This window comes from Providencia stuartii, assembly GCF_029277985.1.
GTDB lineage: Bacteria > Pseudomonadota > Gammaproteobacteria > Enterobacterales > Enterobacteriaceae > Providencia > Providencia zhejiangensis.
Window position 1 is genome coordinate 1,211,102 of record NZ_CP119546.1, and the last position, 115,343, is coordinate 1,326,444.

The following is a 115,343-nucleotide window of genomic DNA, read 5'->3' on the forward strand; positions in this document are numbered from 1 at the left end:
CTTTTCTTATATTCTTTGGGGGATCACGCCACTTTTTTACCGTTTATTACCCGGAGCAGAACCTTTAGAGTTATTGGCTCAACGTGTAATTTGGTCGATCCCTTTTTTATTACTGATCCGTCTGATGATTAAAAATAAAACGGCTTGGCAACAAGTATGGGCGGATAAACGTTCGATAATTTTGTGCCTATTTAGTTCGGCGATTATGGCGATATCATGGGGCGCATTCACCTATGCTTTAACCCATGGGCAAGTGCTAGCCGCGAGTCTTGGTTATTTTATTAATCCTTTATTTTCCATTTTACTCGGCGTTGTTTTTTTACACGAAAGGCTTGTTGTCGCGGAAAAGATGGCGGTATTACTCATTTTTTCGGGCGTTTGCTTTCAAATTTTGCAGTATGGTGAATTACCTTTACTTGCATTGGTGATGGGCAGTGCTTTTGCGGTTTATGGTTTGATCCGTAAATTCATTCGTTTCGATGTTATTACTTCACTATTTATTGAAGCTATTTGGTTACTGCCTGTTGCTGGTGGGATCACGTGGTGGCTCTCTGTTAATGAGAGTAGTGCTGTAGCCGCAGGGGATTGGCAAATTAAACTACTCTATATGCTCGCCGCTCCTGTCACGATTATTCCATTACTGTTTTTTACCGCCGCAATTAAGCGCACGACATTGACGGTAATCGGACTGGCACAATATATTGAACCGACAATTCAATTTTTACTGGCGGTATTCTTATTTAATGAGCTATTTGATTGGGTAAAAGGAGTCAGTTTCTCATTAATTTGGTTGGGGTTACTCTGCTGCATTATTGCTTTATTGCATAAGCGTTACAACGAATACCATAAACGGGTTCCTTACGTTACTGGGCGCGATAAAACACCAAAACTGTAATGTATTATTTGAGATGGGAGAGATTGCTCAGATCTTTAGTGGTTAAAGCAAACGATTGCGTATATAATCTTCGTCATTAAATTGGCATATTTGCATACAAGGTTATCTATCATGAATCAATTAGGTACAGCACTTTGTCCTTCTGCAACAAAAGTTATGTTACTCGGTTCAGGTGAGCTAGGAAAAGAAGTGGCTATTGAATGTCAGCGTTTGGGCATTGAGGTTATTGCGGTCGATCGTTATGACAATGCGCCTGCAATGCACGTTGCTCATCGTTGCTATACCATTAACATGTTAGATAGCGATGCGATTCGCCAGCTGGTAGCGCAAGAAAAACCCGATTTTATTGTTCCAGAAATTGAAGCCATCGCGACAAAAACCCTTGTGGAATTAGAACAGCAAGGACAAAAAGTGGTGCCTTCTGCACATGCGGTTTATTTAACAATGAACCGTGAAGGCATACGTAAACTTGCAGCAGAAGAACTGGGTTTGCCCACTTCAGATTATCGGTTTGTTGAAACGCAAACTGATTTTATCAATGCTGCCAATGAGATAGGTTTTCCATGTATTGTGAAGCCAGTCATGAGCTCTTCAGGTAAAGGACAAAGTGTCATTCGTTGTGAACAAGAGCTTGAATCTGCATGGCACTACTCACAAGAGGGTGGGCGCACCGGTCAAGGACGTGTGATTGTTGAGAAAATGGTGCATTTTGATTTTGAAATCACCATGTTAACGGTCAGCGCAAGTGACGGTATTCATTTTTGTGCACCTGTTGGGCATCGCCAAGAAAAAGGTGATTATCGTGAATCATGGCAACCACAGCATATGAGCGAAAAAGCGTTGCAAAATGCGCAGGAGGTCGCTGCAAAGATTGTTACGGCATTAGGTGGATATGGTTTGTTTGGAGTCGAGTTATTTGTATGTGGTGACGATATCATTTTTAATGAAGTTTCTCCCCGACCACATGATACTGGAATGGTCACACTCATCTCACAAAATTTATCCGAGTTTGCTTTACATGTGCGTGCATTTTTAGGCTTACCTATTGGCATGATCCGCCAATATGGACCCAGTGCATCAGCGGTTATTTTGCCTGAATTACATAGTCAAAATATTGTTTTTTCAGGGCTTAAACAAGCGCTGGGTTCTGATATTCAATTGCGTCTATTTGGAAAACCTGAAATAGCAGGAACTCGCCGTTTAGGGGTTGCACTCGCAATAGCTGATTCGATTGATAATGCGCTCTATATGGCGAAAAAAGCGGCTCAAACGGTTAATGTGAGTGGTTAACGAAAAGCCACAATGTATGAGTGAATAAATTGTGGCTTAGTATTCGCTCATTAGTGATTATCTTGTATGATCATGGCAGCACCGCGTTCGGCGATCATGATTGTTGGTGCGTTGGTGTTGCCACTTGGAATTTCAGGCATAACAGAGCAATCAATAACACGGAGTTTGTTGATACCATGAACTCGTAAGCGTAAATCAGTAACAGAGGTTGCTGCGTCTTTTCCCATACGGCAACTACCAACGGGGTGATAGACCGTTTTACAGAAATTACGTACAAACTCTTCTAATGCAGCATCATCATCGCGGACTTGTGCTGGTGGCATCAGTGTTTCTTTACTGACCGCTTGCAAAGCTTCTGATTCAAGAACTTGCAAACCGAATTTGACGGCACGCTTACAACCTTCCATATCTTCTGGAGAAGCTAAGTAGTTGGCATGAATTTTCAGAGGGGCTTGAGGATCTTGACTACGCAGCAGTAATTCCCCGCGTGATTTCGGCTGTAAATAGCCCACTTTTAAGGTAAATCCATGTGTAGCGGGAAGCGGCTCGCCAGGAACATCATCCCAACTATCGAGAATAGGTAAAAAATGGATTTGCACATCTGGGCGGCCTTGACCACAGCTATCGATAAATGCAGCGCCTTCGAGTACGTTCGAGGCTAATAAACCACTGCGAAAAGCGAGCCATTGAAATCCATGCTTCAAGGCATTAATCCCTTGATCTGCCCCGAAAAGGCTAATGGGATCTTTGGTTGTGACATTAATAGACATATGTAGATGGTCATGGAAATTCTTGCCAACAGGAAGATCCACGATAGTTTCAATACCGAGCGTACTAAGATGATCTTGTGGACCAATCCCTGATAACATTAATAACTTAGCGGAGCCCATTGCGCCGGCACAGATAATAACTTCTTTCTGTGCGAATACTTCTATTTCATGACCATCGTTTCCTTGATAAGCCACTCCTACCGCTTCCCCATCACGAATAATGATACGGTTAACTTGTTTATTGAGTTTTACAGTGAGCTTATCGCTTTGAGCTACACTTTTGAGGTATGTTTTTGAGGTGCTGGCTCTCTCTCCATTTTTAGTCGTTGTTTGATAGAAACTGACCCCTTGTTGGCTTTCACCATTAAGGTCGCTGACATAGGGTAGGCCCTGTTCTTGGGCTGCCCGAATAAATGCCATGGAAAGAGGGTGACGATAACGATTTTCACTGACAGGCAGAGGGCCTGAGGTGCCGTGATAGCTATCAGATAAACTTTCATTTTGTTCTGCTTTTTTAAACCAAGGTAGAACGTCTTGATAGCTCCAGCCATCACAGCCATAGACTTGGGCCCAGTTATCATAGTCTTGTTTTTGGCCTCGAATATAAATCATGCCATTGACCGAGCTGCTACCGCCAAGGACTTTGCCTTGTGCTATCTGCATTTTTCGATTGTTTGCATGAGGTTCAGGCTCGGTTTCATAAGGCCAGCTCTTTTGAGCAATAATTTTGGCAACGCCCGCAGGCATACGGATATACAGATGATTGTCATTGCCGCCGGCTTCAAGGAGCAAAACCCGTGATTGTGTTTCTTTGATAAGGCGTGCGGCAATAACACATCCCGCAGAACCTGCTCCAACAATGATGTAATCATAATTGTTATTATTCATAGATTCCCCTGACGAAGTGACATTTTTGTCATCATTGAATTTCGTTTTATTAACAATAACTCTTTATTTTATTAACGTGTGAATAATATGATGTTTATGTGAAGTGGTTCAAATTGGCTACTCGGAAATGGCTTGCTGAAGCTATTATGCTGTTGTTTTTTCTCATTAATGTAATTCTTAAAATTGTATTTCTCTTATTATAATTAATAAGTAAATGAATTTATTGGGGGAATTTTCCCATGATCTGATTGGCTCATTTTCATTCTATTCTTAGTTTAACGATCAGTAATACCCAGTATATTGAGGTCAACTTATTTAGCTCTAAAAAGAAATAAAAATGATTAAACGTTTAATAGTTATGTTAATCGTGATACCCGCGATATCATTTGCCAATTCATTGTCGGAACAATTTGCTCAGTTTCTGGAGCAACCTGATAAACCATTAAACTGTTTTGAAGCCGATTCTGCCTATCGTTATTGTTTAAAAAACCAGCCTAAACAGGGCGTAATTGTGATTGACCGGCAGGGGAATGAGGTTTACCGACCTTATTATTTTGATAATTGGCCTGATGAAGCTCAGGAGGGGGTTTATCGTATTCGACAGGGCGACAAAATTGGTTTTGCTGACGCAAAGACAGGGGATATTGTCATCGCCGCAGAATATGATTGTGCTTATCCATTTGAAAATGGTATCGCGAATGTGGGGATAGGCTGCAAAACCGAAACGGCTGGTGAACATAGCTGGTGGACTGGCGGTCAATGGAAATGGATTGATTTGAATGGTCGCACGGTAAAGCCCAATCACTAAATGATGATAGCGATGTTTATATTGCTTCTACGTAACAAATTGTTTTATTTTTATCATTTCAATTAATATGATTAACTTATTGATAATAAATGTTTATTGTTAAGTAAATCACACTTCTGCGGTCTTTTTTCTTCTAATAAAACCATTCACAGTGAAAATTTGACCGCTTAATTTTGTATGTAACCGCTCACGCTTACTTTAGCCATTCTTAAATAGATATTTTCTACCATATAAACCATGGCAGAGCTCAAACTTTTTCTTAACACATGGTGATAACGGCTGCCAAAAACAGACTTAACTGCGACAACATTACGCTCTTTCAAATTAGTTTGTCCTTGATAAGTCAATAAAACACGAAAAAAGTACGTTTTACCTTAGAAGGGTGTTCTATGAACAAAAATGGTATTTTAAAGCACATTCCTTGGATGATACTGGGGATAATTGGTGCGATCTGTTTAGGGGTAGTCGCACTCAGACGTGGGGAGCACATTAGCGCATTATGGATAGTTGTGGCTTCCGTTGCTGTTTACCTTATAGCCTATCGTTATTACAGCTTATATATCGCCAAAAAAGTGATGAAGCTGGATGAAACGCGCGCGACACCCGCCGTGATTAATAATGATGGTTTGAACTATGTACCGACTAATAAAAACGTGTTATTTGGTCACCACTTTGCCGCTATTGCAGGGGCGGGGCCATTAGTAGGACCTGTATTAGCAGCCCAAGTCGGTTATTTACCCGGAACATTGTGGTTACTCGCTGGGGTGGTACTGGCGGGAGCGGTGCAAGATTTTATGGTGTTGTTCATCTCTTCACGCCGTAATGGTGCATCATTAGGGGAAATCGTCAAAGAAGAGCTTGGCCCAATTCCAGGGACGATTGCCCTTTTTGGCTGTTTCTTGATCATGATTATTATTCTTGCAGTATTAGCGCTGATTGTGGTTAAAGCATTGGCTGAAAGTCCATGGGGTGTATTTACTGTCTGTTCGACGGTTCCAATTGCACTGTTTATGGGGATATACATGCGCTATATCCGCCCCGGACGTGTCGGGGAAGTCTCAGTCATTGGTATTGCTTTGCTGATCTTATCTATCTGGTTTGGTGGAGTGATCGCGCATGACCCATATTGGGGACCTGCTCTCACCTTTAAAGATACGACCATTACTTATGTTTTAGTTGGTTATGCTTTTATTTCGGCTTTATTACCTGTTTGGTTGATCCTAGCTCCTCGTGATTATCTGGCTACTTTCCTGAAAATTGGGGTTATTGTTGGCTTGGCTATTGGGATCGTGATTTTAAATCCTGAATTGAAAATGCCAGCAGTGACACAATTCGTCGATGGTACAGGTCCTGTTTGGAAGGGTACGCTGTTCCCATTCCTGTTTATCACCATCGCATGTGGCGCAGTATCCGGCTTCCATGCTTTGATAGCATCTGGTACAACACCAAAACTACTGGCTAACGAAAAAGATGCGCGTTACATCGGTTATGGTGCGATGTTGATGGAATCATTTGTTGCGATTATGGCATTGGTTGCTGCTTCCATTATCGAACCAGGCCTTTATTTCGCCATGAATACACCGCCAGCTGCTTTAGGTATCACAATGCCTAATTTACATGAGCTTGGTGGTCCAGATGGTGCTGCAATTATGGCACAGCTGAAAGATGTGTCTGTGCATGCAGCTGCAACCGTCAGTTCATGGGGATTCGTCATTTCACCTGAGCAGATCATGCAAACGGCGAAAGATATCGGTGAGCCTTCTGTCCTGAACCGTGCTGGTGGTGCACCAACACTAGCGGTTGGTATCGCTTATGTATTCCATGAAATTATGCCTGCTGCCAATATGGGCTTCTGGTATCACTTTGGTATTCTCTTTGAAGCTTTATTTATCCTAACAGCGTTGGATGCGGGAACACGTTCAGGCCGCTTTATGCTACAAGATTTATTGGGTAACTTCGTTCCATTCCTGAAAAAAACCGACTCCTTAATTGCAGGTATTATTGGAACGGCGGGATGTGTTGGCCTATGGGGCTACCTATTATATCAAGGTGTTGTCGATCCATTAGGTGGCGTTAAGAGCCTATGGCCACTGTTCGGTATTTCGAACCAAATGTTGGCAGCGGTTGCTTTAGTCCTGAGTACTGTCGTTTTAATCAAGATGAAACGGAGTAAATATATCTATGTCACCGTATTGCCGGCGGTATGGTTATTGATTTGTACTACATGGGCATTAGGATTGAAACTATTCAGTGACAACCCTCAACTTGAAGGTTTCCTCTATCTTGCGAAATCGTATAAAGAGAAAATTGCTGCGGGTGGTGCTGATTTAACTGCACAGCAAATCACCGACATGAATCACATTATTATTAATAACTATACTAATGCGGGTCTAAGTATCCTGTTCTTAGTTGTCGTCTACGGTATTATTTTCTATGGTATCAGAACGGCAATGAAGGCATATAAAAACCCAGAACGTACCGATGCAGAAACACCTTATGTGCCAGTACCTAAAGAAGGTGTGAAAACATCATCACACTAATCTTTAGTCGATAAACGGTGCCCTGCATGGTGATAAACACGATGTAGGGCATTTGTATTGGAGTGATACTATGTTTGGAAATTTAGGCAAAACAGGTAAATACCTTGGGCAAGCCGCGCGTATGTTAGTGGGTATCCCTGATTATGATACTTATGTACAGCACATGGCAGACAATCATCCTGATAAGCCTGTCATGACGTACAAAGAGTTCTTTCGCGAACGCCAAGATGCGCGTTATGGTGGTAGCGGTAAAGGTGGATTTCGCTGCTGTTAATTGATGACATAATGAGGATAACAATGAAACCTATCTCTGTAACGATTTTAACGGGTTTTCTCGGCGCTGGAAAAACCACCTTATTACGTCATATTCTACAAGCTGATCATGGCCATAAAATCGCGGTCATTGAAAATGAGTTTGGTGAAGTACCGATTGATAATGCCATTATTGGTGATCGCGCAACACAAATCACCACATTGAGTAATGGTTGTATCTGTTGTAGCCGTTCCAATGAATTAGAAAATGCCTTATTAGATTTGTTAGATGCGTTAGATAATGGCAAGTTAGATTTTGATAGGTTAGTGATTGAATGCACAGGAATGGCGGATCCTGGTCCTATTACGCAAACTTTTTTTTCGCATGAAGCCTTATGCGAACGTTATCTGTTAGATGGTATTATTACTCTGGTCGATGCTCTTCATGCAGACAAGCAACTGAATGATTTTGCGATAGCACAAGCGCAAATCGGCTATGCAGATAGAATTCTACTCACCAAAACCGATATACAACCTCATCATGAAGCACTCATTGAACGCTTACAGCGTATTAACGCTCGTGCGCCAATTTACCCAGTGATCCATGGTGCTATCGACCTTGATTTATTATTTAATATTCAAGGTTTTTTATTAGACTCACAACTTCAAGTCAATCAGCCAACATTCCGATTTACGCCAAAACAGCAAAATGAAGTTGAGTCGATAGTGGTTGAATTTGATTATCCTGTAGAGTTAATGGCGGTATCACAGGTCATGGAAGAACTGTTACTCGGTTTTGCTGATAACTTGTTGCGTTATAAAGGTATCTTATCGATTAAAGATGAACCTAAACGTTTACTATTCCAAGGGGTACAACGCCTTTATAGTGCAGATTGGGATAGAGAATGGGAAGTCGGAGAAGCGCGCAACAGCATACTGGTCTTTATTGGTATCCATTTGCCAGAAAAGGAAATTCGCGAAAAGTTTTCTCAACTTAACAAGGCTGAGAGTCAATAACGAAACCGTATTTAACATCCCTTCCCATTTAGGGAAGGGAAAATATCAGTCATAAGAAAAGAGTATTGCCGTTGATGAGGTGAAGTGACCTGCATTATAGAAAACGCCATCAATATTAGCTCGAAAATCAAGAGTGACATTTTGACCTCGCCCAACAATCGCTCCCGTTGAACCTCCAGTGTTGGTTTGATTGATGATTGGGGTGTTGTTGATAAAAAGTTGAATTGTTTTGCCATCGAGCTTTGGCATGTTGCCGAGGACGGAAACACGGACATTGGCAGTCGTGTCGCATCTTACAGAGCCAGTACCAATCGCTGTACTTGAAATAGGCTCTCCTGCTTTTACAATACCAAAATCAAGTGAATTAGGAACGGTCGCGCTACATGACAGATTGGCGGGGGTAACGACGCCACAAGTTGCATTTTGTGCAAGGACTGACACAGAGACTTTATTCTGCGGAACTGAGGCAAATCCAATACAAAGTGAGCCCCACTTTGTCGCAGGTGAAGACCAGATGAATCGATTTCCTTCGCTAATTTGATAGGTGCCACGACTTCCTTTAGCGTTGACATAACGCTGATAGGCTTCTTGATAAGTGATATTATTAGGAACCAATATCATGGATTGGTTTATCAACGCTGCCCTACCATTACAGAATCCACCTTGGTCACAGTCGGTACCCATATTTGAGGGACCTAACCCAGTTCTCGGGATTGGGCCAAAAAAACATTGAAGACTACCGCAAGAAATTGTGCCATTAGCCTCTCCAGATAAATCGATCCCCCAATCAAATCGAAGCTGAACTTGATTGCCAACCCTAACGATTTGATAAGGGCTCGCCCATGAAGATGCGGCGATAGCCGAAAAATTTATAAATAATAGGCTGATAAATAGTATAAATATTAAATATTGTTTTCTCTTTGTCATAACTAATATCTCATTAATATTTAATGAAATGACTCTATGAGGAAGATGTCATCTTATACTGAATTAATTGTAATCAAGTTCAAAAGTTGCCGTTGCAATAAAATCGCCTAATATCAGTGATTTATTTGATAGTGCTTCAGGGTCTATTTGAATAAAAGCCTGTAGTGCTAATGAATTATTTTTAGTTAATATCCTATTCGTGTGGCTTCCTTTGTTTATAGGAATTAAATCACCACTTTGTGATTCTATACCAAGTGCAATTCCTCTCGCCGAACTTGATGGTGTAAGGGCAATTAGCCCCGGGGATATTGAACTTTCTGTACCACTGAATTTAATCGTGACGCTTTTACTTAATTCTAAGTCGCAATTAATTAAGCGTATTTTAAAAGGGATGCCTTTTGTTCTTGTGTATGTGTACAGATATTGATTAACGACAGTACCAAAATCAATTTCAATATTTTCATCACCAGGGAAAATATCGCAAGCATCTTCAATAAGCTGACCATCAAAATTAATATTAGTAGCAAAGCTGGGCGCTGCCATTGCGAAAAATAGGAGGCCTAAAATAGTATTAAACGGGATCATGATTTTTCCTATTGAAAATCGATAGTTAAATAACCCGAAGCCGTAAACTCATCAGCAATCAGATTGGTATTAGCGAGCTTTACAGGGACAGCCGAAATAATAGGTGGTGCATTAATATTAATAGAGAAAGGCTTATTTAAAGGTTGTGGTACACCATCAACCTGTATTTGGATCCCTATCTTTCCATTATTTTTAAGGGTTTGAGTATAAAGTGTTGAGTCATCAAATCCCCGGCCAGCTAAATTACCACTGAAGGTTAATTTAACATCCCATAATGGATGCGTATTTTTATTACAATTAAGTGTAAATGGAATTTGTCTACGAAAAGCATCGCCATCAATTTTTTGGATCCCAATTTTACCAAATGACACTTGCAATGGATTTTCTTCAGCAAGTTGACATATTGGCGGAATAATCAAATTACCGGTAAATTCCCAATTGGCGAGTACAATTAGTGGGAATGATGCTGTTATCATTATCAAGGTTAATAAGGTTGTTTTTTTCATAATAACCTCATTGATATTCAATTTGAAGCATAGCTGTAGCCGAAAATTGGCCACCATCGGTATCACTAAAGTTCGCACTCATATCCTTTATTGGAGCAACTTCAATGTTAGGAAGGTGATTATAGTTAAAATCGAGTAATGTATTGATTGGCTGCTGAATGCTATCAATATAAAATACAATCCCAATCTTACTATTAGAGGTGCTCAACCCACCATAACTATTGAAGCGGGTTGGATTACCAATCACTTTTAATTTTAAATTGTTTTTTAATATGTTATGGCATGTTAATTCAAAAGGAATCGTTTGTTTATAATTGGCACCATTTAACCTTGTTAATAAAACATCACCGAAGCTAACGGATTTTTGGGAATTAGTATTTAATAAACACTCGGGGGATTCTATTTTTAAATTTCCTTTAATAGTAAGGTTGTAAGATGCCGCATAACTATTCGAAATTAATAACCCCAAAAATAAAAGGTAAATAATGCGTTTTGGGTAAAGTATCATTGTGTTTTCCTTATTGATAATCGATGGACATAACAACTGTTCCATTGAAAGTTCCATTACGCTGTAGTGAGACTCCACTAGGTTTGATTGGAACAGCGAATAACACAGGGGGTTGATTTCCATAGGTGAAATTAATAGTAGCGTTATTGTTTAGCGGTTTATTTTCGTTATAAATAGCTAAACCCAAATTGGGGATACTCGTTAAGACGACTGATTTTCCATCCATGATTGCACTTGATGGCCAAAATAATGTCATTTTAAATGAGTTAATGAGAGCCTGTTTACAGGTTAAATCAAAATTAATTCGCGTTTTTTTATAATCAGTACCATCAATTAATGTTTCATATATATCACCGATATCTGTGATGCTATTAATGACACTGCATTCTGGCTCTTGACTCACGACAATTGAAAAATGAAGCGTTTGTTGCTCAGCAGACGTTATCGCTGAAAATACAGGGAATAATAAAAAAAAAGTGACTAATGCAATAATAATTCTTTGATGAAAATATCGCATGTTTCCTCCTAATCACTATCGAACGCTCATTGAGCGAAAATACAAACCTTCAGTATTGTGAGAACTATAGCCAGTGCAGGAAATATGAACGGCTTACCGCGTTCATAAAAAACGCCTTGCAACTGAGTATGGTATTAATTCCCTTCACTATTCTTATCGGGAATAACGTTGCATTGCGTGTTTTGGCAATTAAATATCAAGGTGGGGCGGCCACCGTAATCATTGATATAGGTTAAAACAGGTGTATCCCCTAATGCTTTAATTGTTAAATTGAGAGGAGCCGAACTTTTAGGCTCAATCATAATGGGTTCAAAATTTGCTATTGATTGACCCTTTTTACGGGAGCTCGCATCGACAATGGTAATAAAAAAAGACGTCGGATTATTGACAATATATTGGCCATCTTGACGTGTTAAGGTTAGTTTTTCTTGCCATGGTTCGCTCATTGCTCCATTTGTTGGGATAATACTTGTTGGGCGATAAAACAGTTTTATACGCGTTTGTAATGCAAGTTGAAGCGTGTTTGGTTTATCACTTTTTGGTGGGATCTCACGCAAATTAAAATAAAATACAGACTCACGGTCTAAGGGTAAATTTTTGATACTAGGTGGAAGCGCAAGTATTTTTATCTGACTTATTGTGCCTGCTTCTAGCCGTTGCACTGGGGGAATCACTGTAAAGGGAAGGTTGGTTTTATTTCCACTGCCATCTTCTAGCCAAGCTTGAGCTAAATAAGGTAATTGTTTATTTTCATTGCTAATATTTAATGAAATAGACTTGTCGTCACTCGTGATAATAGCACGAGTACGATCCAGTGCAATGGCAGCTTGTGCAGTTGAAAAATTGACGGATATTATCGTCGTTAAAAGCGTGCTAATTAAGTGGTGTCGATGTAAATATTGATTTTTTACTGTTTTAATAAGTAACTTTTTCATATCAAATCTCTTTATTAATAAATTTCTAATCATTGTTATTTGCTTAAAATAGGTATTCTTTTTAACGCGCTACTTTGTTAGCCAGCGTGTTGGTTTAATTGATTTGGGGCTAATTGGCATTGGCGAGACTTCCAAATACTTTTCTAATGGTGGTGGTGGCTGATTTTCGCTCACACAAGGTAATAACCAGTTGGTCATCAAAACGCTTTCATCGGGAAAGGTTTCTGGTAAGTGTATTTGGCATTGAACGCTGCCATTCCATGTGACATCTAATGTGTCACTAGCTTTTAAGCCAGTTAAGTAGATGCTCCCGTCATCGGAAATGATCCCAACTTGTTTTTTTCGCGTATTAGTTACGGTGGAACCGAATGGAGGAAAGCTATTATCTGCTAAGCGAATTATTGCCATTGCATTCGTGCCAGAGACCACTTCAAATTGGCGATATCCAATCGCTCCTTCCGTCAGTGTCGCTTGTTTGATGGATTGGCTAATCGCCGCGGTATCCGGCAATTTATTGACATCAATACGTACTTGATTGCGGTAGTAGCTATTGATGTCATTAATAACTGCATAACCAAAGGAATTGGTGTTAACGACTGCACCAAATCCTTGTATCGGTATATTTTCTACACCATCGGTTGAAACTAGGATGCGAGCACCACCCATTTGATTAATACGATGTAATGCAACACCTTCTTTAGTGGCAGTGAGACCACCATTAATACTCAGTGCAGCGGAACGATAGCGGTTATATTGATAGCTAGTATTGGTGCTGATTGCTGCATAGCTGCCATCATAATTATATGAACCGCCAATCGATGTGCCATCGCGGTTTATGCCTGAATTAAGGCTGTAATGACTGCTTTGATCTAATCGGCTGTAATAATTGGCTTGATTCGAAGTATCATTTTTATTCCAATTGCTACTTAATGAAATGGTTTTTGATTCACCCCAAGGAATTGATAAAGAAAAGTACGTGCCATAATCATTTTGCTGATCAGCGCGATTATAAAATTCAGTCATATTTAAACTTAAGTTTTTAAAAGACCCTAAATCAAAATATTTTGCCAATGATAAACTATAGCGATCACTGTTTGGCTTATTCCAATAGGATTGGTGATAGAAATTTAAATAAGCGCTTAAACCCAGCGTGGTTAGCTGTTGGTTATACGAAATGGTGTACATCTCTTTACTATTAAATTGACGAATACCACTGGTTTGAGCATCAAGGTATTCCGACATGCTCATAAAACCTTCTTCCGAAAATCGATAACCAGCAAACGTCACTTGGCTATTTGCCTCATCAAAGCGCTTTGAATAACTTAATCGATAAGAACTACCTTGATATATTTTGTCTCCAATATCATACATATTGGTTAGACTGGCTCTAGAATGAGTGGCATCAAAGGAGAGGGCGCCAAATATCGTTAGGTCACGGCCAACGCCTAAGGCGGCTGAGAGGTAGTTATTAGCGGTGACACTGCCGCCGTACAATGACCAGTTATTGTTTATTCCCCACGAAAATTCACCACTCGCAAAGATATCGCTATTGATCCGATGCTGATAATCAGAGGTTTTGCCCGCAGCAAGTTTATAACGAATTTGCCCCGGACGAGTTAAATAAGGCACAGTAGCAGTTGAAAGGGTAAAAGTTTGCGTACTGCCATCCTGTTCTTGAACCGTTACTCGTATCTCTCCTGAGAGCGCATCATTTAAATCTTGAATTCGAAAAGGCCCTGCGGGAACTTGGGTTTGATAAATAATATGACCTTGTTGGCTAACAATGACAGTTGCATTGGTTTTCGCGACACCAGTGATTTCGGGCGCATAACCTCGAAGATTTGGCGGTAACATATTATCGTCGGTAATAAGGCTAAATCCGCTAAAGCGGAAACTATCAAAAATGTCAGAAGTAAAGTAGTTTTCACCTAGTGTTAACTTTGCGCCAAGTGATTTAATTGCTCGGTAACTGTAATAACGGCTCAAATCAAAATCATTTTGCTGCTGTTGTCCTTGCGTTTTATTAATACGGCTTTGCCAATCAACACGAAAACGCCAAGCGCCAGTATTAAATCCCGTGATGCCGGTAGTATTAATACTGTAGGTCGTATTATTGGTTTTATGTGTTTGTTGATTAATTTGGGAAGTTAGATTGTAATCAAATAAGTAACCTGAAATTCCCTCTTCCCAGCGTGAAGGTGGATCCCAATTATCTGCCGTATATTCAAGATAGGCCTGTGGTACACTGATATAAAAGGCGGATTTAGGCAGATCGGCTCGGGCTTCCATACCCGGCAGGCTCTTTAAATTTAAACACTGATTATCGTGCCACCATGTTAATGCATCATTATATTCAGCCTTTAAACCCAGTTGCTTAACGATTTCCGGCGATACGCAAGCGGTAGACTCATCATTATTGTTCGGATCAAGATAAAAAAAGACTGTCTCATCATTAAAGGAGCTATTATTGATATAAATAGTGAAGCTGTATTCTCCTGGCATTAAATAACCAGGTTTTGAAAACTGTGCTAAGTTAATGTTAGCTCGATCATTAATATCAAGCATATTACTGTTGAATTCAATTTCATTTAACTGCGTGCTCATTGAGAATGAAGATAATAACAGTAAGGGTATAATTATTGTCTTTATGTTAAGCCAGGTCGTAATGTACGGTTGAATAGCGACCATAATATGTTTCCCCTAATGTCAATGTGTTGCTAATAAATTAAAATTAAAGATACTGTTATTTTTCTTTTTTATTTATATTTTAGTCATAGTCGACTTTAAATCGAATTTGAGTGTAATATAGCTCTGACGGTAAATTCTCTTCACGATTAATCAATGTTAATTGGTAGTTTAAGTTTATAATGCCTTGAGTGATATCTTGTGTTGGTATAGGAACATCAGGAATAATAATACGGTTAAATTGGTCATTAAGTCTTAGTGCAATTCCGCCTGAACCGCCATAATCTTTAACCAATGTTTTATCTTGGGTGCTCTCAAACGTAATGTGAAAATATTTCCAACCTAGCTTATTAATATCATTCGAGGTAGTGCGCTCAATTGAACAATTGATTAGACGAATGGTAAATTTATGAGGGGAACTCTCTCCATTACGTCTAATTTGAGTCAATGGAAGAGTTCCTATATCAATAGTTTGATCTCGGCTGCTCATATCAATTGAACATGCTGTTTCTACAATACTTCCACCAATTTTAATGGGAGTAACGGCTGTACTCATATTTGCAGTACCTATGAGCAGAAAGCTACCGAAAAAAACATTCATTGATTTCAACATTCGCCCTCTGTCTAAATTAATTCCCACTTATTTTTCTTAATTATTCACTGTCAGTGGAAAGAGTGTGTTATTCGTAGTTGAGTGTGAAATCTGCAACCGATGAGAATTCACCTACAGTTATCGTGTCGATATCACCGCCATTCCCCACCAGATAGGCCGAAAATTGTAGGGTATTATTACTATTTTGGATCTTTTGGAATGGAGTGGGTTGCCCTAACGTGATCACGCCAGCACTGCCATTAGCAATTTGAATACCAGCCCCTGACCCTGTACCAACAATTCCTAATGTTTTATTGGTTGTATCAAAACTGGCTGCTGCCCCACTAAAGGTTAATTGCACACCTTTAGTTAATTTTGATACATCACAATTTTCTAATAATATTTCAAACGGTCGCGGAGTTGATTTACCGCCAATGACTAATGCCATATTTGAAATTTGACCCAGTTCGATAATCTCTTTAGTCTCTGGAGAAATAGAGCAAGGTGCATCAATAATGGAGCCTTTAAATTTAATTTGGCCATGCCCCTGATCGCGTAGCGCATAAACATTTCCAACCGCAGAGACAGACAATAATAAAATCGGTAAAATAAATTTTAATTTCATAAGAATCTCCTTTAAAAAAGTAGGTTATTATTAGAAAGTCGCAGAATTTAACCCCACAGTATTGATATTACTGTAAAGGAAGCGTCATGAGACTGATTGTTATTTTTGTTTGAATAAAGTTCTATCCGAATAAAACCGGTGAACTGGAGGTTGGACTGCTATCATTATTGACCTTATTGAAAACGGATGTACTTAGCACCTTATTTAAATCAATGTATTTTTCAATAGATGCTATATTTATTTCTTCAATAAGTAATAAGTTAAACTCATCGATAGTAATATCGATTTTATCTAATAATAGCAGTAGTAAGCATACATTTATGCGGTTACTTCCACATTCATAACGCGACATTTGTTGTTGGCTTAAATTAACTAATTTTCCAAATTGTCCCGCCGTGAGTCCTTGGCTTTTTCTTATCCTTTTTAATGTTCTTCCAATAGCTAATGAGATAAATGAAAAAAAATCATTTATATTAATATCTTCACTCTTTTTCATTGATTCTTCCCCTTGTTGGATAAAGTAAAAATATTCAACATAATGAATATTTATTTAAGAGTTTATTTCTATACGATTTATTCTTTGTAAGTTTTATTTAAATGTGCTGATTTTAAGCAAATATAAAACGTATTTTTTTTAAGATCAAACCTTCTATAAATAGCAATTATTTTATTTTTATAAAAAACTCTCAACTGGAGTAACTAAGGAATTTATTAAAGGATAATAAAATCAATGTATTCATCCTTTGTGGCATACTTTTGTTGGTAAATATCTAGCATAAAATGCTAAAAATACAGACTCAATGAAGCAATTAAAGATAAAATATCAAAATAATTAAAAACTCATACTTTCTATTTTTTCCGTTACCATTCGCAACACTCTCATGTTAATTTGTATCTATTATTGTCTGTTTGTAATGAATTATTAATTACTCACAATAAAATAGATTGTTTATCAGCGAGATAAAAAAATCAGTCTATTAACCATACAATTTATATGGCTTAAAAAATGTAATAAATATTAGAAATCAACCATTTGATTATAAGTTGAATCTGTTTTAATTACCTACTTTTTATAGGTGAATAGATATTTAAAAAGGAATGGCATTATCATTAATCATTGTGGGTTAGCAGCAAAGCAAATTAAAAAACAATTATTTTTTATAACCTGCATTGTTTATTTTTTTGCTATTTTTTTTCAGGTGACATAAAAAAACAGACAACATCTACAGTTGTCTGTTTTTTTGACTTACTTAGGATTAACGGGCTTTGGCTGCCATGATTTCAATAATTTGCACATCGGTATGGCGCATTGAGCCTGTCGCTAGCGAACATAAATTTGCTATCGATTGATCGACATCATCGGAAACAATGCCATCAGAGCCTCTTACACAGCTGTTGTCGAGCGCCATTAAAACGGCTTTGTAGGCCGCACTTGCACTTGTTGAAACTTTCATGGCACAACTATTCGATGCACCATCACAAATCATACCGCTGACATCACCGATCATGCTGCATATTGCCATTGCGACGACTTCATAGCGTGATTCTAGCAACCATGCGATACCTGCGGCGGCACCCATCGCGGCAGTTGTCGCAGCACATAATGCGGAAAGGGCAGGTAATTGATTATGAATATAGATAGCCATTAAATGGGATAGCATTAATGCTCTAGCTAATTGTTCTTCTGTTGAATGCAAATAATCTGCCGTGACAACAACGGGCATGGTGGCAGCAATCCCTTGGTTGCCTGAGCCTGAGTTACTCATCGCGGGCAATATCGCCCCTCCCATGCGAGCATCAGATGCTGCGGATGTCCGTATCATAATTTCAGATAAAAGATCTTTTGATAGTAATCCACGATCACGTTGAGCTTGGAGTGTTTTTCCTATGTGCAAGCCATAGACATGACGTAACCCTTCTTGCGAGAGTGCATCATTTAACTGTGCAGCTTCTAAAATAAAGCGAATATCTTCAAATGGGGCTTGGGTTGCGAATTGATAAACGGCTTTTGCGGTCACCTCAGGGAGTGCGACATCGGCAGCACAATCAACAGGGGAAGTGTTTAATGGTGCTTTTTGGTTGATATCAAAAATGACATCATTATTAACCATCATCTTTACGAGGTTGGTGTGTGACCCTGCAATAATCGCTGTTGCAGAACCTTTGTCAGTAAACACTGTCGCTTCTGAATAGATGACATCATCACAAGGTTGTTTAATATCCACAGTCACTAAGCCTTGTTCGAGCATGTTTTTACTCGACTCAATAGCCGAAGTTGACGCTGACTTTAATACCTCAAGTCCGGCATCCGCATCGCCACCAAGAGCGCCTAATGCCGCAGCAATAGGCAGACCCACCATACCTGTTCCTGGCACAGTTACACCCATCCCATTTTTCATTAGGTTCGGTGAGACTAATGCGGTGACTCGAAGAATATCACCTTCAATACAAGAGGCTGCTTTTGCTGCCGCGAGTGCTAATGAAATGGGTTCGGTGCAACCTAAAGCAGGTTTAACTTCTTGTTTGACTGCATTGATAAAGTACTGCCAAAGAAGTGGCTGGGCTTGAGTTTGCATCGTAAATTCCCCTTCAAGAACATCGTATTAATAAGGGTATTTTAAATAATTATGAGGAGAAAATTTTCATTATGTTAGGGGGGAAGTTTAAATTTTATAGAAATATTTTCTGTGAATTCAGTTAAAAATAGAAAGTATTTTTAAGTTTGACCTTTATCACAAAGTCTCCTGCCTAAATATTTAGGCAGGAGTAAGGTGACGTTAATCTCAACTTTCGAGGTCGAGTCGTTTATTTTGCCATCGCCGAGAACGCCAACGCCATGCATTGGTTAAACCACGTAACCACTCATCAGCAAAGAAGCCGATCCAGATACCCAGTAAGCCCATTTCCATTTTAATACCAAGAAAATAGCCTAGTGGAATCGCAACTCCCCACATAAAAATAATGGCGGTACACAGTGGGAAACGCGCATCACCTGACGCTCTTAATGCGTTAACCATAACAATATTGATGGTACGACCCGGTTCTAAAAAGACTGAGAGTAAGAACAGAGGCAGTAACACATGGATAATACTTTGATCTTCAGTTAAATTATCAAGAATAGGGTCTCGGAATAACCAGAAGAAAAAGACTACGCCAATCGTGACATAAAAGCCCATTTTGAGGCTTTTCAGCCCGCGTTTGTAAGCATCATCGAAACGTTTAGCACCAACAAGGTGCCCCACCATAATTTCATTACCTATACTGATTGAAATACCAAATAGCATAATAAAAAGTGAGAGTTGGAAATAAAGTGTTTGTGCCGCTAACGATGTTTCGCCCATTAAACCGATAAACGCAGATGCGGTCATAAAATGTAGGATCCACACTAAGTTTTCGCCGGCAGATGGCAAGCCAATATGCAGGATTTTTCCTAACATATTACGTGACCAGCGTATCAGTAATTGTGGGGAGAACTTAATTCTTAGCCCATAAAATAATAAGCAAAATAGCAGTATAACAGCCACAACCCGCCCTACGACGGTTGACCATGCGACGCCTTCAAGGCCATATTGAGGTAGGCCAAAAAAGCCATAAAGAACAATCATGTTACCAAATACAGTGATGACGTTAGCTATCAGTGTTACCCACATTGCAGGTTGAGCTTTGCCATAGACGCGCAAACAAGCCGCAAGAATAATGGATATCGCTTCAGGGATTAAACAGATTCCTAGAATATGTAAGTATGCATAACCATCTTGCATAAGATGAGATGGTGTATTCATGATGCTAAGAATTTTATAACCAAAAAAAAGTGCAATCAGGGCACTGGAAAAACCTAATAAAAAGTTGAAAGCGATAGAGATGTGGATAGCTTGGCTGGCTTTTTCACGTCGCCCAGCCCCTAAATATTGCGCGATAACAACACTGCACCCCACACTGATAAAGTTAAAAATGGTGATAAACAGATCAAATACCTGATTTCCCACCCCCATTGCCGCTAGGTAGGCTGTTGAAACATGGCTCACCATATAGGTGTTGATGAGTAATGTGGCCAAATGAAGAAAAATATCAATAAATATTGGCCAACTGAGAGAAAAGAGTGATCTCTCAGTGACATCAGATTGATGCATTAAGAACCTTCAAAATAATTTAAAAAGTGATATACCAGAAAAGTAGGCTGATTCTACCCGCATTTATGTTGAGTTAATAGAGTTTAAATACGCTTATTTAAAAGGAAGTTAATCTTTTGTTTAATAATGATGATTCTGCTAATTTATTCTAGATTGATATTCATTTTATCAATGCAAAAAACAACATCAGCATAGTAAAGGAGTCACAATGACAAAAATTAAAGCCGCAATAGTGGGATACGGCAATATTGGCCGCTATGCACTCGAAGCGGTATTGGCAGCTGAAGATTTTGAACTTGTTGGCGTAGTTCGTCGAAATGGACAAGATATCCCAGCAGAGTTAGTAGGGCATACTGTTGTCGATGATATTGAAAAATTAGGCAAAGTAGATGTTGCGCTGCTGTGCTCTCCGACTCGTGTAATTGGTGATTTAGCGGAGAAAATCTTAAATCTGGGGATTAATACGGTTGATAGCTTTGATGTCCATTCAGAGATCGTGGCATTAAAAAAACGTTTAGATAAGGCTGCTAAACAACGCGATAGCGTTGCCATTGTTTCTGCTGGTTGGGATCCTGGTTCTGACTCCATTATGCGTGCCTTAATGTTAGCGATGGCACCAAAAGGCGTTACTTATACTAACTTTGGCCCAGGAATGAGCATGGGGCACAGTGTTGCAGCAAAAGCGATTGATGGGGTGAAGGATGCCTTATCGGTCACCATTCCACTGGGTACCGGAGTGCATCGCCGCATGGTTTATGTGGAACTCGCTGCAAATGCAAATTTTGATGAAGTGGCTAAAGCCATTAAAGCGGATAGCTATTTTGCTTCCGATGAAACACATATTCGCCAAGTGGATAGTGTGGATGCACTAAAAGACGTTGGTCATGGTGTACATATGACGCATAAAGGTGTTTCTGGCGCGACACACAATCAACTATTTGAATACTCAATGCGTATTAATAATCCAGCATTAACTTCTCAGTTTATGGTTTCCGCAGCACGAGCAACGATGAAGCAATCACCAGGGGCATATACTGTGATTGAAATTCCACCAGTGAATTTCTTACAAGGTGATCTTGATAATTTGATTGCTAAGTTAGTGTAATCACTGGATGGCATGATTGTAATGAATGCACTCATGCCAGTTCCGTTGATACGCGTTATACTTCAAATGTCGCATCGTATTAAGAAAGCTCGTTATATTCTTCTTTATCCGCAACGATGTTGTCATTTACCTTATTAGTGGATAGTTTATGGGATGATTGACGTTGTCTCAATGAGGTCAGCTAGATAGTTTGAGATAAAAAAGGACTTTATCATGGCTAAAAATTCAAAAAGAAAAAATAATATCACCACAGAGACAAAAACATTCTTTTCAGCAAAAAGCACCCCACAAACAGTTGTAGAAAATAAACATGCATTTAGTGTATTGCGTTTTTTGTCAAAAATAATAAGTGTGTGTTTTTCTCTTTTTTATGTTGGTTTTATTTTTTCTGTTTGGTTTTTTCCTGAATATTATGATGTTGCTTTAATTTATAACTTAACGCTGATCCTTATCTTCGAGTTTATTTTAGTACACTCGGGTGTTTTTATGTCAATAACCAATAATATCAAGGTGTTGATAGGGTTTGCATTATTATACGGACTGTTTGCTTTTGCGTTTAATTACTCCGTGCTTGGTGATTCGCCGCTGATCCTTTATTTATATAGTTTCACCATATTAAATCGCATATTATACGGTTTTAGTAGCCGAACTGATGAAGAGCGTAAAGAGAATTTGGGGAATTCCGCTATGATGGCGGTAAATTTTATGTTTTGCATCGTTCTGGTAGTCATCGTGTCTTCGCTAGTCCCTTATGGTGGACTGACGCCCAATTATTTATCGTCAATCGACTACTATAATACAATCCCACACGGTGGAGAATTTCCTGAAAAACCACACGTTGCCTTTGCTTTTGGTGTTTTATATTTTGGTTTACCTGTCGTGTTACCACTATTTTTTAAACTATTAAGTAAAAAATAGGCTAATGTCTAATTAGGTAACAATCTTCATATGCCACAAGGCCAACAAGGTAAAATAAATAAAAAAGCACCTACCGAAGTAGGTGCCCTGGTGTTGACAAAGTCTAATTGTGATTAAAGCGGCTTAATAATTATGATTGATGAACGTTATTTGCTTGCAGCCTATGCTTATATTGTTTTGCGTATTAACGCTTAATGGTTTTGAATTTTTGGGTTGTTGCAGTGAGTGCGACTTCAGTTGGCAAACGTTCCATCGAGCTAGCGCCATAAAAACCATGGCATTCAGGGCAGTTTGCTAATATATATTCCGCATCTTCAGGTGTTGCAATTGGACCACCATGGCACAGAACAATGACATCATCGCGTACTGCTTTTGCCGCTTTGGCCCAGTCATTGATTAAAGGTACGCAATCTTTAAGTGTTAGTGCCGTTTCTGCGCCAATATTCCCCCCAGTGGTTAAGCCCATATGAGGAACAATAATATCAGCACCGGCTTCGGTCATTGCTATCGCATCTTCACGGCTGAAAACATAAGGGGTGGTTAATAACCCTTTTTCATGGGCTAAACGGATCATATCGACTTCTAAGCCATATCCCATGCCGGTTTCTTCTAGGTTAGCCCTAAAGTTACCATCTATTAGGCCAACGGTTGGGAAATTTTGTACCCCAGTAAACCCTTTTGCTTTGATCTCGTCAAGAAAGTGGTCAAACTGGCAAAAAGGATCCGTACCGTTAACTCCAGCAAGTACAGGTGTGTGTTTTACAACAGGCAAGACTTCTTTTGCCATGTCCATCACGATTTCGTTAGCATTACCATAAGCCAGTAAGCCCGCGAGTGAACCGCGTCCAGCCATACGGTAGCGACCTGAGTTATAAATAACGATTAAGTCTATACCGCCAGCCTCTTCACATTTTGCGGATAGGCCGGTACCGGCACCACCACCAATAATTGGTTCGCCTCGAGCGATCATCTCTCTGAATTTTTTCAGTAAGCTTTCGCGATTATGTTTCATTGATGAACCTCTACTTGTTGTTCAAAATTTCCTGGTGTAATTGAATAACTTGTTCGCAAAACTCAATTGAGTTGATATGGTACGGACTCAAAATAAGTTTGCGTTTTTCTGTTGTTATAAGATTTTCGGTTAATGCATTGATAAAGGCTTGGTCTGCTTCTGGATCCCAGAATGGGGCACCTTCAATATCCAGTGCAGAGAAGCCGGCTGTTGGAATAATAAAGCGAATTTCCCCTTCACAGCGGTTAAGCTTATCGGCAATCCAACGACCCATTTGTTGATTTTCTTCTTTTGTTGTACGCATTAACGTAACTTGTGAATTATGGTTATAGAATAACCGGTCACGATAATGCTCTGGTACTGTCGATGGGCGACCAAAATTGACCATATCTAGCGCCCCGCATGACAGTACACAAGGTGTTTGTGTTCTTGCGATTGCGCCAAAACGATCTTCATCGCATGCTAAAACGCCACCAAACAGATAGTCACACACTTCCGTTGTCGTGATGTCCAATACGGAATCTAATAAGTGGCTATCAATTAATTTTTCCATGGCTTTACCGCCACTTCCCGTCGCATGGAAAACTAAGCAGTCATATTGTGATTCAAGTTGCTCGGTTAGCTGTTGAACACACGGGGTAGTGACGCCAAACATAGTTAGTGCAATAGCAGGTTTTGATGCCTCTTCATATTTATCTTCACGATTAAAATAAACGGCACCTGCAATTTGATTTGCAGCGTTTTTTAATACCTTACGAGAAATAACATTTAAACCTGAGACATCGGTGACCGAATACATCATTGAAATATCACTTGCACCGATATAACCGGATATATCCCCTGACGCCATCGTTGAAACCATCAGTTTAGGTATGCCAACAGGGAGCGCTTGCATTGCTGGAGTAATTAGCGCTGTACCACCGGAACCTCCTAAACCTAAAATAGCGGCAACATCATCTTGGGCACTGAGGTACAGACTAAAAGCCAGTGACATAGCTTCAATGGCTTTTCCTCTATCACCACAAAAAACGGCTTCAGCTCCGGAAGGATGGTAAGCCGCAACAGTGAGAGCCTTAATATCTGCATTTCTGTTTAGTTGAGTTGGTTGCGTCGTCAAATCTACTGAACGTACAGATAAACCTGCTTCTTTGATCAAATCGCAGACATAGAACAATTCATCGCTTTTAGTATCTAGCGTGGTTGCTATATAGATGTATCCCTGATGCTGTTTCATCGGAAAATCCTTACAGGTTAGGAAGATGTTTAATTTCTCATCTGAATGAGACTATAGTATCATTTTGGATAAAAGTAAAATGAGATTGTAGTCTCATTTTTGGGGTTTATTTAAATATCATGATGTTATATTTTTATCTCAATGATAAATAAGCATTTTAAAATTTTAATGGCATATTAAAAACCGCATTTTTTATAACAGACGAACGATAACATTCTCATCGTTATTAATAAGCAGTAGCTGTAGCCATTGTAAAGTGTCATGATGAGTCACCCATTCACTATAGTAGCGAACATGTTTTAAAGGGAGGGAAACGATGTCATTCACATATTCTAATCATGAATATAAAGGAACAAGGAAGCGAACTTATAACTTATTGGTGAATACGGCACTGGCTCTTTTTGAAAAAGGGGATATGCCCTCTATTTCGGAGCTTGCTATTGAGGCGGGCGTATCAAGAGCGACAGCTTATCGCTATTTTCCAACGCAAAGTGATTTGATTGCGGCAACTGTTAATGCCAGTTTAGGGCCCATTTTGACATGGCGACCGCAAAGTGAAAAAACGGAAGAGCGTATTGAGGAGTTGCTGACATATGCACTCCCTAGAATGTTTGAGCATGAAGGCGTCTTGAGAGCCGCATTACAAGTATCGTTACAGCAGTGGGCACAAAGTCGCGCTCTGACGCAAGATCCTAAAGAAAAACCACTGGAAAGAGGAAACCGTAAAAATATCCTCGCGATGGTTACTGCACCAATGAAAGATGATTATCCGCAAGATGTTATTGATAAAGTTATCAAAGCATTTTCAGTCATTTATGGCTCTGAAATCTTTCTAGTACTCAAAGATATTTGGAAGCAAGATGACGCTGAGGTGATTGAAATTGCACAGTGGATGGCGAAAGCGATTATTAACCAAGCCACAGCAGATAAAAATGCCCGAGAATGCTGAGGTATCGCATTAAAAGAACGGTAGGGGAAAGCCTATCGTTCCTTATAGATGGAGTTACAAAATGGGTGGAGTTACAAAGATTTCATAAAATAATATCTTTCATGTTTAATTGGGTAATCAATGAGTGTTGAGATCACCTGATAGCCCTGTTTCTCATAAAAAGGTTTTGCTTGGAAACTGAACGTATCGACTTGAGCATATTTGGCACCTAACTCTCTCGCTTTATTTTCCATCGCTTGTAGCAATTGTGAACCGATGCCTTGCTTCCTCAATGATTCTTCAAGCCAAAAGTAGTCAATTCGTAGCCAATTTCCGAGTATTGAACCTGTTATTCCGCCTAATATTGCCTCTTCTTGCTCATAAAATACGGCTAATGGAGAATGAATATCTTCACTGAAAAATTGTAAGTTATAGTTAATCAATGATTGATGAATATGCGCAATTTCAGATTTAGCAGGGGATGTTGTGACGCGTATTGCCATAATTTTTCTTATCTTTCAATGTAATGATAATTTATGAGTTTATATACTATTTAATAATTTAATGAATTTAAAGTATTAAGAAGATACTATTAAGACTATTACAGATGATATCGATGCGCTAAGTGCTCTTAGAGTAATAGGATTTCGCGATGATAAGATTATTGAAGATGGGCTTAGGCATTGCTATTTGTGCCTTAATTGGTGGAACCCTCACTTATCTTGGCGTACCTCTCGCTCTTATGTTTGGCCCAATCATTGCGGTGATTGTTTTTAATCGCTTCAACATTCAATTTGCTATCCCCAAATATACCCTCACATTTGTTCAGATATCATTAGGAACGTCTGTGGGACTGATGTTTAATCAAGTCTCATTAGGGCAAGCAGAGAATCTATTTCTACTTCTTCTGCTGTTGGTGGTCTGCTTGGCTGTCCAATTTTCATTCAGTTATTTTTGGTTTCACCGCAAAGTCGGATGGACAAAACAAGAAGCGATGCTGGGCTCTGTTCCGGGAGCCATGGCTGCCATATTAGCCTTAACAGATCATACGCATACGCCTCCACAAAAAATCGTGATTTCTCATACGATCCGTCTCATTATTTTAATTCTATTGGCAGGAATTGTGGTAGGTAGTCATGGGGATCCTCAGCCTCTGATTGTACTACCATCCTTAACATTGGAAGCGACCTTCTGGTTAACGGTGATTGTATTAACAGGACTCGGATTAGGCTTGGTATTGCAGCGAATGCATGTTCCTGCCCCCTTTATGTTGACATCATTAGGTGCCGCGACGTTGATCCAAGGCTGGCTTGATGTACAAATTCATTTTCCGGTGATGATTACTGAGCTCAGTATGGTTTTGATCGGGATGAATATTGGTAACCACTTTATTGTTTTTCCACTGTCGTCATTGATCAAAAATATCTATTCATCTGCCCAAGTGGTGGTGATTAATATCTTTTTAACCTTATTGATTACACTGTTTGCTGCATGGGTCACTGGCTATCCTCTATCGGTATTGCTGCTGGCTTGGGCGCCAGGAAGCATGGAAGCGATGACATTTGCGGCGATCACCATGAACCTTGATGCTGGATTTGTCATGTCAAATCACATCATTAGGATGGTAATTATTCAAAGTATCCCTTCGATAGTGATGTTTTGGCAAGAAAGACGCGTGAAGAAAAAGGAAGGTTGAAGTGAAATAATGATAACTCCCCTAGTGAAGGGGAGGGAATTATTTCACATAAGCAAACAAGCCTAATGAATCCCGGGCAAGAGATTGGCACTTAAATTCTTGTGATAGCGGGATACCTTTTAGGTCGTTGTAGCTTTCTTTGTTGAGCATGGTCATCTTGTGAGAATCGTAATCACCAAGATCCCATTTATTACTACGGGCAAAATAGACAATTGCGCGCTCAATTTCCCTATCAGGGATTTGTGAATAGCCACAATCATATTTTAGGTAGATAAAAACCGCCGTCAGATCGGCAAGATCTTCAGCTTCATTGGGGGTCAGTGCTCTGGCAGAATGTGTTATCCCTAACAGAGTAATGATGTAAAAAATCACAGTAAATTTGCGCATTCAATATTCTATCTGTTTTTTATGTCAAGTAACGTTAACATAATAATAGAATTGTTAGTCAAGTATATTTTTCTTAAATAAGTGTAATATGCCCCTAACAACCCTATGGTTTCCTTGACCTTCCTGTAAGGGGAAGCTTTATCATTTTTAGATATTAAACCATATTTTGGCTCTAAACGGTAATAGCCTACAGTGCCATAGAATTTTTACTCGGTTTTTAATTTGATAAATAAAAGGAAGGTTATCAATGTTACGTCGCGATTTCATTAAGCTAAGTGCTATCGCTTATGCTGCAAGTGCACTGCCTGTGTGGAGCCGTATCGCTGTGGCTGCCGACAATTACCCGACACTGGCTATCCCACCTCTGATAGAACCTGATGCGCAAGGTAATCTTCAACTTGCGATTAAACAAGGGGTTTCTCAATTTGTTCCGGGTAAAAAAACAACAACGTGGGGGTATAACGGGGATCTACTCGGGCCAGCACTTAGCTTGAAAAATGGTCAAAACGTCAATATTCATATCGCTAATCAATTACCGGAAGAGACGACCGTTCACTGGCATGGCCTTGAAATATCAGGAGAACAGGATGGTGGACCGCAGGCAATTATTAAGCCAGGAGCTAGCCGCAAAGTTAATTTTACTGTAGATCAACCAGAAGCCACTTGTTGGTTCCACCCTCATACACACGGAAAAACAGGCCATCAAGTCGCCATGGGGCTTGCGGGTCTGGTTATCATTAAAGATGAGCAAAGCAATAAGCATGGATTGCCGAGTACCTGGGGCGTTGATGATATCCCTGTGATTTTACAGGACAAGCGTCTTAAGGATGATGGACAAATTGATTATCAATTAGATGTGATGAGCGCAGCGGTAGGTTGGTTTGGTGATCTCATGTTAACCAATGGCGCGGTATTCCCTAAGCACGTCGCGCCGAAAGGTTGGTTACGTTTCAGACTACTTAATGGCTGTAACGCACGTAGCTTGAATATCTCAACGAGTGATGGCCGCAAAATGTATGTGGTGGCGAGTGATGGTGGATTACTTGCGGAACCTATCGCAGTCACAGAGTTGCCGATTCTTATGGGGGAGAGGTTTGAAATCTTAATTGATGCAACGGATGGCCGCTCTTTCGATTTAGTGACATTACCGGTTAATCAAATGGGAATGACGCTTGCACCATTTGATCAACCTTTACCTGTACTGCATGTCGAAACCACGATGAGTGCGAGTGAGGGGCAGTTACCGACTCAGTTGGCAAGTTTACCAGCACTGCCTTCATTAGCTGGATTAACTCGTCGTCGTTTCCATTTAATGATGGATATGCGTTTGGATATGCAGGGTATGATGATGCTACGTGAGCGCTATGGTGACCAAGCTATGGGCAATATGGGGGGCCATGGTGGCATGATGCAAGGTCATATGATGCAGAACAGTGGTATGGATCATGGCAATATGGGCCATGGTAATATGGGGGGAATGCGTAATAGTGGCGGCCATTGTGGAACAAATTCAGGTGAGCTAGATATATACAACGCCAATACGATTAATGGACAAGCCTTTTCTATGACAGAAGCAGCCTTTGATGCTGCCATGAATCGACAAGAGCTATGGGTGATTTCGGGTCGTGGGGATATGATGTTGCATCCATTCCATGTTCATGGGACACGTTTCCGTATATTGAAAGAGAATGGTAGAGCCGTGGAACCACACAGACAAGGTTGGAAGGATATCGTTAAGGTTGAAGGCCAAGTCAGTGAGGTATTAGTTGAATTCAAACATCCCGCCACTAAACAGCATCCTTATATGGCTCATTGCCATTTATTAGAGCATGAAGATACAGGCATGATGATGGGATTCACTGTTAGCTAACAGGCTAACGGTTCATTAATTGTTGAGTATGTTAGGGGCTGACTATTGTGGATACTGTTAGCCCCTAACAATTAGAAAGTGAACAATAAAGCCATTTGGTTGTTGTTATCATTTATAGCTTATACGGCATGGTCTGTGGCAATGCGATGAAAGTGAAAATAGGCATGTCACTCATTAGGTCAATAATGGTTATTTGGGTAAAGGGTAGCGTAACGCAATTTCTGGTGTATTAGCGAGGATCCTACCGGAATGAAGACAAAGGTAACAAGCAATCTCTTCAGCACTGAATTCATCGTCTATCTCTTCATTGTTAAACCATTCATCTGGCCAATAAATCAAATCTGAAGCATTTGCATTGGGAAAATTGATATCTAGCAATTCCAATGCATGGCCTTGCTCTGCTTCGCTTCCTTCCGCACTGCAAATAAAATCGATAATCATGACAAGCTCATCGAACTTAAGGTCATCAATATAGGAGGATTGAAGGAGTGCGGAGCAGATAAAGTCTTGTTCGCTGATCCATGAAGGGTAATCTCTAAACTCATGAAATTCGAAAGTCCTGACTGCAATTTCATTCCATTGTGAAATGTGTTTTTGTACAGTTATATCGCATTCATTACGCTGATGGTGTTGGATTTCATGTGTGATTAGTTCTAATAGCGTTTTCAGGCGAGTAATCTTCTGTTTCTGGGGTTTTTGAGGGGCTAATCTTTGTGGTAAAGGCATCAACAATTTCCTTTTTGAGTTTGTGAGCTTTTATTTTATTCATTAAATAACGTTATCAATAGTCTTAAATTTCTCTTTTCTTGACGTTAATCGAAATTTATATCCAATTGTTTTGTAATTATTTATTTTGTTTTTGATGATTTTTATATCAATGTGTTTTGAATATCATTCTACGTATTTGATAAAATTTATAACAAGTCACAGGATCCTCTTTTACGACAAATGGTGAGTTCTGTTATACTTGCTGAAAATTTTGTTCTCATATTTTGTATGTTATTACTTTTTCGTTCTTAAATGTGCGAATTCTTTGATATGAAATATGATTTTTAGTATTGAAAACAAATAGGTATTGGTAAATTGAAACATACTCTTGAAGTTATGATCTCTGAAGAAGAGCTCAGCCAGCGAGTCAGTGAACTTGCTGAAAAAATTAGTGAGCATTATAAAAATATTGAAGGCGAGCTGGTATTAGTCGGCTTGTTAAAAGGCTCCTTTATTTTTATGGCTGACTTATGTCGTAAAATTGACGCGCCTCATGAAGTCGACTTCATGACTGTTTCAAGTTATGGCAATGCGATGAATTCAAGTCGTGATGTTAAGATAGTCAAAGATTTAGATGAAGATATTCGTGGAAAGCATGTTTTGATTGTCGAAGATATCATTGATTCAGGTAATACCTTAAATAAGGTGCGCGAAATTTTTGAGTTGCGTGGTCCAAAATCAGTGGCTATCTGTACGCTACTCGATAAACCATCACGCCGTGAAGTGGATGTGCCAGTTGAATGGATTGGCTATTCGATTGAAGATAAATTTGTGGTGGGTTATGGCATCGATTACGCGCAGCAATATCGTCATTTACCCTATATTGGTCACGTTACACTGATCGAAGAGTAATCACTCACGCTACTCGTCATACGGCGCACAACAATCTTGGTGTTAGTACTCACTTGTACGAGTTACCTCATAAAAAGGGCTGTTCCGATAAACAGCCCTTTTCGTTAGCTAAAGCATAAAACTTATTTTTTGTTTGTCAGTTTGGCGATAGCTTCACGATAGCACAATTCAAGTCTTTCTCGACTATCCGCTGTTGTGTGTAGGTCATGCAAGCGACCATTGTTGATACCGTAAACCCAACCATGGATCATCACTTTTTGCCCGCGTTTCCAAGCTGACTGCATAATGGTTGAATGACCAAGGTTATAAACTTGCTCAACAACGTTTAGTTCACATAACCGATTTAAACGTTCACAAGGTTTTAGTTCACCGAGCATCGAGCTATGTCGGTACCAAATATCACGGATATGCAGTAGCCAGTTATTGATTAAGCCAAGCTCTGTATTGTCAACAGCAGCCTCAATACCACCACATCCATAGTGGCCGCAGATGATAATATGCTCAACCTGAAGAACATCAACAGCGTATTGGATGACCGATAAGCAGTTTAGGTCAGTGTGAATAACTAAGTTAGCAACATTACGGTGAACGAAAAGATCACCTGGCGCCGCATTAATTAATTTTTCAGCAGGTACTCGGCTGTCTGAACACCCTATCCATAAGAATCTTGGCTTTTGAGCTTTAGATAACTCTTTAAAGAATTCAGGATTTTTTTCATTAACAGAAGCTGACCATGCTTCATTGTTAGCAAACAGCTCTTCAATTTTTCTCATCATGACGTATAGCCTAGTTGTGTTACTTTACGGTAAAATCTTATACAACATTTATTTATTAATTAATATTCAGTTATATTAATTTTTACATTCCTATGATGCATATTTCATTCTGATTAGACAATATTGATATAGCTAACCAATTGAATTAGCTAGCATATACCTATTTTCTCTTTTCTGCATAACAGTGATCAGGAAAAAATGGCATCATAGTATTATATTGCTCCTAAACCTACCCAAGAATAAAGGTGTTTTTTAAATATGACTTACGCACTTGAGTTATCGCAGCTAACCAAAACCTATTCCGGTGGGGTGAAAGCCTTACGAGGGATTGACCTAAGCGTAGAAGATGGTGACTTTTATGCGTTACTTGGCCCTAATGGCGCGGGTAAGTCCACCACAATAGGAATCATTAGCTCATTGGTCAATAAAACGAGTGGGTCTGTTAAGGTTTTTGGTTATGATTTAGACAAACAAGTCGTGCAAGCCAAACAACAACTAGGATTGGTTCCTCAAGAATTTAATTTTAACCCTTTCGAATCGGTGTTACAGATAGTATTGAATCAAGCTGGCTATTACGGTGTTCCTCGTGCAGTCGCGCATCAACGTGCCCAAACATACCTAACTCAGCTGGATTTATGGGAAAAACGTAATGAGCGTGCTCGTAATTTATCAGGGGGGATGAAACGCCGCTTAATGATTGCACGAGCTTTGATGCATGAACCTAAGTTATTAATTTTAGATGAACCTACAGCAGGGGTCGATATTGAATTACGTCGCTCTATGTGGAGTTTTTTGAAAAAGCTTAATGCTCAAGGTACGACGATTATTTTGACGACACATTATCTTGAAGAAGCTGAAATGCTTTGCCGCAATATCGGCATTATTCAACACGGCGAACTGGTTGAGAACACCAGTATGAAGCAGTTATTAAGTCAGTTGGAATCAGAAACGTTTATTTTTGATTTGGGAACGAGAAGTCCAATACCTGATCTGAAGGGATATGAGACGCGTTTACTGGATACATCCACTTTAGAAGTGGATGTCAAAAGAGAGCAAGGGCTTAACGGCGTATTTAGCCAGCTTAATGAACAAGGTGTGGAAATTTTGAGCATGCGCAATAAAGCCAATCGATTGGAAGAACTTTTTGTGAATTTAGTCAAAAAAGACAGTGATGCTACGCGTATGGAGGAAGCACAATGATTTCTCTGTATTGGGTTGCATTAAAAACTATTTGGATAAAAGAGGTGACCCGTTTTGGTCGCATATGGGTACAAACGTTATTACCGCCAGTCATTACCATGTCTCTCTATTTTGTTATTTTTGGGAACCTGATCGGTTCGCGAATTGGTGATATGGGCGGGGTGGACTATATGCAGTTTATTGTCCCCGGTTTGATTATGATGGCCGTAATCACCAATTCCTACTCCAATGTTTGTTCCTCGTTTTTTGGTTCTAAGTTCCAGAAAAATATTGAAGAGTTGCTTGTTGCACCTGTACTAACGCATGTCATTATTGCGGGATTTGTCGGGGGAGGCGTCGCTCGTGGTATTTTAGTTGGATTATTGGTGACTATCGTTTCGCTATTTTTTATCCCTCTACAAGTGCATTCTTGGGGAATGGTCGTCATCACGTTGCTATTAACGGCAATAGTTTTCTCACTTGCAGGCTTATTGAATGCTATTTTTGCGAAAACATTTGATGATATTAGTATCGTTCCTACGTTTGTGTTGACGCCGTTAACCTATTTAGGGGGGGTCTTCTATTCGCTTTCATTATTGCCGCCGTTTTGGCAGGCCGTATCAAAATTAAACCCAATTGTTTATATGATTAGTGGCTTTAGGTACGGTTTTTTAGGCATTGCGGATGTATCAATTGCTGTGACATTAGGCGTGTTGCTGGTCTTTTTGATTGTTTTTTATGCGCTGACTTGGTATTTAATTGAACAAGGTCGCGGCTTAAGAAGCTAATAACATCGTTTTATTCTATAAAAGTTCAATAATACAGCCTCCTAATAGTTGAGAATCAATTGTTTGGAGGCTTATTTTTTGTACACTACTCGATATTTAAAGCCCTATTTATCGCTGTGTGAATGTTGATATTTAACCAAAACCAATGACTGTTAAATATACACAGAAAATTTTAAGTGTTTTTACTTGTTTAATCTCTCTCAAAAATAGTGCCCTACAGAAATAATAACATCCATTAATAAGAAAAATAAAAATAATGATGCATTGGCTATGTGTGTTCAAATGTAACGAACAAAAAAAATTAGAAGAATTTAAATATTAAATTTAAGTTTATTTTCGAGCTAACAAAAATTATTTCCCATAAAAAACTTTTGATTATATTGGCTTTTATTTTTTTTGTGAATTATTGCATCTAAAATATCTCTTTTGTTGGTGTAATATAGGGTAATATTGCGTTACATTTATGTATTTTTAGATAATATAGATTACGATGGTTGTGATGGATTATTTGTTTGTGTATTTGTCATTTTTAGGGGGTTAATTTTTATTGTTGTGTTTTGATTTTTGTTTTGTTGGTGTTTTATGGCGACCTATTGCAAATGTTTATTTTTATCGGATAAGCTGGATTTTCAATATAAATTGAATATACTCCATTTAGGTGTTTAGGTATGAAAATAACTTCATTAAACTATGTAATTTCATAGTTATATGGCAATAAAAACTAAGATAATAAATTATATATTTTAGGAGTCATCAAGATGAAACTAAATAAAGTCTTATTAGTTACTTCAGCTATTACTATGTCCTTATTTGTCGGTGCTGCAAATGCCGATGTCACTGATGGTAAAGAAACCGGAACTATTCATTTTAAGGGGCAATTTGTTGATTCTACTTGCTCGATCGAAACAAATAATGAAAATTCTAATGAAGGAACTGTACAATTAGGTACGTGGCTTGTTAGCAATCTGCAAAATGCAAATGAGACAACAACACCAACAAAATTTGTGATCGCATTGAATGGCTGCCCTGATGTCATTAAAAAAGCCAAAATCACTTTCTCTGGTACAGCTAACGCAACAAACCCTAGCTTATATAAAACGACAACAGATGTAGGCGCTGGAATTGGTATTACCCATAATGAGAGTGATACAGCGTATATTACTCCTGGTGAGCCAGCGGGTGAAATTGAACTTACTGGTGCAAGTAATAGTGGAGAAAAAGCGTACTACGCGCGTTATGTCACAACAGAGGCCGCTAAAGCGGGCGCAGCTAACGCAGATGTTACTGTCACTATTTCCTATAACCAATAATGCAAGATGAATAGCCATTATTAATGTGGGAGATTGTTCCCACATTAATTTAACCATGTCGAATAAGCATTAACGGAGTTAGGTTGGTTTTCCGCTAACCATTGAGTAAATTTACTCCGTATTTATAGGATATGTTATGTTTAAAATAGTAATATCAGCGGTTGTTGCATTTTTTTTGATGATGACGCAAGCATATGCAAGTGTTGTTCTTGGTGGTACCCGCGTTATTTATGATGCAAACAGCAAAGAAGCTTCAATTTCTGTACGCAATAATGACAAACGCCCTTACTTGATCCAATCATGGATTGATAACTTTGAGGGACAAAATCAAGCCAAATTACCTTTTGTAATAACACCACCATTATTTCGTATCGAACCAGAATCAACTAACTCTTTGCGGATTGTCTATACAGGCAAAGATCTTCCCGAAGATAGAGAGTCTATTTTTTGGCTAAATGTAAAATCCATTCCCCCAACGGATCCAAAAGCAAAAAATAACTTAACTATTTCAATTAACAATAGAATTAAATTAATTTATCGCCCTAAATCTTTATTTAACTCAGACGCCGAAAACGCCTATAAAAAAGTCACATTTGAAAGAAATGGCAATATGTTAGTGGGCAAAAATCCAACACCTTATTATGTGTCTTTCAGTGATTTGCAGGTAGGAAATAAGTCTATCAATGAACCCGCGATGCTTCCTCCTATGGGTGAACAATCATGGAATATTTCCGGTGCACAAGGTAATAAAGTTATGTGGAAGGCAGTGTCTGATGCGGGCGCTATTACCGATAGCCAAGAGCAAACACTAAAATAATAAAAACCATATCAGGTATGGAATTTTGCCACTATGCTAATTTTTAGAGAAAAAGCGTTAATACAACAAAATTTAGTGTCCATATTTGAATTTAGAAAGATGAATCCTCATTTGTTTGGCAAATTTATCGCGAGCTTAACAATACCGGTGAGTGTGGTATTTGTCTCGGGAGCTTTTGCTGATGACTACTTCAGCCCGCATTCATTAACCCCTGTTAATGGACAAGATGTTGCTGAATTACAAAGCTTAGAGCAATTCTCGACACCGGGTGGGCAGAAGGCAGGGGAATATCATGTCGATATCATACTAAATGGGCTGAAAGTCGGCTCTGAATCCCTTATGTTTATTAATAATGGGGAAAATCACAAACTCGTCCCTGTTTTAACTAAAAGTGAACTAGAAAATTGGGGGGTGGATGTAAAACATATCGCTAGTTTTGATAAATTATCAGATGATCAGCCCATTGATGATATTTCTCATTATATACCAGATGCTTATACACGGCTTCAATTAACCCAGCAGAAGCTGATGATATCTGTTCCGCAAATAGCGATGAGCAAAAAAGCGTCAGGTACGGTTGATCCTAGCTTATGGAATGATGGTATTCCTGCACTGGTACTGAGCTATTTCTATCGAGGCTCTAATACATGGTATAAATCCTCCAGTGCGGACAGCTCTTCCCATTATGTTAATTTACGTAGTGGGCTAAATATTGGTCCTTGGCGTTTAAAAAATTATTCGACCTATTCTTATCAGGATAATCGAAGCCAATGGCAAAATATCGAAACCTATCTTGAACGTGGTATTAATTCAATAAAATCCCAATTAACGATTGGGGATACCTCAACACCGAGTGATATATTTGATGGTTTTCAATTTCGCGGGATAAAACTGGCCTCTGATGAATCAATGATCCCCAGCTCATTGCGTGGTTTTGCGCCGATAATTAGGGGAATAGCACAAAGCAATGCTGAAGTGACCATCAAACAAAATGACTACATTATTTACCAATCCTATGTATCACCAGGCCCATTTGAAATTAATGACCTTTACTCAACGGGAACCAGTGGCGACTTAACCGTGACAGTCAAAGAAGCGGATGGCAGTGAACGCTCGTTTGTTGTTCCCTTTTCCTCTCTCGCGATTATGCAACGTGAAGGGCAATTTAAATATTCGGTAACTGGGGGGAAATTTAAACAAAATAGTAGTAGCAAAGAACCTAATTTTGCGCAAATGACGGCTATTTATGGTTTACCAAAAGGGGTCACAGCTTACGGTGGTGGACTGTTTTCAGACGATTATCAATCATACGCAGCGGGTTTGGGGTTAAATTTAGGCTATGTAGGCGCGTTATCAGCAGATGTTACTCAAGCAAAAACAAAATTTTCACAATTTAATCATCAACGAAAAACGGGGCAGTCATACCGTTTTCAATATACTAAAAATATGTTGTCGACAGGTACAACATTAACTTTTGCGGGTTACCGTTATTCAACTGAGGGTTTTTATACTTTCTCAGAGGCCAATTCAAACAATTATAATGACCGCCTGTATAACAAAAAAAATCGTTATCAAGCCATGATTAACCAAAGTTTAGGGGACTATGGCAATATTTATGCCTCTGCTTACCAGCAGGATTTTTGGAATCAACGAGGGCAAGAGCGTACGGTAAATACAGGCTATAGCAATAGCCACAAAGGTTATTTATACACATTTAACTATAGTTACTCGGATTTTGCAGGCAATAACAAAGCTGATCATCAATTTGTCTTTTCCTTAAGTATACCTCTTAGTGGATCTGCTTTTGGTGATAGCATGCTAAATATGTCTATGAGTAGTAATAACCATGGCGATAGCAATTATATGGCCGGTTTAAGCGGCTCATTGTTAGAAGATAAGAACCTAAACTATTCCGTTCAGCAGTCGTATGGTAATCGTAACCAGCGAGCCCAAGGTAATGCATCATTATCCTATAAAAGTGGTTATGGGATAGCGAATGCCGGTTATAGTTATGACCGATTTTCACAGCGCGCTAATTACGGTTTAAATGGCGCCATTGTTGTACATTCTGACGGCGTAACATTATCACAACCTATTTATGACTCGTTCGCTATTGTTAAAGCGCCAGGAGCAGAAGGCGTTAAAATTCAAAATAAAACAGGGATTCGTACCGATAGTCGTGGCTATGCGATCGTCCCTTATTTAAATGCCTACGCACAGAATGAAATTTCATTAGATACAACCTCATTACCGGATAATGTTGACCTACAAAAAAATTCAGCCACGCTAATACCGACAAAAGGTGCGGCTATGCTAGCAGAGTTTAAAACTTACACAGGATATCGGATTTTATTCAATGTTTCCTATCATGCTAGAGCGATTCCTTTTGGTTCAGTTGGGCAATTAGTTTCGGATCACCCTGAAATCAGTAGCAGTGGCATTGTTGGCGATAATGGCGATATTTATCTAAGTGGCATGCCAGAAAAAGGGAAAATCCATATTAAATGGGGGAATCATTCTAACGAGCAATGTACAGCACATTACCAATTGAATGATAAAGAAAAGCAAATGCCAGTCGCATCATTACAGATAATATGTGAATAAAGGGAAACTAATGCATAGATTAATTTCAAAAACACCATTTATCCTGTTTGTGCTGGGATTGCTATTTAGCTGCATGAATATGGCTGGGGCCTCAGATATAAGTCCAGACATCGACATACCAGATTCTAAATTATCTTTTGGTACTGCGGAAGCTGAAATGGCATCAGGAGAAATAATCGGTGAAGGGTGGCAAATCTACTCAGGAATAGCCTGTGACAGTAATCTAAATAATCCTAATGAGAGAGAAAACTTCGAATATTTTATGATACGTGATGGCTCTTCACGAGAGACTGGGCTAACGATAAATTATGATGGCGTGTCATTTCCTGTTTATGCGAGTACTGTTAAAGGAATTGGTTATGCATGGGGGTTTAGGGAAGAAGGCCAACGGAAATGGCAACCCCTCTTACATGGTACTAATGGCCTTAAATATGAAATACATAAGCCGAGCCCTAGATTAAATCTTGAAATTGCTTATGCGCGGGTGAGAGTTGACGGTATTCCCCCTCTTGGAAAGACAAACATTACTCGAGATGCTCGAGCATTTATCCAATGTTATAAAATGGATAACAAAAATATCATTTACTATGGTTATGTCAGTAATGGTTATACTGATTTGACATCAACAGCCTCTACTTGCGAGATTGATACGAGACGATTAAATGTTGACTTGGGTGAACATGACCTTAACGAAGTTAATAAATTATCTACGGGATCACATTTTGGATCAGCGGAAGAAAATGTTGATATGAGATGTAATGCGGGTATTCGGGTGTATGTTTCTATTGGCGAATATGGACGAACCCCGAGTATAGGCCGAGATGTCATTGAGTTAACTGATAATTCTAATTCTCCCGGTTATGGCGTGCAGGTTTTTCATGGGGATGACCCTACGCCATTAAAAATTGGTGGGGACAGCAATGTGATTGGTAAATACCATCGATTTTTATTTCGTTCCGAACAAGGAAATAAGCTTTATAGCGTCCCCTTTATTTTTAAATATATAAAAACAGCTTATACCGTCAAACCTAGTTCTGGAAATGCGGCATTAACAATGACGTTTGTCTATGATTAAGGACCTGATGTCATGAAACAGCGCGATAAATTGATACGTTATTTTCTGACCATGTCGCTGCTTTCCTGCATGGTCAATCATGCCACGGCAATGGTGAATATTCATTATAAAGGGAGTATTAAATACTCCACTTGTGGCATTAAAACACAGAATATCAATGTTGATTTGGGCACATGGTTAACGAAAAGCCAAAATGGTTTTGGCAGTGCACAAAATACCCAATCAGATTGGGTTGAATTTACACTTGAGTTTGAGTGCCCTGACTCAATGAGTCTATTGAATGGCCAATTTCAAGGTGCTTCAGAGTCCAGTGGAAAATATTTATCTCTCGATAAAGGTAATGGTTATTCGACAGGAGCAGCGATTGAAATACAAAGTTATGAAAATGCGTCTCATCGCTGGGTCAATCGAAATATCAATACGCTTTATAACTTCATGAAAAATGAAGCGGTTAATAAAGGTAATACGTCGTTAAAGGTTAGGGCGCGTTATGTTCAAACCAATACTAAGCTTACACAAGGTAAGGCTAATGCGTCGGTTACCTTTGTCGTACAGGCAAATTAATATGGCGATAAAAAAAATACTCGGTATTGCGTTGGTCGGTTTGTTGGGACTGACACTCAATCAAGCGTATGGATATCACACGCTAGTGAATATTACAGGTTCAGTCAAAGCAGCCACCTGTGATCTTACCTCAAAGGAAAGTGAAGATATTAAATTAGGGGATATTTATCTCAGTTCAACAGGATTTGGTGGCAATATTGGCTCTACCAGTGAAAAAAAAGATTGGTCGATTACGTTGAAATGCCCAAGTGATATTCCGGTGATTTTTATACCTGAGGGGAATAGCTATTTAGGGCATTCAAGTGTACTTGCTCTCAACGCAGAAAGCGGCAGTGCGACGGGCGTAGGTATAGAGACTGAATATTTTACAGAAAGTGGTAACTGGAAAGTATTAGAGCTAAACAAACGAAATGAAATCATCAAAACGGTTAAGAAGGATGGTGATATTGCGATTTTAATGCGTGGCTATTATAAGCAAATGGAAGAGAAAGTGACCTCAGGTAGCGCGAATGCATCGATGACAATCGACATTGTTTATCAATAACCATGTATTTGATGATGACGATTCAAACCAAGATAAAGTTTGTGACGCTTATCTTGGTTTTTGTTTTTGGGGTTCACTACAATCATTTGCTGTCGTAATGCGACTGTCAATAGTCGTTATTATTAAGGTTACTTAAAGTAAGTGTAAAAAAATAATACAAAAAAGAGTAAAGGTCAGAGTATTTATAAGTACAATTCCATATAACTAACGCATTGATATTATTCTATTTTTTCAATCCTACCACTTTATGTTTATTTTTTGATGTTGATCAAAAAATAAAAGTCATTTATAACAATGAATTATAGAGTTCTAAAGTATTTTTTAGAGCATCGTAAATTTACATTTAGAAAAATTTACATAAACTCATCATCATTTCTATCCTATATACTCACTTTACTTGTTACTCATAATGTGGGTTACAAGATTTAATAATATTGATTCTTTTTTTTACTCAAAATGCTTTTGAAATTTATCAATTAAGCTTTAGGAGAGTATTGTCTGATGCGCCCTATTAATTCATTGATAAATGACTAATAGAGTTACATTTACTGATAAGAGTATAAAGGTATATTCATGAAAACATTATCAACGAAAAAAATGATTATGGCTGTTATTGCTTCCGCATTTGCATTTTCAGCTACTGCTACAGCAGCAGAACAAAATGGCACAATTTCATTTAAAGGGCTTATTTATAATGCGACTTGTACCATTAACTTAAACGATAGTTATTCACCGAATGCTGAAGTCAAAATGGGACGTTTTGCAACGAGTGAATTTAGTGATGAAGGTGATGAAGTTGGTGGTACCGGTGGTGATGGTAAATTAAAAGTTGAATTAGTTGATTGCCCAGACCAAGGAACCGTTTCTATTAATTTGACGGGTAATGCAAATCGCTATGATGACACTATTTTAGAATTAGATAATAAAGGTAGTACTAATGTAGCAAAAAATATTGGTATCCGTATTTATCGTGAAGATCAGCCATCTAGAGCTTTAAAAGTCAATGGTAGTAAAAGTGAAGATATTAAAGTGAATGGTTCTAGTTCTGAATGGCGTGGAACTTTCATCGCAAAATATGTTAGTACGGATGATACAGTAGAAGCAGGCCAAGCTAACGCAACATTAAATTATAAAATTACTTATAAATAATTTGCTAACGCAGATTATTAATTATGAATTATTAATCTGCGTTAACTTTTCTATCATGGGGCCTATGTTTATGAAGAAAATAATTTCTGCATTATCGCTATTCTGTGTTTCTATTTCATCAAGCTATGCTGGGTTTGGTTTAGAAACTACTCGTGTGATTTATCATGAAAAAGATAAAAGTGAAGGCGTTGTTGCATTTAATACGGATAAAAATCGGAATTACTTACTTCAATCTTGGGTAGAAGATAAAAAGGGTAATGTAACACAAGATTTCGCGGTAACACCACCATTAGTAAAATTAAGAGCTGAACAAAAAAATACGATTCAGCTAATGAAAGTGTCGACATTACCAAGCGATAAGGAATCATTATATTGGCTTAATGTTAAATTTGTCGCGCCTAGCAGTGAAGATCTAGAACACGTTTTACGTTATTCAATGACAAATAAAATAAAATTAATTTATCGTCCCACAGCATTATCAGATAAAAAAGTAGAAGAGTCAGTAAATGAACTGGCTTGGTCTAAAGCGGCATCAGGTATAAAAGTCAACAACCCGACACCTTTTTATATCAATATAGCGAAACTTAAGGTGAATGGTAAAGAAGTTGAAGCACCAAGTTATTTAGAACCTCGTTCTGAAACGACTATAAATATTCCTAAATTAGGTGCAGGTATGCATACAATTTCTCTGAACTATATTAATGATTATGGTAAAGGGTTAGATAGCAGTTATACGATAAAATAATAATCTCAAAAAGCTGAGTAAAGGCCTATGAATCGTTTTTTTTATAAAAAATATCCATGCTCGCCTATTGTTATGGCTGTTTTATTTGCATCATATTCATTAGATATGCGTGCTGCTGATTACTATCCACCTAGCTTATTAAATATAGCAGGAATGGGAACACAGCTCACGAATGAAGACTTGGATGTTTTCAGAGAAAATGATATTTCACCAGGGAAATATCATGTGAAGTTTTTTATTAATAATAATTTAGTTTTTACTAAAGATATCAATTTTGTCATGATGTCTACCGCGAATGGCGGTGAACAGCTAACGCCTTGCTTTAGTTTTTCTGAGTGGGAAAGTTTTGGTATTGATTTCCAGCCACAGATAAAAGATGAGCAGCAATGTTTTAATATTAATGATATTGAATATGTTAGCCATTATCTTGATTTAAATACCAAAGTTTTTTCATTAACTGTTCCTCAGTTAATGATTAATAAACAGCGTATCAAACAAATAGAAGAAGAACAGTGGGATAATGGTATCCCAGCGATATTCGTTAATTATTCATTTTCAGCATTTAACACTTATGAAAATGGCAAAGTTGATGATAATTATTACGGTAATATCCAAAGTAAAGTCAATATAGGTGCGTGGCGTTATCGTAATTATTCAACTTGGTCAAACAATGAGAGAGAAAAAAATAAGTGGAATAGCATCAGTAACACGCTATCAAGAAATATTAATACAATTAAAAGTGAGCTAACACTAGGGAATTTATATACAAACTCACAGCTCTTTGACTCCTTTAAATTTAAAGGGGTTAAGTTAGCGACTGACAGACAAATGGAGTCATACGATTTAACGAATTATGCTCCGAGTGTGAATGGTATTGCCAACTCTGAATCAGTGGTAACCATTGTTCAAAATGGACAGGTTATCTATAAGAAAAGTGTACCAGCAGGACCTTTTGAAATTACTGATTATTACCCAATGAGTAATGGTGGTAATTTGTATGTTACAGTGCAAGAGGCGAGTGGTAACGAAGTGAATTTTATTGTTCCTTTTTCTTCCATTGCGTTTTTAGAAAGAAAAGGAAAGTTAAAATACAGTTTCTCTAGTGGTCAGTATGACGGTAATAACAAAGGTGATGGTCGTTATATTAATGAAGCTGAAGTTTATTATGGGCTGACAGATTTTGTCACAGTTTTTAGTGGCGTATTGTATTCTAAACATTATCAATCTTACGCAATTGGTACGGGTTTTAACTTAGGAAATGTCGGTGCAATTACGACTGATATGGTGCATTCTCGCGCTAATGTTGAAAATAAAACGACATTAAGTGGAAATGCGTTTAGAGTTAATTACTCAAAACGCATTGAAATGACCAATACCAGTTTATCATTGGCCGGTTTTCGTCACTTTGATAACAATTTCTTAAATATTGATGATGCATTCTCTTATGAGAATAAAGACCATGGCAGTTATGATAAATTGAAAAATGAATATACTGCATCATTGTCTCAGCCAATTTTGGGAAGTGCTAGCTCTATCAACTTAAACACTGTTGTTTATGAATATGCCAGTGGTAATAAACAACAGTCTTATAATGCGGGTTTTAACAGCAATATAGATAAGGTGCATTATAGTGTCTATTACACTTACTCAAAAGGTAGGCAGTTCCAAAATGATAATAAAAGCTCATATAACCTGAGTTTAAATATCAGTGTGCCATTTGATGTATTTGATAATACTGTGTATGTCAATTATGGGATCTCAACAGATGATCAGCATAGGACATCACAAACGGCACGATTAAATGGAAGCTACGGTGAATCATATCGTGGTACTTGGGATATTTATCAAAGTTACAGTAATAAAGGTGTTGGATATTCAGGTGGATTAAGCAGTTCTTATCGCTCTCCTTATGCGGTGGTGAATGCTGGATATGCTTACAACGATAATAACAAAAACTTTAACTATGGTATTAGCGGATCATTAGTTGGTACGCAATATGGCATGGTGCTAGCCCCGTCAATGCAAGATACGAGTGCGTTGATCTTGACGAAAGATGCCGCTGGGGTTGGTGTCATTAATGGACATTCTGTAGAAACTAACTCATCTGGTTTGGCGGTTGTGCCAGGTATTGCTCCGTATCGTAAAAATACATTAGCGATTGATACGAAAACAATTCCTGAGGATACCGAAATTGAGAATAATATTATTAATAATGTTATTCCGACAAAAGGCGCATTAATACTCGCGGATTTTGAAGCGAAGAAAGGCTACAAGTTATTATTTAAGCTACAGCTTCCAATGAATAAAGAATTACCTGTTGGAGCGAAAGCGGTGACAGAAGACGATGCGACTCATTTAGTTTCTAATTTTAATACGCTGTATTTAGTCGCGGATAAACCGAAAGGCCAAATTAAGGTTAATTGGACAAATGATGGCGTTAATGAATCCTGTACTGTGAATTATAACATCGAAAAGGCTATACCAACGAATGGGCTTTATATGCTTAATTCAGAGTGCCGTTAAAAGGAGCACTAGCAATGAAAAAACAAATACATTTAGGTCGTGTTTTGGTACTGAGCTTAATTTTAATGCTCGTTGGTATAAATAAAAGTTTTTCTGCTCAGGACTGTCTCCCCGGCGGGGATGGACAAGATCATTCAGCAATGCGTGCCACGATTGATATTAAATTGAGTGGCGTGATCAAAAAACATGATGAACTTGGGCGCTACACCTTCGAACGTGAGAGTGGGCGTGGTGGTATTGCTCAGTGCGGGCCTGATTCACAAGTTTATGGTTACGCAACGTATGGTGAAGGTAGCGGTATTTATGCTCGATACTATGGGGATATTGACGGTCGACCTGCTTATCATGTTCACGCGGGTGGACCTGCAAATATTGTTTATGTGTTGATTGATAATAGAACCGGACTCCCTTTTCGTAATCGTCCAGGGCAAGAGTTACCCGTACCTGAAGGGTCATTAATGCCACTTGATGCGACAGTTATTTTCTATGCCGCAAAAGATAATCCAACACCGACTACCTTTACTAACTCAGTGATTGGTTCAGTGTTAATTAAACGTTTTGAGTCAGGTGGTGGGTCAACGAAAGTCGGTTTCACTTATCGATTAAAAGGTAAGGTCGAAAGTGCACCCACATCTTGTTCTGCTCAAAATACCGATTTGACGTTTACATTGCCTCGTTTACCCATAACCGCATTTTCGTCAATAGGCTTTCCTTCTCAGTCATCCGCTGTTGAAGAGAATATCAAAATCGTTTGTACGGGAAATGTTTCAGCTAAGATCAAATTGATAGCTAATAAAACCGAAAGTTATGATGGCAAAGATGCGGTTATTAAGATTGATAATGAAGGGCAGGGGAGTAATGCAAGTGGGATTGGTTACGTGGTGAAATCACCATTAAGTAATGATAATGTTTTGGTTAATCAAACGTTCGTTAAATTAGCGGATTTAGAGAAAGGGGAAACGATGGTTCCTCTGAAGGCGGAATATTATCGTTATAGCCATTCGATAAAAGCGGGGAAAGCGGAAGCAACGGCACAATTTGTTTTGCAGTTTGACTAAGCTAATTTGACCACGATGAAAAAGCATAACCCCCAGTGAGTTTCTCATCGCTGGGGGTTAAAGAGATTAAGCGACTTGTACCGGAACGGCTTTAGCTATGCGGCTCATGACGTTATCGCCGTCAAAATAAGCAACTTTCGGTTTATGTTGGCGCGCATCTTCATCGCTAATACTCACATAAGAGCAGATGATCAGCCTATCACCAACCGCAGCGCGGCGAGCAGCTGCGCCATTGACCGAGATAATTTTAGAGCCTCTTTCCCCAGCGATCGCGTAAGTCGAAAAGCGCTCGCCGTTATCAACATTATAGATATCGATAGCTTCGTATTCGAGGATCCCTGCTGCATCCATAAAGTCTTGATCAATCGCACATGATCCTTCGTAGTGAAGGTCGGCTTGTGTTACTTTGACTCGGTGTAACTTACCTTGTAGCATTTTTCTAAACATAATTGTTATCTGCCATCTTAATATTTATGCTGTGTTTGCTTATTTTTTTAAGCTGAAACAGCGGGTAGGTCAACCTGTAAATTATCAATGAGCCGAGTTTGACCTAACCATGCCGCCATTAAAATCACCGCTTTTTTGCTTCTCGCATTGAGTGCGGCGAGTGTCTCTGCATCACGGATAAACAGTTCATCAGGCGTGAAACCTGCTTGCCGTAGTAAATCTTCAGTCTCTTGAAGCAATGTATCAACGGTTTCTGGAGCTGCACTGAGCTTATCTGCCGTTTGTCTCATGATATTGTACAATTGAGGGGCTATTTTTAGCTCTTCAGCGGAAAGGTTATTATTGCGCGAACTGAGTGCCAGGCCATTTTTGGCCCTAACGGTAGGGACAGAGACAATTTGTATATCAAATGAAAGGTCATGTACCATTTTGCGAATCAGTTGTAGTTGTTGATAATCTTTTTCGCCAAAAAACGCTAAATCAGGTTGGACTAAGTTGAAGAGCTTGGTCACGACGGTGGAAACACCACGGAAATGCCCCGGACGGCTAGCACCTTCCAATATTGATGATAATTCAGGTACTTCAACAAAGGTCTGTTGATCCATTCCTTCTGGGTAAAAATCTTTCACTGACGGTGCAAAAACAAGATTGATGTCACGACGTTTCAGTTTCTCACAATCCTCTTGCAGAGTGCGAGGATAGTTGGCTAAATCAGACTGACGATCAAACTGCATGGGATTAACAAAAATACTAACAATAACAATATCGGCTTGTTGTTTTGCCTCATCAATTAAAGTCAGATGCCCATCATGCAGGTTTCCCATGGTTGGTACAAGAGCAATACGTTTACCATCTAGCTTCCAGCGGCGGATTTCACGGCGGAGGATTGGCGACGTTTCGACGATCAGCATGTGTGCATTCCTTATTATTGAGCCATAATGACATTATTCAAACGAGTGAGCTTCACTTGGGTAGATCCCCGCTTCAACTTCTTGAATATATAACCTGATAGCATCTTGCATATTGCCTGCTTGGGCAAGAAAGTTTTTGGCAAATTTAGGTGGGCGAGCTGTGATGCCTAATGCATCATGCATGACGAGAATTTGCCCATCAGTACCACTTCCTGCACCAATGCCAATCACGGGAAGCAGAAGCTCTTCAGTGATGCTGCTCGCAAGTGATGTAGGAACACATTCAAGGACCAAAAGCTGAATGCCTGCATTTTCTAAGGCGATGGCATCTTTCATTAATTGGTTAGCGGTGACCTCATCTCTCCCTTGGACTTTATAACCACCAAGTACATTAACGGCTTGTGGTGTGAGTCCTAAGTGTCCACAAACAGGTACAGAACGTTCACATAGCATCTTGACGGTATCACAAAGCCAACTGCCACCTTCAATTTTTACCATGTTAGCCCCTGCTTGCATTAAAACAGCCGCATTTGCACAGGCTTGCTCTGGTGTTGCATAGCTCATGAATGGCATATCTGCGATGATAAATGCGTCAGGAGCACCTTTGCGTACACAGCGAGTATGGTAAGCAATTTGTTCAACAGTAACGGGAAGCGTGCTTGTTTCGCCTTGAACGGTCATGCCCAGAGAGTCACCGACAAGCATGACTTGGATCCCTTGCTCTGCAAATAACTGCGCAAAGCTGGCATCATAGGCCGTGATGGTTGCGAATTTGTGTTTGTCTTTTTTGAACTGACCCAGAGTAGCCAGAGAAATGGGTTTCATTATAATAACCTCCGGAAAAGATCCCACGAATGACCCCTTCTATTAGGAAGGTCACTGTTTAGACGGTGATATCCCAATAAGTGAGGCCGTTACGTGGAACATGTGTGAGCCTTTCTGATAGTTGTTCACCATCAGGAAAAATAAGGTTAGGGGCGATCTCATAGAGCGGATATAACATGAATTCACGCTCTTTTAACCCATAATGAGGTACGGTTAGTCTTGGTGTATTAATAACTTGATGACCGAAAAGCATAATATCGAGATCAAGTGTTCTCGGACCCCAGCGTTCAGCTTTGCGTACTCGACCAAGCTCAAGTTCGATACGTTGTGTATGGTCAAGCAACGTCTCAGGCTCAAGCTCAGTTTCAAGTAGCACCGCTATGTTGAGAAAATCATTTTGATCTTGTGGCCCGAGTGGTTTGGTGCGATAGATAGACGATGTTTTGGCTACACGGCTCTTTGGAATAGCATTTAAAGCTTCAATAGCCTGTTGAGCTTGCTTTAACGGCTCACCAAGGTTACTGCCAATTGCAATATAGACCAATTCCATTCTATGACTCCTGAGTTTTATTAGGCTTACGAGCGCCAGATGAGGATTTACGTGGGCGATGGCGCTTACGCACTGGCGCACTACCTAATTCTGCAATCATTTCACGTTGTTTGGTGTTGTTTGAACGCTGATAATCATCCCACCATATAGCAAGCTCTTGTAGCTCATTTCGACGCTCAACGTTAGCTCTTAATTCTAATAAATCAAATGCAGCACGGAACTTAGGGTGCTCCATTAATTTATTGGCGCGACGCCCTTGACGACGAGGTAGACGTAATTGTAGTTGCCAAATATCACGCATGGTTGTGGTGATCCGTTTTGGTATGGCAATCGAACGGCATTGATCGTCAAGAATATCATTCATCGCGAGTGCAAAGGCATCGTAGTAAGCTAGGCCACCTTCTTGAGATAACTTTTCAGCATGTTCAGTAACCGGATACCATAACATGGCTGAAAATAAAAATGCAGGGTTAACGCGCTTATCATTTTTTAGTCTAAAATCAGTATTTTTGAGCACTTGCTCAATGATTTTTTCCATTGGAGAATCATTGTTGCTACTAAAGCGGCTACTAATAACCGGAAAGAGTTGCTCAAATAGATGATACTCTTTTAGCATCTGGTAGGTTGCGTAGCCTTGTCCGGCTTGTAATAGCTTTAATGATTCTTCAAAAAGCCTTGCGGAAGGGATATCGCGTAATAGCGGAGCAAGACGTTCGATAGGTTGAGCCGTTTTTGGCTCAATTCGCATATTGAGTTTACAGGCAAAGCGTACCGCACGTAACATCCTAACAGGATCTTCACGATAGCGCGTTTCAGGATCACCAATTAGGCGGATAATACCCGCTTTAAGATCGTTTAATCCCCCGACATAATCACGAACAGAAAAATCATCGATATTGTAGTAGAGGCTGTTAACAGTAAAATCTCGACGGATAGCATCTTCTTCGATTGAACCGAAAATATTATCGCGTAGCAACATACCATTTTTGGCTTGCTGAGAGAGATTTTTGTCTTCGGATTCATTTTGGTCATGATGGCCGCGGAAAGTCGCCACTTCAATCACTTCAGGCCCAAACATAATATGAGCGAGGCGGAATCGACGACCCACCAACCGACAATTACGGAATAATTTACGAATCTGTTCTGGGGTTGCGTTAGTGGTAATATCGAAATCTTTGGGTTTTTTACCAAGGAGTAAGTCACGCACGCCGCCGCCAACAAGATAGGCTTCAAAACCACTTTTATTTAGGCGATAAAGTACCTTCAAAGCATTATCACTAATATCACTGCGTGAAATAGTATGCTCTGAACGCGGAATTATGGTGATGTTTTCATCCGTATCAGTCGTCATTGTCTCTGGTTTCTCTGCCTGAATGCCGGCACGCTTGGAATGACGAACCGTGGTTTTTGTTTGTTTAGTGTTCTGCTCTACGGACTTTGCTATCGCAGTATCAGAATAAGTGACTGGCCTTTCACCGGCTGCCTGTGCGTCACGCGTGTCCTTGTCATTTCGCGATAAAATATTGCGGCAGAAATTTGCTACTCGGTTAAAAATAGTACACCTCGATATCGTTACTAATATTCATTAAACAAAATAAGCGGCTAATCATAGCCTACTGGCCTTTCTTTGAGAATGCTTAAACGCATAAAAGTCATTTTCAGTTATAAGCATCATCAATAATATCATGAGATGGGATCGCTTTGAGTTGCCATTTATCGGTTGCGATTTTTAAAATCTCACTCGTGCTTAAGTCCCGCCAATGCTCGATTGAAGGCTGATTTAACAACTTTAACGCATGGCATATTACTGGGCGAGGATCTGTCATAGGTAGTGCTGTAGCATGATTTTGCTTTGAGAGCTTATTATTATCATGATTTAGGATTAATGGTAAATGGGCATAATCAGGAATGGGTAATGAAAGATGGTGATATAACGAAATTTGCTGTGAGGTGGCGGGGATGAGATCGGCTCCTCTGATCACTTCCGTGACATTTTGATAGTGGTCATCAACAACCACGACTAAATGATAAGCAAACAAGCCATCTTTTCGATGAATAATAATATCTTCTTCAGCAATATTGGCTTCAGTGTAAATTTCTCCTCTCAATCGATCCGTAAACTGGTAAACAGGGTGGGTTTGTTTTAAGCGAATGGCAGCGTCGTGATTAGGCAGGTACAAATTACGGCAGTGCCCATCATAATGCCCTTGCAGCTCTTTTATGCGTTGACGTGAACAGGTGCAGTAATAACTTTTTCCTTGCTGACGCAGGCTATCTAATGCGGCTCGATAAGCATCATGACGTTTTGATTGATACAGTACAGGCTCATCCCAATACAGTTGGTAATGTTCCAATGTTTTTAAAATGTTTGCAGCAGCTCCAGGCACCTCTCTGGGCGGGTCAATATCGTCAATACGCACTAGCCATTTACCTTGCTGGGCACGAGCTTGCAAATAGCTACCTAAGGCAGTAACAAGAGAGCCAAAGTGAAGATTACCAGAGGGAGAGGGTGCAAAGCGACCAACATAGGATGACGAGGGGATCTTCATTATTAGACTTCCTTATAACGGCGCAATGTGAGGTGCGCCGTTAAGGACTCCATAATTAGCGATTAGCCAGCCATTTGCTTTTCGCGAATTTCTGCTAATGTTTTACAGTCGATACACAAATCTGCGGTAGGGCGGGCTTCCAAACGACGGATACCGATTTCCACTCCACAAGATTCGCAGAAGCCAAAATCATCTTCTTCGACTTTCTTCAACGTTTTCTCGATTTTCTTAATCAACTTACGTTCACGGTCCCGGTTGCGTAATTCAAGGCTGAATTCCTCTTCCTGGGCTGCCCGATCAACAGGATCTGGAAAGTTAGCCGCCTCATCTTGCATATGAGTAACTGTCCGGTCTACTTCATCCCTGAGTTGATTGCGCCATGCTTCGAGAATGAGCTTAAAATGCGCCAACTGGGCTTCGTTCATGTACTCTTCGCCAGCCTTTTCATGATAGGGCTCAACCCCGGCAATGGCGAGAATGCTTAAGGACGATGTCTTACGTTTTTGCCCTTCTTGCATAATGCTTCTCCTACACACGCAAATTTCACAAAACCCCAAAGGGGGAAAAATTAAGGTCGCTATAAATAGCAGAAGAGTGCCCTCTTGGCAATCGTTCATGCAATGAGTTTTGTAATGCTGTGAAGGCGCGCGTGTTTATTCCTTTTTAAGCCCCCAGAACCCATTCGTCCTCGCTTTGTTAAGCGATATAACGACCATTATTTAACAGCTATAAACTTAATGTTTTTACCCAATAGCATTTTTTGTGTATTGATATCTACGTGATAACAAAGAACTTCGACACCATTTTCGATAGCTTCACCCAAAAGTTTTGCGTATTGCTTATCAATATGAGCCGCAGCCGAAACTTCGTAGATTCCCGTATGCAAAACTGCAAACAACAGTATGGCTCTTTTTTTTTCTTTAGCAATTACTGTTAATTCACGTAAATGTTTTTGTCCTCGCTCAGTGACGGTATCAGGGAAAAAACCGCAATTATTTTCCAGTAAAGTAACAGATTTAACCTCTATAAAACAATCAGGTAACCCATCACCAGATAAAAAGAAATCAATACGACTATTTTCAGAGCCATATTTCATCTCAGGCTTTATTACACTATATTCGGATAATTCTGGAATGTTATTTTGTGACAACGCTTCCGCGACTACCTGATTTGCGCGTAACGTGTTAATACAGATGAGATGATCTTGCGAGGTTTGTGTGAGTTCCCAGCTATGGGGATACTTTCGTTTTGTATTATTTGATGTTGAATACCAAATAGTATCCCCAGGTGTCGCGCAACCCGTCATCGCACCCGTATTTGCACAGTGAATGGTCATCACACGACCTTCAGGCGTGATGACGTCTGCTAAAAACCGCTTGTAGCGTTTAATCAGTGTGGCTGGCTGTAACGGGGGAATAAACTCCATATCGTCTCCGCAATAAGTCTTCAGAAAATAATCGGCAATGCTACAATCTTTATCAGCAAATGTTAAACCTCATTGGAGCTATCATCCGCGTGTTACCTATTCATGACGTTAGTAATTCCTTACTCACTGCTTTAGAAAAGTCACCCCAAGTTCTACTGCATGCCCCAACTGGTGCGGGTAAATCCACTGTTTTACCACTAATTATATTGAACAGTGGTGTGATTGAGGGGCGCATTATCATGCTAGAACCACGCCGTATTGCCGCACGTAGTGTTGCTATGCGTTTAGCTGAGCAATTAGGTGAAGAAATCGGTCACACAGTAGGGCTACGTATGCGTTCGGAAAGCCGAGTGAGCTCAAATACGCGTATTGAAGTCGTGACTGAAGGTGTTTTGACCAGAATGTTGCAAAGTGACCCAATGTTAGAAGGGATTGGTTTAGTCATTCTCGATGAATTTCATGAACGCAGTTTGCAGGCGGATCTAGGGCTAGCACTATTGTTGGATACACAACAGGCATTACGCGATGATTTAAAGATTTTATTAATGTCAGCCACTTTGGATGACCAAGGGTTGAACCGGTTGTTCCCAAATGCACCTATTGTGATATCAGAAGGGCGTACTTACCCCGTTGATCGATATTTTTACCCTATAAATAGCAATAAACTATTTCATAAAGAGGTCGCTAATGCGGTCTGGCAACTGTGTCAAAGAGAGAAAGGGTCGTTGTTACTGTTTTTACCTGGGGTAGGTGAAATTGAGCGAACACTGACAGAACTCTCCTCAATAGTGAGTGAGGACATACTTTTATGTCCGATGTATGGTGCACTGTCTATAAAAGAGCAGCAACTGGCTATTCAAGCCGCGCCAGCAGGGAAGCGTAAAATTGTTTTAGCAACGAATATTGCAGAAACCAGCCTTACCATTGAAGGCATTCGGTTGGTCGTTGATAGTGGTTTTGAACGAATAGGGGTTTTTAACCCTCGAACGGGGCTGACTAAACTGGTTAAACAAAGGATTAGCCAAGCTTCTATGGTGCAGCGAGCAGGGCGAGCAGGACGTTTAGAGGCGGGGGTTTGTTGGCACTTATTTAGCCAAGAACAGGCTGAACGCGCTGCGAAATACAGTGAGGCAGAGATATTACACAGTGATTTAAGCTCCCTATGGTTATCGCTGTTGCAATGGGGTTGCCAAGAGACGGAGCAGCTACAATGGCTGAATGCACCACCTCGCCCCGCGATTGCCGCCGCTAAAGATTTACTGTACCGATTAGAGGCTGTCGATATACATGGGCAATTAACGTCGGTAGGTCGTGGAATGGCCGAGTCAGGCAGCTCGGTGCGGACAGCGGCGATATTATATCAGGCTCAACAAAGTCAGAACGATGAGGTCGTTAAGCTAGCCGCTTTACTCGTGGCTATTTTAGAAGAGCCCCCTCGTCAGGGAAGATGTGATATTCACGACTATTTAGAAAGACCAACTGAAAATTGGTGTCGACGTGCTTCCTTGTTGAGTGGCCATAAAGTGACGGCTGCTGTAGGAAAAGCACATGCTTTAATTAGTGAGTGGTTACCTACTTTGCTAGCCGTTGGTTTCCCTGATCGGATAGCCAAAAATAGAGATAATCAAGGTCGTTATCAATTAGCGAGTGGGTTAGGTGCATCGTTAGATGAGAAGGATACATTATCAGGTCGAGAATGGCTGATTGCACCTATGCTATGGCTGCCAGAAAGCTCAGCAGATGCAAAAATAGCCTTAGCGGTTGCGATTGAAATAGACAATTTGCGAGAGGCATGCCCCCATTTATTTTTTCAACAAGAAACGGTGGAGTGGGATGAACAAAAAGGCACATTGATAGCTTGGCGGCGGCTGCAATGTGGCCAATTAGTGGTACATTCAGAAAGATTGACCAATCCTGATAGTAAACAGATTGAACAGGCATTGTTGCATTGGTTACGCCAGAATGGTTTGAGTAGTTTGGATTGGCATTCTTCTGCTCACCAGCTACGTATTCGTTGCCAATTGGCGAAACAATGGTTTCCTGATGTCGTTTTGCCGGATGTTGATGATGCGACCTTGTTGGATTCGTTAGAGTCTTGGCTAGCACCTTATCTCAGAGGTATTACTCATCGTAAACAACTGCAAGCAATTGATGTCGGAGCACTCTTAGCGCATCGTTTAGATTGGCAGCAGAAAAAATGGTTAGATGATGCATTACCGACACATTATTTATCAGGCTCAGGGAGTTCTGTGAATATTCATTACTCTTTAGATAAAGCGCCGATGATGGAAATTCGTATGCAAGAAATGTATGGACAAGCCTCTAACCCAACCGTTGCTCATGGTAAGGTGATTGTGGCGGTGTCTTTATTGTCACCTGCAATGAGGCCATTACAAATTACCCAAGATTTGGGCGCATTCTGGCAAGGCAGTTATCGTGAGATACAAAAAGAGATGAAAGGTCGCTACCCAAAACATTTATGGCCAGATGACCCTGTTAATACGCGACCAACGAATAAAACTAAAAAAGCGCTAAATAACATTGAAAAGCATTAAATGAATGCGAATAGAAAAATACAGCGCTAAATATACTCGAAACGCGCTGTAAAAAAGCGTAACCGCTTGGGTTCATAGGTAAATCTAAGCCCTTTCATTTTTTCTTTTTGTTGGTATAAGTGAATAATACCGTTAGCAACCCAATCTAAATGTGCATAGGTATAGACTCTACGAGGGATGGCCAAACGAACGGTTTCCAGTGCTGGTCGAAGGTTTTCCCCTGTTTTTTTATCTCGTCCGTCCAAGATAATACCGCGTTCCACGTTACGTACAGCGGTTTCAAGGTAGATACTTGCAGATAAGCTTTGTGCTGGAAATTGATCTTGTGTTAAGTGTGGACAAAAACGCGGAGCATCTAAAAAGACGCCATGTCCACCAATAGGTTCAATAATAGGAACATTCGCGGCTTGCTTTTCAGCTCCGCATCCTTGATGTGTCGGAATGACTATTTAAATCCAAAGAGCTGCTGTACGGCGTGTTCAAGTTGATAAAAGTTTTGACTGCCAGCATAGGACTCATCTCCAGTCATCAAACTTGCCCACGGTTTGTCAGACATTGTATTCGTCCCACTGTCAGTCAATAAGTCGATGTAAATATCTTACGAACGTAACAGAAAAGGATTATAGCCAGCTTCATGAATTTTTATTTTGCCTGCTTGTCGCGACAATATTGATAGTGTTTCAACACTCTTTATTCGGTAAGGTTCTACTGGATACAGCATAATAACACTCCACAGGTTAATAAATTATTTAAAAAACACTTCATTGGTTATTTTTGATTAGAAAATAATTTATGAAAGTTGAAAATATTCTTTTTTTATTAGTAATCTATAAGACATTTTGTTTTTTTTGGCGTGTTGGTATGTCGCTGGCGATTTTTGGGATAAAATTCAGTGGAGCCTATGCAGCGAATGATAAAGATAAGTGCGAAATGAGGTTGTTTTGTGCTCTAATAGATATCTGCGACGGATGAATAATGTCTCGCAAGGTAACGTAATGAAATGTAATTAAGAGCTTTCTTCTGTGAACACTTGAGTATATTGAGTCAAAATCACGGGAAGTCAGTGCAGAATTTGGGTGATATGGAGCGACCATGTCCGGTAAAGATTTAGAACCAATCGGTAGACGTAAAAAACCGTCAACCAAAAAGAAACAGCTAAATTCACGTCGCCGCCGTGACGACTATGATTATGATGAAAAGTTATTTGATGACGATGATATTGATGAGCAAGACCTCGATGATGAAGAGGGCGAGCTAATGGCTAAGAAAAAAAATAACGGTAATAAAAACCGCCGACCAAAGAGTAAATGGCGTTGGTTTTGGTTGCTCGTTAAAATTTTTATTGTCCTTGCCGTGTTACTTGGCGCTTATGCATTTTACCTAAACCAGCAAATCAAGGAACGCCTTGATGGCAAAGTTTGGGATTTACCTGCTGCTGTATATGGCCGAATGGTTAACCTTGAACCAGGCATGGATTATAGCCAAGCTGAAATGGTGCGTTTACTTGAAGGTATGCAATACCGTAAGGTCACCAAAATCACCAATTCAGGTGAATTTTCAGTAAAAGGCAATACGATTGAAATTCTGCGTCGCCCATTTAATTTCCCTGATCAAAAAGAAGGTCAGATATTGGCACGTATGGTATTTGATCAAGGGATGCTGAAGAAGATCGAAAATATGGAAAATGGCCGTTCATTTGGTTTTTTCCGTTTAGATCCGAAGCTCATCACGATGATGCAATCGGCTAATAATGAGCAGCGCTTAGTTTTACCTTTGTCTGATTTTCCTGAGTCTTTGGTGAAAATTCTACTTGAGACTGAAGATCGTTACTTCTATGAACACGATGGGGTAAGCCTTTACTCAATCGGTCGAGCAGTAGTCGCGAACTTAGTGGCAGGTAAATCTGTGCAAGGGGGCAGTACTTTGACGCAACAGTTGGTAAAAAATCTATTTTTAACCAATGAGCGAACCTTTAAGCGCAAAGCTAACGAAGCCATTATGGCTGTGTTGTTGGATTACAACTATAGCAAAGACCGTATTCTCGAATTGTACCTGAATGAAGTTTTCTTAGGGCAAAACGGTAATGATGAAATTCGTGGTTTCCCATTAGCAAGTCTGTATTATTTTGGACGCCCAATTAATGAGTTAAGTTTAGACCAGCAAGCTCTACTTGTTGGCATGGTGCAGGGCGCGTCAACTTATAACCCTTGGACGAAACCGGAAAACGCGACAAAACGCCGTAACATTGTGTTGAAAATATTGGAAACTCGCCATGTTATCGACAATGAAATGTATCAAGTTCTTAGCGCACGTCCTTTAGGTGTGAAACCAAGGGAAGGTTTGGTCGCTTCTCAGCCTGCTTTTATGCAAATGGTTCGTCAGGAACTGAATGAAAAATTAGGTGATAAAGTTAAAGAGCTGTCAGGCGCTAAAATCTTTACCACGCTAGATCCTGTCGCGCAAACAGCAGCAGAAAATGCAGTTGAAGCCGGGGTGGCTCAGTTACGTAAAGATCGTAAGCTAAATGATATTGAAGGTGCGATGGTTGTGGTTGACCGCATTAACGGTGAAGTCCGAGCGATGGTAGGCGGTTCACAGCCGCAATACTCTGGTTTTAACCGTGCACTGAATGCTCGCCGTAACATCGGGTCATTAGCGAAACCGCCCGTTTATTTAGCCGCATTGAATGAGCCTGACCGTTTTCGTTTAAATACTTGGCTGAAAGATGAACCTTTATCGGTGAAAGTCGGTAACCAGACGTGGAAACCGAGAAACTATAGCCGTAATTTCACTGGTGGAATGATGTTGGTTGATGCACTCGCAAAATCACAAAATATTCCAACCGTCAATTTAGGGTTAGAAGTCGGCCTTGATCAGATCGTGAATATTTTTGTTCGTTTAGGTGCTCCAGCCGCGGCGATAGAAAAAGTCCCCGCGATGCTACTTGGTGCTGTAAACCTAACGCCAGCTGAAGTGGCTCAAATATATCAAACGATCGGTGGTAATGGTAACCGCGCTAAATTGTCTGCGCTGCGCTCTGTTATTGATGGTGATGGAACTGAAATTTATCAAAGTTACCCATCTGCGGAACGTGCAATACCTTCACAAGCGGCTTATCTCACCCTATACGGTATGCAACAAGTGGTTCAACAAGGCACAGGGCGCGTCTTACTCTCCAAGTTTGGCAAATACAACCTAGCTGGGAAAACAGGTACCACAAACGATTTACGTGATAGCTGGTACGCTGGAATTGACGGTAAAGAAGTCGCGATAGTTTGGATTGGTCGAGATAACAATGAACCAACACAATTAACAGGTTCAACTGGTGCTTTGAGGGTCTATCAACGTTATTTAGATAACCAAGCCCCACTGGCTCTGTTTAATCGTCCTCCTGAAGGGATCGTTGATATGAAAGTCATGCCAGATGGCCAATTTAACTGTTCAGAGTTTGGTGGTGGCCGTGTTCTACCGATCTGGACAGATAATCCTGATGCTTTATGTCAGTCGTCTTCGCATCAAGAACCTGTGTGGGATTTGAATAATCATGCCGAGCCAGCACAAGATGATGCGCCTGACTGGGTAAAAGAGATGTTTGGAAATAATTGATTGAATCTCTTGCGCTATCAAGAATCAAAAATGCCCCTGTTAAGGGGCATTTGAGGTTGTTGACAAAGCGGGATAAAAGCGTGGTTTTTCCCGCTTTGTGTTATCAGCCGAAAATCAATAAATTGATTTTCCTCGTTTATTTTCAAAACCTATTCGACTTGCCGCCAAATATAATAGGTTTGTCCGCAGTCTGAAATGCCCCTGTTAAGGGGCATTTTTATTTGCTGCAAGAAAATTAAGCAGCAGCCATTTTAGCAAAGGCAGCTTCTGCGGCTTCGATTGTTTTTTCAATGTCTTCATCGCTATGCGCAATTGACATAAATCCGGCTTCGAATGCAGAAGGGGCTAAATAAATTCCCTGTTCTAACATGAGGTGGAAGAAGGTTTTAAAGCGTTCAACATCACACTTCATGACGTCTTGGTAGCAAGTGACGGTTTTAGCGTCAGTGAAGAAAATACCAAACATACCACCTACATGGTTGATGACCAGTGGGATACCTTGCTCTTTCGATACGCGCTCTAAACCACGAGCTAATTTTTCGGTAAGCTCGGTGAGTCGAGCGTGAACCCCAGGCTGAGAGACTTCATTGAGGCAAGCTAATCCAGCCGCCATCGCTACAGGGTTACCCGACAGTGTACCTGCTTGATATACAGGGCCAATAGGGGCTAGCTTCTCCATAACTTCATAGCGGCCACCAAATGCGCCTACAGGCATACCACCGCCAATAATTTTACCTAAGCACGTCAGGTCTGGCTGTACATTGTAGTAGTCTTGTGCGCCGCCCAAAGCAACACGGAAGCCAGTCATCACTTCATCAATAATCAGTAATGCATTAAATTCATCGCACAATGCACGTAGACCAGGTAAAAACTCAGCCGTTGGCGGCACACAGTTCATGTTGCCAGCAACGGGTTCCACGATCACACAAGCAATTTCTTCTGGGTAATTTTCAAAAGCTTGGCGGACAGATGCAAGGTCATTATAGGTACATGTTAGTGTATGTTTAACGAAATCCTCGGGCACCCCCGGAGAATTGGGTTCACCCATGGTTAATGCACCTGATCCGGCTTTGACGAGCAGACAGTCAGCGTGACCATGATAACAGCCTTCAAATTTAATAATTTTATCTCGGCCGGTGTAGCCACGCGCAAGTCGAATAGCACTCATTGTCGCTTCAGTTCCTGAGTTCACCATACGGATCATATCGATAGAAGGCACTAACTCACAAACTAATTTAGCCATTTCAACTTCAGCAGCCGTTGGGGCGCCAAAGCTTAAGCCTTTGTTGACCGCTTTGATTACGGCATCGCGGACAGAAGGATGATTATGGCCGAGCACCATTGGGCCCCATGAGCCGACATAGTCGACATAAGCTTTACCATCAACATCAAAAATATAAGCGCCGTCAGCACGTTCAATGAACAGAGGTGTACCGCCAACGCCGTTAAAAGCACGGACAGGTGAGTTGACGCCGCCAGGGATAAGCTGTTGCGCTTCATTATATAGGTTTAAAGATTGGCTCATGCAGGGCTCCTGAATAGGGACTGATAAATAAGCTGAATAAAATAGTGGCTCTATTCTAAAGCACTGAACCAATTAAACCAAATCCATTGATTGCTATGCACAATGTGTTGAATTATGTCACAGGGCTTGAATCAATGACTAAGCTGGCGGATAATTAGCTCATTGATCTGAGTAGGCTATCTGCTTACACTGAATTACCGCTTGATCGGTCTGGAGTACAAAATGAGTGATGATGCAGCTCTGCCATTGCAGTTTACTGATGCGGCAGCAATTAAAGTAAAAGACTTAGTTTCTGATGAAGACAACCCAAACCTGCGTCTACGTGTTTACATTACCGGTGGTGGTTGTAGTGGTTTCCAGTATGGCTTTACTTTTGACGACCAAATAAATGATGGCGATATGACGATCGAAAAACAAGGTGTTGCCTTAGTTGTTGATCCAATGAGCCTACAGTATTTAGTTGGTGGAAGCGTTGATTATACTGAAGGCCTAGAAGGTTCTCGTTTTATTGTCACCAACCCAAATGCCAAATCGACATGTGGTTGTGGTTCTTCATTCAGCGTTTAAAACCTACCTGTTGAGAGGGGAATCCCCCTCTCACTCATTTATTGTCTGGGTATAGTTGTTCACACAAAGATTGCGCCGCGAATAATGCACGTGGTCCAGCGCGATGAAACCAATCTTCATTTAAACGGATAATAGGGATAGGCAGTTGTGTCTGCCAAAATTGCTGTACTGCGTTTTCTTGTGTTGGATCCCCACTCATCACGATCACTTCAGGTTTTCTAGCAAGAACTTGCTCTCGACTCACTTGAGGCCATGGTACTGCACTATTTTTAAAGATATTGTCACCGCCACACAGGGAAACGATATCGTTTTGAATCGTGTTATTACCTGTGCTAAATAGAGGTTGGGTACCGAGTTGAATAAATACCGACTTTTTAGGCTGTGCTTGTTGTGCATAGCGTTGTTGTAATTGGTGGAGTTGTTCACGCATGCCAGCAACAGATTGTTCTGCAATCTGAGGTTTTGGACTGTAATTCGCTAGTTGTTCTACGGCAGAAATGACGGACTCAATATTATTTGGGTCAAAATAGATAATTGGAATCCCTAAAGCGGCGAGCTGGTCTAGAGGACGCTGGGGGTTACCTCCTCGCCACGCCAAGATCAAATCAGGTTTTAATGCAATGATTCGTTCGACATTGATGCCCTGCCAATCAGACACTTGTTCTAATTGTTTAGCCTCAGCCGGATAGTCAGAATAGGCACTGACAGCAATTAAACTTTCTCCTAAGCCAGCCGCATAAGCTAACTCAGTATTCGCCGGTGAAAGACTGATCACACGATGTTTTGTCTCTGCAATGACTGATGAGTTAAAAAATAAGAGTAGCAATAAGGCCAGTATCGCTCTGAATGCATTGAAGGGCCATTTCATGGGATGATTGCCTTTAAAAGTAACAAAAAAGCATAAATATTAAGCATTTATGCTTTTTTATATTGAAAAAGATTAAGCTAATTCAGCTAAAATAGCCGCTATCATCAATGATGATTGACGTGCTGCAACAGGTAAAAACTCCTCAAAGCTGGTGTGCGATTCTTTATCTGCTACATCTGAAATGGCTCGTACAACGACAAACGGCACCCCAAATTGGTGGCAAACTTGGCCGATAGCGGTTGCTTCCATCTCAACTGCGGCAACATGTGGGAAATGCTGTTTAATGCGCGCTAAAGGCTCAGAGCCATTAATAAAGGCATCACCACTGCACACAAGGCCGCGTACCGCGTTCATATTTAGCTGCTGAATACATTTTTCGGCAAGGCTAATCAAGTTTGCATCTGCAATAAAGGCGGGTGGGCATTGTGCCATTTGACCATATTCATAGCCAAAAGCAGTGACATCAGCATCGTGATAGCGAACTTCGGTTGAAACCACGATATCACCGACATTAAGTTTGGCATCTAAACCGCCAGCAGAACCCGTGTTAATCACAATATCCGGTTGGCAATGTTCGAGGAGTAAAGTTGTACCGATTGCTGCTGCAACTTTACCTATACCTGATTTTAGTAGTGCAACATCAACGCCATTAATTTTTCCTGTATAAATTTCGCAGCTAGCGCGGCTAATTGTTTGGCAGTTTTCAATTTGTTCACGCAGGATGGCAACTTCCTGCTCCATTGCACCTATGATACCGACTTTCATTATGTCATACTCGCTGTTGATTAATTAGACACTTAAGGTTGAGATGGCTAAAGTGTAGCATTGAACGGCCTATTTTCTCTGCCTTTTATTTTAGTCTGTACAGAAAGGATGAGGAGTTGGCGTGAGCGCAATTAATTTTCTGACTAAACTGAATTATCAACGGAACTATAATAGTTCGAAAAGCCCTAAAATCTCAGCTCACAATGAAGATGCGGTCAATCGTCAATTTGAGAGCGATAGAGGGCGTATCATCAATTCAGCAGCAATTCGTCGTTTACAGCAAAAAACGCAAGTTTTTCCATTAGAACAAAATGCTGCTGTACGTAGCCGTTTGACTCATTCATTAGAAGTACAGCAAGTTGGGCGTTATATCAGCAAAACCGTTTTACATGAACTAAAAAAGAAAAATTTGTTAGAGAAATATGGTTTAGAGGAACGTTGTGATGCTTTTGAAAGCCTCGTGGAAATGTCATGTTTGATGCATGATATTGGTAATCCGCCTTTTGGGCACTTTGGTGAAGCGGCAATCCAAAGTTGGTTTAGCCAGCTTCTTGCTCCTCAATATCAATTCACTCCTGAATCTCCAGATCCTTGCAGGATTGCGGCAATGCGTTTGACAGGGGATGAGCGACTCGACCTATTCCGTCGGCAATTAAAACAGGATTTGTGCTCTTTCGAAGGGAATGCACAAGGAATACGCATGGTTCATCGCTTGCTGAAATTGAACCTGACTTATGCTCAGGTTGGGGCAATTCTGAAGTATACCCGTGGCGCTTATGATCTCGAGCCTATTCCTGAACAGTTTGATTATTTAATGAAAAAGCCCGGTTATTACTGGTCTGAGTTACATTTTATTAATGAACTAAGCCAAAAGCTTGATATGGAGAAATATTGCCGTTTTCCTCTTTCTTATATCATGGAAGCCGCTGATGATATCTCTTACTGTATTGCTGATTTAGATGATGCGGCGGAAAAAGGTATTTTTACCGTTGAGCAATTAATTGATTATTTACAAGCAGAGTGGGGAACGGTCAAAAAAGGTGACTTATTTGATGAAACAATCATGAGTGCTTTTAATAATATCAGTGATAATCATACGAGACGTATTCAGCAAGACCAATTCTTTATGTATTTACGCGTCAATATTACTAGCAAACTGGCTCGTTACAGTGCTCAGCGTTTTATTCAAAACCTCCCTGAAATCTATGCAGGACGTTTTAATAGTGCGTTACTCGAAGATAAAAGCCCAGAACATCGGCTACTAAAGGTTTTGAAAACGGTGGCATTCAAGCATGTTTTCAGCCATCACGAGGTGGAAGAGCTTGAGTTGCAAGGTTATCGTATTATCGGCGGGCTGCTAGATTTTTACCGTCCATTATTGATGCTAGATAGAAACGATTTCGCCTCATTAGTTGAAAATAACTACCATAAACAATTTTTTATCGAGACGCGTTTATTTCATAAGCTCTCTAATAAACATCGATTGTCATACAGCGAAGCGATTGAAGGTATCTGCGCAACCAATGAAGTAGAAAGATCGATCCTTGAATTTTACTACCGAGCGCGGTTAATTCAGGATTATATCAGTGGAATGACTGATCATTATGCCTATGAAGAGTACCGTAAAAGTACGGTGTCTAATTGAATGTTTATTTATGCGCCATAAGCGGATTTTCGACGGAAAATGCAGCGATTTATTTAGAAATAAGTTGATAAAAAAGAACAAAATAATAAAAAAATATACGTTAAGTGAAAAAGTGATAACTCATCTTGGCAAAAAAACTGCTATTATAGGCGCGCTTTTTACTTCACATCTAACATGCGAGTAAATAGCGCTTTTTTGAAACAGAGAAAGCAAACAAAATTATCTTCTAAAACTTAACGCCTCGTAGTGACGAATTATGGCCCAATTTTACTCGCCAAACCGCCGTACCACCCAACGCCGTCAAATAACGGTTACAATTGATAGTTTAGATGCTTCAGGCCAAGGCGTTGCGCGCTCTGATGGCAAAGCTATTTTTGTTGCGGGGGTGCTACCTGGGGAACAGGCTCAGGTCGAACTGGTTGAGGAAAAAAGTCGCTTTGCAAAGGGCAAAGTCATTAAACGATTCAATACCAGTCCACAACGCGTTAAGCCGCAATGCCGTTATTTCAATCAATGTGGTGGCTGCCAGCAGCAACATGTTGATATTTCATTACAAAGAGAAAGCAAAGCACAAGCATTGCAACACTTGATCGCGCGTGAAACAGGCGTGATAAAAGAAGCGAAGCCGATTATTTTTGGTGAGCCTTATGGTTATCGTCGTCGGGCGCGTCTAGGGCTGCAATACCATAACAAAAGTCAGCATCTTTTGATGGGATTCCGTCAAACTCAATCGAATACACTGGTGGACATCAAACAGTGTCCAGTGTTACATCATGATCTTGATAAGCTGCTCCAACCGTTATCTGACTGTTTAAATCAGTTAAAAGTAGCTCCAAAACTTGGCCATGTTGAACTGATCCGTGCGGATAATAGCCTGATCGTGTTACTTCGCCATCTTGCCCCCTTAGCATCTTCAGATAAACAACAGCTTAAGCATTTTGAAAGCGTGTATGGGGTCTCTGTTTGGTTAGCAGGGGAGGATCATCACTTACAGCCACTGAGTGAAACCGCCGTTTTACCTGAATATCAAGTGGCTGGAGAAACCTTGCAGTTTAGTCCATTAAACTTTATACAAGTTAATGGTGAAATTAACCAAAAAATGGTTACCCAAGCTCTTGAATGGCTTGAGCTGAGCCCTCATGATCGTGTTTTAGACTTATTTTGCGGTATGGGAAATTTTACCTTACCAATAGCGAGGCAGGTAAAATCAGTCATTGGGGTTGAAGGTGTCGAAAATTTAGTCAAACAAGCTCAGAATAATGCTGAGCGCAATTTAATTGCTAATGCGACCTTCTATAATGAAAACTTAGAGGCGCAAATCCATACACAACCATGGGCAACTGAAGGGTTTAATAAAGTGCTTTTAGACCCTGCTCGAGCAGGGGCCGCTGGTGTAATGGAACATTTAGTTAAACTGATGCCCGAAAAAATTGTCTATGTTTCTTGTAACCCCACCACTTTGGCGCGGGATAGCAAAGTTTTGCTTGAGGCTGGATATCAGTTAATACAATTGCGGATGTTGGATATGTTTCCACATACCAGCCATCTGGAATCAATGGCGCTATTTATCAATAGCCCAGAGGGTTAACAGGTAGGGAGAATATATGGTTGCTGTAAGAAGTGCACATCTTACCCCAGCAGGTGAGTTTGCCCCTGAAAAATGGGTAAGCGGACTGGGGCTAAATAATCCACAATCAGAACAAAAGCTCATCCATACCTGGCAGTATTGTCATGATAAATTAGCAGGGCAAGAAATAGCCGCTTTATTGCTATGGCGTGGGATTGAAATGACGGAAATTCTGTCAACGCTGAGCATGGATATTGGCAGTCTACAAGCGGCATTACTATTCCCATTAGTTGAAGAGAATCAGCTAGATGAACAAGCTGTCATCGATGATTTCGGTAAATCGATTTATGAGCTTGTTAAAGGCGTCTTGGAAATGGATGCGATCCGTCAATTAAAAGCAACTCAATCAGCGGAAACGAGCTCTGTTCAAGTCGATAACGTTCGTCGTATGCTTTTATCGATGGTGGAAGATTTTCGCTGCGTTGTCATCAAACTTGCAGAAAGGATTGCACATTTACGAGAAGTTAAAGATGCAACCGAAGATGAGCGCGTACTGGCAGCAAAAGAGTGTTCAAATATTTATGCGCCATTAGCCAATCGCTTAGGAATTGGTCAGTTAAAATGGGAATTAGAAGACTTCTGTTTTCGTTATCTGCACCCAGAAGAATACAAAAAAATTGCGAATCTATTGCATGAACGCCGTATCGACCGCGAAGACTACATTGATAATTTTGTGAGTGTTTTGCGTAAAAAAATGCTGAAAGAAAATATTCAAGCAGAAATTTATGGGCGTCCTAAGCATATTTACAGCATTTGGCGCAAAATGAAGAAAAAATCGCTGGCATTTGATGAATTGTTCGATGTCAGAGCTGTACGTATTGTGGTGGAACGTCTTCAGGATTGCTATGCGGCATTAGGAATTGTTCATACCCATTTCCGTCATCTACCTGATGAATTTGATGATTATGTTGCCAACCCCAAACCAAATGGTTACCAATCCATTCATACAGTGGTGTTAGGGCCGAATGGAAAAACGCTGGAAATACAAATCCGGACTCGACAAATGCATGAAGATGCAGAGTTGGGGGTAGCCGCACACTGGAAATATAAAGAGGGTGCGACTGGTATAGGCAAAGGTAGCAGTTATGAAAACCGTATTGCGTGGTTACGTAAACTGATCGCATGGCAAGAAGAAATGGCTGATTCAGGTGAAATGCTTGATGAAGTGCGTAGCCAAGTCTTTGATGACCGTGTCTATGTGTTTACGCCTAAAGGTGATGTGGTTGATTTGCCTGCCGGCTCAACACCGCTTGATTTTGCCTACCATATTCATAGTGATGTTGGACACCGCTGTATTGGCGCTAAAATTGGTGGCCGTATTGTGCCGTTTAGCTATCAATTACAGATGGGCGATCAAATTGAAATTATTACCCAAAAACATCCAAACCCAAGTCGTGATTGGCTGAATCCTAACTTAGGTTATGTCACAACGAGTCGTGGTCGCGCCAAAATTCATAATTGGTTCCGTAAGCAAGATCGTGACAAAAATATCCTAGCGGGACGTCAAATTCTTGATAACGAATTGGCGCATCTTGATATCAGTATCAAAGAAGCCGAAAAATTGCTGATTACGCGCTATAACGTTCATTCCCTTGATGAAGTCCTTGCCGGTATTGGTGGCGGTGATATTCGTATCAACCAGTTAGTCAACTTCTTACAAAGTAAATTTAAGAAGACCACAGCCGAAGAAGCTGATCGTGAAGCACTAAAAACACTGGAAAGTAAAACGGCAGCACCACGTCCAACATCTCAAACTAACAGTAGTGGACGAGTTGTGGTCGAAGGGGTTGGTAACCTTATGCACCATATTGCGCGTTGCTGCCAGCCAATTCCCGGTGATGATATTGTCGGCTTTATCACTAAGGGAAGAGGGATCTCAATCCATAGTGTTGATTGTGAACAGCTTGCTGAGTTACAGAGTCATGCACCAGAACGTTTAGTTGACGCGGTCTGGGGAGAAAACTACTCCAGTGGCTATTCGCTAGTCGTACGTGTTGTCGCTAACGATAGAAGTGGATTATTGCGTGATATCACTACCATTTTAGCGAATGAAAAAGTGAATGTACTCGGCGTGAGCAGCCGTAGTGATGTTAAGCAGCAGTTAGCCACGATTGATATGACGATTGAGATATACAATCTGCAAGTCTTAGCGAGAGTGTTAGCGAAACTCAATCAACTACCAGATGTGATTGAAGCCAAACGCCATTCACAATAATAGGTTTTAGTGAATAACCCAAGATCCCATGTTATCCTTTGATTCATGGGATTTTTTATATTTAAAGGTCAAAAAATATGAGTTCAAGCACACCACAAATTGAACGTTTACTGGATATCATGGCAAAACTGCGTGATCCGCAAACAGGTTGTCCATGGGACACTCAGCAAACGTTTAAAACCATCGCACCGTATACGCTAGAAGAGACATATGAGGTGATTGATGCCATTGAACGCGAAGATTTTAACGACTTAAAAGGGGAATTAGGTGATCTGCTCTTTCAAGTGGTGTTTTATGCACAGATGGCTAAAGAGCAATCACGATTTGATTTTGATGATATTTGCCAAGCAGTTAGTGATAAGCTAGAACGGCGCCATCCACATATTTTTGACGCCGAAAACCACCCTGATAGTGATGCTGCACTGGCTGGATGGGAAAAACGTAAGTCTGCTGAACGCGCACAAAAGGCGCAATTTTCGGTACTTGATGATATTCCAAGCGCATTACCTGCATTAATGAAAGCGTATAAAATACAAAAACGTTGCGCGTCGGTCGGTTTTGATTGGGATACACTCGGTCCTGTGGTCGATAAAGTGCGTGAAGAGTTGGATGAAGTGATGGAAGAGGCTACTCAAGTGGTTGTTGATGAACAGCGCCTAGAAGAAGAAATTGGCGATTTACTGTTTGCTACTGTGAATTTATCTCGCCACCTAGGCCATAAGCCCGAAATGGCGCTAAACAAGGCCTGCCAGAAATTTGAAAAGCGTTTTCGCCAAATTGAGTCACGCCTTGCACTAGAAGGTAAAACCACAGAAACCGCAACGCTTGAGGAGATGGAACAGCATTGGCAGCAAATTAAGCTCGCGGAATAACTGTTGTTTGTAATTTCATACCAACAAAATATTCAGTGGGCATATCTTCTTTGTGATGCAAAGCGATAAGTGATTATCAGGGTTTTCGTAAAAGTATAACGAGTTTGACTGACTTAGCTGTCGTAGAAAATGAACGTAAAATAACGGAGGCGATTGCCTCACTGCAAATTACTCGTGTTTTTGTCGCTCATCGCCCAGAAAGGATAAAATCGGCAGATAAGGTTTTTAATCTGCAATTAAATCGCTGGGTGTCACCGTATGATTGATTATCTTGTTGGGAAAATCACCACTGCGGTAAAGCACACCGCTGTTAACCTATAATGTGTGCTTAATACATGTCAGATTGCCGCTCTTTTATCCGCATCATACAAAAAATTTCACCTAATTTAATAAAACCATCTTAGTTCTCGCTAGTTTTGCTGAAAGGATTTAGCTTTTGCGAAAAATATGCTAGCCTTAGAAGATGTTTCTATGGGGAGACATGGAATTGAAGAGAGATGAAGTGTTAAGAGTGGCATGATAACGCAAATTTGCTAACCTAAAATAGGTATATGATGAGTGAACTCACATTGCTATTTTACTTTAAGGAAAACTGTTTTTAAGCGGCCGTATCTTGAAGACTAGGCTAAGCAAAGTCACTTAATAGGTTAAACAGCTTGAGTCTCGCACTGTTGCTGTTTGCATGTTAATCAACCTTGTTTGGGGCTAGAAAATATTTTTTATTTTAACTAGCTGATATTAATGGAATATAGAGGAAAGTTAACCTTATTATGCTTAGAACATTTGTAGCGAAATTAAGGTTCGGGTATACTGTTTTCCCGTCCTGTTATATCCATCATCTTTTAAACCTAAACTTTCAGGTTCAGCATGAAAACTAATTATATTTTTGTGACCGGCGGGGTCGTATCCTCTCTGGGTAAAGGCATTGCCGCAGCCTCTTTGGCGGCTATACTCGAAGCCCGTGGACTCAATGTCACCATTATGAAACTGGATCCGTACATCAACGTTGATCCTGGTACAATGAGCCCAACCCAACACGGGGAAGTTTTCGTAACAGAAGACGGCGCTGAAACTGACTTGGATTTAGGTCATTATGAGCGTTTTATCCGTACCAAAATGACACGCCGTAATAACTTTACGACTGGCCGTGTTTATTCAGAAGTACTACGCAAAGAGCGTCGTGGCGACTATCTAGGCGCAACTATCCAAGTCATCCCTCATATCACTAATGAAATCAAAGACCGCATTATCCGTGGTGGTGAAGGTCATGATGTTGTTCTCGTTGAAGTCGGCGGAACGGTTGGTGATATCGAATCTCTACCATTCTTAGAAGCGATTCGCCAAATGGCGGCTGAAGTTGGTCGTGAGCGCACTTTATATCTACATTTAACGCTAGTGCCTTATCTGGCAGCAGCAGGCGAAGTTAAAACGAAACCGACTCAGCACTCAGTAAAAGAGCTGCTCTCTATCGGTATTCAGCCTGACGTATTGATTTGTCGTTCAGACCGCGTTATTCCTGCGAATGAGCGTGCGAAAATTGCTTTGTTCTGTAATGTTCCTGAAAAAGCCGTTATTTCACTGAAAGATGTTGATTCTATCTATAAAATCCCTGGTATGTTGAAATCACAAGGCTTGGATGAATACATCTGCCGACGTTTCAACTTGGATTGCCGCGAAGCGAATCTTTCTGAATGGGAACAAGTCATTTATGAAGAAGCTAATCCTACTGGTGAAGTTACCATCGGTATGGTTGGTAAATATGTAGAATTACCCGACGCTTATAAATCCGTGATTGAAGCGTTGAAACACGGTGGTTTAAAAAATCGCCTCACCGTCAATATTAAACTGATTGATTCTCAAGATGTAGAAACACGTGGCGTTGAACTGTTAAAAGGCTTAGATGCAATTCTCGTTCCTGGTGGATTTGGTGAACGTGGCATTGAAGGTAAAATCATGACAGCGCGCTATGCACGTGAAAACAAAGTGCCTTATTTAGGTATTTGTTTGGGAATGCAGGTTGCTTTAATTGAGTTTGCACGTAATGTTGCCAACATGGAAGGGGCGAACTCAACTGAGTTTGATGCGGAGTGTAAATATCCGGTTGTTGCGTTAATTACTGAATGGCGTGACGAAAATGGTAATCTAGAGGTGCGTTCTGAAGAGAGCGATCTTGGTGGCACGATGCGTGTAGGTGGTCAACCATGCCACTTAGTGAAAGACAGCTTAGTTCGTGACATGTATGGCGAAGATACAATTATTGAACGTCATCGTCATCGTTATGAAGTGAATAATATGCTGCTAAAACGCATTGAAGATGCTGGTTTAAAAGTTGCAGGTCGTTCAGTGGATAATAAACTGGTTGAAATTATTGAAAATCCAAACCACCCATGGTTTGTAGCATGCCAGTTCCACCCTGAATTCACTTCAACACCAAGAGATGGTCACCCATTGTTTGAAGGTTTTGTTAAAGCCGCTGGTAGCTACCAGAAAGGTGAGTTGAAATAAGATATGGCGGGATAGGTCAATGGCCTATCTCCCACAATTTAACTTGTACTGAGGAAAACCTAATGTCCAAAATCGTTAAAGTGATCGGTCGTGAAATCATTGATTCTCGTGGTAACCCAACTGTAGAAGCTGAAGTTCATTTAGAAGGTGGCTTTGTTGGTTTAGCTGCTGCGCCATCAGGTGCATCTACAGGTTCTCGTGAAGCACTGGAGCTGCGTGATGGTGATAAATCACGTTTTCTGGGTAAAGGTGTTTTGAAAGCAGTTGCGGCAGTGAATGGTCCAATTGCAGAAGCGCTGATCGGTCAAAATGCGAAAGACCAAGCAGCTATCGATAAGATCATGATTGATCTGGATGGCACTGATAACAAATCTAAATTTGGTGCAAACGCGATTCTGGCTGTGTCTTTAGCTAACGCAAAAGCAGCCGCTGCGGCAAAAGGTATGCCTCTTTACGAGCATATTTCTGACCTGAACGGTACTCACGGTCAATATTCAATGCCTCTGCCAATGATGAACATCATCAATGGTGGTGAGCACGCTGATAATAACGTTGATATTCAAGAATTCATGATCCAGCCTGTTGGCGCTCCTACGCTGAAAGAAGCTGTTCGTATGGGTTCTGAAATTTTCCATCACTTAGCTAAAGTACTGAAGTCTAAAGGTATGAATACAGCTGTGGGTGATGAAGGTGGCTATGCACCAAACTTAGAATCTAACGCTGCTGCTTTGGCTGCGATTAAAGAAGCAGTTGAACAAGCTGGTTATATTTTAGGTAAAGATGTTACTCTGGCTATGGACTGTGCGGCTTCTGAGTTCTACAACAAAGAAACAGGTAACTACGAATTGAAAGGTGAAGGTAAAACCTTTACTTCACAAGAATTCACTCATTACCTAGAAGGTCTGACCAAAGAATACCCAATCGTTTCTATCGAAGATGGGTTGAACGAATCCGACTGGGATGGTTTTGCATACCAAACTAAAGTACTTGGTGACAAAATCCAATTGGTTGGTGACGATTTGTTCGTTACAAATACCAAGATCCTGAAAGAAGGTATCGAGAAAGGCATTGCTAACTCTATCTTGATTAAATTCAACCAGATCGGTTCTTTGACTGAAACTCTGGCTGCAATTAAAATGGCGAAAGATGCGGGTTACACTGCTGTTATCTCTCACCGCTCAGGTGAAACTGAAGATGCAACCATTGCTGACCTAGCAGTTGGTACCGCAGCGGGTCAAATTAAAACAGGTTCTATGAGCCGTTCTGACCGTGTTGCTAAATACAACCAACTGATCCGTATTGAAGAAGCTCTGGGTGAGCGTGCGCCATTCAATGGTTTAAAAGAAGTTAAAGGCCAAGCGTAATTAGATATTAGGCTCAGTCATTAAAGAAAACGGGAGGCTCAGGCTTCCCGTTTTTTTATTCAATATATTGAATCGTTGTAGGGATTCCGCTTATCTGTCGATAAAAGCGATAATTTTTTATGTATCAAATGAAAAAATAGCTAAATTGCGCGTTTCAGATCTCAATTTTTGATTATCCACATTTTCATTCCATTCAATTAACTCTATATTTCCTCCACTGTAAATAAATATTAACAAGAGCTTGATGTGTTACCGCACTGATGAGCCAATGGAGTTAACATGGATGCTTCTGAATCCCTAAAACCTTCTGTGGGGCCAACCCCGTCCAATGTTAGGGGCTGGGTGATTTTAGCTATTGATATCGTATTGCTAATTTTACTTTTAAAGTATTTGCCTTTTGATGATAAAGCAAATGCAGGCCTAGCAATGATGGTATTTATTGGTGTGCTTTGGTTAACTGAAGCTATACACGTGACTATCACTGCATTATGTATTCCAATTCTAGCGGTAGGGCTAGGGTTAATGAACACTGGGGATGCGTTGAAATCCTTCGCTAACCCAATCATTTTTCTATTCTTCGGTGGCTTTGCTTTGGCAACGGCTTTGCATATTCAAGGTCTAGATAGACTGATTGCTAACCGTTTGTTGATGATTGCCCGTGGGCGCTTATCTGTTGCAGTGGTGCTATTGTTCGGTGTTACTGCATTACTTTCGATGTGGATTAGTAACACTGCGACTGCGGCGATGATGTTACCACTTGTATTAGGTATTCTCTCTAATTTAGATGTTCGCCATGAACGTAATACATTCGTGTTTGTGTTACTCGGCGTTGCTTATAGTGCCAGTATTGGTGGGTTAGGGACTATTGTTGGTAGTCCTCCAAACGCAATCGCAGCATCTGCACTTGGTTTAGACTTTTTATCATGGATGAAATACGGCATTCCGATCATGGTTGTATTACTGCCTATGATGTTTGTGCTGATGTTTATGATGTTACGACCAAATCTGAAGCACCGCTTTGAATTAGAACTTGAGCATGTGAAGTGGAATGGTAAACGTATCACTGCCATGATCATTTTCTTAATTGCGGTTGTTTGCTGGATTACGAGTACGTTTATTAGTGATGCGTTAGGTGGTGTTAAAGACTTGGACACCATTATTGCTGTAAGTGCAGCAATTCTAATTGGGATTACTGGTGTTGCTAGCTGGGCTCAAATTCAGAAAAATACTGAGTGGGGTGTACTGATGCTGTTCGGTGGTGGTTTAACACTGAGCGCGATTTTAAGTTCATCTGGAGCAAGTAAGATAATGGCTGACTGGATGCAAATGACATTTGGTCAAAGCCACTGGTTTGTTATTATTTTAGCGGTGACTACATTCATCATTATTTTAACAGAATTTACCAGTAATACGGCGAGTGCGGCGCTATTAGTTCCGATTTTTGCCACAGTCGCTGAAGCATTAGGCATGCCTCCAATGGTATTAACGATGATCATTGGTATTGGTGCATCTTGTGCCTTTATGTTACCTGTTGCAACACCTCCGAACGCTATTGTCTTTGGTTCTGGTTATATTAGACAGATAGAAATGGTCCGTGTTGGCGCGGTATTGAACGTAGCTTGTATCATTGTGATCTCACTGTTTGCTTGGTTCTTCTGGTTATAATGACCCAATAGTGAGTTCAAGATTAAATTTTTATCCCCTAGCGGCCTCAAGTGAGGCCGCTAGTGTTTAATAAGGCGTGTATTTTATTCTTTTAATAGTGACTTTAGTGATTCTTTTAAAAATTGGCACTTTGTCCGACTAAGGTTTGTTGGTTACTACCTAAACGTAATTGCCCCGTGATAGCCAACTGATTCTCACCTTGTAATGAAAAATTCATCGCTTCAATTAACCCATTAATATCAATTCTATTTTGTGGACACATAAAACTGTCTTTACATTGATACCGATGACTTTCGAGCAAAATTGAACGCCCCATAAGTTTGGCATTTTCACTTAATTCAAAGTGACTTCCCTCACTATGCAAAGTTGTTGAACGGTATTTAGCACCTGAATGGAGTAAACCTTCACTAATAGACAAGTAAGCATTGCCTGAACTACTGAGATAGTTTTGAACTGCTGAGGTAATATTGACTGCATTTTGTAGTTTGATACGATCAGCAAACACATTAATTTTAGATAACTGTATAGGCACAGCCTGCTGCTGGCTGATGATGACTTGGCTACCTGGAGATACAGAGAATTTTAATTGCTTATAATCCTCAAGGGGTTTAGGGATAAGTTTATCTTGGTCTGTTTTATCTTTAATAAATTGCCTTTCGAAGTTACCTGCTATCAATGAAAGACTAGAAATATTACTTGCTGAGCCATTATGCCAAGTGATGCCATTAGGATTAGCAATCACAAGGTTGGCCGTTTTACCTTTAATCGCAATAACGCCTTGGATATTGGTCGCTTCACTTCCTGTCACTTCCGCAAGGATCATTTTAGCGGCCTTACCATCAAGAGTGCGATTATCTTGAATATCATTATTAAAAACTAAACCATGTTCATTAGAAGAGAGTGTTTCGAAACTATTGAATGAAATATGGTTTTTAAGCGGGGCGGCAATATTGATCGTTTTAGCTTGGTTGATATCAAGAGTAGAAGCCGATAAGTGAGTATGGACAAACAATAATACAAATGATGATATTTGGACGGTTAATAATTTCATTGAGTGAAGCTCCTTGCAGTGAAAGATCCCTTTTACTGTTTGGTAGTATAGCTCCGTTTAACTCTTTCAGTTTGGCTAAAAAATAGAATGTTCTGTTAAAAAATAAAATATCACTTCACTTAAATAAGCATCATATTAAACTCAGCTTTTCTATGTTTTTCTATATCATTTTTTGACGCTACAGACGTAACTCACTTGGTTTATACATAATAAAAAGGGCCACAGATACAGTGGCCCTTTACGATTTATTCTAACTGAAATGGTTATTCAGTTTTTGCTGGTGAATGACTATGTTCGATGTCTTCAGACTTATTCGAAAAGCGGCGACGGATCACCACGAAGAAGACTGGAACAAAGAAGATAGCTAATGAGGTTGCAGCGAACATACCACCCAGTACACCAGTACCTACCGAGTTCTGTGCCGCAGAACCTGCACCATTACTAAATACCAGAGGGATAACACCGAGCATAAAGGCTAATGATGTCATCAGGATTGGACGTAAACGCATCTTAACCGCGTTAAGTGTCGCTTCGACTAACCCTTTACCTTCTTTTTCCATCAAGTCTTTGGCGAATTCAACAATCAAGATTGCGTTTTTCGCCGATAACCCAATGGTTGTTAACAGACCGACCTTGAAGTAAACATCGTTAGACAGTCCACGAACAGAAGTAAACAGTAATGCACCAATAATACCCAATGGTACGACTAACATGACTGAGAATGGTACAGACCAACTCTCATACAATGCCGCGAGACACAGGAAGACGACAATCAGTGAGATTGCGTACAAAGCAGGTGCTTGGTTACCTGATAAACGTTCCTGATATGACATCCCCGTCCACTCATAGCCAATACCTTTTGGTAGGTTTTCAGTGGTGAGTTTCTCCATCATCAGCATTGCGTCACCGGTACTTTGACCAGGTGCTGCTTGCCCTTGAATATTCATTGAAGGTACACCGTTATAACGCTCTAAACGTGGCGAACCATATTTCCAAGGGTCTTGGGATTCATCCAAGAAGGCCGAGAAAGGTACCATGTTTCCTTGGGCGTTACGAACATACAGCGCGCTAATGTCAGATGGCAACATACGGCTTTCTGCATCACCTTGTACATAAACTTTCTTAACACGACCGCGGTCGATAAAGTCGTTTACATAAGTACCACCAAATACGGAACTTAGCGTTGCGTTGATATCCGCGATAGCAACACCTTGAGCCTGTGCTTTTTGCTGGTCAATGTAGATTCGATACTGTGACGTATCATCCTGACCGTTCGGACGAACACCTTGCAAAATCTCAGGGTGCTGAGCTGCTAAGCCAAGTAATTGGTTACGTGCAGCCATTAAGGCATCATGCCCTAAGTTACCTTGGTCAACGAGCTCGAAGTCAAAACCGTTTGCAGTACCTAACTCAACAATAGCAGGTAGGTTAAAGGCATAGATCATGGCTTCTTGTTTCTGAGATAACGCTATGTTCGCACGCTGAACAATGGCTTCAACATGGTTTTCATCGCCTTTACGTTCACTCCAATTTTTCAGAACGACGAACGCTAGACCCATGTTTTGGCCTTGACCTGCGAAGCTGAAGCCACCAACGGTAAATACAGATTCAACGTTACGCTCTTCTTTGGTGTGGAAGTAAGTGTTAACTTCATCCAACACGGCTTGTGTTTGTTCTTGCGTTGATCCCGGTGGTAATTGAACCATCGCTAAGAATACCCCCTGATCTTCTTCTGGTAAGAATGAAGATGGGAGACGAACAAACATTAATGCCATACCTGCCACTAAAATGAGATAGATGATCAGGTAACGGCCCGTACCATTGAGCATGCGGCTAACACTATCGGTATAGTGATGCGCTTGCTTTTCAAATGTACGGTTGAACCAACCAAAGAACCCTTTTTGGCTACCATGACTGCCTTTCTCAATTGGCTTCAACATAGTGGCACAAAGTGCAGGGGTCAGGATCATTGCAACGAATACGGACAGGATCATTGCCGAAACGATGGTTACTGAGAACTGACGGTAAATTGCCCCTGTTGACCCTCCAAAGAAAGCCATTGGGATAAATACCGCTGATAGCACCATCGCAATACCGACCAACGCGCCTTGAATTTGTCCCATGGACTTTTTAGTCGCTTCTTTTGGCGGTAGACCTTCTTCTTGCATAACACGCTCAACGTTTTCGACAACAACGATGGCGTCATCCACAAGAAGACCGATGGCAAGCACCATCGCAAACATGGTCAAGGTGTTTATCGAATAACCGAAAGCTGCCAAAACAGCAAACGTTCCAAGTAAAACCACGGGTACAGCAATTGTTGGGATTAATGTGGCTCGAATATTCTGCAAGAACAGATACATAACCACGATAACCAACATGATCGCTTCGACTAGCGTTTTAACTACTTCGTTAATCGAAATTTTAACGAAAGGCGTTGTATCATATGGATAAACAATTTCTAGTCCTTCAGGGAAGAACGGTTCCATATTCGCCAGTGCAGCACGAACGTTGTTAGCAGTATCTAGTGCGTTAGCGCCTGTTGCGAGTTTAATACCGATCCCCGCCGCAGGTTTACCATTAAAACGGGCAATAGTACTGTAGTTTTCAGCACCTAACTCAACCGTTGCAAGATCTTTTAAACGCACCTGAGAACCATCCTGATTAACACGTAACAGGATATTGGCAAACTCTTCAGGACTGTTTAAACGTGTTTGCGCGATGATTGAAACGTTCAAGCGTTGGCCATCAACTGGAGGTGTTCCCCCTAACTGACCTGCCGCAACTTGGTTGTTTTGCACTTTAATGGCATTGATAACATCATTTGTTGTCATGTTGTACTTCACGAGCTGTTCTGGTTTTAACCAGATACGCATCGCGTATTGCGTACCAAACAACTGGGTTTCCCCAACACCATTGACTCGGCTAAGTGGATCCTTAATGTTTGAACCTACATAGTCGGCAATATCATATTGCCCCATAGAGCCATCGGCAGAAACGAAACCAGCTACCATCAAGAATGAACTGGTAGATTTATCAACGCTGATACCTTGCTGCTGTACTTCTTGTGGTAGTAATGGCATTGCAAGTTGCAGTTTGTTTTGAACCTGAACCTGAGCAATATCACCATCAGTACCTGCTTCGAACGTCAGCATGATACTTGCAGAACCGGATGAATCACTGGTTGATGACATATACACCAAGTTATCGATACCATTCATGTTCTGTTCGATAACCTGAGTCACTGTGTTCTGTACCGTCGATGCATCTGCGCCCGGATAGTTTGCCGAAATAGAAACGGACGGCGGTGCAATAGTCGGGTACTGTGCCACAGGTAACTTGATAATTGCCAACAGACCAGCAAGCATAGTAATAATCGCGATTACCCATGCAAAAATTGGTCTATCTATAAAAAACTTAGGCATTAATCAACCGCTCCCTTACTTAGACTTTTGTTCAGGTTGAGCCTGATTGTCTATGGTTTGCGCTTCTAAATTAGCTTCCTTAGGAACGACAACAATACCGGGTTTGATTTTTTGTAGGCCAATCACAATCACGCGATCGCCATCCTTCAAGCCATCAGTCACCAGCCATTTGTTGCCTACAGCTTGTGCTGCTTTAACTTTTCTGACTTCAACTTTATTCTCGGCACCAACAACCATGACTTGAGCGTCACCTTGTGGCGTACGAGCTAAACCTTGCTGAGGAACCAGAATCGCTTTTTCCATAACACCATCTTCTAAGATAGCGCGCACAAACATTCCTGGCATAAGCTCTTTATTTGGGTTCGGGAATACTGCTCTCATCGTGATTGAACCTGTTGTCTCATCCACGGTGACATCAGAAAATTCCAGAGCTCCTTTTTGGGCATACTCTTGGCCATTATTAATGACTAAGCTAACAGGGGCTTTGCCCGGCTCTTTTTGGAGAGCACCTTTTTCTATCTCATTACGTAGGCGTAAGAAATCCTCACTGGATTGCGTAACGTCAACATAGATAGGGTCTAGCTGTTGAACTCGCATCAACTCAGTCGCTTGTCCTGAAGCAACTAATGCACCTTCTGTGACATTAGATTTCCCAGTACGACCGCTGATAGGCGCAGTAACTTTGGTATAGTTTAGGTTAATACGCGCAGTCTCAACGGCTGCTTCTGCTGCCTTAACGGCTGCTAAAGCTTGAGCATAAGTTGAGGTGGCCTGATCGTATTCTTGCTTACTAATATAATTAGTGCCTAAAAGTGGTTTGTAGCGTTTTACAGTCAAACCCGCTAAGTTTGCGTTAGCTTGCGCTTTAGCAAGTTCCGCTTTAGCACTATCAAAAGTGGCTTGGAAAGGCGCTGGATCTATCTGATATAAAGACGTTCCGGCCTCAACATCGCTACCTTCTTTGTAGTTACGTTTGAGTATAATGCCACTTACCTGTGGGCGAACTTCTGCAATACGATATGCAGACGTACGACCTGGTAATTCAGTCTTGATAGTCAGAGGTTCGGCTTTAAGCGTAACAATTCCTACTTCAGGCGCCGGGCGTTCACCGCCACCTTTCTGTTCATCGTTACAACCTGATAAAGCTAAGCCACCTGAAAGAACCAACAGAGCCAGAGGTAACACCCCTCTGTTTTTTCGCATAAGTTAACCTCAATTAATCAACATGAGTAAAAAACAATACAAGAAAATGGTAAACAATAAGATTTATCACTATGCTATAGTACAAACATACACGAATGTATGTAAATCAGCTTTGTATATAAACGAGTTACAATGGCACGAAAAACTAAACAACAGGCCGAAGAAACCCGTCAGGAAATTTTAGATGCTGCCATCAAAACCTTCTCTGAACGAGGTGTTTCGGCGACATCGTTAGCCGATATTGCAAAGGCCGCTGGTGTAACCCGCGGTGCGATATACTGGCACATCAAAAATAAGGTCGATTTATTCCACCAAGCTTGTGAATTTAGTGATAGCCAGATATTACAGGCCGAAAACTATTATCGTCAGAAGTATAGTAATGATCCACTAGCAATTCTAAAAGAAATTTTAGTTTATATTTTGACAGATTTTATAGAAAGCCCTAAAAATCGCGCTTTAATGGATATTCTTTTCCATAAGTGTGAATTGGTAGGTGAAATGGCTGTTATTGTGGATTTAAAAAGAGAAAACTATATGGCGAGCCATTATCGTATCATTGAACATTTGCGTAGTTGTGTTGAACTAGGACAATTACCTGCGAACCTTGATTTAGAATGTGGTGCTATTATGGTACGAGCGATGATGGCGGGGCTATTGGAGAACTGGTTATTACAGCCTGATAGTTTTAATATACAAAAACGTACTGAAATGCTGGTAGAAACCATGTTAGACGCATTGAAATACAGTCCATCTTTACGGCTAAAGACAGAACAGCCAGAATAATTGGAGAGAGGTTATGTCATCAATTTTAATAATTGCTAATGGTGCTCCTTACGGTAACGAAACGTTATTTAACTCATTACGGTTAGCAATCACACTAAAAGAACAACATCCGCAAACCGAACTGAAGTTATTTTTAATGTCGGATGCCGTTACGGCGGGAATTAAAGCGCAAAAGCCAAAAGAAGGTTATAATATTCAGCAAATGTTAGAAATTTTGACTGCACAGCAGGTGCCAGTGAAATTATGCAAAACCTGTACCGATGCACGTGGTGTTAGTGAATTAGCCCTAGCAGATGGTGTCGAGATTGGTACATTAGTTGAGCTCGCTGCTTGGACATTAGAAGCAGAAAAAGTTCTAACGTTTTAATTAGGACTCAATGTGCTGTTAGTCTTTACTAGCAGCGCGCTTTATTTTATCTAAACAGAATCAAAAAACCTCTTATGGGTTCATCCATGCGGACACTGAAAAATCTAAGAGACTGGCAATTCAGGGTTATCTTTGTACTCTTTGCTTTCTTCTTTTCTTGCTATGCTAATGCTGCAATAAGTAATTCTCTTCCAAGCAAAAATGACATTCAAAATAAACTGAATGTATTGAGTAAAAAAAGTAACCAAAGTGCTGAAGATAAGCTGTCTATTGCTGATATTGAAAAGTCGCTTATTTTTTATGATGAGCTAAGTAAACTGGATAGTAAGTCGGATGAACTGCAAAAAAGTCTCGATAGGGCGAGTGATGATGCTAAACATGCGGTGAATGCATTACAACAACTTAAAAATAACAGTGAAGAAGAAACACGGAATTTTACCAATAGCATCAAGAATGCGTCACAAAAACAGTTAGAAGCTATGCTCAGTCATGCATTAGAACAATTACAAGCTGAGCAGAATGACCTTGCCAATTACAATAGCTATTTAATTACTTTGCAAACTCAGCCAGAAAGAGCGCAAGCGGTGATGCTGGAGAATGCTCGGCGATTACAAGAAATACGTAATGAGCTTAATAGTGTTTTTAATGAATCGACAAAACTACGAGATACACAAATTGAATTACTGCAAATAGAACAGAACTATTTACAGCAACAAAATGATTATCAAAAACGTGTGTTACAGGGCAACACCCAGTTGCAAGATGTATTACAAAAACAACGTGACTACACGATTTATTATATTGAACAGCTTGAAAACCGTATTCAATTACTACAATCCTATATAAGCAGTAAACGGCTTAATGATTCTGAAGCTACAGCGCGTGAGGCACAAACCTCCACGGATAATGAACTACAGTTAAAGCAAAATCCTATCATTCAAAAAGAATTAGCGATTAATAATGCGCTTAGCGAACGTTTGATCGAAGTGACTCAGAGTAATAATCTCATGGTACAAAATAGTATCCGTGTGAAAACTTGGCTTGAACGAGCAACGCAGTCTGAACGTAATTTGAAAGAACAAATTAATGTATTACGGGGTAGCTTATTGTTATCACGTATTCTGTTTCAACAACAAATTGATTTACCAGATGATATTTTAACTAAAAATTTGCCTAATACCATTGCGGATCTACGCCTTGAACAGTTTGATGTTAATCAGCAGCGTGATGCGTTATATCAAATGAATAATTACATCTTGAATCTGGAGAAACAATTAGCGGAAAAGTCAGGTGGGGAACAAGACAGTCGTTATTTGTTGTCGGATGAAGATAAACAAGCGTTAACTAAATTATTGGATGTAAGGCGTGAGCTATTAGATGAGCTTAATCTACAATTGGGTAATCAAATTTCTCAAGCGATTAATTTACAACTCGATCAAAATCAATTATTGAGTGTGATTAGTTCGCTAGAACACACTCTCGCACAACAAATCTTTTGGGTAAACAGTAATAAGCCGATCGACCTTACTTGGGTTAAAACGTTTCCAGAGGCGGCAACACAACAAATCAATAGTTTTGATTTTAGCTTATCAAAGGGCAATATTAAAAAGGGGATCACCAATTCATTATTCGTGGTAATCCCATTATTGGTATTGGCATTAGTGTTTATTTGGTTATACCGAAAAATCGCTGAACGTTTACAGCAAATCACTCAAAGCCTTTCCAGTTTAAGACAAGATAGTTTATTAAATACGCCATTTGCGCTATTACTTACGCTGTTGCAAACATTACCGACAGCTTTGGTATTACTGGCTATTGGCTATTGGTTTTTAAAAACAGGCAATGCTCAAGGTGAATTTGTGTGGGCGCTTTGCCAGCAATTAGCCATTTTTTGGGTGCTTTTTGAATTAACGTTAAGGGTATTAAAGCCAAGAGGGATAGCAGAAAAGCATTTTAGTATTGAGCCAAAACTTGCTGCACAAACTCGTCGCCGAGTCGCGCGTTTATCACTGCCATTGTTACCATTAATTTATTTTTCAACTTATGGCGTGATTAATCCTCTAAAAGTTTCTGAAGATGTGATTGGGCAGTTAATTGTTTTACTGTCACTACTGATGTTATTTATATTTACATTGCCATTTTGCAAACATATCTGGCAAGAAAAAGGCAGCCATTTAACTCGTTCTGTCGTGGTAACATTGCTCACGTTTTCTCCTCTAATCTTAATTGGTTTAATGATGGCGGGGTATTACTACACCACATTACGTCTGGCTAATCGTTGGTTAGATAGCCTGTATTTATTACTGCTTTGGTATATTACCTATAATGCGTGTTTGCGCAGCCTGACTCTAGTGGCTCGTAAACTGGCTTATCAACGTGCTATCGAACGTCGTAAGGCCCAGCATCAAGAAGAGAGTGAAAACGAACCCATCAAAGAACCGCCAATGACGATTGAATTAATCAGTCAACAGTCATTGCGTTTAACCACGATGGTATTATTTATCATTTTTGCTTTAGCTTTTTATGCAATCTGGTCTGATTTTATTACGATATTTTCATTTTTAGACAGTGTTGATTTATGGCATTACACCGCAACAACCGCTGAAGGTAGCAATACTTTACAATCAGTCACGCTAGCCAATTTAATCTTGGCGATGGTGATTATCGTTGTAGCATGGATTATGACACGTAACTTACCGGGCTTATTAGAGGTTTTAGTTCTGTCACGCTTAAAATTACGACAAGGTTCGACTTATGCCATCACCACGATTTTAACTTACATTATTGTCGGTATTGGTGCGATAACGTCATTGGGGATGCTCGGTATTACATGGAGTAAGCTTCAGTGGTTAGCCGCGGCATTAACAGTTGGTTTGGGGTTTGGCTTACAAGAAATTTTTGCGAACTTTGTTTCGGGGATTATCTTGTTATTCGAAAGGCCGATTCGTATCGGTGATACCGTAACGATTGGCAGTTATTCGGGAACGGTAAGTAAAATTCGTATTCGTGCAACCACTATCATTGATTTTGATCGCAAAGAAGTGATCATCCCGAATAAAGCGTTTGTGACTGAACGTCTCATTAACTGGTCACTTTCGGATACAGTGACGAGGATTACAGTAGCATTAGGTGTGGCTTACGGTTCTGATCTTGATAAAGTGAAGCAAGTGCTGTTAAGTGCTGCGACCTCAAATAGTAAGGTGATGACAGACCCTGCACCTGCGGTGTATTTCACTGGGTTTGGTGCGAGCACCCTTGACCATGAATTGCGTTTTTATGTTCGCCAAATCGGCGATAGAGGAACGACGAGTGATGAGGTGCATCGTGCAATAGATAAGTTGTGTCGTGAAAATGACATTAATATTGCATTTAACCAGTTAGAGGTTCACCTTCATAACGAGCGAGGTGACGAAATTCAAGAAATAAAACGTGACCCTAACGTAAAAAAAGATGATGGTAATTAATATGACTTAATTGCTCGATGAGCAGGTTGCTTCAGCAGCCTGTTTAGTGAGATAGTCATTTTTTACAATTTCAAGCGCTTTAAGTACCACGTCAGTTTCAACGTCTGAAGTTTCAAGTAAATAGATAAGATCAACGGCAAGCTGAGTTTCTTTGGGGGCATTTTTTAGAGAATCCATTCTGGCTCCTTAGTATCGACTTAGCGAGTTATCGTACGCATTTTTTTAGTAGCGACATTGATAGATATTAGTTTTTAATCGAAATAGGAGCAAGTTGATATTACGCAATGATAAAAAAATAATAAGAATAGCGACGAGAAATTAACGTGCCTTTGACATTTTATCGTGAAGGGGCGAGTTAAAATTTACAATAGTTTTTATAATTCTAATATGTGTAGTAAATAATAAAATAACCCGTCATTAATCGATTTGTGAAAATAGAGTAGCTGAGTAATATCATTTATATCAATGATATTGAAGTAGTTTATTGATTGTTATGGTATTACGTGCATGTTAGTATTATTACCTATTGGTAATAGTATAACTGGGTGATTTTGTGACGAAATTATCGGAAAGCCTCTATTTAACATTTTGTATCGTGCTAAGCTTTATTATCACTTATTATATTGCAGGTATTGATGCAACTTTATGGAGTTCACTGTCAGCGCTTCATGGTTATACGATATTTAATAAAGCGAATCGCTATAAAAATATTATTTATTCATTATTATGTTCATTATTTGTGTTTGTAGGGACGGCTCTTGGTTATTCTTTAGGCTTTAGTTACTTGTTCTTTATCGTATTATTTCTATCACCTTTTTTCTATTATCAACTTTATAATGTTGATTCCTCTTTAGAGATGTCGTTTAAGTACTTTATGATTTTCTTTATCATAGGGGCAACCTTAAATAAGTCGAGCTTCAACGGCTTGGTGATAGGTTTACTGATAGGAACGGTGGTGACACTTGCGTTCTGTTACGCTGTGAGCAAACGGAAAACAATTACGATTCACCAGATAAAGAAGTATATCTTTTTAAAAAGAGATAGAGTCACTGTTCCCTTAGTGGGACAATCATTGATCTACTCGACAGGCTTAATTTTTTGTGTTTTATCATCAAGAGCCATCAATATAGACCATTTTTTTTGGGCACCATTAACCTTTATCTTTGTCTTAAATCCTAAATTAACAAATATCGTTAAATTAACGCGTGATAGGGTCATTGGAACACTGATTGTTGTTTTGATACTTTATTTGGCATTTAACTCATCTATCTTAATGCCATACATAGGTTTTACATTAATTCTCTTGTTTTCATTTTTAATCCCTATCAGTAATACAAAGAAAAATAATGTATTCGGGACAATTTGTTTGACTGGGTTAGTCTTGTCATTAATTGAAATGTCAATTTATCTGAATAATGTTGATTATCATTTATTGTCAGAAAGGATCATGGAAACATTCATTGGTGGCTTATTTGCGGTAGTATGCAGTTACTGCATAAAATTAATCATGAAGAATAAATCAATTTATTGAGGTCGCCTTACAATGGGAGCTGAGGCTACACCCATTAATAATTTAGTCCAAAAATTGGTTTTCTTGATGTTCTATGGCTTTTTCGATACGTATCAATGCTTGCCGGCAACGGTATAGCCTTCCCGCTAATGCTGCAATATCTTTTTGGCATTGGTGACGTTTTACGTGATCGGTCAGGCCATTGAGTTGCAATTCACGTTCACTGACCATGGCGAGTAATCGGCGTTCATAATCTTGATGCTGTGCCAACCGTTCATACAGATCGACGTGTTCTTTCTTTTCTTGAAAAGAGGTCTCTTTTTGGCGTAATGCTTGAGTAGACAGTTCTCGGGAAAGCGCTTGGATTTGATGCGTTATTTTCTCTGTCAGAAAGTTAACTTGTTCAATATGACCAAGTGACACACTGTGGGAAAGTTGTTGGTACAGTTTATTTAACTCTTTTTGGCAATCCCCTAGATGCGTTGATTTAGTGCTAAACAGTTGCGAATCAAAGCGGGAATGTGAAAATTCCTGATCAGCGATAGGTGCTATGCGGGTTTGCAATGCGTCAATTTGCGTTTTTAGCGCATCTAAAAGAGCCTGTATTTTCATTTTTCTTCTCGTTACTAGTGAAAAATCATGGAAAATTGATATGTAGCAATAAAACTTGTCGCAAATAAGCGGCTCCTTATTGCATTTTTATGGTACTTTAAATAGATTCTACCTTTTCGTGTTTACTATTGATTGGCACTTTATTATGACTGCTAGAGAGCAACAACTGCAATTGATTAAAGAAAGTATTGCAACTATCCCTGATTACCCAAAAGAAGGGGTATTATTCCGCGATATTACCACACTGTTAAATAACCCGGCAGCTTATCAAGCTACCATCGATTTGTTGGTTGAGCATTATAAAGATAAAGATGTCACCAAAATTGTAGGTACTGAAGCGCGCGGTTTTCTGTTTGGTGCACCAGTCGCGTTGCGCTTAGGCGTTGGTTTTGTTCCTGTACGTAAAAAAGGGAAACTACCTCGCGAAGTATTAAGTATGACCTATGATTTAGAATATGGCACTGACACGCTGGAGATCCATCGTGACAGTATTCAGCCTGAAGATAATGTATTAGTCATCGATGATCTACTTGCAACAGGCGGTACTGTTGAAGCAACAGTAAGAATGATCAAGCAGCTAGGCGCGAACATTGTCGATGCCGCTTTTATTATCAGCCTACCGGATTTAGGCGGCGTAGAGCGCCTTGCTGCTGAGGGCGTTAACTCATTTAGTTTAGTTGAGTTCCCAGGCCACTAATCCTATTTTCCTCACTATTTTTATCACAGTCTCGCCGTAAGGGGCGAGGCTGTGGTAGCATGGTGCTATCACCGTGTTAAGAAACTGCATAATTCATGAGCTATCAGGTACTTGCCCGTAAGTGGCGCCCCCAAAAATTTTCAGATGTTGTCGGTCAACAGCATGTATTGACCGCATTAGCGAATGGTCTGGAACACCAGAGGCTTCATCACGCCTATCTTTTTTCTGGCACTCGTGGTGTCGGTAAAACGACAATTGCCCGTTTGTTTGCCAAAGGTCTTAATTGTGAAACGGGGATCACAGCAACACCTTGTGGAAAATGTACCAATTGCCAAGAGATCGAGCAGGGGCGTTTCGTCGATTTGATCGAAATCGATGCGGCATCGAGAACAAAAGTTGAAGATACGCGAGAATTATTAGACAACGTGCAGTATGCGCCGGCTCGCGGGCGTTTTAAAGTCTATCTTATTGATGAAGTGCATATGCTATCGCGCCATAGCTTTAATGCGTTATTAAAAACGCTAGAAGAGCCGCCTGAGCACGTTAAATTTTTACTGGCAACAACCGATCCACAAAAATTACCGGTGACGATTTTGTCGCGTTGTTTGCAGTTTCATTTAAAAGCGTTAGATGTCACTCAAATTAATGAGCAGCTTGAACATATTTTAAATGCAGAAGGCATTGAACATGATTCGCGCGCGCGCCAGCTCATTTCTCGCGCAGCTGATGGTAGTTTACGTGATGCGTTGAGTTTGACAGATCAAGCGATAGCGATGGGGCAAGGTCAGGTTACAGCAGATATTGTCAGTCAGATGTTAGGTACACTTGATGATGAGCAGCCGCTTGCGATCATTGAAGCTTTGGTGCGTGCTGATGGTATTGCTGTCATGGAAGAAGTCGAGCATGCAGCAACCCGTGGCGCTGATTGGGAAAATCTTCTGGTAGAAATATTGTCATTGTTGCATCGCGTTGCCATGATCCAGCTATTACCCGCAGGAAAAGAAACGGATCCTTCATCGACGGAAGGGCGTCTCAGACAAATAGCGCGAATAATTTCTCCAGCAGATTTGCAATTATTTTATCAAACATTACTGATTGGTCGTCGAGACCTCCCTTACGCACCAGAACGCCGTATGGGCATTGAAATGGCTTTGTTACGTGCTTTGGCGTTTCACCCCAAAAGCATTATTGAAGAACCCGTAGCACAAACGGTGGCCGTACAGCCTGCTTCTGTGATGCCGACTCGCTCAGTTGCATCGAAACCAACACCGGCTTCATCACCGTTATCGGCAAATGCGCCGATAGCAGAAAATAGTCCTACCTTTCAATTATTAAAGGCTAAGGAAGCGCTACAGTCCTCACAAGATGAGGTATCTGACGGAAAAAAGAATAAACCGGCCGCGCCTGAAAAGGCTAAGCCGGCGATGTCAGCACTTGAGAGGCTGGCCGCGGTCACTAGCCAGCATCAAAAAAAGGGTGTTAACCAAACTGTTGACGCTAAAAAATCGACAAAACCAAAGCATTATCAGTGGCGGCCTCAGTTTGAAGAACCTCAAGCTAAAGAAACGATTACCACACCGACTGAAATAAAAGAGGCGTTAGAGTATGAAAAAACGCCTGAATTAGCGGCTAAGATTATTGAAGAAGGTCGAGAGCGGGATAGCTGGTCAGCAGAAATAGCGCAATTAAATATCCCTAAGCTAGTTGAACAATTAGCTTTGAATTCATATATAGAAAGAATCAGTGAGTCACAAATCGTTCTTCATTTGCGACCCGCGCAGCGTCATCTTAATAAGCCGTCGGCACATGACGCATTACAAAGTGCCTTGAGTGAACACTACGGTCATCCTGTTGAACTAAACATCGTTCAAGATGATAATACCGAAGTGAAAACGCCGCTTGAATGGCGACAGGCGATTTATGAAGAAAAGCTGGCGCAAGCGCGTCAGTCAATTATTGCGGATAAAACGATTCAAAAACTACGCTCGATGTTTGATGCGCAGTTAGATGAAGAAAGTATTCGCCCCGTTTAACGCTACAGTCTCTATGAGCAAGCTGTGGCCTCAGTAGTGAGAGATAACTATGTTTGGTAAAGGTGGTTTGGGCAATCTAATGAAGCAAGCCCAACAAATGCAAGAAAAAATGCAAAAAGTTCAGGAAGAAATCGCCAATCTAGAAGCAACAGGCGAATCTGGCGCTGGTCTAGTCAAAGTTACCATCAACGGCTCACATAACTGCCGCCGTGTTGAGATAGATCCAAGTCTTCTTGAAGATGATAAAGATATGCTGGAAGATTTGATTGCCGCAGCATTTAATGATGCAGCTCGCCGTATTGAAGAAACGCAGAAAGAAAAAATGGCAAGTGTTTCAAGTGGCATGCAACTGCCACCAGGCTTTAAGATGCCATTCTAATGCAAACGAGTCCGCTTCTAGAGTCATTGATGGAAGCTTTGCGCTGTCTCCCTGGTGTTGGGCCAAAGTCAGCGCAACGTATGGCTTTTCATCTGCTTCAGCGTGATCGTAGTGGTGGCATGCGCCTTGCGCAGTCACTGACTCGAGCAATGTCAGAAATCGGTCACTGCCGTGATTGTCGTACTTTTACCGAACAGGATGTGTGTAATATCTGTGAAAATCCGCGTCGTCAACAGAACGGTTTGATTTGTGTGGTTGAAAGCCCTGCGGATATTTATGCTGTGGAACAAACTGGTCAATTTTCAGGGCGTTATTTTGTGCTGATGGGGCATTTATCACCGATTGATGGCATTGGCCCGATGGATATCGGACTGGATAGATTAGAAGAGCGGTTATCTTCTGAAACCATTACTGAAGTGATACTTGCGACTAACCCAACGGTAGAAGGTGAGGCAACAGCAAACTATATTGCGCAGATGTGTGCTCAATATGGCATTACTGCAAGCCGAATCGCACATGGCGTACCTGTTGGTGGTGAGCTGGAAATGGTCGATGGTACCACGTTATCTCACTCATTAGCGGGTAGGCAGCGCCTCTAGTAACAGGTAACATCTTAAGCTACGGGCGGTTGACTGGCTGTAGCTTTAATCACCGCAATGTCTTACCAGAAGCATCGCTTATTGTTTTTGTCGCAGTCCTTTCACATAATTCGAATCTGTTCGCTTTTTTATTCTTTAGTATCACTTAGTTATCCCCTTGAGTGACTTATCGTCGCTGAGTCTTCGCGGAGACATTTTTTCTTTCATGCGCTTGAATTTCTGTTTTTTGCCCCCAATTCAATCTCATCGATAAGTCAAAACTATCCCATTAGATTGATGATATAGAGGCATTAATGAGTATGAAAGGACAAGAAACTCGCGGGTTCCAATCTGAAGTCAAACAACTGCTCCAGTTGATGATCCACTCTCTTTACTCAAACAAAGAAATCTTTTTGCGTGAACTTATTTCAAACGCATCCGATGCGGCAGATAAACTGCGTTTTCGTGCACTTTCAAAACCTGAATTGTATGAAAATGATGGGGAACTGCGTGTTCGCATTAGCGCAAATAAAGAAGATGGGACACTCACAATTAGCGATAACGGTATTGGTATGAGCCGTGATGAAGTTATTGATAACTTAGGAACGATCGCTAAATCAGGCACTAAAGCCTTTTTAGAATCTCTGGGTGGTGACCAAGCAAAAGATAGTCAAATGATTGGTCAGTTTGGTGTTGGTTTCTATTCTGCTTTTATCGTTGCTGATAAAGTGACTGTTCGTAGCCGTGCTGCTGGTGCATCGGCAGACCAAGGCGTATTTTGGGAATCTGCTGGTGAAGGTGAATACACTATTGCCGACATTGAAAAAGCGGATCGTGGCACTGAAATCACGTTACATTTGCGTGAAGATGAAAAAGAGTTTTTAGATAACTGGCGTTTGCGTTCAGTTATCAGCAAATATTCAGACCATATTGCACTACCTGTAGAAATTGAAGTTAAAAATGAAGAAGATGGCACAATAACTTGGGAGAAAATCAACCAAGCTAAAGCGCTATGGACGCGTAATAAGTCTGAAATTTCTGATGAAGAGTATATCGAGTTTTACAAACACATCTCCCATGATTATGCGGATCCATTAACTTGGTCTCATAATCGTGTTGAAGGTAAGCAGGAGTACACTAGCTTATTGTATATACCTTCACAGGCGCCGTTTGATCTCTGGAATCGTGAGCAGCGCCATGGATTAAAACTGTATGTTCAGCGTGTGTTTATTATGGATGACGCTGAGCAGTTTATGCCAAATTATTTGCGCTTTGTGCGTGGGGTATTGGATTCAAACGATTTACCCCTCAACGTATCTCGCGAAATACTGCAAGATAGCGCATTAACTCGTAGCTTGCGTGGCGCATTAACCAAGCGTGTCCTGCAAATGCTAGATAAACTGGCGAAGAATGATGCGGAAAAATATCAGTCTTTCTGGCAGCAATTTGGTCTAGTGATGAAAGAAGGACCTGCGGAAGATATGAGCAATAGTGAAGCTATTGCGAAACTGCTACGTTTTGCATCAACACATAATGATAGCAACGTGCAGAATGTCTCTTTAGAAGACTATATTAGCCGTATGGTTGAAGGGCAGGAGAAAATCTATTACATCACGGCGGATAGCTATGCTGCGGCTAAGAGCAGCCCTCATTTAGAGCTGTTCCGTAAGAAAGGTATTGAGGTACTATTGCTTTCTGATCGCATTGATGAATGGATGATGAACTATTTATCCGAGTTTGATGGTAAGCCTTTCCAATCGGTTAGCAAAGCCTATGAGTCGCTGGATAAACTCGCAGATGAAGATAAAGCAGAGCAAGAAGAAGCCGATAAGCAATTAGAACCTTTTGTTGAGCGTGTGAAAACATTGTTGGCAGATCGCGTTAAAGAGGTCAAATTGACCCACCGTTTGACGGATACACCTGCGATTGTCACCACCGATGCCGATGAGATGAGCACACAAATGGCGAAGTTATTCGCTGCGGCAGGTCAAGCTGCTCCTGAAGTGAAATATAACTTTGAGCTTAATCCATCACATCCACTGGTTAAGAAAGCGTCAGAAGTGACGGATGATGCACTGTTTGCTGATTGGGTTAATGTTTTGTTAGACCAAGCTTTATTAGCAGAGCGCGGTACATTAGAAGATCCAAATTTATTCATTCGTAAAATCAACGAATTATTAATGAAATAATTCGCTAATTGATTTTCGTTTTTGAGCAAAAACCACGTTTTAGCCAGCGCTTTAGCGTGGTTTTTTTCTTTTACGAAAGAAGTAAAATGCGAAAACGTTTACGTGTCTTCTTGAGTAAAGCGCCATCCTAATGGTATGGTATCTTGTTTTCTTTTCAAATTATAAAAAACTAAATAGCAAGGGGTTTACGCAATGCGTATCATTCTGCTCGGTGCTCCAGGCGCCGGTAAGGGCACTCAAGCTCAATTTATTATGGAGAAATTTGGTATTCCACAAATTTCAACTGGCGACATGTTACGTGCAGCAGTTAAAGCAGGTAGTGAGCTAGGTTTAAAAGCAAAAGAGCTAATGGATAATGGTAAGTTAGTGACTGATGAATTAGTGATTGCATTAGTTAAAGAGCGCATCAAACAAGATGACTGCCGCAATGGCTTCTTGTTGGATGGGTTCCCGCGCACCATTCCTCAAGCTGATGCAATGAAGGAAGCCGGTATTGATGTTGATTTCGTATTAGAATTCGATGTACCTGATGAAATCATTGTTGAGCGTATTATTGGTCGCCGTGTGCATGCACCTTCAGGTCGTGTTTATCATGTGACATTCAACCCACCTAAAGTTGAAAATAAAGATGATGTCACAGGTGAAGAGCTCACTATTCGTAAAGATGACCAAGAAGATACCGTTCGTAAGCGTTTGGTTGAATATCATGATTTAACCGCACCTTTGGTCGCTTATTATCAAAAAGAAGCGGCTGCGGGTAACACTCAGTATTTCAAAATTGATGGAACTCGCAAAGTTTCTGAAGTGAGTGAAGAATTAGCAAAAATCCTCGGCTAATAAAGATGATAGCTATCAACAAAGGCAGCGATAATCGCTGCCTTTGCTTTTGTCGCATAAGAAGATAAATAAAGACCGCATTTTATGATATAAAGTTGGGAATAATTATCATTTAAGGAGTATCATTGTGTCAGAGAATAAATTCGGTATTTTATTGGTTAATCTAGGGACGCCTGATGCCCCAACGACTCCGGCAGTTAAACGTTATCTTGCGGAATTTTTGAGTGATGTCCGTGTTATTGATGTCTCTCGTGCGATTTGGAAACCTATTTTATATGGCATTGTATTGCCATTTCGTTCGCCTAAGGTTGCGAAACTCTATCAATCAATTTGGACCGAAGATGGTTCACCTTTACTCGCTTATACGTTAAAGCAGAAAGCTAAGTTAGCTGAATGTTTTCCTAATATACCAATAGAAGTTGGGATGAGTTATGGCTCACCGTCACTGAAAAGTGCAATTGACTCCTTGATGTGCCAAGGTGTGACCGAATTAATCGTACTTCCTTTATATCCTCAGTACTCCTGTTCGACGACAGCGGCTGTCTATGATGGTATTTCCGCGATTCTCAAGCAAATGCGTACAATTCCGTCGTTACATTTTATCCGTAGTTATGCGACGCATCCTGCCTATATTCAGGGCTTAGTCAACTCAATTGAGCAAAGCTTTGCTCAGCATGGTGAACCTGACCGACTGATTTTGTCGTTCCATGGTATTCCTAAACGTTATGCGGATACTGGCGATATTTATCCACAAGAGTGTGAAGCAACAACTCGTTTAGTTAAAGAGGCGTTGAATTTTCCAGCGGAACGTGTATTGATGACTTATCAATCTCGTTTTGGTCGTGAGCCTTGGTTAACGCCCTATACCGATGAGACAATGAATCAATTACCCTCACAAGGCGTAAAATCAGTTCAAGTGATTTGTCCCGGATTTTCTGCGGACTGTTTAGAAACACTAGAAGAAATTAGTGAACAAAATCAACACTTTTTCAAAAGCCAAGGGGGAGAATCCTATCATTATATACCCGCATTAAATGACAGTGAGGATAGTATTAACTTATTCAAAATCCTGATTAATGGTTTAATAAAAACAATTTAAAGTTTAAATTAATATTAAATATGGTGTTTATCGATATATCATAAATCGAGAAAACTATTATACTCACTGATATAAAGGGTTGATGCATTATTAATTTGGTACTTAACTGGAATTTATTATGAGCACTGATAGAGAATCACGGAATGATAAAACAGCAAGTGAGATGCAAATCTCGCAATTTAACTTACAGCAAAGCGATGAAGTTGATTTGATGGCTTTGTTTGCTGTTTTAATAAGAAATAAATTTATTATTATCGCTATCACTGTTGCTATTACGCTTATTAGTACTCTTGTGGTATCCCTGCTCCCCCAAAAATGGAGCAGTACAGCGGTTGTTGTTCCCCCATCTTCTGAAGAAATTAAAGATATTAATACACTCAGTGCGCAACTCAGTGTTCTTGATGTGAAAATTGATTTATCTGCACAACAAATTTTTAATGCATTTATTGAGCAGTATCGATCAAAAGTTAATCAAGAAGCCTATGTTCGTAGCACGAACTACTTTCAAGAACTCGCCAAAAAAATTGATCCAGCGGATAAAGAAAATGGTGAGCAACGACTGGTAAATAACATTATTACCAACAGTATTCATATTACAGACCAGTCAAAAGAAAAAAATAGTACATCGAATGACATTATACTCACTTTCATTGCACCGACGCCTTCAGAAGCTCAAGATCTGTTGGCTGGCTATGTTCGCTATACAGCAACAAAAGTCAGGGAGCAATTTAAGCAAGATATTCAAAATGCGATAGCCCAACAGTTAGTCCGTGCAAATGAAACCTTTAAACAAGAGGTGACAAAAATTCGGACAGAATACGATGTTAAGGTGGAAAGATTAAAACGTGCCATTGATATCGCAAAAGCGGCGGGCGTTCGTAAGCCGATAGTGACGGATTCTGCCATCATTAGTGATGATCCTGATTATCCCATTGCGTTAGGAACTGAAGCGCTAGAGAAAAAATTAGCGATAGAGTTGCAGAACCGTGATATTGCAATGTTGAGTGAAGATTTACAAATTCGTCAACACTACATCAATAGCTTGTCAGAATTAAAGATTGATACTATCGACTTTTTACCCGCTAAATTCATTCTTGCACCTGATTTACCCGCTAAGAAAGATTCGCCAAAATCGACACTCATCATCGCATTGAGTGCTATCCTCGGCCTGATCTTGAGCAGCGCATACGTATTAACTCGCGAGCTATACCGCGATTATACAATGAAGACGGCGTCACATTCATAATCGATCACGATAAACATAAATTGTCACCTTGATCGCAGGTGCTGGTTTATGTTTATCATGCTAGAATAGCGGCATGTCTACTCGCTAATTTGTTCATTATGAAATTCCCCGGTCAACGTAAATCAAAGCATTATTTTCCTGTTAGTTTAAGAGATCCACTGTTACAACCTATCAAAGAGCGGATGGATGAGGGTGAAAACTGTCGATCCTATATCGTGGGTATCGATCAGACACTTGTCGATATTGAAGCCAAGGTCGATGATGCATTTATTGAACGCTATCAATTAAGCAAAGGGCATTCTTTAGTTATAGAAGATGATGTTGCAGAAGCGTTATATGCAGAGCTAACAAGTAATGCATTGATAACTCATGAGTTTGCAGGTGGAACCATCGGCAATACTTTGCATAATTACTCTGTGTTGGCGGATGATCGCTCTGTATTGTTAGGTACCATGTGTAATAACATTCAAATAGGTAGCTATTCTTATCGCTATTTATGCCACACATCGAGCCGAATGGATCTTAACTATTTACAAGGGGTTGATGGGCCTATAGGACGTTGCTTTACACTGATTGCAGAAAATGGTGAACGAACTTTTGCGATTAGCCCTGGGCATATGAATCGACTTCGTCCTGACAGTATTCCAGAAGAGATTATTGCTGGTGCATCGGCCTTGGTACTTACTGCGTATTTAGTGCGTTGTAAACCGGGTGAAACCATGCCCGAGGCTACGATGCAAGCTATCAGCTATGCTAAGAAGCATAATGTTCCTGTGGTATTAACGCTTGGAACTAAGTTTGTTATAGCCCAAGACCCTCAATTTTGGCGTGATTTCCTCGCTGAACATGTTTCTGTCGTGGCGATGAATGAAGATGAAGCATTGGAGTTGACGGGCTTTAATGATCCACTGTTAGCATCGGATATGGCCCTTAATTGGGTTGATCTTGTGTTGTGCACGGCGGGGCCTTCAGGCCTTTATATGGCTGGCTATACGGAAGAAGCATTTAAACGCACTACACAGCATCCTCTGTTGCCGGGGGCGATCCCTGAATTTAACCTCTATGAATTTAGCCGAGCTATGCGCCGGCAAGATTGTGAAGTTCCTATGCGTATCTATTCCCATATAGAACCTTATATGGGTGGCCCAGAAAAAATTATGAATACCAATGGGGCCGGTGACGGCGCTTTATCGGCGTTGTTACATGATATCACTGCGAATTCATACCATCGTATGAACGTACCGAATTCCAGTAAACATGCGCGTCAGTATCTGACTTACTCTTCATTAGCCCAAGTATGCAAATATGCGAATCGGGTGAGTTATCAAGTGCTAACTCAGCATTCACCGCGTTTAACCCGTGGTTTACCTGAAAAAGAAGACAGTCTAGAAGAGTCATATTGGGAACGCTAGTTGTTGGTTTTTTCTTAAATAGCGTCAGATAGCACCTCATTGTTGATAATAAAACAGTGGGGTGTTTTTTTAGATAGTGAAGAAAAAACCCCCCACACAGTGGGGGAAGTAGGACACAAAAAATATCATCAATAATGGTTTAGGCGAAATGGAGTATAGCGCCTTATAGGGGCTAAAAAGTGGAGGAAATATGAATCCATTTATTGTTAATTGTTCTATTTTAGACTAATAAACAGATAAAAATGTTATTACGATATTATTGCAAGGAACGGGTAAGCCATATCAAATTGAATTTAAGGTTTTTTGAGTGTCGTGGGCATAGATTGGTTAATCACGATGAATAACCGATATGACGTCTTACATCTTGCTTAGAGAAAGGGATATTTGATTCGCAGACGATGGAAGCGCTTAATGTTGTTTTGGTATGAAATTAGCGCCTAAAAGAAAGGGAAGTTTGCACTTCCCTTGAGGTTGTTGACAAAGCGGGATAAAAGCGTGGTTTTTCCCACTTTGTGTTATCAGCCGAAAATCAATAAATTGATTTCCCTCTCTTATTTTCAAAACCTATTCGACTTTCCGCCAAACATCATATGTTTGGCGGCAGTCTGAAGGGAAGTTTGCACTTCCCTTTAACATTATTTTAGTGAGATGGTTTTAGATACTCATCGAGGTTTTTGCCTTCAGTATCTTTTGATAATGGTTCATCATCAATTGAACAGCCATACTCGGTCACGTCGTTACACATAAAAGTCGCCATGGCTTTAGCAATTTCATGTTCACCAATGATGATATGGTCGGCCCCACGTTCTTTAATGAAGCTAACTTCATCATCATAGTGAGCACGGACGATCACGGTAATATTCGGGTTCAACTCTTTTGCATGGGTCACGATTTCACCAGCCTCGTAGCCATTTGGAATCGTGAGTAGCAAAGTTTTCGCACACTCAATGCGCGCAAGGCTAATAATGTCTTTATTCGCACCATTACCTAGGATAGCGCTAAACCCGTTTTCAGCCAGCTCTTCAAACTTAGCTCGAGTGTCTTCCACGACGACTAATGGAATATCACGACGGCGCAGTTTATCAGCTAACATACCACCAACACGCCCGTAGCCGACAATGATGGCATGACCACAAATATCGACAGGAATTTGGGTTTCTTCTTCCAATGTCTCTTCGAGTAGTTGTTCCTCGATAGTCTCGGTTTTTTCTAAGTACTTATCGAGTAAACTAAAGAGTACAGGATTAAGCATAATTGAAACTATCGCACCCGCTAACACTAAGTTTTGTGCTTCTTTATCCATGACACCAAGTGCCATTCCCATGCCTGCTAAAATAAAGGCAAACTCACCAATTTGCGCCAAGCTAACAGAGATGGTTAATGCCGTTCGCCTTGAATGGCCAAATAGGCGAACAAGGATTAATGCGGCCGCAGATTTACCGACGATAATAATCGCGAGAACACCAATCACACCTAATGGATGGTCAATCAGTACGACAGGGTCGAACAGCATCCCAACGGAAACAAAGAAGAGTACAGCAAACGCGTCTCTTAGCGGGAGCGTATCCTGTGCTGCACGGTGGCTAAGTTCTGATTCATTTAACACCATACCCGCAAAGAAAGCACCGAGTGCAAATGATGCATCAAATAATGCAACAGCAGCATAGGCGATACCCAGTGCAAGAGCGAGCACAGCAAGTGTAAATAATTCACGAGAACCTGTGGATGCGGTACGTGATAAAATCCAAGGGATCACACGACGACCAATAACTATCATAATGATAATAAAGGCGACCACTTTCCCCACAGTCCATGCAAGTCCGATAAGTAACTCACTAAAGCTCGCTTGCTCAGAATTCATAATTGCAGCAGCAGCGGGTAATAGAACTAGCGTCAGAACCATCGCGAGGTCTTCAACAATTAACCAACCGATAGCAATCTGGCCTCGTTGGCTTTCAATCAGTTGCCGTTCTTCTAAGGCACGAAGTAATACAACCGTACTTGCTGTTGATAAACAGAGGCCAAAAACGATACCTGAAAAGGTTCCCCAGCCAAATAGCATGGAAAGGCCTAAACCTAAAAGAGTGGCGACTGCAATTTGTGCAATCGCTCCGGGAATGGCGATGGCTTTAACGGCTAAGAGATCTTTCAGTGAAAAATGTAGCCCGACACCAAACATCAAAAGGATAACACCAATTTCAGCTAGTTCTGGCGCAAGCGTTGTATCGGCAACAAAACCCGGAGTAAAAGGACCGGCTAAAACACCCGCCGCAAGATAGCCCACCAAAGGGGAAATTTTTAATCGCTGAGCGATCATACCTAACAAATATGCAAGGGCGAGACCACCAACAATGGTTGTGATTAAGGGCGTAGAATGCTCCATTTAGTCTCCTTTGATTGATTTGAATTTTTAGGAATCAAGTTCCCATATTTTGGAATGCACTTTGCATATAATTCTATTTTATCGTTATTTGAGAAAAATTTCCTTAAAAAATTTAAATGTTTTTCAAATAAAAGTGGTTTATTAGTGCTAAATCGTTACAAAGATGTCATTTGTGTGATTTTTTGTTGAATTTTAAGTGAGATATAGAGGTAAGTTCCCATACTTATTTTTCAATAAGTATGGGTTAAATAAAGGGAAATGACTATTTTTGTTCTAGATTTGGTAGTAATACGGTAAAAATACCCAATAAAGGCAGAAATGCACAATATTGATAAACTTGTTCGATGCTGGTTTTATCTGCGATTTGCCCCAATACTGCGGCGCCAACACCTCCCATGCCGAATGCTAACCCAAAAAACAGGCCAGATATCATTCCGGTTTTACCGGGGATCAACTCTTGTGCATAGACTAAAATGGCCGAAAACGCTGAGGCTAATATCAACCCAATGATAACGGTTAAAATGCTCGTCCAATACAGAGAGGCATGTGGTAGCAGCAATGTAAACGGCGCGACCCCTAAGATAGAGAACCAAATTACATATTTACGCCCAATCTTGTCACCAACAGGCCCGCCTATCATGGTTCCAGCGGCGACCGCAAAAAGGAAGATAAATAGGTGGATCTGCGCGTTCTGTACGGTGACACCAAATTTTTCAATAAGGTAAAAAGTGTAATAGCTACTAATACTTGCGAGATAAAAATATTTAGAAAAAATTAATATCAGCAATATAGCTAATGAACCAATGACAGCCTTACGAGGCAATACGTTGATTTCGACGTGAGATACTGGCTTTTTACTGACAGCTCGATGTTGTTGCTTATACCAACGGCTTACTTGCAATAATACGACAATCGCTAATAAGGCGGCCAAAGAGAACCAACCGACATTACCTTTACCGTAAGGCTCAATAACCAGTGCGGCAAGTAATGGCCCCAAAGATGCCCCTAAATTTCCACCAACCTGGAAAAAAGACTGTGCAAGGCCGTGACGACCGCCTGATGTCATGCGTGCGACACGAGATGATTCAGGGTGGAAGACTGAAGAACCCGTTCCTACTAGTGCGGCAGCTAATAATATAACGGGGAATGTTTCAGCCATAGCAAGTAATAGCAATCCTGTTAGTGTAAAGCCCATCCCGATAGGTAATGAATAAGGCTGTGGATGTTTATCGGTATAATAGCCAATGACAGGTTGCAGTAATGATGCTGTAATTTGGTAGGTCAATGTAATCAAACCGACTTGTGCAAAACTGAGTGAAAAATCAGACTGCAAGAGTGGATAGATAGCTAATATCAATGACTGAATCATATCGTTCAGCAAGTGAGAGAAGCTAATGGCAGTAAGAATGCTAAAAACAGTTTTACCTGTTTTACTAATAGGTTTTGCGGCAGGGGTATGACTTTGGTTGGTTGTTTGCTCACTCATAATTAGTAACTTTCATAGTTGTGTTGCTAAATTGTTATCAATATAGCGTATTTGTCATTTAATTGAACTAATAAATATCACGATAAAAAAAGTCACCATCGTTATTAATGTTGATTAATGTCTCAGTTTAATGAAACAAGCACCATTTAACGCATAGGTTATCCAATTATGATCGCAGTTTTATGCTATAAATTAGCATTTACTATTAGGGCTAGAACCTAAACATACCATAAAAATTTGAGATATAGGCAGGGAGAAAAAGATGAATTTAACCTTTAAAGCATCGGTATGCGCATTGACGGTATCTTTGGCACTGTTGCCTATCGCACAGGCAAATGCTTGGGAAAAAGATAAAACATACAATATCACGATTTTACATACGAATGACCATCATGGTCATTTTTGGCATAACGATCACGGTGAATATGGTTTAGCAGCACAGAAAACCGTTGTGGATGAAATTCGTGATGAAGTGGCTAAGCAAGGTGGCAGCTTATTATTACTTTCCGGTGGTGATATTAATACCGGTGTCCCCGAATCTGATCTGCAAGACGCTGAGCCCGATTTTAAAGGGATGAACTTAGTCGGTTATGATGCAATGGCGCTGGGTAACCATGAGTTTGATAACCCACTAGACGTACTACGTACACAAGAAAAATGGGCTAATTTTCCGTTCTTATCAGCCAATATCTATCAAACCAGCACAGGTGAGCGTCTATTTAAACCTTACCAAATATTCGATAAACAAGGTGTCAAAATTGCAGTTCTAGGATTAACCACTGACGATACGGCGAAACTAGGAAATCCTGCAAACTTCCCAGATGTTGAGTTTAGAACACCGGCGGTTGAAGCGAAAAAAGTGGTTGAAGAACTCCGCGCGACAGAAAAACCAGATATTATCATCGCGGCTACCCATATGGGGCATTACGATAACGGTCAGCATGGCTCAAATGCTCCCGGTGACGTAGAAATGGCTCGTAGCTTACCTAAAGGCTATTTGGATATGATTGTGGGCGGTCACTCACAAGATCCCGTCTGTATGTCCAGCGAGAACAAAAACTATAAACAAGTCGATTATGTTCCTGGTACCCCTTGTGCGCCTGATAACCAAAATGGCACATGGATCGTTCAGGCTCATGAATGGGGCAAATATGTGGGGCGTGCTGATTTTGAATTTAAGAATGGTAAATTCACGCTAAAACATTACCAACTGATCCCGATCAATTTGAAAAAGAAAATCACGAAAGAGGACGGAACCAGCGAGCGTGTCTATTACACTCAAGAAATAGCCCACAATGAGGACATGATGAAGTTATTGACCCCTTATCAACAAAAAGGGGGTGAGCAACTGAATGTAAAAGTCGGTTCTGTTGAAGGGAAGCTTGAAGGCGATCGCAGTAAAGTCCGTTTTGTCCAGACTAACATGGGGCATTTGTTGTTAGCGGCACAAAAAGAGCGTGCAGATGCTGATTTTGCTGTTATGAGTGGTGGCGGTGTACGTGACTCGATTGAAAGTGGTGATATTACGTACAAAGATGTTTTAAAAGTACAACCCTTTACGAATGAATTGGTCTATATCGATTTTAAAGGGGATGAAGTACTCGAGTATTTACAGGCCGCTGCGAATATGAAGCCTGATTCAGGGGCTTATGCACAATTTTATCATGTTAGCCTGACGTTAAACACAGACGGTAGCATTAGCGATGTCAAAATTGATGGCAAACCGTTTGATCCTGAAAAAACCTATCGCATGGCGACATTAAATTTCAATGCGATTGGAGGAGATGGTTATCCAAAAATCGACAATCATCCTAATTATGTTAATACAGGATTTGTCGATGCGGAGGTATTGAAAGGTTATATTGAGAAACACTCACCTTTAAAAGCGGCAGACTATGAGCCAAAAGGTGAAATTATTTATAAAAAATAATTGGTTAATTAATTTTACCAAGCCGATATAGTCTATAAAACCTGATCTTAGCCAGTGGCTGGGATCAGGTTTTTTCATATGGCATTATGCTTTTGTCTTCTTGTAATAAACAGGTTAAGGCGGCTTGTAAATGTGCAATGAAGTCGTGTTTCGAGTGAATGCCTAACTGAATTTGTTCAATAAAAAAGGGTAATTGCTGTTCTAACTTAGGGTATTTACCACTCAATCGACTGACATGTTCACTGAGCGTATCAGGCCAATCATTATCATGAAATGTTCGTAAGATATTGGTAGAGCGTATTAGTTTTTTGGCGGCTTGTTTTGATAATGTTAAGTATGTCGAGTGATCGTCTGTGTTGGCTATTTTTTGGCGATATTCTAAAAGAACAGAATGATAGTCACTATTAACGGCTAATGCGATATCCCTTGATGGACGGAATCGCGGAAAGAAGAGAGAAAGGTCTTCGCCATAAATGATTCGGCAATGATGTTTTAACCAGTATCCCCAACTATTGATATTATTGGGGGCGAGAACCTCCTGCTTGGTGGCAATATCAAAATCAATTTTAGGTATGATAGGGAAATGTTGAATACTGTTTTGCGCAATGTATTCAAGAGCTAGCATCTCGTTTTCACTGATGTTGTTATTGAAAATAACACACAAGTCGAGATCTGAAATAGAGGGGATAGCATGACCACGCGCTACACTACCATAAATAAAAATACTGCAAATAGCCTCCCCATACTCAGCCAAAAGCTCCGCCTGAACAAAGGATACTATGCCTTGGTATGTGGTTTGGGTGGTGTTATTGTTTAGTGTGCTGATGTAACCATTTTCATCAACTGCCATGATAAATCCCTTTTAGATCTTTTTAGTCATGGAGCGTTGACATAATGAGCGATGAGTCGATGTCATCGGTACACACCTAAGCAGCCTACCGCGATATTATTCTACATAAAATAATTATGTAGAATAAAGATAATGCCAACAAGAGATTATTTACACGCATCAAATCGTGTTGATATATAAAAGTAAATCACAAGGTTAGCTCGTGATCAACCACGAAAGCGGGCGCTGGCGGCTCGCCAAGGCTAACATCGGACCAACGTAGTACAGCGGCAGACGCTTCAGAGTGCCCCCCATAGGCGTATAAGACAACGAGTGAGCCGGGTTTGATCAGTTTTTGTGTGGCAGCCATGTATAAATGGATAGGAACCATTGCGGGGCCACTATACGCGTTCTGAGGAAAAGTATTCACCACTCGCTCTTTTGCTATGCCTAACGCATTGGCAGAAAACTCTGCATGCCAAGCTGTAGGTGTATTTAGTGCAACACAATCAATTTGTTCAATCGTTACGTTGGCTTTTAACAACGCGCTGTCAACGGTGCGTTTCAGGTAATATTCTGACGTGGCGCGTAGTACTTGAGACACCGTATCATCGATACGTAAACGAAGACGTTGAGATATGGGAGTCTGTTGACCTTCAATGACATCTAAGTGCCACGTTCCGCATGTTTCCCCCAGATGAATAGACTCAGTGCTAAGCAGGCCAAATGATTTTTCGACTGAACCAACAATGAAAGCGGCAGATGCATCGCCATAAAAGCGCAAAGCGGGATCATCTGCATCAAATAGGCGAGAAAATTGGGCCGTCGCAATCACTAATACTCTCTTTTTTTGTCCGCTTTGGACTAACCCACAGGCTGTGAGGAAAGCCGACATTGAGCCATTACAGGTGGCTGAAATATTGAATGCGCCGCCACCAATCCCTAATGCATGAGCAATATACCCCGCATCTCCGAAACCGATGTTATCGTCAAAGAGAGAGGTCACGATGAGACAATCGATATCACTTGCGGGTATTTTGGCCGCTGTTAACACTTTCGTGGCGGCTTTGATACCAAGCGATGAGGCACTCTCATGATTGATGACAACTCGACGTTCCACGCTACCGAGAAAAGTGTCAGATAGATAAGGTTTCATTGCGTCATCATAAAAATGAGGGGGGGAGGGTTGAGATCGAGAAAGGGAAGGTTTACGACGAACGATAGCGTCTTTATCCCACCATCCATTGGTACGTACTCCTTCAGGTAAATGAATTGCAATCGATTGAATTCCAACGGATAACATATGTTCTCCTTAGTGATGTTGATAATTAAGCTAATTGCGAGTTGTTACATTTACACCAATAAAATAAAACGATATTTCCCAAGTTAGACAATATATAAATTATAATGACTGAATATTATCACCATGAATAATCGTGTTTTTTATATAAACATAAAGATTAAATAAATATTAGATGGTAAATTTTATAGTTCAAGAACATTAATAAAAATAAAACTTTTATATATTAACTATTAAAGAAATTATAATTAAGTTGGTATTTATATTATGTATAATCTGAATGAGATAATAGGCTTTTTTATTGATGGATAATTAATGACTCTATGTAAATCAATAGGTTAATGTATTATCTCGAATAGGGGTGCCCATCAAATATTAATGGGCAATATATAGGAGGTAAAAACGATGGTGCGAAGTCACATAATCAAGCTGTTAAAGTTTTTTTATTTCTGCAAAGCTAGCATTAAGCACATTAGCTAAATCTTGTGGCGCTAACTCAATATCTAATCCTCTTTTTCCCCCAGAAATAAATATCGTCGGATATTGTTGAGCTTGGCTATCGATGACAGTCAGTAAACGTTTTTTTTGGCCGAGTGGGCTAATGCCACCGATTAAATAGCCCGTTATTTTTTGCGCGACTTGTGGATCAGCCATTTCAACTTTTTTCACGTTGAAGACTTTGGCGACCAATTTTAAATCTAATTGTCCCGACACAGGGGTAACCGCAACGGCTAATTTTTTTTGATCACCATTAAGAGCGACCAATAAGGTTTTGAAGACTTGCTTTGCATCTAAACCGAGCTTATTCACGGCTTCATCCCCAAAATTATGGACATTCGGGTCATGTTCATAAGGGTGAAGCTTAAAATTTATCTTTTGTTTTTCCAGTAGATTGACAGCAGGAGTCATATATTTACCTGTATTTTTCAATTGCGTAAATGGTCAACTAAGCTGCCATCACCAAACAAATGTAGCGCTCCAACCGCGACAACATAATAACCATCAGGTAATGATCTAAGCTTAGTGCTCCAAGCTTGGTTACGTTGTTCCATCAGTATGTGGTACACCTCATCACTGAAGGTTTTAGGTAATGTCACGTCATTATTTGGTTGGAAATCTAACCACCAACTGATCATAGTTTGTAGCGAGCGGGCATTAGTACGCCAATGTACCAGCGTATCTCTTAGTAAGGCTAGGCCTTCCTCAGGCAATGTTAATAGCAACTCGATTTGAGTATCGATACCCTCAAGTTCAATGATCTTTTTTTGTTGCGATTGTGCATTACATAATAATTGATAATCAATCCCATAGCGCCCATGTAAACCGAGGCCTTGAGCTTGGGTTGCTTGTAGGATTAAAGCAACTTGCCATGAGGGAAGGGAATCAAACTGTGTTGGTTCTTGGTGTATTTCTTGGCAATGGCTTAGTAACAAAGCGTACTCAGTAGCCGTTAAGCGTTCTTGTAACGGTACGTGAGCGTTTTCACCCGCAGTGAAAGGTGAACGCATATCAGTGATATCCGATTCAACAATCAAAGCATCGGCTTGGTTAAGCTTCTCAAGCAGTATTTCAGACAAGGGGAACATATTTTCAGTGCCCATATGAATACTGCCCACAATATGCAGTTTGAGTTTCTTTGATAAACGAATATCAACGGCAGGATAAGGATAGACGGGGGCTGCTTCCGTATGTAACCAGTTCTTTAAACTTTCGAGCAGCTTGGCCATGTCATTTCCTCATCTCATATTTAGATATCAATCCGTTAGATTAAACAATCTGACTCCGTTTGGCGACTCACTTTGCGCTATTTTTTCTTCGAAATATTACGAGACTGATTCATGGCAGTAAAATGGATATGCGCTAGGAAGCTTCAACATGAAGCGCCCCAATAGCGGAATAACTCACTCTTGGGGCGGTTTAGCTTGTCGACTAGTCTTGTTTCGGTTTAAAGCGTAATAATCGGTTGGCATTAGTCACGACCGTAATCGATGATAGCGCCATGGCAGCCCCCGCAACGACAGGGTTTAATAGGGTGCCTGTTAATGGATAAAGAATACCCGCGGCGATTGGAATGCCTAATGAGTTATACACAAAAGCACCGAACAAGTTTTGTTTCATATTGCGCAAGGTACCTTTAGAAATAGCAACCGCATCGGCCACACCGTGTAAACTTTGGCGCATTAAGGTAATGGAAGCTGTTTCGATAGCAATATCACTACCTCCGCCCATAGCAATACCAACATCTGCACGGGCTAATGCCGGAGCATCGTTGATCCCATCACCAACCATGGCAACCTTATGGCCTTTAGCTTGCAATGATTCAATTGCGGCTGATTTACCGTCTGGCATGACACCCGCAATGACTTCATCAATACCGGCTTCTTTCGCAATGGCTTTCGCGGTGACGGGGTTATCTCCCGTTAACATGACTAAACGGAAACCTTGCTTATGCAGTCGAGCTAGCGCACTGACACTGTCTTCACGTAATGGGTCACGAATGGACAGCAAAGCAGCCACTTGACCATCGATAGCCAATAATACAGGCGTTACCCCTTGTGAAGCCTGTTGATGTAAGACCGTATCGATCTCGCTCGTATTAACACCGCTTTGTGCAAGGAGTTTTTGATTTCCGAGCAAAACGGTTTGACCATTAACGACTGCACTGATACCGAGACCCGCTAATGTTCTAAATTGCTCATTGGCTGGGAGTGAAAGTCCTTTAGCCCGTTGAGTAATGGCACGAGCAAGCGGGTGGTTAGAGCCACTTTCAAGTGAGGCGGCAATTTGCAACACTTCATGTTCAGAAAAATGATTAAAGGTATGAATATCCGTAACTTGGGGCATTCCTTCCGTTAACGTCCCAGTCTTGTCGAAAACAATGGTATCTAATTCACTGGCTTGCTGGAGGGCATCGGCATCACGTACTAATACGCCAAACTCGGCTGCCCGCCCGACACCAGAAATAATCGACATCGGTGTCGCTAACCCTAATGCGCATGGGCAAGCAATGATCAGAACCGTGGTTGTAATCACTAAGGCATAAGTAATTTGTGGTGCAGGACCGACAAAATACCAAATGAGGCCGGAGATGACGGCAATTGCAACGACCACAGGCACGAATACAGCGGAAATGCGGTCGGCTAATTGGCCAATTTGTGGTTTACTACTTTGTGCTTGGCGAACTAAGTGAATAATACGTGCAAGCGTGGTTTGGCTACCGACGGCTGCCGCACGGAAAAGAACTGTTCCATCTTGCACAACAGTACCTGCATGAACTTGATCCCCTTTGGTTTTTTGTTGAGGGATCGGTTCTCCTGTCAGCATAGCTTCATCTAACCAAACTTCGCCTTCTATGATTTCACCATCAACAGGAACACGATCCCCTGTTGCTAGGCGTAATATCATGCCTTTTTTAACTTGTTCGAGAGGCAAATCGACTTCCCCTTGCTCGGTTACCACACGCGCTGTGGGTGGCGTTAAGTCGAGTAGCCTTTCCAGCGCTTTTGAAGAGCGTTGACGGGCGCGCTGTTCAAGAGCATGGCCTAAGTTAATCAAACCGATGATCATCGCACTGGCTTCATAATAAAGATGGCGAGCTTGTTCTGGAAACAGCTCAGGCCATAGATTAACCACTATCGAGTATAACCAAGCCGCCCCAGTTCCTAATGCGACTAAGGTATCCATAGTCGCACTGCCATTTTTGAGGCTTTGCCATGCATTTTTATAGAAGTGACCACCTGCAAATACCATTACAGCTAAGGTTAAGATACCAATTGTCAGCCAAATGAAATGGTTTTGAGGGCTTAACATCATATTATCGCCCATCATACCCCAGATCATGACTGGGATACCGAGCGCTAATGCCAGTGCTGATTGCCAACGAAAGCGACGCATATTGGCATCTGCAACTTGTTGCTGGCGTTCACGTCGTTTCGCTTCATCCTGAATAATTTCTGCACCATAACCGGCTTTTTCAACAGCGGCGACGAGATCTGCGGGTTGTGTTGTACCAGTGACTAACGCACTGCGTTCAGCAAGATTAACCCGTGCATTCTCAACCCCTGCTACGCTGGTTAGCGCTTTTTGTACTTTATTAACGCAACTCGCACAGGTCATGCCATCTAATAGCAATTGAATACTGTCATCAGCTGGCGATATTTCAGGTTGTTGATCGACGTCAGACTGCTGTGCCGGAATATCACAGATTGCCGCTGAGCTTGTTTCCGGTTGCTCAGTTGGTATGGTCAGCGGCTCAGTTTTTGGGGCAGTCGTGTCATCTTCATCGCTCTGCGTTGCTTGATAGCCTATTCCCGTCACTGCTGCAATTAACTGTTCTACCGGAGCATTACCGTAGACAACAGCCGACTCGGTATTCACATCCGCTTTCTCTACCCCCTCAACGGCTTCAAGGGCGAGGCGAGTTTTTTCTGCACATTTCATGCAGCTCAGTCCTGATAAGGCTAAATTCACACGGTTTGGCACAGCGACTTGCGCTTTATAGCCAGCTTGTTCAACGGCTTGAATTAAGGCTTCTGCGGTTGTATTGCCATAAACGCTAGCTTGTTGGGTATCTACAATAGCAGCGGCAACACCGTCAACGGCTTCAAGAGCTTGCTGAGTTTTACCTGCACAGTTCATGCAACTTAGGCCGGAAAGCTGTAGCGTTACATCCGGTTTTTCAGCCACTTTGGCTTCATATCCTGCTGCTTCAATGGTTTCAATCAACGACTGCGCACTGGCATTAGTTTCAATAACGGCATACTCGATCGTGACTTTGACATTTTCAATATCTGAACGAGCTTCGAGCGCTTTGGTCACTGTATTCACACAGTGCATGCAACTTAGTCCTTGCAGGGAGAGAATGATTTTGCTACTCATAAGTTAAATCTCCTAAACTCATGACTGATTCCGTCTTTTTTATTATCATGACAGAATTCAATGAGTTTTTTAAATCATATAAATTTTGATATATAGAAAAGGTTAAACCTTCCCTCAAGGTTAAGGTCAAGAGATATGATGAATATTAGCGAAATTGCCAAAAAAACAGGCCTTACCGCAAAGGCCATTCGTTTTTATGAAGAAAAAGGTTTAATTACGCCACCTGAGCGGGGCGAAAATAGTTATCGCTATTATCAGGATAGACATCTCGATGAATTGGGCTTATTGAAACAAGCAAAAGATGTTGGGTTTACCTTAGAGGAGTGTGGCGAATTACTAGGCTTGTTCCGTAATCCAGCGAGACACAGTGCTGACGTAAAAAGTACGACGATGGCTAAAATCGCTGAATTAGAGCAGACAATTGCAAAATTGTCTGCCATAAAGGATACCTTACAAGAATTAGTGGATGCCTGTCCTGGTGATGAGGGCGCTGATTGCCCGATTATTGATCACCTTGCACGGAGCTGTTGTCATCATGACAAGGCTTAACATGCAATGTGATACCATCAACTGAGGTGATAATCACCTCAGTTCCGGCTTTTAATGGTAATTCACTATAGACTCGCCAGCTGCCATCCGCTAGACGTGCACGGCTAAAACCCTCTTCAGTATCAGAGAGTAAACGAACTTTGACGCCAATAAGTTGATGGCTTTTTTGGTTTATCTCATCAGCGGGCACATTTTTGCGTGAACTTAACCATTTCCGCCATAATATCGCGGAAGCGATGGTGAAGACGGCAAATAAGATGCCTTGCCATTCCCACCCAAGGAAAGGCAGGAGCAATGCCGTGATCGCCACGACTACCGCGGCGATACCTGACCATAATAGATAACCTCCGGTGCCGAGTAATTCAGCAATCAGCAATAAACCACCAAGGCATAGCCAAAACCAAGCAGGTTGAGCGCTGATAAGTTCTATCATGAGTTTTCCTGCTTTTTAGTGTTGTTATTGCTGTTTTTACTCTGGTTGATAAGTTCAGAGATACCGCCAATCGCCCCCATTAAATTACTGGCTTCAAGAGGCATCATGATGACTTTACTATTATCTGCCGCACCAATGCTAGCAAGTGCATCGGTGTATTTCTGAGCAACGAAATAATTAATGGCTTGCATGTCACCGGCAGAGATAGCCTCAGACACCATTTGGGTGGCTTTAGCCTCGGCCTCAGCGGCTCTCTCGCGAGCCTCTGCTTGCAGGAATGCAGACTGACGATCCCCTTCAGCTTTGAGAATTTGTGATTGTTTTTCACCTTCGGCTTTTAGGATCGCGGCTTGACGGATACCCTCTGCCTCAAGAATATCAGCACGCTTAGTACGTTCCGCTTTCATCTGTGCGTTCATCGCGTTAATAAGCTCTTTAGGCGGTTTTACATCACGAATTTCAATACGGGTAATTTTCACGCCCCAAGGGTTGGTTGCATCATCTACGATATGAAGCAGGCGAGAGTTAATCGCATCACGTTGTGACAGCATTTCATCCAATTCCATTGAGCCTAAAACGGTACGGATATTGGTCATGGTGAGATTCAGCACAGATAGCTCAAGGTTGCTGACTTCATAGGCTGCACGGACTGGGTCAACGACTTGAATAAAGCAAACAGCATCAATCGTTACGTTAGCGTTATCGCGTGAGATAACTTCTTGTGATGGAATATCAAGAACTTGTTCCATCATATTGATACGACGACCTATTTTATCCATAAAAGGCACAATGATATGAAGACCCGGTTGTAATGTGCGGGTATAGCGCCCAAAACGTTCAACAGTCCATTGGTATCCTTGCGGTACTGTTTTTACGCAGGTAAAAACAATAACGATGGCGATAAAAATGATTATGGGTATAGCACCAAACGCGAACAAGTCCATTATTAATCCTTACTTAATAAAGTAATGAATACACTTGGCGACGATATTTACTGGCGACAGCATCACCCGTTCCCATCGCTGACATAATATCCATCATGGTTTTTTTCACAGCGCCTTCTCCAGCACTGAGGTCTTTTTTCAAGAAGTTTAGTAATATTTCTAATGCTTCTTCATTACGATTGACTTCATGCAATTTTAGGGCTAATTGCACTGCTAAAGCCGCATTGCTCGGGTCTGCTTCAAATTGCTGTTGTAGCTGTTGAATTTCTGGTGTATCAGCAGCTTGTCTTAACAGTTCAATTTGGGCAAGCAAGCCTTGATAACGGCTGTCTTGATCTTGCATTGGCACGGATGACAATGTCGTTTCAGCCTCATCAACTTGATTCAGGTGGATTTGCGTTTCAGCCAGCAGTAATGTGATTTCACTGTTTTTAGCATTGAGCTGGTGGGCTTCTTTCAGTAATGGTAAGGCTTCTTGGTGCTTACCTTCAGCGATCAATTCTGCTGCTTGTGCTGCTTTTAATTCTTCAGGGCTTGGTAAAACGCGTGAAAGTATCTCTAACACGACTTCCTCGGGTTGAGGGCCTTGAAAACCATCAACAGGACGACCTTCTTGCAATACATAGACAGTAGGGATTGCTCGAAGACCAAACTGAGCGGCAACGTTTTGTTCTACATCACAATTAACTCGAGCCAATATAAATAGGCCGGCATAGTCATTGGCAATTTTGTCGAGCGTTGCGCCAAGCTCTTGGCAATGTGGACTTTGTGCTGACCAGAAATAGAACATAACAGGTATCTGCATTGATTGTTCTACGACTTGGTGCAGGTTTTGTTCATTAACATCGATGATTTGGGCAAAAGCTTGCATAAGATATCTCTTTCAAATAAGTTTCTAATATTGTATACGTGGGGCTAATTTGTTTTTTTTCAAGCTTTTTTTCCCTGACCCGCCAGTATTTTATCCATTAAACAGTCCGGCAAGAGTCGTTTTAGAATACGTACCGCAACAGTCAGTAACGTAACAGAATAACGAATACGTGGACGAGTGCTTTCAAGGGCATGCACTAATTTTTCCACCACATGTTCTGGGGTTAAGGTAAAACGTTGTGCGATACTTGGATTTTTAACCGGTTTATCCAGCTGAGTCTGTTCTACGTTATGGGTGAAATGGGTATGAATAGGTCCCGGTTCAATTAAACTCACATGGATGTTGGTCCCTTTTAATTCGAGACGTAGTGCATCTGACCAAGCCTCTAATGCATATTTACTGGCGGCATAAGCGCCACGGCCGGGCGTAGAGATAATCCCCATCACTGAGCTAGTTTGGACGATCCGCCCTTCATTATGTGCTAGCATCGCTGGGAGTAGACGCAAGGTCAATTGGTGTATTCCGAAAAAGTTAGTCGAAAACTGAGCTTCTAACTGCTGGCGGCTAATACTAGTGAGTTCACCGTAGACGCCAAATCCCGCGTTATTGAATAATCCGAAAAGCCGACCATGACAGAGGCTGAGTACCTCATCCGCAGCGCGATCTATGCTATGGTTATCATCAAGATTGAGCTCTACAGCATCAAATCCCAATCCTTTGAGACGTAAAATATCGGCTTCTTTACGGCAAGCGACAATCACATGATAGCCGCGTTGGCGAAGGGTTTGAGCTGCACACAACCCAATACCGCTAGATGCACCAGTGATAAATACCGATTTTTGCATAACTTTACCTACCTGTAGGCTCAAATTGAGATAAAAATTGCTTTATTATTACTCACTTATTTAAACCTTTATTCTGATGGTGAAAATAAATAAGGTTGCAATTGTTTTTCCATAAAATCAGCAATAGAAGGTTGAGCTTCTTCTGTTGGATGAATACCATCCTGTTGGATCCATTCAGGCTTGGTAATAATGGTTTCCATATAAAAAGGCAGCAGTGGAACCGCATTTTTTTGCGCAAGCGTTGGATAGACTTTTTCAAAACTAGAAGTATAGCGTTTACCGTAGTTTGGCGGTATACGAATTTGCATTAAAAGCGGTTTAGCGCCCGATTGCGTTATTTGTTCGATAATTTGTTGTAGTGTGTTTTCCATCTGTTGAACAGATAACCCCTGCAAACCATCGTTTGCACCTAACTCGATCAACACCCAGTCGGGTTTATTTTGTTCCAGTAAGGCAGGAAGACGCTCCAGTCCTTGTGCGGAGGTGTTTCCACTGATACTGCCGTTAACAACAATAACGGGCGGTGACAATTTCTGCCAACGTTCGGCGAGTAAGGATGCCCAAGCTTGCTCTGCCGGTAGTCGATAGCCTGCACTTAGGCTGTCACCCAGGATCAATAGTTTTGTGGTGGCGAGTGCTGGTCCACTCGCGCCAAATAACAGGAGAAATACCAGTAAATGTCGGCGGAAAATATTCTTGAAGTTCATCATCTCATTAAACGTGTTGGTCAAGGTGAACATGAATTGACTATATTGCAAGGTGTTGAGCTAATTGTCGAGTCCGGTCAAACAATTGCTTTAATTGGCGAGTCAGGTTCTGGTAAATCGACACTGCTCGGTATCATTGCTGGACTGGATGATGGCAGCAGCGGTAGCGTTAGCCTGTTAGGCCAAGATCTTACTCAACTGGATGAAGAACAACGGGCATTTCTCCGTGCTCAGAGTGTTGGATTTGTTTTTCAATCGTTTATGTTGATCCCTTCACTCAATGCGCTAGAGAATGTGCAGTTACCCGCCTTATTGCGCGGAGAGCCCGAGTCTGCAAGTTATCAACAAGCCGCGAGTTTATTGACTGAATTGGGGTTAGGTAATCGATTAAAACATATGCCAGCTCAATTATCAGGAGGTGAACAACAGCGTGTCGCCTTAGCG

Annotated in this window: 99 protein-coding genes and 1 pseudogene (2 of these 100 running past the window's edge); 51 read left to right on the top strand and 49 right to left on the bottom strand. The window is 40.7% G+C overall.

Annotated elements, in window-relative coordinates; translation table 11 throughout:
- Both rarD and purT read left to right on the top strand, forming a co-directional pair.
- Positions 1 to 895, top strand: partial view of an EamA family transporter RarD gene (gene rarD / locus P2E05_RS05195; RefSeq protein WP_272658029.1) — the 3' portion only. Its footprint begins 32 nt before the window's first position; the window shows 895 of its 927 coding nt (coding positions 33-927); its start codon lies off the left edge, out of view; its stop codon occupies positions 893 to 895.
- Positions 896 to 1,006: 111 nt separating this feature from the next.
- The gene (purT, locus tag P2E05_RS05200; RefSeq protein ID WP_272658030.1) at positions 1,007 to 2,185 is read left to right on the top strand and encodes a formate-dependent phosphoribosylglycinamide formyltransferase; all 1,179 of its coding nucleotides are present in this window, start codon (positions 1,007 to 1,009) and stop codon (positions 2,183 to 2,185) included.
- Between the two features lie 50 nt (positions 2,186 to 2,235).
- On the opposite strand, the gene P2E05_RS05205 is transcribed toward purT, so the two are convergent.
- Complete coding sequence (locus P2E05_RS05205) at positions 2,236 to 3,843, bottom strand: GMC family oxidoreductase (RefSeq protein WP_272658031.1); 1,608 nt, start codon at positions 3,841 to 3,843, stop codon at positions 2,236 to 2,238.
- A gap of 337 nt (positions 3,844 to 4,180) precedes the next feature.
- Between P2E05_RS05205 and P2E05_RS05210 the strand changes: the two genes are divergently transcribed.
- On the top strand, positions 4,181 to 4,651 hold the full coding sequence (locus P2E05_RS05210) for a WG repeat-containing protein (RefSeq protein ID WP_154622260.1): 471 nt from the start codon (positions 4,181 to 4,183) through the stop codon (positions 4,649 to 4,651).
- 167 nt (positions 4,652 to 4,818) lie between these two features.
- On the opposite strand, the gene P2E05_RS05215 is transcribed toward P2E05_RS05210, so the two are convergent.
- Positions 4,819 to 4,974 (bottom strand): hypothetical protein, encoded by a 156-nt coding sequence (locus P2E05_RS05215; protein ID WP_196713438.1) that lies wholly within the window; start codon positions 4,972 to 4,974, stop codon positions 4,819 to 4,821.
- 66 nt (positions 4,975 to 5,040) lie between these two features.
- Between P2E05_RS05215 and P2E05_RS05220 the strand changes: the two genes are divergently transcribed.
- The 3 genes from P2E05_RS05220 (at position 5,041) to yjiA (ending at position 8,460) form a co-directional block, all read left to right on the top strand.
- Positions 5,041 to 7,191: a carbon starvation CstA family protein gene (locus P2E05_RS05220; protein WP_154622261.1), complete on the top strand. Its 2,151-nt coding sequence runs from the start codon at positions 5,041 to 5,043 to the stop codon at positions 7,189 to 7,191.
- 70 nt (positions 7,192 to 7,261) lie between these two features.
- Positions 7,262 to 7,465 carry a YbdD/YjiX family protein gene (locus tag P2E05_RS05225; protein ID WP_154622262.1) on the top strand — a complete coding sequence of 68 codons (204 nt, stop codon included), beginning with the start codon at positions 7,262 to 7,264 and terminating at the stop codon, positions 7,463 to 7,465.
- A 23-nt stretch (positions 7,466 to 7,488) separates the two neighbouring features.
- Complete coding sequence (yjiA, locus tag P2E05_RS05230) at positions 7,489 to 8,460, top strand: GTPase (RefSeq protein WP_154622263.1); 972 nt, start codon at positions 7,489 to 7,491, stop codon at positions 8,458 to 8,460.
- A gap of 45 nt (positions 8,461 to 8,505) precedes the next feature.
- Here the strand turns inward: yjiA and P2E05_RS21635 are convergent, their stop codons facing one another.
- The 12 genes from P2E05_RS21635 to P2E05_RS05290 form a co-directional block, all read right to left on the bottom strand.
- A complete protein-coding gene (locus tag P2E05_RS21635) occupies positions 8,506 to 9,387 on the bottom strand; it encodes a hypothetical protein (protein ID WP_272658032.1) in 882 nt (293 codons plus the stop codon).
- A 63-nt stretch (positions 9,388 to 9,450) separates the two neighbouring features.
- A complete protein-coding gene (locus P2E05_RS05240) occupies positions 9,451 to 9,972 on the bottom strand; it encodes a fimbrial protein (RefSeq protein ID WP_154623901.1) in 522 nt (173 codons plus the stop codon).
- 8 nt (positions 9,973 to 9,980) lie between these two features.
- Complete coding sequence (locus P2E05_RS05245; protein WP_163860818.1) at positions 9,981 to 10,478, bottom strand: fimbrial protein; 498 nt, start codon at positions 10,476 to 10,478, stop codon at positions 9,981 to 9,983.
- A 7-nt stretch (positions 10,479 to 10,485) separates the two neighbouring features.
- On the bottom strand, positions 10,486 to 11,031 hold the full coding sequence (locus tag P2E05_RS05250) for a fimbrial protein (protein ID WP_231131787.1): 546 nt from the start codon (positions 11,029 to 11,031) through the stop codon (positions 10,486 to 10,488).
- A complete protein-coding gene (locus P2E05_RS05255; RefSeq protein WP_272658033.1) occupies positions 10,997 to 11,503 on the bottom strand; it encodes a fimbrial protein in 507 nt (168 codons plus the stop codon). The genes P2E05_RS05250 and P2E05_RS05255 overlap by 35 nt, the downstream gene beginning before the upstream one ends.
- A gap of 134 nt (positions 11,504 to 11,637) precedes the next feature.
- Positions 11,638 to 12,438: a fimbria/pilus periplasmic chaperone gene (locus tag P2E05_RS05260; protein ID WP_154623898.1), complete on the bottom strand. Its 801-nt coding sequence runs from the start codon at positions 12,436 to 12,438 to the stop codon at positions 11,638 to 11,640.
- A 69-nt stretch (positions 12,439 to 12,507) separates the two neighbouring features.
- Positions 12,508 to 15,042 carry an outer membrane usher protein gene (locus tag P2E05_RS05265; protein WP_276123038.1) on the bottom strand — a complete coding sequence of 845 codons (2,535 nt, stop codon included), beginning with the start codon at positions 15,040 to 15,042 and terminating at the stop codon, positions 12,508 to 12,510.
- A 163-nt stretch (positions 15,043 to 15,205) separates the two neighbouring features.
- Positions 15,206 to 15,736, bottom strand: a complete 531-nt coding sequence (locus P2E05_RS05270) for a fimbrial protein (RefSeq protein ID WP_154622803.1) — start codon at positions 15,734 to 15,736, stop codon at positions 15,206 to 15,208.
- Positions 15,737 to 15,803: 67 nt separating this feature from the next.
- Positions 15,804 to 16,340, bottom strand: coding sequence for a fimbrial protein (locus P2E05_RS05275; protein ID WP_154622804.1), 537 nt, complete (start codon positions 16,338 to 16,340; stop codon positions 15,804 to 15,806).
- Between the two features lie 121 nt (positions 16,341 to 16,461).
- A complete protein-coding gene (locus P2E05_RS05280) occupies positions 16,462 to 16,836 on the bottom strand; it encodes a helix-turn-helix domain-containing protein (RefSeq protein WP_163860822.1) in 375 nt (124 codons plus the stop codon).
- A gap of 760 nt (positions 16,837 to 17,596) precedes the next feature.
- Positions 17,597 to 18,916 (bottom strand): serine dehydratase subunit alpha family protein, encoded by a 1,320-nt coding sequence (locus P2E05_RS05285; RefSeq protein ID WP_163860823.1) that lies wholly within the window; start codon positions 18,914 to 18,916, stop codon positions 17,597 to 17,599.
- A gap of 207 nt (positions 18,917 to 19,123) precedes the next feature.
- Positions 19,124 to 20,470, bottom strand: a complete 1,347-nt coding sequence (locus P2E05_RS05290; RefSeq protein WP_154623573.1) for an MATE family efflux transporter — start codon at positions 20,468 to 20,470, stop codon at positions 19,124 to 19,126.
- Positions 20,471 to 20,678: 208 nt separating this feature from the next.
- Here P2E05_RS05290 and P2E05_RS05295 point away from each other — a divergent pair, with 208 nt between their 5' ends.
- Together P2E05_RS05295 and P2E05_RS05300 are read left to right on the top strand one after the other, a co-directional pair.
- On the top strand, positions 20,679 to 21,575 hold the full coding sequence (locus tag P2E05_RS05295) for a diaminopimelate dehydrogenase (protein WP_163860824.1): 897 nt from the start codon (positions 20,679 to 20,681) through the stop codon (positions 21,573 to 21,575).
- Positions 21,576 to 21,788: 213 nt separating this feature from the next.
- The gene (locus P2E05_RS05300; RefSeq protein ID WP_195848170.1) at positions 21,789 to 22,493 is read left to right on the top strand and encodes a hypothetical protein; all 705 of its coding nucleotides are present in this window, start codon (positions 21,789 to 21,791) and stop codon (positions 22,491 to 22,493) included.
- Between the two features lie 184 nt (positions 22,494 to 22,677).
- Here the strand turns inward: P2E05_RS05300 and P2E05_RS05305 are convergent, their stop codons facing one another.
- The gene (locus P2E05_RS05305) at positions 22,678 to 23,505 is read right to left on the bottom strand and encodes a phosphoenolpyruvate hydrolase family protein (protein ID WP_272657921.1); all 828 of its coding nucleotides are present in this window, start codon (positions 23,503 to 23,505) and stop codon (positions 22,678 to 22,680) included.
- Between the two features lie 10 nt (positions 23,506 to 23,515).
- Entirely contained in the window at positions 23,516 to 24,739 is a 1,224-nt protein-coding gene (locus P2E05_RS05310; protein WP_154623570.1) for a Tm-1-like ATP-binding domain-containing protein, read from the bottom strand.
- Between the two features lie 316 nt (positions 24,740 to 25,055).
- Between P2E05_RS05310 and P2E05_RS05315 the strand changes: the two genes are divergently transcribed.
- Complete coding sequence (locus P2E05_RS05315) at positions 25,056 to 25,688, top strand: TetR/AcrR family transcriptional regulator (protein WP_154623569.1); 633 nt, start codon at positions 25,056 to 25,058, stop codon at positions 25,686 to 25,688.
- A gap of 71 nt (positions 25,689 to 25,759) precedes the next feature.
- Here the strand turns inward: P2E05_RS05315 and P2E05_RS05320 are convergent, their stop codons facing one another.
- Positions 25,760 to 26,170 carry a GNAT family N-acetyltransferase gene (locus P2E05_RS05320; protein WP_154623568.1) on the bottom strand — a complete coding sequence of 137 codons (411 nt, stop codon included), beginning with the start codon at positions 26,168 to 26,170 and terminating at the stop codon, positions 25,760 to 25,762.
- 149 nt (positions 26,171 to 26,319) lie between these two features.
- Between P2E05_RS05320 and P2E05_RS05325 the strand changes: the two genes are divergently transcribed.
- A complete protein-coding gene (locus P2E05_RS05325) occupies positions 26,320 to 27,363 on the top strand; it encodes an AbrB family transcriptional regulator (protein WP_154622591.1) in 1,044 nt (347 codons plus the stop codon).
- A 39-nt stretch (positions 27,364 to 27,402) separates the two neighbouring features.
- Here the strand turns inward: P2E05_RS05325 and P2E05_RS05330 are convergent, their stop codons facing one another.
- Positions 27,403 to 27,750: a YacC family pilotin-like protein gene (locus P2E05_RS05330; RefSeq protein WP_154622590.1), complete on the bottom strand. Its 348-nt coding sequence runs from the start codon at positions 27,748 to 27,750 to the stop codon at positions 27,403 to 27,405.
- Between the two features lie 247 nt (positions 27,751 to 27,997).
- On the opposite strand from P2E05_RS05330, the gene cueO reads away from it, so the two are divergent.
- Entirely contained in the window at positions 27,998 to 29,620 is a 1,623-nt protein-coding gene (cueO, locus tag P2E05_RS05335) for a multicopper oxidase CueO (protein ID WP_196713431.1), read from the top strand.
- A 189-nt stretch (positions 29,621 to 29,809) separates the two neighbouring features.
- On the opposite strand, the gene P2E05_RS05340 is transcribed toward cueO, so the two are convergent.
- The gene (locus P2E05_RS05340; protein ID WP_272657922.1) at positions 29,810 to 30,346 is read right to left on the bottom strand and encodes a hypothetical protein; all 537 of its coding nucleotides are present in this window, start codon (positions 30,344 to 30,346) and stop codon (positions 29,810 to 29,812) included.
- Positions 30,347 to 30,703: 357 nt separating this feature from the next.
- Here P2E05_RS05340 and hpt point away from each other — a divergent pair, with 357 nt between their 5' ends.
- Positions 30,704 to 31,240, top strand: coding sequence for a hypoxanthine phosphoribosyltransferase (gene hpt / locus P2E05_RS05345; protein WP_154622716.1), 537 nt, complete (start codon positions 30,704 to 30,706; stop codon positions 31,238 to 31,240).
- 122 nt (positions 31,241 to 31,362) lie between these two features.
- Here hpt and can read toward each other — a convergent pair whose 3' ends face one another.
- Positions 31,363 to 32,016 (bottom strand): carbonate dehydratase, encoded by a 654-nt coding sequence (gene can / locus P2E05_RS05350; RefSeq protein WP_154622715.1) that lies wholly within the window; start codon positions 32,014 to 32,016, stop codon positions 31,363 to 31,365.
- A 258-nt stretch (positions 32,017 to 32,274) separates the two neighbouring features.
- Here can and P2E05_RS05355 point away from each other — a divergent pair, with 258 nt between their 5' ends.
- From P2E05_RS05355 to P2E05_RS05410, 12 genes are all read left to right on the top strand, one after another.
- Positions 32,275 to 33,216 (top strand): ABC transporter ATP-binding protein, encoded by a 942-nt coding sequence (locus P2E05_RS05355; protein ID WP_196713429.1) that lies wholly within the window; start codon positions 32,275 to 32,277, stop codon positions 33,214 to 33,216.
- Entirely contained in the window at positions 33,213 to 33,983 is a 771-nt protein-coding gene (locus P2E05_RS05360; protein ID WP_276123039.1) for an ABC transporter permease, read from the top strand. Before P2E05_RS05355 ends, P2E05_RS05360 begins: the two co-directional genes overlap by 4 nt.
- 758 nt (positions 33,984 to 34,741) lie before the next feature.
- Positions 34,742 to 35,293, top strand: coding sequence for a fimbrial protein (locus P2E05_RS05365; protein ID WP_154624220.1), 552 nt, complete (start codon positions 34,742 to 34,744; stop codon positions 35,291 to 35,293).
- 136 nt (positions 35,294 to 35,429) lie between these two features.
- Positions 35,430 to 36,110, top strand: a complete 681-nt coding sequence (locus P2E05_RS05370) for a fimbrial biogenesis chaperone (protein ID WP_154624219.1) — start codon at positions 35,430 to 35,432, stop codon at positions 36,108 to 36,110.
- Between the two features lie 33 nt (positions 36,111 to 36,143).
- The gene (locus P2E05_RS05375) at positions 36,144 to 38,714 is read left to right on the top strand and encodes a fimbria/pilus outer membrane usher protein (protein ID WP_154624218.1); all 2,571 of its coding nucleotides are present in this window, start codon (positions 36,144 to 36,146) and stop codon (positions 38,712 to 38,714) included.
- Positions 38,715 to 38,724: 10 nt separating this feature from the next.
- Positions 38,725 to 39,789: a fimbrial protein gene (locus P2E05_RS05380; protein ID WP_272578110.1), complete on the top strand. Its 1,065-nt coding sequence runs from the start codon at positions 38,725 to 38,727 to the stop codon at positions 39,787 to 39,789.
- 12 nt (positions 39,790 to 39,801) lie between these two features.
- Complete coding sequence (locus P2E05_RS05385; RefSeq protein ID WP_154624216.1) at positions 39,802 to 40,353, top strand: fimbrial protein; 552 nt, start codon at positions 39,802 to 39,804, stop codon at positions 40,351 to 40,353.
- Between the two features lies 1 nt (position 40,354).
- Complete coding sequence (locus P2E05_RS05390; RefSeq protein ID WP_154624215.1) at positions 40,355 to 40,897, top strand: fimbrial protein; 543 nt, start codon at positions 40,355 to 40,357, stop codon at positions 40,895 to 40,897.
- A gap of 573 nt (positions 40,898 to 41,470) precedes the next feature.
- Positions 41,471 to 42,046: a fimbrial protein gene (locus tag P2E05_RS05395; protein ID WP_154635637.1), complete on the top strand. Its 576-nt coding sequence runs from the start codon at positions 41,471 to 41,473 to the stop codon at positions 42,044 to 42,046.
- A gap of 70 nt (positions 42,047 to 42,116) precedes the next feature.
- The gene (locus tag P2E05_RS05400) at positions 42,117 to 42,791 is read left to right on the top strand and encodes a fimbrial biogenesis chaperone (RefSeq protein WP_230086010.1); all 675 of its coding nucleotides are present in this window, start codon (positions 42,117 to 42,119) and stop codon (positions 42,789 to 42,791) included.
- A gap of 27 nt (positions 42,792 to 42,818) precedes the next feature.
- Complete coding sequence (locus tag P2E05_RS05405) at positions 42,819 to 45,314, top strand: fimbria/pilus outer membrane usher protein (RefSeq protein WP_272578113.1); 2,496 nt, start codon at positions 42,819 to 42,821, stop codon at positions 45,312 to 45,314.
- A gap of 14 nt (positions 45,315 to 45,328) precedes the next feature.
- Positions 45,329 to 46,372, top strand: a complete 1,044-nt coding sequence (locus P2E05_RS05410) for a fimbrial protein (RefSeq protein ID WP_154622208.1) — start codon at positions 45,329 to 45,331, stop codon at positions 46,370 to 46,372.
- Between the two features lie 66 nt (positions 46,373 to 46,438).
- On the opposite strand, the gene panD is transcribed toward P2E05_RS05410, so the two are convergent.
- From panD to sfsA, 8 genes are all read right to left on the bottom strand, one after another.
- The gene (panD, locus tag P2E05_RS05415; protein ID WP_154622207.1) at positions 46,439 to 46,819 is read right to left on the bottom strand and encodes an aspartate 1-decarboxylase; all 381 of its coding nucleotides are present in this window, start codon (positions 46,817 to 46,819) and stop codon (positions 46,439 to 46,441) included.
- 47 nt (positions 46,820 to 46,866) lie between these two features.
- A complete protein-coding gene (gene panC / locus P2E05_RS05420) occupies positions 46,867 to 47,730 on the bottom strand; it encodes a pantoate--beta-alanine ligase (protein ID WP_154622206.1) in 864 nt (287 codons plus the stop codon).
- A gap of 33 nt (positions 47,731 to 47,763) precedes the next feature.
- Positions 47,764 to 48,555, bottom strand: a complete 792-nt coding sequence (gene panB / locus P2E05_RS05425) for a 3-methyl-2-oxobutanoate hydroxymethyltransferase (RefSeq protein WP_154622205.1) — start codon at positions 48,553 to 48,555, stop codon at positions 47,764 to 47,766.
- 58 nt (positions 48,556 to 48,613) lie between these two features.
- On the bottom strand, positions 48,614 to 49,105 hold the full coding sequence (gene folK, locus P2E05_RS05430) for a 2-amino-4-hydroxy-6-hydroxymethyldihydropteridine diphosphokinase (RefSeq protein ID WP_154622204.1): 492 nt from the start codon (positions 49,103 to 49,105) through the stop codon (positions 48,614 to 48,616).
- A 1-nt stretch (position 49,106) separates the two neighbouring features.
- Positions 49,107 to 50,456 (bottom strand): polynucleotide adenylyltransferase PcnB, encoded by a 1,350-nt coding sequence (pcnB, locus tag P2E05_RS05435; protein WP_208852759.1) that lies wholly within the window; start codon positions 50,454 to 50,456, stop codon positions 49,107 to 49,109.
- Between the two features lie 307 nt (positions 50,457 to 50,763).
- Positions 50,764 to 51,654, bottom strand: coding sequence for a tRNA glutamyl-Q(34) synthetase GluQRS (gene gluQRS, locus P2E05_RS05440; protein ID WP_154622203.1), 891 nt, complete (start codon positions 51,652 to 51,654; stop codon positions 50,764 to 50,766).
- A 62-nt stretch (positions 51,655 to 51,716) separates the two neighbouring features.
- Positions 51,717 to 52,172: an RNA polymerase-binding protein DksA gene (gene dksA, locus P2E05_RS05445; protein WP_004922522.1), complete on the bottom strand. Its 456-nt coding sequence runs from the start codon at positions 52,170 to 52,172 to the stop codon at positions 51,717 to 51,719.
- Between the two features lie 197 nt (positions 52,173 to 52,369).
- Entirely contained in the window at positions 52,370 to 53,080 is a 711-nt protein-coding gene (gene sfsA / locus P2E05_RS05450) for a DNA/RNA nuclease SfsA (protein WP_154622202.1), read from the bottom strand.
- Positions 53,081 to 53,139: 59 nt separating this feature from the next.
- Between sfsA and hrpB the strand changes: the two genes are divergently transcribed.
- Positions 53,140 to 55,635 (top strand): ATP-dependent helicase HrpB, encoded by a 2,496-nt coding sequence (gene hrpB / locus P2E05_RS05455; protein WP_269723757.1) that lies wholly within the window; start codon positions 53,140 to 53,142, stop codon positions 55,633 to 55,635.
- Between the two features lie 26 nt (positions 55,636 to 55,661).
- Here hrpB and P2E05_RS05460 read toward each other — a convergent pair.
- Positions 55,662 to 56,356, bottom strand: a pseudogene (locus P2E05_RS05460) (beta-eliminating lyase-related protein).
- 371 nt (positions 56,357 to 56,727) lie between these two features.
- On the opposite strand from P2E05_RS05460, the gene mrcB reads away from it, so the two are divergent.
- The gene (mrcB, locus tag P2E05_RS05465; RefSeq protein WP_154623410.1) at positions 56,728 to 59,241 is read left to right on the top strand and encodes a bifunctional glycosyl transferase/transpeptidase; all 2,514 of its coding nucleotides are present in this window, start codon (positions 56,728 to 56,730) and stop codon (positions 59,239 to 59,241) included.
- Positions 59,242 to 59,476: 235 nt separating this feature from the next.
- Here mrcB and hemL read toward each other — a convergent pair whose 3' ends face one another.
- Positions 59,477 to 60,766 (bottom strand): glutamate-1-semialdehyde 2,1-aminomutase, encoded by a 1,290-nt coding sequence (gene hemL, locus P2E05_RS05470; RefSeq protein ID WP_154623409.1) that lies wholly within the window; start codon positions 60,764 to 60,766, stop codon positions 59,477 to 59,479.
- A gap of 222 nt (positions 60,767 to 60,988) precedes the next feature.
- Between hemL and erpA the strand changes: the two genes are divergently transcribed.
- The gene (gene erpA / locus P2E05_RS05475; RefSeq protein WP_154623408.1) at positions 60,989 to 61,333 is read left to right on the top strand and encodes an iron-sulfur cluster insertion protein ErpA; all 345 of its coding nucleotides are present in this window, start codon (positions 60,989 to 60,991) and stop codon (positions 61,331 to 61,333) included.
- A gap of 34 nt (positions 61,334 to 61,367) precedes the next feature.
- Here the strand turns inward: erpA and btuF are convergent, their stop codons facing one another.
- Both btuF and mtnN read right to left on the bottom strand, forming a co-directional pair.
- Complete coding sequence (gene btuF, locus P2E05_RS05480) at positions 61,368 to 62,201, bottom strand: vitamin B12 ABC transporter substrate-binding protein BtuF (RefSeq protein WP_154623407.1); 834 nt, start codon at positions 62,199 to 62,201, stop codon at positions 61,368 to 61,370.
- A 72-nt stretch (positions 62,202 to 62,273) separates the two neighbouring features.
- The gene (gene mtnN, locus P2E05_RS05485; RefSeq protein WP_154623406.1) at positions 62,274 to 62,966 is read right to left on the bottom strand and encodes a 5'-methylthioadenosine/S-adenosylhomocysteine nucleosidase; all 693 of its coding nucleotides are present in this window, start codon (positions 62,964 to 62,966) and stop codon (positions 62,274 to 62,276) included.
- 121 nt (positions 62,967 to 63,087) lie between these two features.
- Between mtnN and dgt the strand changes: the two genes are divergently transcribed.
- From dgt to P2E05_RS05525, 8 genes are all read left to right on the top strand, one after another.
- A complete protein-coding gene (dgt, locus tag P2E05_RS05490; protein ID WP_163860832.1) occupies positions 63,088 to 64,611 on the top strand; it encodes a dGTPase in 1,524 nt (507 codons plus the stop codon).
- 256 nt (positions 64,612 to 64,867) lie between these two features.
- On the top strand, positions 64,868 to 66,199 hold the full coding sequence (gene rlmD / locus P2E05_RS05495) for a 23S rRNA (uracil(1939)-C(5))-methyltransferase RlmD (protein ID WP_269723758.1): 1,332 nt from the start codon (positions 64,868 to 64,870) through the stop codon (positions 66,197 to 66,199).
- 16 nt (positions 66,200 to 66,215) lie between these two features.
- Entirely contained in the window at positions 66,216 to 68,453 is a 2,238-nt protein-coding gene (gene relA, locus P2E05_RS05500; RefSeq protein ID WP_154623404.1) for a GTP diphosphokinase, read from the top strand.
- A 77-nt stretch (positions 68,454 to 68,530) separates the two neighbouring features.
- Entirely contained in the window at positions 68,531 to 69,325 is a 795-nt protein-coding gene (gene mazG / locus P2E05_RS05505; protein WP_154623403.1) for a nucleoside triphosphate pyrophosphohydrolase, read from the top strand.
- Between the two features lie 104 nt (positions 69,326 to 69,429).
- Positions 69,430 to 69,591 carry a secretion ATPase gene (locus P2E05_RS05510; protein WP_154623402.1) on the top strand — a complete coding sequence of 54 codons (162 nt, stop codon included), beginning with the start codon at positions 69,430 to 69,432 and terminating at the stop codon, positions 69,589 to 69,591.
- Positions 69,592 to 70,192: 601 nt separating this feature from the next.
- Complete coding sequence (pyrG, locus tag P2E05_RS05515) at positions 70,193 to 71,830, top strand: glutamine hydrolyzing CTP synthase (RefSeq protein WP_154623401.1); 1,638 nt, start codon at positions 70,193 to 70,195, stop codon at positions 71,828 to 71,830.
- 62 nt (positions 71,831 to 71,892) lie between these two features.
- On the top strand, positions 71,893 to 73,194 hold the full coding sequence (gene eno, locus P2E05_RS05520; protein ID WP_272657923.1) for a phosphopyruvate hydratase: 1,302 nt from the start codon (positions 71,893 to 71,895) through the stop codon (positions 73,192 to 73,194).
- Positions 73,195 to 73,473: 279 nt separating this feature from the next.
- Complete coding sequence (locus tag P2E05_RS05525; RefSeq protein ID WP_154623399.1) at positions 73,474 to 74,859, top strand: SLC13 family permease; 1,386 nt, start codon at positions 73,474 to 73,476, stop codon at positions 74,857 to 74,859.
- 115 nt (positions 74,860 to 74,974) lie between these two features.
- Here the strand turns inward: P2E05_RS05525 and P2E05_RS05530 are convergent, their stop codons facing one another.
- From P2E05_RS05530 to P2E05_RS05540, 3 genes are all read right to left on the bottom strand, one after another.
- Positions 74,975 to 75,910 carry a filamentous hemagglutinin N-terminal domain-containing protein gene (locus P2E05_RS05530; protein WP_163860835.1) on the bottom strand — a complete coding sequence of 312 codons (936 nt, stop codon included), beginning with the start codon at positions 75,908 to 75,910 and terminating at the stop codon, positions 74,975 to 74,977.
- Between the two features lie 263 nt (positions 75,911 to 76,173).
- The gene (locus P2E05_RS05535) at positions 76,174 to 79,335 is read right to left on the bottom strand and encodes an efflux RND transporter permease subunit (protein WP_154623397.1); all 3,162 of its coding nucleotides are present in this window, start codon (positions 79,333 to 79,335) and stop codon (positions 76,174 to 76,176) included.
- A 15-nt stretch (positions 79,336 to 79,350) separates the two neighbouring features.
- Positions 79,351 to 80,538, bottom strand: coding sequence for an efflux RND transporter periplasmic adaptor subunit (locus P2E05_RS05540; RefSeq protein ID WP_154623396.1), 1,188 nt, complete (start codon positions 80,536 to 80,538; stop codon positions 79,351 to 79,353).
- A gap of 132 nt (positions 80,539 to 80,670) precedes the next feature.
- On the opposite strand from P2E05_RS05540, the gene acrR reads away from it, so the two are divergent.
- From acrR to mscK, 3 genes are all read left to right on the top strand, one after another.
- Entirely contained in the window at positions 80,671 to 81,321 is a 651-nt protein-coding gene (gene acrR, locus P2E05_RS05545) for a multidrug efflux transporter transcriptional repressor AcrR (protein ID WP_276123040.1), read from the top strand.
- Between the two features lie 13 nt (positions 81,322 to 81,334).
- On the top strand, positions 81,335 to 81,688 hold the full coding sequence (locus tag P2E05_RS05550; protein WP_154623394.1) for a DsrE/DsrF/TusD sulfur relay family protein: 354 nt from the start codon (positions 81,335 to 81,337) through the stop codon (positions 81,686 to 81,688).
- An 86-nt stretch (positions 81,689 to 81,774) separates the two neighbouring features.
- Positions 81,775 to 85,152, top strand: a complete 3,378-nt coding sequence (gene mscK, locus P2E05_RS05555) for a mechanosensitive channel MscK (protein ID WP_195848165.1) — start codon at positions 81,775 to 81,777, stop codon at positions 85,150 to 85,152.
- A 6-nt stretch (positions 85,153 to 85,158) separates the two neighbouring features.
- On the opposite strand, the gene P2E05_RS05560 is transcribed toward mscK, so the two are convergent.
- Positions 85,159 to 85,329 (bottom strand): YbaM family protein, encoded by a 171-nt coding sequence (locus P2E05_RS05560; RefSeq protein WP_154623392.1) that lies wholly within the window; start codon positions 85,327 to 85,329, stop codon positions 85,159 to 85,161.
- A gap of 376 nt (positions 85,330 to 85,705) precedes the next feature.
- Between P2E05_RS05560 and P2E05_RS05565 the strand changes: the two genes are divergently transcribed.
- On the top strand, positions 85,706 to 86,683 hold the full coding sequence (locus P2E05_RS05565; RefSeq protein WP_163860836.1) for an FUSC family protein: 978 nt from the start codon (positions 85,706 to 85,708) through the stop codon (positions 86,681 to 86,683).
- Between the two features lie 42 nt (positions 86,684 to 86,725).
- Here P2E05_RS05565 and priC read toward each other — a convergent pair whose 3' ends face one another.
- Positions 86,726 to 87,274, bottom strand: a complete 549-nt coding sequence (gene priC, locus P2E05_RS05570) for a primosomal replication protein PriC (protein ID WP_154623582.1) — start codon at positions 87,272 to 87,274, stop codon at positions 86,726 to 86,728.
- Between the two features lie 145 nt (positions 87,275 to 87,419).
- Here priC and apt point away from each other — a divergent pair, with 145 nt between their 5' ends.
- The 9 genes from apt to P2E05_RS05615 all read left to right on the top strand — a co-directional run bounded on the left by apt (position 87,420) and on the right by P2E05_RS05615 (position 97,744).
- On the top strand, positions 87,420 to 87,971 hold the full coding sequence (apt, locus tag P2E05_RS05575) for an adenine phosphoribosyltransferase (protein WP_154623581.1): 552 nt from the start codon (positions 87,420 to 87,422) through the stop codon (positions 87,969 to 87,971).
- A 95-nt stretch (positions 87,972 to 88,066) separates the two neighbouring features.
- Entirely contained in the window at positions 88,067 to 90,004 is a 1,938-nt protein-coding gene (dnaX, locus tag P2E05_RS05580; protein WP_196713420.1) for a DNA polymerase III subunit gamma/tau, read from the top strand.
- 49 nt (positions 90,005 to 90,053) lie between these two features.
- Positions 90,054 to 90,383: a YbaB/EbfC family nucleoid-associated protein gene (locus P2E05_RS05585; protein WP_154623579.1), complete on the top strand. Its 330-nt coding sequence runs from the start codon at positions 90,054 to 90,056 to the stop codon at positions 90,381 to 90,383.
- Complete coding sequence (gene recR, locus P2E05_RS05590) at positions 90,383 to 90,982, top strand: recombination mediator RecR (protein WP_154623578.1); 600 nt, start codon at positions 90,383 to 90,385, stop codon at positions 90,980 to 90,982. The genes P2E05_RS05585 and recR overlap by 1 nt, the downstream gene beginning before the upstream one ends.
- A 293-nt stretch (positions 90,983 to 91,275) precedes the next feature.
- Complete coding sequence (gene htpG / locus P2E05_RS05595; protein ID WP_276123041.1) at positions 91,276 to 93,150, top strand: molecular chaperone HtpG; 1,875 nt, start codon at positions 91,276 to 91,278, stop codon at positions 93,148 to 93,150.
- 192 nt (positions 93,151 to 93,342) lie between these two features.
- The gene (gene adk / locus P2E05_RS05600; protein ID WP_154623576.1) at positions 93,343 to 93,987 is read left to right on the top strand and encodes an adenylate kinase; all 645 of its coding nucleotides are present in this window, start codon (positions 93,343 to 93,345) and stop codon (positions 93,985 to 93,987) included.
- Between the two features lie 127 nt (positions 93,988 to 94,114).
- Positions 94,115 to 95,086: a ferrochelatase gene (hemH, locus tag P2E05_RS05605; RefSeq protein ID WP_163860838.1), complete on the top strand. Its 972-nt coding sequence runs from the start codon at positions 94,115 to 94,117 to the stop codon at positions 95,084 to 95,086.
- A 118-nt stretch (positions 95,087 to 95,204) separates the two neighbouring features.
- Positions 95,205 to 96,332, top strand: a complete 1,128-nt coding sequence (wzz(fepE), locus tag P2E05_RS05610; RefSeq protein WP_154624233.1) for an LPS O-antigen length regulator Wzz(fepE) — start codon at positions 95,205 to 95,207, stop codon at positions 96,330 to 96,332.
- Positions 96,333 to 96,430: 98 nt separating this feature from the next.
- The gene (locus P2E05_RS05615; protein WP_154624234.1) at positions 96,431 to 97,744 is read left to right on the top strand and encodes an inosine/guanosine kinase; all 1,314 of its coding nucleotides are present in this window, start codon (positions 96,431 to 96,433) and stop codon (positions 97,742 to 97,744) included.
- 640 nt (positions 97,745 to 98,384) lie between these two features.
- Here P2E05_RS05615 and ybaL read toward each other — a convergent pair.
- Positions 98,385 to 100,127, bottom strand: coding sequence for a YbaL family putative K(+) efflux transporter (ybaL, locus tag P2E05_RS05620; RefSeq protein ID WP_154635641.1), 1,743 nt, complete (start codon positions 100,125 to 100,127; stop codon positions 98,385 to 98,387).
- A gap of 262 nt (positions 100,128 to 100,389) precedes the next feature.
- Entirely contained in the window at positions 100,390 to 101,613 is a 1,224-nt protein-coding gene (locus P2E05_RS05625; protein ID WP_276123042.1) for an MFS transporter, read from the bottom strand.
- 262 nt (positions 101,614 to 101,875) lie between these two features.
- Here P2E05_RS05625 and ushA point away from each other — a divergent pair, with 262 nt between their 5' ends.
- Complete coding sequence (ushA, locus tag P2E05_RS05630; protein WP_154635642.1) at positions 101,876 to 103,543, top strand: bifunctional UDP-sugar hydrolase/5'-nucleotidase UshA; 1,668 nt, start codon at positions 101,876 to 101,878, stop codon at positions 103,541 to 103,543.
- Positions 103,544 to 103,607: 64 nt separating this feature from the next.
- Here the strand turns inward: ushA and P2E05_RS05635 are convergent, their stop codons facing one another.
- From P2E05_RS05635 to copA, 5 genes are all read right to left on the bottom strand, one after another.
- Positions 103,608 to 104,393 (bottom strand): nucleotidyltransferase domain-containing protein, encoded by a 786-nt coding sequence (locus P2E05_RS05635; protein WP_276123044.1) that lies wholly within the window; start codon positions 104,391 to 104,393, stop codon positions 103,608 to 103,610.
- 187 nt (positions 104,394 to 104,580) lie between these two features.
- Positions 104,581 to 105,675, bottom strand: coding sequence for a 3-oxoacyl-ACP synthase III family protein (locus P2E05_RS21640; protein ID WP_154623471.1), 1,095 nt, complete (start codon positions 105,673 to 105,675; stop codon positions 104,581 to 104,583).
- A 429-nt stretch (positions 105,676 to 106,104) separates the two neighbouring features.
- The gene (ybaK, locus tag P2E05_RS05645; protein WP_276123045.1) at positions 106,105 to 106,581 is read right to left on the bottom strand and encodes a Cys-tRNA(Pro)/Cys-tRNA(Cys) deacylase YbaK; all 477 of its coding nucleotides are present in this window, start codon (positions 106,579 to 106,581) and stop codon (positions 106,105 to 106,107) included.
- 17 nt (positions 106,582 to 106,598) lie between these two features.
- Positions 106,599 to 107,399 (bottom strand): TraB/GumN family protein, encoded by an 801-nt coding sequence (locus P2E05_RS05650; protein WP_154623266.1) that lies wholly within the window; start codon positions 107,397 to 107,399, stop codon positions 106,599 to 106,601.
- 202 nt (positions 107,400 to 107,601) lie between these two features.
- Positions 107,602 to 110,550 carry a copper-exporting P-type ATPase CopA gene (gene copA / locus P2E05_RS05655; protein WP_276123046.1) on the bottom strand — a complete coding sequence of 983 codons (2,949 nt, stop codon included), beginning with the start codon at positions 110,548 to 110,550 and terminating at the stop codon, positions 107,602 to 107,604.
- A 138-nt stretch (positions 110,551 to 110,688) separates the two neighbouring features.
- On the opposite strand from copA, the gene cueR reads away from it, so the two are divergent.
- Positions 110,689 to 111,099, top strand: a complete 411-nt coding sequence (gene cueR, locus P2E05_RS05660; protein ID WP_154623282.1) for a Cu(I)-responsive transcriptional regulator — start codon at positions 110,689 to 110,691, stop codon at positions 111,097 to 111,099.
- On the opposite strand, the gene P2E05_RS05665 is transcribed toward cueR, so the two are convergent.
- From P2E05_RS05665 to tesA, 5 genes are all read right to left on the bottom strand, one after another.
- Positions 111,053 to 111,532 (bottom strand): NfeD family protein, encoded by a 480-nt coding sequence (locus tag P2E05_RS05665; protein ID WP_154623268.1) that lies wholly within the window; start codon positions 111,530 to 111,532, stop codon positions 111,053 to 111,055. The two genes, cueR and P2E05_RS05665, sit on opposite strands and share 47 nt — an antisense overlap.
- Positions 111,529 to 112,476, bottom strand: coding sequence for an SPFH domain-containing protein (locus P2E05_RS05670; protein WP_154623269.1), 948 nt, complete (start codon positions 112,474 to 112,476; stop codon positions 111,529 to 111,531). The genes P2E05_RS05665 and P2E05_RS05670 overlap by 4 nt, the downstream gene beginning before the upstream one ends.
- 13 nt (positions 112,477 to 112,489) lie before the next feature.
- Positions 112,490 to 113,347: a co-chaperone YbbN gene (locus P2E05_RS05675; RefSeq protein WP_154623270.1), complete on the bottom strand. Its 858-nt coding sequence runs from the start codon at positions 113,345 to 113,347 to the stop codon at positions 112,490 to 112,492.
- A 59-nt stretch (positions 113,348 to 113,406) separates the two neighbouring features.
- The gene (locus P2E05_RS05680; protein WP_154623271.1) at positions 113,407 to 114,192 is read right to left on the bottom strand and encodes an SDR family oxidoreductase; all 786 of its coding nucleotides are present in this window, start codon (positions 114,190 to 114,192) and stop codon (positions 113,407 to 113,409) included.
- 68 nt (positions 114,193 to 114,260) lie between these two features.
- Positions 114,261 to 114,899 (bottom strand): multifunctional acyl-CoA thioesterase I/protease I/lysophospholipase L1, encoded by a 639-nt coding sequence (gene tesA, locus P2E05_RS05685; RefSeq protein ID WP_195848160.1) that lies wholly within the window; start codon positions 114,897 to 114,899, stop codon positions 114,261 to 114,263.
- On the opposite strand from tesA, the gene ybbA reads away from it, so the two are divergent.
- On the top strand, positions 114,870 to 115,343 hold the 5' portion of the coding sequence (gene ybbA, locus P2E05_RS05690; RefSeq protein WP_154623273.1) for a putative ABC transporter ATP-binding protein YbbA. It continues 213 nt past the right edge of the window; only the first 474 of its 687 coding nucleotides appear in the window; its start codon is at positions 114,870 to 114,872; the stop codon falls past the right edge of the window. The genes tesA and ybbA overlap by 30 nt on opposite strands.

Excerpts from the sequence above, each read along its gene's own strand:
- purT (WP_272658030.1), top strand. The coding sequence starts at position 1,007 with ATGAATCAATTAGGTACAGCACTTTGTCCTTCTGCAACAAAAGTTATG.
- P2E05_RS05205 (WP_272658031.1), bottom strand. The coding sequence starts at position 3,843 with ATGAATAATAACAATTATGATTACATCATTGTTGGAGCAGGTTCTGCG.
- P2E05_RS05210 (WP_154622260.1), top strand. The coding sequence starts at position 4,181 with ATGATTAAACGTTTAATAGTTATGTTAATCGTGATACCCGCGATATCA.
- P2E05_RS05220 (WP_154622261.1), top strand. The coding sequence starts at position 5,041 with ATGAACAAAAATGGTATTTTAAAGCACATTCCTTGGATGATACTGGGG.
- P2E05_RS05225 (WP_154622262.1), top strand. The coding sequence starts at position 7,262 with ATGTTTGGAAATTTAGGCAAAACAGGTAAATACCTTGGGCAAGCCGCG.
- yjiA (WP_154622263.1), top strand. The coding sequence starts at position 7,489 with ATGAAACCTATCTCTGTAACGATTTTAACGGGTTTTCTCGGCGCTGGA.
- P2E05_RS21635 (WP_272658032.1), bottom strand. The coding sequence starts at position 9,387 with ATGACAAAGAGAAAACAATATTTAATATTTATACTATTTATCAGCCTA.
- P2E05_RS05240 (WP_154623901.1), bottom strand. The coding sequence starts at position 9,972 with ATGATCCCGTTTAATACTATTTTAGGCCTCCTATTTTTCGCAATGGCA.
- P2E05_RS05245 (WP_163860818.1), bottom strand. The coding sequence starts at position 10,478 with ATGAAAAAAACAACCTTATTAACCTTGATAATGATAACAGCATCATTC.
- P2E05_RS05250 (WP_231131787.1), bottom strand. The coding sequence starts at position 11,031 with ATGGAACAGTTGTTATGTCCATCGATTATCAATAAGGAAAACACAATG.
- P2E05_RS05255 (WP_272658033.1), bottom strand. The coding sequence starts at position 11,503 with ATGCGATATTTTCATCAAAGAATTATTATTGCATTAGTCACTTTTTTT.
- P2E05_RS05260 (WP_154623898.1), bottom strand. The coding sequence starts at position 12,438 with ATGAAAAAGTTACTTATTAAAACAGTAAAAAATCAATATTTACATCGA.
- P2E05_RS05265 (WP_276123038.1), bottom strand. The coding sequence starts at position 15,042 with ATGAGCACGCAGTTAAATGAAATTGAATTCAACAGTAATATGCTTGAT.
- P2E05_RS05270 (WP_154622803.1), bottom strand. The coding sequence starts at position 15,736 with ATGTTGAAATCAATGAATGTTTTTTTCGGTAGCTTTCTGCTCATAGGT.
- P2E05_RS05275 (WP_154622804.1), bottom strand. The coding sequence starts at position 16,340 with ATGAAATTAAAATTTATTTTACCGATTTTATTATTGTCTGTCTCTGCG.
- P2E05_RS05280 (WP_163860822.1), bottom strand. The coding sequence starts at position 16,836 with ATGAAAAAGAGTGAAGATATTAATATAAATGATTTTTTTTCATTTATC.
- P2E05_RS05285 (WP_163860823.1), bottom strand. The coding sequence starts at position 18,916 with ATGCAAACTCAAGCCCAGCCACTTCTTTGGCAGTACTTTATCAATGCA.
- P2E05_RS05290 (WP_154623573.1), bottom strand. The coding sequence starts at position 20,470 with ATGCATCAATCTGATGTCACTGAGAGATCACTCTTTTCTCTCAGTTGG.
- P2E05_RS05295 (WP_163860824.1), top strand. The coding sequence starts at position 20,679 with ATGACAAAAATTAAAGCCGCAATAGTGGGATACGGCAATATTGGCCGC.
- P2E05_RS05300 (WP_195848170.1), top strand. The coding sequence starts at position 21,789 with ATGGCTAAAAATTCAAAAAGAAAAAATAATATCACCACAGAGACAAAA.
- P2E05_RS05305 (WP_272657921.1), bottom strand. The coding sequence starts at position 23,505 with ATGAAACATAATCGCGAAAGCTTACTGAAAAAATTCAGAGAGATGATC.
- P2E05_RS05310 (WP_154623570.1), bottom strand. The coding sequence starts at position 24,739 with ATGAAACAGCATCAGGGATACATCTATATAGCAACCACGCTAGATACT.
- P2E05_RS05315 (WP_154623569.1), top strand. The coding sequence starts at position 25,056 with ATGTCATTCACATATTCTAATCATGAATATAAAGGAACAAGGAAGCGA.
- P2E05_RS05320 (WP_154623568.1), bottom strand. The coding sequence starts at position 26,170 with ATGGCAATACGCGTCACAACATCCCCTGCTAAATCTGAAATTGCGCAT.
- P2E05_RS05325 (WP_154622591.1), top strand. The coding sequence starts at position 26,320 with ATGATAAGATTATTGAAGATGGGCTTAGGCATTGCTATTTGTGCCTTA.
- P2E05_RS05330 (WP_154622590.1), bottom strand. The coding sequence starts at position 27,750 with ATGCGCAAATTTACTGTGATTTTTTACATCATTACTCTGTTAGGGATA.
- cueO (WP_196713431.1), top strand. The coding sequence starts at position 27,998 with ATGTTACGTCGCGATTTCATTAAGCTAAGTGCTATCGCTTATGCTGCA.
- P2E05_RS05340 (WP_272657922.1), bottom strand. The coding sequence starts at position 30,346 with ATGCCTTTACCACAAAGATTAGCCCCTCAAAAACCCCAGAAACAGAAG.
- can (WP_154622715.1), bottom strand. The coding sequence starts at position 32,016 with ATGATGAGAAAAATTGAAGAGCTGTTTGCTAACAATGAAGCATGGTCA.
- P2E05_RS05355 (WP_196713429.1), top strand. The coding sequence starts at position 32,275 with ATGACTTACGCACTTGAGTTATCGCAGCTAACCAAAACCTATTCCGGT.
- P2E05_RS05360 (WP_276123039.1), top strand. The coding sequence starts at position 33,213 with ATGATTTCTCTGTATTGGGTTGCATTAAAAACTATTTGGATAAAAGAG.
- P2E05_RS05365 (WP_154624220.1), top strand. The coding sequence starts at position 34,742 with ATGAAACTAAATAAAGTCTTATTAGTTACTTCAGCTATTACTATGTCC.
- P2E05_RS05370 (WP_154624219.1), top strand. The coding sequence starts at position 35,430 with ATGTTTAAAATAGTAATATCAGCGGTTGTTGCATTTTTTTTGATGATG.
- P2E05_RS05375 (WP_154624218.1), top strand. The coding sequence starts at position 36,144 with ATGCTAATTTTTAGAGAAAAAGCGTTAATACAACAAAATTTAGTGTCC.
- P2E05_RS05380 (WP_272578110.1), top strand. The coding sequence starts at position 38,725 with ATGCATAGATTAATTTCAAAAACACCATTTATCCTGTTTGTGCTGGGA.
- P2E05_RS05385 (WP_154624216.1), top strand. The coding sequence starts at position 39,802 with ATGAAACAGCGCGATAAATTGATACGTTATTTTCTGACCATGTCGCTG.
- P2E05_RS05390 (WP_154624215.1), top strand. The coding sequence starts at position 40,355 with ATGGCGATAAAAAAAATACTCGGTATTGCGTTGGTCGGTTTGTTGGGA.
- P2E05_RS05395 (WP_154635637.1), top strand. The coding sequence starts at position 41,471 with ATGAAAACATTATCAACGAAAAAAATGATTATGGCTGTTATTGCTTCC.
- P2E05_RS05400 (WP_230086010.1), top strand. The coding sequence starts at position 42,117 with ATGAAGAAAATAATTTCTGCATTATCGCTATTCTGTGTTTCTATTTCA.
- P2E05_RS05405 (WP_272578113.1), top strand. The coding sequence starts at position 42,819 with ATGAATCGTTTTTTTTATAAAAAATATCCATGCTCGCCTATTGTTATG.
- P2E05_RS05410 (WP_154622208.1), top strand. The coding sequence starts at position 45,329 with ATGAAAAAACAAATACATTTAGGTCGTGTTTTGGTACTGAGCTTAATT.
- panD (WP_154622207.1), bottom strand. The coding sequence starts at position 46,819 with ATGTTTAGAAAAATGCTACAAGGTAAGTTACACCGAGTCAAAGTAACA.
- panC (WP_154622206.1), bottom strand. The coding sequence starts at position 47,730 with ATGCTGATCGTCGAAACGTCGCCAATCCTCCGCCGTGAAATCCGCCGC.
- panB (WP_154622205.1), bottom strand. The coding sequence starts at position 48,555 with ATGAAACCCATTTCTCTGGCTACTCTGGGTCAGTTCAAAAAAGACAAA.
- folK (WP_154622204.1), bottom strand. The coding sequence starts at position 49,105 with ATGGAATTGGTCTATATTGCAATTGGCAGTAACCTTGGTGAGCCGTTA.
- pcnB (WP_208852759.1), bottom strand. The coding sequence starts at position 50,456 with ATGACGACTGATACGGATGAAAACATCACCATAATTCCGCGTTCAGAG.
- gluQRS (WP_154622203.1), bottom strand. The coding sequence starts at position 51,654 with ATGAAGATCCCCTCGTCATCCTATGTTGGTCGCTTTGCACCCTCTCCC.
- dksA (WP_004922522.1), bottom strand. The coding sequence starts at position 52,172 with ATGCAAGAAGGGCAAAAACGTAAGACATCGTCCTTAAGCATTCTCGCC.
- sfsA (WP_154622202.1), bottom strand. The coding sequence starts at position 53,080 with ATGGAGTTTATTCCCCCGTTACAGCCAGCCACACTGATTAAACGCTAC.
- hrpB (WP_269723757.1), top strand. The coding sequence starts at position 53,140 with ATGTTAAACCTCATTGGAGCTATCATCCGCGTGTTACCTATTCATGAC.
- mrcB (WP_154623410.1), top strand. The coding sequence starts at position 56,728 with ATGTCCGGTAAAGATTTAGAACCAATCGGTAGACGTAAAAAACCGTCA.
- hemL (WP_154623409.1), bottom strand. The coding sequence starts at position 60,766 with ATGAGCCAATCTTTAAACCTATATAATGAAGCGCAACAGCTTATCCCT.
- erpA (WP_154623408.1), top strand. The coding sequence starts at position 60,989 with ATGAGTGATGATGCAGCTCTGCCATTGCAGTTTACTGATGCGGCAGCA.
- btuF (WP_154623407.1), bottom strand. The coding sequence starts at position 62,201 with ATGAAATGGCCCTTCAATGCATTCAGAGCGATACTGGCCTTATTGCTA.
- mtnN (WP_154623406.1), bottom strand. The coding sequence starts at position 62,966 with ATGAAAGTCGGTATCATAGGTGCAATGGAGCAGGAAGTTGCCATCCTG.
- rlmD (WP_269723758.1), top strand. The coding sequence starts at position 64,868 with ATGGCCCAATTTTACTCGCCAAACCGCCGTACCACCCAACGCCGTCAA.
- relA (WP_154623404.1), top strand. The coding sequence starts at position 66,216 with ATGGTTGCTGTAAGAAGTGCACATCTTACCCCAGCAGGTGAGTTTGCC.
- mazG (WP_154623403.1), top strand. The coding sequence starts at position 68,531 with ATGAGTTCAAGCACACCACAAATTGAACGTTTACTGGATATCATGGCA.
- pyrG (WP_154623401.1), top strand. The coding sequence starts at position 70,193 with ATGAAAACTAATTATATTTTTGTGACCGGCGGGGTCGTATCCTCTCTG.
- eno (WP_272657923.1), top strand. The coding sequence starts at position 71,893 with ATGTCCAAAATCGTTAAAGTGATCGGTCGTGAAATCATTGATTCTCGT.
- P2E05_RS05525 (WP_154623399.1), top strand. The coding sequence starts at position 73,474 with ATGGATGCTTCTGAATCCCTAAAACCTTCTGTGGGGCCAACCCCGTCC.
- P2E05_RS05530 (WP_163860835.1), bottom strand. The coding sequence starts at position 75,910 with ATGAAATTATTAACCGTCCAAATATCATCATTTGTATTATTGTTTGTC.
- P2E05_RS05535 (WP_154623397.1), bottom strand. The coding sequence starts at position 79,335 with ATGCCTAAGTTTTTTATAGATAGACCAATTTTTGCATGGGTAATCGCG.
- P2E05_RS05540 (WP_154623396.1), bottom strand. The coding sequence starts at position 80,538 with ATGCGAAAAAACAGAGGGGTGTTACCTCTGGCTCTGTTGGTTCTTTCA.
- acrR (WP_276123040.1), top strand. The coding sequence starts at position 80,671 with ATGGCACGAAAAACTAAACAACAGGCCGAAGAAACCCGTCAGGAAATT.
- P2E05_RS05550 (WP_154623394.1), top strand. The coding sequence starts at position 81,335 with ATGTCATCAATTTTAATAATTGCTAATGGTGCTCCTTACGGTAACGAA.
- mscK (WP_195848165.1), top strand. The coding sequence starts at position 81,775 with ATGCGGACACTGAAAAATCTAAGAGACTGGCAATTCAGGGTTATCTTT.
- P2E05_RS05560 (WP_154623392.1), bottom strand. The coding sequence starts at position 85,329 with ATGGATTCTCTAAAAAATGCCCCCAAAGAAACTCAGCTTGCCGTTGAT.
- priC (WP_154623582.1), bottom strand. The coding sequence starts at position 87,274 with ATGAAAATACAGGCTCTTTTAGATGCGCTAAAAACGCAAATTGACGCA.
- apt (WP_154623581.1), top strand. The coding sequence starts at position 87,420 with ATGACTGCTAGAGAGCAACAACTGCAATTGATTAAAGAAAGTATTGCA.
- dnaX (WP_196713420.1), top strand. The coding sequence starts at position 88,067 with ATGAGCTATCAGGTACTTGCCCGTAAGTGGCGCCCCCAAAAATTTTCA.
- P2E05_RS05585 (WP_154623579.1), top strand. The coding sequence starts at position 90,054 with ATGTTTGGTAAAGGTGGTTTGGGCAATCTAATGAAGCAAGCCCAACAA.
- recR (WP_154623578.1), top strand. The coding sequence starts at position 90,383 with ATGCAAACGAGTCCGCTTCTAGAGTCATTGATGGAAGCTTTGCGCTGT.
- htpG (WP_276123041.1), top strand. The coding sequence starts at position 91,276 with ATGAGTATGAAAGGACAAGAAACTCGCGGGTTCCAATCTGAAGTCAAA.
- adk (WP_154623576.1), top strand. The coding sequence starts at position 93,343 with ATGCGTATCATTCTGCTCGGTGCTCCAGGCGCCGGTAAGGGCACTCAA.
- P2E05_RS05615 (WP_154624234.1), top strand. The coding sequence starts at position 96,431 with ATGAAATTCCCCGGTCAACGTAAATCAAAGCATTATTTTCCTGTTAGT.
- ybaL (WP_154635641.1), bottom strand. The coding sequence starts at position 100,127 with ATGGAGCATTCTACGCCCTTAATCACAACCATTGTTGGTGGTCTCGCC.
- P2E05_RS05625 (WP_276123042.1), bottom strand. The coding sequence starts at position 101,613 with ATGAGTGAGCAAACAACCAACCAAAGTCATACCCCTGCCGCAAAACCT.
- ushA (WP_154635642.1), top strand. The coding sequence starts at position 101,876 with ATGAATTTAACCTTTAAAGCATCGGTATGCGCATTGACGGTATCTTTG.
- P2E05_RS05635 (WP_276123044.1), bottom strand. The coding sequence starts at position 104,393 with ATGGCAGTTGATGAAAATGGTTACATCAGCACACTAAACAATAACACC.
- P2E05_RS21640 (WP_154623471.1), bottom strand. The coding sequence starts at position 105,675 with ATGTTATCCGTTGGAATTCAATCGATTGCAATTCATTTACCTGAAGGA.
- ybaK (WP_276123045.1), bottom strand. The coding sequence starts at position 106,581 with ATGACTCCTGCTGTCAATCTACTGGAAAAACAAAAGATAAATTTTAAG.
- P2E05_RS05650 (WP_154623266.1), bottom strand. The coding sequence starts at position 107,399 with ATGGCCAAGCTGCTCGAAAGTTTAAAGAACTGGTTACATACGGAAGCA.
- copA (WP_276123046.1), bottom strand. The coding sequence starts at position 110,550 with ATGAGTAGCAAAATCATTCTCTCCCTGCAAGGACTAAGTTGCATGCAC.
- cueR (WP_154623282.1), top strand. The coding sequence starts at position 110,689 with ATGAATATTAGCGAAATTGCCAAAAAAACAGGCCTTACCGCAAAGGCC.
- P2E05_RS05665 (WP_154623268.1), bottom strand. The coding sequence starts at position 111,532 with ATGATAGAACTTATCAGCGCTCAACCTGCTTGGTTTTGGCTATGCCTT.
- P2E05_RS05670 (WP_154623269.1), bottom strand. The coding sequence starts at position 112,476 with ATGGACTTGTTCGCGTTTGGTGCTATACCCATAATCATTTTTATCGCC.
- P2E05_RS05675 (WP_154623270.1), bottom strand. The coding sequence starts at position 113,347 with ATGCAAGCTTTTGCCCAAATCATCGATGTTAATGAACAAAACCTGCAC.
- P2E05_RS05680 (WP_154623271.1), bottom strand. The coding sequence starts at position 114,192 with ATGCAAAAATCGGTATTTATCACTGGTGCATCTAGCGGTATTGGGTTG.
- tesA (WP_195848160.1), bottom strand. The coding sequence starts at position 114,899 with ATGAACTTCAAGAATATTTTCCGCCGACATTTACTGGTATTTCTCCTG.